The following is a 105,657-nucleotide window of genomic DNA, read 5'->3' as shown; positions in this document are numbered from 1 at the left end:
ACGGAGTCGCTGCAGAAGGACTATGCTTCCTACGGTCACAAGATGAAGAAGCATTTTGATCCGAACCGGCGCTGATCCAGGCGATAACCTGTGCCAGCCGCCAGGGTCTTCGATCCTGGCGGCTTTCTTTTCTCTACCACATCGTGTGCGTCGCTTCGTGTTATGAAGTAGCTATATCATTACGCAGTTTCTGCCTGTAAATGTCTGCCACATTGCAGCCGCACTGCAACGCTTTGCTAAGCCTACAGGTGTCGGCATTCCGTGCCTGTAGAACAAGGGAAATGCGGAACAAGCTGCTGATGAAATTGGAACGAAAGAACCACTCGATCACGCCGGACACGAACAATGTTCTGGTTGAACTTGAACGTACGATGGTTGCGTCGATCGCCTTGATGAAGCGCCTGAGGCGAGAGAGAAGGCGCTCTGATCGCATGTCTCACTCGGCCGATCAGCACAGCGTCTGAGAAAAGCCATTCTGTTGCTAGCTTGGGGGCAGGAGACGCAGATCTCCTGCCCTGAACATCGCTAGACAAGCGACTGTATTCATTACGCGCACCTGAGCCCTCACATTGTACCAACGGCTCTTAGAGGAAGAGCAGAAGCTCGGCGCAGAATTCATATAATCTCATGTGCCGCTGAGCACCGACACCTGGAGCGCTCAAGACTATTCTCCTGCCTGCTTCAAGGGAGGAGGATCTGATCATGACGACCTTCAACGCTCACTATCGTCTCCGTTCCTCGCGATCCGCGCTACTTGCCGCAACGGCTGCTCTGGCTTTGCTCGCAGGGGGGGGCGCCTATGCATGCCCCCTCGGTGGACATGACAGTTCGCGGGTCCGTATGCTGCATGCCCTGCAGAAGCCGAACCATCACGGATCGGGCCATCACATGTCGGTTGCGCAGCTGCAGCCGCAGGCCAAGGACGTGCAGCCGAAGCGCACGGAACTCGGCACCTACAGCCGCGACCTGCCGCGTGGCGCAGCAGCCCCCACGTCCGATGCCAAGCCCCTGCTCCGCGACAATCTCGGCACTCTCTCCTGGCCCATAACCAGGGATACGAACGGGGAGGCTCAGGCCTATTTCAATCAGGGCTACCGCCTGGGCTGGGGCTTCAATCATGCGGAAGCAGCACGCGCCTTCCGCGCGGCGCAGGACCTCGATCCGAACTGTGCCATGTGCCTGTGGGGCGAAGCCTGGGTGCTCGGCCCTCATATCAACTATCCAATGGATGCCGACGCCAATGCGCGCGCGCTCGCTGTGCTCGAGAAGGCGCGAGGTCTTGCTCCTGCCAACGGAGACCTGCAGGTCGCGCTGGTTGAGGCGCTCTCAAAACGGCATTCGCCTGATCCCAATGCAGACCGCAAGGCTCTGGATCAGGCTTACGCAGATGCCATGGAGGCGGTGCAGGCCCGCTTCCCTGGCGATCCGCACGTGGCGGTTCTCACGGCGGATGCCCTCATGAACCTCACACCGTGGGATTACTGGGCCGACGGCGGCAGGACGCCGAAGGGTAAGACCGAGAAGATCGTCACTCTGCTGGAGGGCGTGCTCGGCACCGCGCCATCGAGCTCCATACAAGCCAAGCCGGATCATCCCGGCGCCGTTCATCTCTACATCCACACCGTCGAGGCATCGGACCGTCCGGAGCGGGCCGCTCCCCATGCGGCGCGTCTGGAGGGCCTGATGCCCGGAGCAGGGCATCTGGTGCATATGCCGAGCCATATCTGGTATCGGCTCGGACGCTGGCGCGAGAGCCTCGACGCCAATGTGCGTGCGGCGGCGGCCGATGAGACAATCGTCAATCAGGGAGGGGCGAGCCTTCTCTATTCCGAGGCCTATTATGCGCACAACGTTCATTTCCTGATGGTCTCGGCCCTGACCGGAGGTGATGGCGGCACGGCCGTAGAGGCTGCGAAGAAACTTTCCGGTATCGTCTCGGAGCGTGCCCAGCGCGAGGTCCCGTGGACGCAGCCGATCATGGCCGCACCCTTCAATGTCCATGCGGTTTTCTCCAAGCCTGAGGACGTTCTCGCCCTGCCTGCACCGAAGGGTGATTTTCCCTATGTCCAGGCTGCGTGGCACTATGCACGCGGCGTTGCACTGGCCCGTCTCGGGCGAGCTGATGAAGCCCGCTCGGAGGCTGGCGCCATAGACGCGCTGGCAAAGAGGCCTGAGATCATGGCTCTGCCCGATGCCGGCGTGCCCGGGCCGGACGTGCTTTCCATTGCGGTGCATGAGATCGAGGCGAGAATTGCGCAGAATGCCGGCGAACACGCCCAGGCGGCCGGACTGTTCGCAGAGGCTGCAACGATCCAGGACGGGCTGCCTTACATGGAACCGCCCTACTGGTACTACCCGGTGCATCAATCCCTTGGGGCGGCTCTGATGGCACAGGGCAAGCCTGTGGAGGCAGCGAAAGCATTCCGCGAAGCGCTGCAGCGCTCGCCGAACAACGGCTGGGCCGCTGCTGGGCTGCTTCGAGCGGCCGAGGCGCAGGGCGATCAGGCGACGATCGAGGAGGCCAAGTCCCTGATGCAGAAGAACTGGTTCGGGTCAGGCATGCCAGCGCCCGAACAGCTCTGAACCGAACGATTGATAGGGATTAAAATGGGTTCCGGTGAATGTCACCGGAGCCCGAACGCATGCGGCTGAGGCCGCGGCTCCTTCGCCAGAGCCAGATCGCAATGGAACCGGACCGGCCACGGATCGCGGTTGGAAATTTTCCTTCCAGGAGACCGGATTCAAAAATCGAGCAAGAGTCGCCTGCCGCGCGGTGGAGATCATCACTCAAGGCGACATCAGCATCGTGCGAGGCGGCGACTTCCATCAACCTGCTTGCGACATTGACTGTGTCCCCAATGGCCGTGATGTGCTGATGGCTGTCGCCGCCGAGCCTGGATGCGATGATCTCCCCGAAATGAGCGCCGATCTTGAAGCCGATTTGCGACGCAACCGCCTGAGGCAACTCCGCCATCCACTCTTCCGTCCGCATGCAAAGGCCGACGCAGGCCTCCACAGCGTGACAGGCGTCCTCGGGCGAGGAATCCGGCAGCCCGAACAGGATCATTGCGCCATCGCCCATGAAGCTGGCGACGATACCCTGGTGGCGCACCGCCTCCTGATCCACGAGGGCATGGAAGCCGCGCAGCATCTCCCGAGTTTCATCGAGAGGGAGGAGCTCGCTGAGGCCTGTGAAGCCCGACAGGTCGATGAAGATCACGGCTGCCTTCTGGCGCACCGGCTTCATGAGGAATGCCGGATCCTCGGCGAGCCGCTTGGTGAGGCTCGGAGGTTGGAAGCGGCGCAGGGTTTTGCTCTGCAGGCTGAGCCTGTCTGCGCGCAGACGGTCGAGCCAGAGCTCAGCCGCTCCGAAAATCACCGCGGGAGGCAGAGCTGCCAGAAGCGGAAGGGCGGCGCTGAGCCAGATGCCCCGTGTGAAAGCCGCAAAGGTCAGCCCAATCCATGTGGCCGTAATGATCGCGATAACCGTAAAGCCCCAGATTCCCCGATGCCAGGCGAGGAGAAGGACAAACAGGATCGGCAGCAGAATTGCAACGGAACCGTCGACAAGACGCACACGTCCGTCACGCACCAACCCGTCGCCATTCATGAGATGTGCCATGGCAGTGGCCAGAACCTCCGCACCCGGCAGCACGGGATCGAAGGGGGTCGGAAAGGTGTCGCCGCCTCCCGTTACGGTCGCGCCGATCACGACGATCCGCCCTCGAAAGGCCTCTTCATCGGCCTGCCCCTGCAGGACCCGGCTTGCGCTGACGGTTCGAATGGTGCCGGCCGGACCATAGAAGCGGAGGGGAAGGGCATATCCGACGTCAGTGCTCATCGCCACATCGCCGATGGCGATCTCATCACCGCTCAGAACTGGATCGCGTTCCATCGCAGCCGACACCGTGCGCAGCGGGAAGGACGGGATGATCTGAGAGCCTGAGCGGACCATAAGTGGAATGTGTCGCGGTACACCGGACGGATCCGTGGCGATGTTCACGACACCGACTGCCGAAGCCCTGGCCAGAGTCTCGATCGGCAGGAGGAGCCTCTGGACCGACGAGAGGTCGTTGGACGCAGGTGCGGCCGAGTCGGGAGCATGCGGCGCGTTGCGCTCGAACAGGCCTGCAGCTGCCAGGACGCTCCGTGTTTCGCCCAGCGCCTTGGCCAGCGCACGATCACCCTCCGCAGAGCCTGGATCGAGGAAAAGAATGTCGAGTGCCACGGCCTTCGGCTGCATGCGTCCCACGACCGAGACGAGCTGCGCCATCGTGGTGCGCGGCAGGGGATAGGTGCCGACCTGCTGCACGGTCTCGTCATCGATGGCCACGATCGTCACACCGTCCGGTTCAGGGCGTGGTCCTTCGATCAGAAACCTCATGTCGGCGAGAGGTGCTTCCAGCCGGTCGAGCAGCGCCGAGTTGCCCTGCCAGTGCAGAAGGGACAGCCCTGCGCCCCAGAATCCCGCGAGGGTAGCGGCGATCAGCGGAATGGCAAATCGCCTGCCCATGCGGCTTCTATCGCCCAAGGCGGGCGAGGAGGGCGGCCGCGCGGGCGGCGGGCCAGCGCCGCACGACGAGGGGTGACGTGCCAGCCTCCACATCAACGCCTTCTCCAGGCCCAAGACTGACGCCCCGGGTATTGCCCGAGACCCGCCGGACGGCGACCCGTCCGGTTACCACGAAGACTGAGGTCCTGCTGCCACTGACGTCGACGGCCCATTGTGTCCCGCGCACGGCGGCAATGGCCTGCGGCGTCATGATCTGGAATCCTTGCCGGGCGGATCGTGCCGGCGCGTCGATGAAGATGGCGCGGCCCTGCAGGCTCACAGCATCGGGCTGGCCATCCCGGTTCCGGTCCACGAGGCCGTAGGCGGCTCCCGCTTCAGCCTCGATGGTGAGGCCGTCCCGGCAGCGCAGGATCTGCCGCTGTGGAGCTGCTGCAGTCTGAAGCACGCAGCCGACGCCTTGCGCCAGAGCAGTTTCGCTCGAAGACAGATGAAACAGGGTGCCCAGAAGGACAAGCCACGTCGCGGCAAGATAAACTGCCCGGTGGCTTGTCTGACGCTGTGTCATAATGTTCCTCCGCTGCTGAGGGCAGCCTGTTGTCTTGGATCGACGACAGATATCCATAGGTTATACTATGGAGGACATGAAGGAACCAGGGATGTGCCGGATTGCACTTTCCGGTATTCTGTCTATGCGGATTTAATTGCACGCGGCAGTTTTCGGAATCAGCTCACAGTCGTTGAGCAACAAAGAACAGGCGCGGAAAGCGCAGAAGAACCTTGCCTTCCTGCTGGGCCGGGTAGGCCCTCTCGATCTCGGCGCGGTACCGGTCCAGGTACTCGGATTGCTCCACCGGAGTGAGAGGATCGAGGTAGGGTCTTAGCCCCGTGCTCTTGAACCACTCGACAATGGCTCCCGCATTCGCAAGGGGATGAACATAGGTCGTCTGCCACAGATCCGCCGAGCATCCCGCCTGCCGCAGCCAGGAATAGTAGTTCTCGAAGGATCCGATCTCCTCGCGAGCCAGGGACGCAGCTTTGAGCTTTACCGCCCAGGACCCCTCCTGAGCGACCTTCTGCATGAGCCTGTGAGAGGGCTCATGCAGGTTGTTGGGCATCTGAACCGCAAGACATCCTCCAGTTTCCAGAAGAGAGGCGAGGCGTGCGAGCAGGCGTTGATGATCCGGCAGCCATTGCAGAACGGCATTGGCGTAGATCAGATCGTAGCGTTCGTCAGGATTCCACGTCGCGATATCCGCTTCCTGAAAGCTCACCTCCGGCAGACGTACCCGCGCCTTGGCGAGCATGTCGGGCGAGTTGTCGAGGCCGAGCACGCGCGCGCCGGTGTAGCGATTGACGATCAGTTCCGTGCTGTTTCCTGGACCGCACCCGATATCGACGGCGCTGCGGATCTCTTCCAGGGGGATGCGCCTGATCAGGTCAATTGCAGGCCGCGTCCGCTCATCTTCGAATTTCAGGTATTGTCCAGCATTCCAGTCCGCCAACGGAGGCCTCGCCATCTCAAGGTTCAGGATCGGCACGTGATGTATTCCGCGCCATGTGCTCGTGCCACGAAACCAAGCATGGCTTCGCCTAGAACTGCAAGAGGAACATATGAAAACCGCTTCCGGCAGTCGATGCTGCACTGCGCAAATCATATAGGAGGATGTGGCTGTGGCTCCTGACGCCTGAGAATCCATTCAAGGGCGACATTTTTCTTGTTCGAGGGTATACTCATTGCATAGGTTGCGGTTATGCGTGACCGTCGCATCGCCACGCATGGTCGTGATCCCAGCTGCCAAGGTTCAGCCCTGGAGGAGCGGTTATGGCCCATTTTCATGTTGTCGCCGGCGCAACCGAGACCCCGGCCCACCCGATTGTCAAGAAAATCACGCCCGCTGATCTGAAGGAGGCGCTGGCGAAGGGGTTTGATGATTTTTGGGCAATGCCGTCCCATCTCGTCTTCCTCGGGCTGATCTATCCCGTCCTCGGCGTGTGTCTCGCAGCGCTGACGTTCAGCAACAATGCCCTGCCACTGCTCTATCCCCTGGCCTCAGGCTTCGCTCTGGTCGGCCCCTTCGCGGCCATCGGCCTCTACGAGATCAGCAGACGACGGGAACTCGGCCTAGCCACCTCCTGGCAGGATGCGTTCGATGTCCTCAAATCGCCGTCGATCCCTTCAATCGCCGCGCTCGGCGCCCTGTTGCTGGTGATCTTCCTCGTGTGGTTGACATCGGCGCGCATGCTGTACCAGGGAATCTTCGGCTATGAGGTACCCGCGTCATACTCTCAGTTCGTCAATCAGGTGCTCGCAACCTCCGAGGGCATGAGGCTGATCGTCATCGGCAACATTCTCGGCTTCTGTTTCGCCGTTGCGGTTCTGAGCATCAGCGTCATCTCGTTCCCGCTCCTGCTCGACCGGGATGTTGGGGTGGCTGTGGCCATCTACACGTCAGTTAAGGCCGTGGTGATGAACCCGCTCACCATGGCTCTGTGGGGTCTGATCGTGGCGGCAGGGCTCCTCGTCGGATCAATCCCGCTTTTCGTAGGGCTCGCCATCGTCATGCCGGTGCTCGGACACGCGACTTGGCATCTGTATCGCCGGGTGGTGGAGCCTCCTCATCCGGACGAAGCTCATCCGGCGGCATAGATTATCCATAAAGGCTAAAGGCGGTTCTCGAAAAAGAGCGGCCTTTCTGCCGATCAGGTGCCCGTCCTGAAGAATGATATCCGGGACAGGAGCGTGTAGTCCGATTCCAGCGCCATGATAGCCACGAAGACCAGCACGGCGCTGATTGGCACCAGGATGGCATAGACCAGGGAGAGGCGCTCCCAAGCCATGTGCATGAAGACAGCCATGATAAGCCCGGCCTTCAGCATCATGAACAGGAGGATGAGCGAATATCGCAGTCCCCCCTGAAGCTGGAAGTAGTCGACGAAGTAAGAGCAGGCGCTCAGGACAAACAGCCAGGTCCAGACCACGAGGTAGAGCCTGATCGGATGCTGCTGTCCCTGCTCGTGGGCGGATGCCTGTGCCATGACCGTGCTCACCAGAGATAGAAGAAGGCGAAGATGAAGACCCAGACAAGGTCGACGAAGTGCCAATAGAGACCCATGATCTCCACCGCCTCGTACTTCCCCCTGCGACTCGTGAAGAAGCCGCGCCTTTCCTGATCGTAGTCGCCCCGCCAGACCTTTCTGGCGACGATCAGGAGAAACAGCACGCCGAAGCTCACATGGGTGCCGTGAAAGCCCGTGATCATGAAGAAGCTCGAACCGAACTGCGCTGCGCCCCAGGGATTGGCCCACGGGCGTACGCCTTCATGAATCAGTTTGGTCCACTCGAACGCCTGCATGCCGACGAAGGCGGCTCCGAGCAGGGCTGTGAGGAGCATCAGGGACGCTGTCTTCTTGCGGTCGCGACGATAGGCGAAGTTCACGGCCATAGCCATGGTGCCGCTGCTGCTGATCAGCACGAAGGTCATGATCGCAATCAGGATGAGGGGCAGGGTGACGCCTCCGATGGTGAGGGCGAAGACTTCGCTCGCGTTCGGCCATGGCACGGTCGTGGACATGCGCGCAGTCATGTAGGAGATCAGGAAGCAGCTGAATACGAAGGTGTCGCTGAGGAGAAAGATCCACATCATGGCTTTTCCCCAGGAGACATTCCTGAAAGCCTGCCGGTCCGAGGAGAAGTCGGCAGCGATGCTTCGAAGGCCCGAAGCCTCGGGGTAGGTATGTGTCGTGTCCGTCACAGCCTGTTCCGCCATGAGCAGGGCTCCATTCAGGTCAGCAACTGCCGACAGAGGTCTATGAACTCGCCGGCCCAGCCCACCCAGATGCTCAAGAGGAGAATCCAGAGCAGAAGCAGGAAGTGCCAGTATGTGGCGCAAAGCTCCACCGGCAGGCGCAATCGTTCGGCTGCGGGTACACGCCATGCCCGCTCGGTGGTACGAGCCAATGCCACCAGCCCGCCCAGGAGATGAAGGCCGTGCGCTCCGGTCAGGACGTAGAAGAAGTCATTGGCCGGGTTGGCCGTGAGGCGGTAGCCTTCGTTCGCCAGTTCCTGCCAGGCGACGAGCTGCCCCGACAGGAAGGCCAGAGCCGAGATGCCGGCTGCAATCAGGCACACTTTGAGTTCGGTTCTCTCGCCCCGACGCACAGCGACCTTCGCGCCATGGAGTGCGATGCTGCTCAAGACGAGCATGATCGTGTTGAGCCAGAGGATCGGCGGGAGCGGCAAGGCGCGCCAGTCCGGGAGCTGCATGCGCATCGTATAGGCACTGATGAAGAGCGCGAAGAAGGAGCCCACGACGGCCAGGAAGACACGCAGCCCGATTGTTGCCGGGGAGGTCGGTTGAACAGGCAGGTTAGGCAAGACGGCCGCTTCTCCCTGTTCCAGCCATGGCTTGGACGCCAAGCCTTGCTGCGAGAGCCACCATGTCGCGATGATCGCCAGCACGGTGAGGAAGAACAGGATGCTACCCATGACCCGCTCCCGGTGCGGCGCGTGTGGGCCCCGGCTGGTTCTGGGCCAGGAAATCCTGGTCTGCCCCCGGCACGCTGTAATCATATGCCCAACGATAGACGACGGGCAGATGCTTGCCCCAGTTGCCGTGAGGTGGCGGAGTTTCGGGCGTCTGCCATTCCAGGGTGGTGGCGCGCCACGGGTTGCCGCCTGCTTGCCTGCCGTGGCGCAGGCTCCAGAAGAGATTGAACACGAAGACCAGCTGGGCTGCGCCGACGATCAGCGCCACGATGGTGATGAAAGCATTCAGAGCATGGGCCGAGGGCGGTACGAAGGCCATGTCGGCGATGTCATGGTATCGGCGCGGAATTCCCATCAGGCCCAGATAATGCATGGGGAAGAAGATCGCATAGGCCCCGAGGAACGTGACCCAGAAGTGGACCTTGCCGAGCGCGTCGTTCAGCATCCGCCCGGTCACCTTCGGATACCAATGGTAGATCGCACCGAAGATCACGAGGATCGGCGCCACGCCCATGACCATGTGGAAATGCGCGACGACGAACATCGTGTCCGAGAGCGGAACGTCCACGACAACGTTGCCGAGGAAGAGCCCGGTGAGGCCGCCGTTCAGGAAGGTGACGATGAAGGCTAGCGCGAACAGCATGGGGGCGGTGAGGTGGATGTCTCCCCGCCAGAGCGTGAGGATCCAGTTATAGACCTTGATCGCCGTCGGGATAGCGATGATCAGCGTCGTGGTGGCGAAGAAGAACCCGAAGTAAGGGTTCATGCCGCTCACATACATGTGGTGCGCCCAGACGATGAAGCTCAGCGCCCCAATGGCCAGCAGCGCCCAGACCATCATGCGGTAGCCGAAGATGTTGCGGCGCGCATGGGTGCTGATGAGGTCCGAGACGATTCCGAAGGCCGGCAGAGCGACGATGTAGACCTCGGGGTGCCCGAAGAACCAGAAGAGGTGCTGGAAGAGGAGGGGGCTCCCGCCGTTGCGGTCCAGCGGCTGCCCCATCTCCACCATGGCGGGCATGAAGAAGCTGGTTCCGAGCACCCGATCGAACAGCATCATCACGGCGCCGACGAACAGCGCCGGAAAGGCGAGCAGCGCCATGAAGCTCGCCGTGAAGATGCCCCAGACGGTGAGCGGCATGCGCATCAGCGTCATGCCCCGCGCGCGGGCCTGCAGCACCGTCACCACATAGTTCAGGCCACCCATGGTGAAGCCGATGATGAAGACCATCAGCGACACGAGCATCAGGATGATGCCCCATTCCTGACCTCCCGGCGTGCCGGTCGTGATGGCCTGCGGTGGATAGAGCGTCCAGCCCGCTCCCGTGGGTCCGCCCGGCACGAAGAAGCTTGCTACGAGGATGAGGACCGCCAGGAGATAGATCCAGAAGCTCAGCATGTTGACATAGGGAAAGACCATGTCGCGCGCGCCGATCATCAGCGGGATGAGGTAATTCCCGAAGCCCCCGAGAAAGAGCGCGGTGAGCACATAGACCACCATCATCATGCCGTGCATGGTGATGAACTGGTAGTACGCATTCGCATCGATGAAGGAGAAGACGCCGGGAAAGCCCAGCTGCAGGCGCATCAGCCATGACAGGACAAGGGCGATGAGGCCGACGGAAAGTGCCACGAAGGAATATTGGATGGCGATAATCTTTGCGTCCTGGCTGAAGACGTATTTTGTCACCCAGCTGTGCGGGTGATAGAGCTCGACGTCCTCGACATCGGGCGCTGCGACCACTCCTGTCGATCCAAGTGGGACATCAACCATCAGGACGTTCTCCCCGGCTTCTCGTACGTCTCTCCAGTTAGTCAGGCATGACGGCTCCGTTCCTTGCGCCCGGCGTCAGACGTGCGAAATTGGTCGACGCCTGATCGTGCAGCCATGCCTGATATTCGCTCTCTTCCTGAACGATGACCTTCCCGCGCATCTGCGGATGTCCAACGCCACACAGCTCGGCGCAGAGGATCTCGAAGGTCCCGGTCCTCGTCGGCGTGAACCAGATGTAGGAGACCTGTCCGGGCACCAGATCCATCTTGGCCCGGAACTCCGGCACGTAGAAGTTATGGAGGACATCGGGGGAGCGCAGAAGAGCCTTGACTGGTCTGTTGACCGGCAGATGCAGTTCCCCGCCCTCGATGATCACATCATCCTGCGATTTCGGATCGTCTCGGTTCAGGCCGAGCGGATTGTCAGGGCTGATCAGGCGTGTGTCGGATGTGGCGAGCTGGCCGTCCGGTCCGGGCAACCTGAAGCTCCATTGCCATTGCTGACCGAAGATCTCGATGTCGGTTGCGTCGTCGGGCACGGTGATGAACTGCTGCCAGACGAACAGACCAGGCGCCAGCATCGCCGCGACGCCTACGCCGGTCACAATGGTCAGCCACCATTCCAGGCGCTTGTTCTCAGGCTCGTAATGGGCCTGCCGGCCTTCCTGATGGCGAAAGCGGTAGACGCAGTATGCCATGAAGAGGATGATCGCGACGAATACCGCGCCCGTGATCCAGAAGGTGATGATGATCGTGTTGTCGATATAGCGCCAGTTCGATGCAATCGGCGTCCACCACCAGGGGCTCACGATGTGGAAGACCACTGAGCCGACAGCGACAAGCACGAGTATGAGCGCTACAGCCATTCCTCACCATCCTTGCCTTGAGCAGGCTGCGGATCTGAAGCAGAAGGCGCAACTCTATTTTTTTGCGTCGTAGCTATGTTTTGATTGAGACACTACCAAAGAAGCCCCAAACCAAAACGCATTCAACAATCAGCATCGGCTGTAAGGCGGCTGCTCTATACAACGCAGCAACTTGATACTGGCCTGCAGCTGCCTTGAAAATTACACCCGATGGAACTGGCGGTCAATCAGGCTTGGCTGTCGGAGGACTGAAGGACGCCATGCGAAGTGTCTTTGTTTCATGTGAAACAAAAGAGCATGAACGGCATCGGCGTCTGTCCCAGCAAATCAGAAAACGACGAAATGGTGGCAATATTTGGGCAGATTTAAGAGCCCCTGCTGCTAGGGATATTCATCGCGCAGGCGTTGTCGCTGCGCGCAATGTGGATGTTTTCCTCACGTTTCGCCTTTGCGGATGCCTTTCATTAACAATCAACTTGAAATCATCTGGGCGGGGTTTTGCCGCCAGGGAAACTATGGTTAGGTACGCACCTGACAAACCTCGACACATCGCAACACGTCTCCCGAAACACTGGAGGCGCGTTGGGGATCGGTAACCAGATCTGCATCAGGGAGAGAGTGCCTCAAGTGCTGCGGTTGAGCACCAAACGAAGGACGGCGTTTCTCTTCCTGGTAGGCGTTCTGTTGAGTGGGCTGCCGTCCAATCATGCCGTCGCGTTCGATCTGTTTGGATGGTTTGGCGGAAGCGACGAGCCGCCTGCTCCCAGCGCGGAAGCCCTGCCTTATTCCCTTGACTACGCTGTCGCAGGCGATCCGAAAAATCTTGAGCAGACCCTGAAGGATGCATCAACCCTCCAGAGCCTCCAGTCGGATCCTCCGCCGGACGCCGCAGCCTTGGTTGCCCGTGCCCAGGACGATCTGCCGCGCCTGATCGATGCGCTCTGGGGGGCGGGGTACTACAATGCCCGCGTCGCGATCAGCGTCGCCGGTGTGCCGTTGACGCTTCAATCGCCCCGCGCTGATGCCGCGACGAGTGCGGTGGCAGGATATCGCGCGCGGGCCCTCGTGCCCGTTCAGATCATCGCGGAGCCTGGAACTCAATTCGCCCTGCGGGATGTCTCGGTTGTGAACGCGAGGACTGGGCAGCCTTTCCTTCCGGGCGAGCTTCCGCCGCGGGTCGTGCAGATCGAACCGGGCGATCCCGCGCGTTCTGCCGATATCCTGGCAGCAGAAGCGCGCATCGTCGATCATTTCCGCGCGGAGTCCCGACCCTTCGCCAAGGTGGAGCGGCGCGAGCCTGTGGTGTTCCATCCGGCTCAGGCGATGGACATCAGCCTCGCATTCGATCCGGGCCCCCGCGCGGGCATCGGCCCCATCACCATCCGGGGCGCCGAGGGCGTCGATCCGGCCGTGGTGCGCTCCTTCATCTACACCGAGCCAGGTGATCCCTACTCGCCTGCGGAACTGGCGTCGATGCGCAAGTCGATCTCTCAGATCGAGGCACTGTCCTCCGTGCGGATCAGGGAAGCCGAGACCCTCGATGCCTATGGGAACCTGCCGCTCTTCGTGGAACTAACAGAGCGTCCGCCGCGCATCATCGGGGCCTCGGCCCAGTATTCGACGACGGATGGGCCGGCGCTCCGAGCCTATTGGGCACATCGCAACCTGTTCGGCGGCGCCGAGCGGCTGAGGTTCGAAGGTAATCTCTTCTACCTGACCGAGGATGGCGGCCAGCCGGACCGGGACGAGGATTTCGATTGGAGCGATCTCGGCGGCCGTTTCCGCGCGAGCTTCCTGAAGCCGGCCCTGTGGGGAACCCGCAACGACCTGCTCGTCGATGCCATTGTGGAGCGGGACCGCACGGAGGGCTATACCAGCCGCCTCGTGAACGCGACCGCAGCCATCCGCCACCGGTTCAGCGAGACGTTCTCGATCCAGGGCGGGATCGAGTACGAACGAGGGCAGACCTCGGATGTACTCGGGCAGATCGACTACACCCTGGTCGGACTGCCGGTTTCCCTCAGCTACGATTCCACCGACAGCCCCCTCAATCCCACGGAAGGCATCAGGCTCATCGCCTCGGTCACGCCCTATCCGGAGTTTCTCGGCTCCTCCGTTCCCATCACGGTCGCCAGGGGGACTGCGTCTGCCTATTACGCGCTGGACGAGGAGGCGCGCTACGTGCTGGCCGGGCGCATCGGTCTCGGCTCCATCGTCGGAGCTGATCTCGACGAAATTCCCGCCAACCGACGCTTCTTCGCGGGTGGCGGAGGCTCTGTTCGAGGCTATTCCTACAGGACCCTTGGCCCGACCTTCCTGGGCGAGCCGGTCGGCGGCCGGAGCCTGCTGGAGGCATCCCTCGAGGCCCGGATCAAGATCACCGACACGATCGGCATCGTGCCCTTCGTCGATGCGGGCACCGCCTTCGAGTCGAGCTATCCGGATTTCGACGAGCGCATCCGCATCGGTGCCGGTCTGGGCCTGCGCTACTACACCGGAATCGGCCCCATCCGCCTGGATGTGGCGATCCCGGTCAATCCGGAGCGGGGTGATCCCTCCTACGCCATCTATGTCGGAATCGGGCAGGCCTTCTGATGAAAAAGCCAATCCGCTCCCTCTCCCTGCTGACGGTTGTCCTCGCTGTAGCGCTGGTTGCCTCCTGGTTCCTCGTCTCGCGTCCGAGCCAGGCGCAGAGCGATCAGGGCGTGCTGGCTAGCCTGATTTCGCGCCTCCTCTCCACGCCGACCACCCAGGTCAGCATCGGCAGCATCGAGGGAGCACTGTCTTCGAACGCTGTGATCCGGGATGTGCGCATCTCGGATCGAGACGGCGTATGGCTCAATCTCGACCGCGCCAACCTGGTCTGGAGCCGGACGGCGCTCCTGCGCGGGCGGCTGCAGGTCGACGAACTCACCATTGGCCGTCTCCAGGTCCAGCGCCGGCCGTTGCCCGCCGAGGAGGGCGCGCCGGTTTCAGACGAGCCGATCCTGCCAGAGCTGCCGGTCCGGGTCATCGTCGACCGCTTTGCCCTGCAGGAACTGGTGCTCGGCGAACCGGTGGTGGGCACCCAGGCGCGGCTTTCGGCGGCCGGCTCCGCACAGATCGGAAACCCGTCGGAAGGGCTCGACCTGACCTTCGCGGCGCAGCGCCTGGACGCTCCCGGCCAATTGTCGATCGATCTCAACTACGTGCCGCAGACGAACCGCCTCGCGCTCGATCTCACCCACCAGGAGCCGGCAGGCGGCATCGCGGCTCGGCTTCTGGACCTTCCCGGCCTTCCGCCCGTCGATCTGAAGCTGGCGGGGCAGGGGCCTTTGAGCGATTTCGCTGCGCGGCTCGATTTCTCCGCCGGTCCGACGATCGGAGCGGCGGGCACCACGACGGTGCGGCGCACGAACGCGGCTTATGACTTGAACGTGGACCTCGCAGCCCGCATCGAAGGGTTGCTGCCCGCGCCAGCCGCAGCGGTCTTCAGCGGCACCACGCAGCTCGTCGGCAATGTGAACGTTTCGGATGACGGCGCCATCCGCTTCCAGCCGGTTCAGATCACGTCGAACGTTGCACGCTTCGACATGAATGGGACGATCAGCTCCGGTCAGGTACTCGACATCCGGCTCAACGCCCGCGCCTTGCCGACCGATGGCAACCGAACGCGCGCTGGCGCGGCTGAGATTGCCCGGCTCAATTTCGACGGCACCGTGCAGGGACCGCTGACCGCTCCGCGCGTCAACGGCAACCTGGATGCCGCCGAAATCCGGCTGCCGGAAGGCTCCCTCGATGCGCTGAATGCCCGCGTGACCATGAGCCCGGTGGAGGGCGTCTCCCCTCCGGACCGGTTCTCCTTCGCGATCGATGCCAATGCCAGCGGGATTCGCCCCGCCGATCAGGCGCTGGCGCGGGCGATCGGAACCACCCTTGCGGTTACCTCCCGCGGCTCCTTTGATCTCGAAGGAATTGCCGGCGTCGAGACGGCGCGCATCGAGACATCAACCGCGCGGGCGAGCTTCAACGGAAGGGTCGGAGCGACGGTCCTCGATGGTACGCTCAATGCGAACATCCCGGCACTCGCGCCGTTCTCGGGCATCGCCGGGCGAACGCTGCGAGGCTCGGCGGATCTCACGGCCCGGCTCTCCGGCAATCCGAGACGCTACGACATGGCGGCAGCTGTCGATGCGCGGCTCCGCGAGCTTTCGACCGGAATGCCCGCCCTCGACGGTCTTCTGGGCCGCACGGTGACTGCCGCGGGCACCTTGCGCCGCATCCCGAACGGTTTCGCGTTCGACAATTTCCGCCTGGACGGTGCGCATGTCGACGCCCGCCTGGACGGGCAGGCGACGCAATCGGCAGCGAACCTGGGTCTCGACGTCACAATCGACGAATTGAGGCATGTGGATGAGCGCGTCACCGCAGGGCGGGCGGCTGTCGCAGCGCGCCTGACGGGCTCCCTCGAACGCCCCGACGTGACCGGCACCGCGACGCTCACCGATGTTCGCGCGCTCGGGCGCTCCATCCCGCGCCTCGTCCTCGACCTCAATGCCCGCGATGTGACGGGCGCACTCGACGCGGCTCTCACACTGGATGGGCGGGTCGACGACAAGCCGGCGACAGGCTCCCTGCATCTGGCTAGGCCCCCGGAAGGCGGCTGGCTGCTCGACCGGCTCGACATCGACATCGGCTCGGTGGCCCTCAACGGAAATCTTCGGCTGACCCCCGATCAGCTGGCGCAGGGTGAAATCTCCCTGTCCGGCAGCAACTTCGATGATCTCTCCCCGCTGGTGCTGACGAAACTCGATGGAGCTCTCGACGCCGTCGTGTCTCTCAATGCGCGGGGCGGCGGGCAGGACGTACAGGTCACCGCACGCGGCGCGCGCTTCGCCGTGGCCGACATCACCGTGCGGGATTTCGACACGCGGCTCACGGTTCAGGACCTGTACCGTCGCCCGGTGATCGACGGCTCCGTGTCCGCAGCTGCGGTGTCGGCCGGCGGCCAGACCTACCGGGATGTGCGCTTCACGGCTGAAGGCACGCCCGAGGCCTCGCGCTTTACCGCCTCGGCAACGGGGCAGGGCTTCGATCTCGATGCGCAGGGTCGCGTCGTGCCGGGCGATGCGACACGGATCGAGCTTGCCTCGTTCACCGCGCGCCGCGGCGGCAGGCGCCTGTCCTTGGCTCAGCCGGCCACCATTGCGTTGCAGGACGGCTCGGTCACCCTGTCCAATGTCGTCATCGCGGCGGATCAGGGACGCGTAGCCCTGTCCGGCACCATCGGTGACAGGCTCGATCTCGCGGTCGACATCCGCAATCTTCCGCTCCAGACGGCGGAAATCGTCATGCCTAATCTCGGACTTGCCGGCACGGTCAACGGCAGCGCCTCTGTTGCCGGAACCGCAAGCAATCCAACCGGAACCTACCGCATCACCCTGTCCGGTCTCGCGACCGCACAGACCCGTCAGGCAGGGCTGCCGCCGCTCGGCATCGAGGCGCAGGGCCGGCTGGCCGATCAGCGCGTTGGAGTCGATGCGCGGGTCTCGGCTGGGCGCACCGGCACTTTCCAGGTGTCTGGGAGCGTTCCAATCGACGCGAATGGTAGTCTTGCGCTCAGGGTTTCGGGCCGCGTCGACCTTGCCATAGCAAACACGGTCCTGTCGGCCTCCGGCCAGCGCCTCGCCGGTGCGGCCAACCTGGACCTCTCCATCGCTGGAACAACGGCCGATCCCCGCATCGAGGGAAGTGTCACCATCGCCAATGGCAGCTTCTCCGATGCGCTCCAGGGCATCCAGCTGAACGCCATTGGCGGCCGGTTGGCCGCGCGCGGAAAGGTGCTCGTCATCGAAACCCTCACGGCGCAGACGCAGAACGGCGGCTCCCTTGCGGCCCGGGGGCAGGTGACCATCGATCCGGCTGCAGGTTTTCCCGGCGAGATCAGGATCACAGGCAGCCGGGCGCAGCTCGTGTCCAACGAAACCGTGGAGGCGATTGCTGACCTGGACCTGACCCTCTCCGGGCCCCTGACCAGTCGGCCGCGCGCGGCGGGGCGGATCGACATCATCACGATGAATGTCTCGGTGCCCGACCGGTTGCCGACGACCTTGCGGCCACTGCCCGGAACGAAGCACGTGCGTCCCACGCCGACCGCCGCAGCACGGCTTGCCCTGGCCCAGCGGCGGCAATCCGCCTCTGCCCGGGGCACGCCGTTCAGGGCGGAGCTCGATCTGACGTTGACGGCGCAGAATCGAATCTTCGTCCGGGGACGGGGGATCAATGCGGAGCTCGGCGGCGACCTGAGGCTTCAGGGCACGACCCAGGATCCCGTCGCCATCGGCGCCTTCGAGTTGCGCCGCGGACGCTTCGATCTCCTGGGACAGAGGATCGAGTTCGTGCGCGGCCGCCTGGACTTCACCGGCGATCTCACGCCGTCGCTCGATTTCCTGGCGGAAACGCAGGCCGGTGACGTCACGGCGCGCATTGCGGTGACCGGGCCTGCCTCGAGCCCGGAATTCTCATTCAGCTCCGAGCCCGACCTGCCGCAGGACGAGGTGCTGTCCCGCGTCCTGTTCCAGAAGCCTTCGGGCGGCCTCTCGGCCGGGCAGGCCCTGCAGCTTGCGCAGGCCGTAGCACAGCTCTCCGGCGGTTCCGGCAACGATGCGTTCGAGCGCCTGCGCCGGTCGCTGGGCGTCGACAGCCTCGACATCACGGTCGGTGCCGGTGGCGGGCCGGGCGTGGGCGTCTCCCGCTATATCAGCGACAATGTCCGCGTGGGCGTCAGAGCCGGCGCCCGGCCGGAGGAAAGCGGCGTCACGGTGGATATCGACCTGACGCGGCGGCTCAAGGCGCAGGGCGAGGTGAATGCCGAAGGCGGCACTTCCGTTGGCCTTGGGTTCGAAATGGAATACTAGCAGATCACCCGTGTCGGCTGGGGCTGCCAGAGCAGCCCCAGCCACAGCAGCCGTCAGTCGACCTTCGCGCCCGATGCTTTGACCACCTTCGCCCATTTCTCGTGCTCGGCCCTGACATAGCTCATCAGCTCAACCGGGCTCATGGGCTGGATCTCGCCGCCGAGATCGGCAAAGCGCTTCTGCAGCTCCGGCGTTTCCAGCGCCTTCCGGACTTCCTGGTTCAGCTTGTTCGTGATGTCAGGAGGCGTGCCCTTCGGGGCAAAGAGCGCGAACCAGCTCGTCGCCTCGAAGCCGGGAAGGCCTGCTTCCGCGAGCGTAGGCTTGTCGGGAAGGGCCGGGGAGCGTTTGGATGACGTGACCGCCAGCGCCCGGAGATTGCCGCCGCGCACATGCTCGATCGAGGAGGGGAGGTTGTCGAACATGACGTCCACCTGGCCGCCGATCAGATCGTTCACCGCTGGCCCGCTGCCGCGATAGGGCACGTGAGGCATCTCGATGCCGGTCATCTGCTTGAAGAGCTCGCCGGAGAGATGGATCGAGGTGCCGTTGCCGGAAGAGGCCATGGTCATCTTGCCGGGAGTAGCCTTCGCCTCGGCGATGAATTCCTGCACGGTGGTGGCCTTCACCTTCTTGGGGCTGACAACCATCAGGTTCGGCACGCCAGCGACGTAGGCGACCGGCGCGAAATCCGTGAGCGCGTCATACGGCATCTTGGCATAGAGGCTCGGGTTGATGGCATGAGTGCCCACCGTGCCCATGACCAGCATGTACCCGTCCGGCTCAGCCTTTGCGACCGCGTCGGCCCCGATATTGCCGCCGGCGCCGCCGCGGTTCTCGATGACGAATTGCTGGCCAAGGGACTGGGACAGCTTCTCGCCCACAAGCCGGGCGAAGATGTCCGTGGTGCCACCTGGCGTGAATGGCACGATGACGCGGACGGGCCGTGTCGGATAGGTAGCCGGCTGGGCAAGCGCGGCTCCCGAGGCGAGGCCGGCGGCGGCTCCGAGCAGAAGGCCAAGCATGCGCCGGCGCGTGGAGCAGGAAGAGGATGACATGGCGGCTCCCTAGGATTTGGTGTCCTTGACCGCGCCTTCATTCCGGAGCGGCAGCCATCATGAGAGCGTAACCCGACGCTTCGGGCAATGGCCCTTCGCTCACGGCCCGTTGCCTATATAGCTCGAAGGACAGGTTCGCTGCTTCGCCGGAAGGCGACCGCGGAAAAATATTTAGAAGACTCGGGAACCCGCTTTCCTTGAAAAGCGTTACGCAAGGTCGAATTCCATCCGAAGACGAACAAAGTAGCTTTTGGGATGTCGGCATATGAGGATCCAGGCGCGAGTAGGCCTGGAACAGCGTAACGGGGGGCCTTATGTCACAAGTCGAAACCGCCATTTCGCAGCTTGATCCCAAGCTGCTGCTCAAAACCTTACGCGCATTCCGGAGAGGCGACTTCTCCGTACGCCTTCCCTCTGATCTGACCGGGATTGACGGCGAAATTGCCGAGGCTTTCAACGACATAGCCGACCTGAACAAGGGTCTTGCCCAGGAGCTGGACCGGGTTGCGAAGGTGGTCGGCAAGGAAGGCCGGATCGGAGAGCGCGGGCGTCTGTCCTCTGCGAGCGGCTGCTGGAGCGAGTGCATCGACTCCGTCAATTCCATGATCGGCGACCTCGTCCAGCCGACGACCGAAGTGGCCCGGGTGATCGGCGCGGTGGCCAAAGGCGATCTCAGCCAGAGCATGCAGCTCGAGATCGAAGGTCGCCCCCTGCGCGGCGAGTTCCTGCGCATCGGCAAGGTGGTCAACACCATGGTGGGCCAGCTGAGTTCTTTCGCCTCGGAGGTGACCCGCGTCGCCAAGGAAGTGGGCACCGAGGGCAAGCTGGGTGGTCAGGCTCAGGTGAAGGGCGTGGCCGGCACCTGGAAGGACCTCACCGACAACGTGAACATGATGGCGGCCAACCTCACCGGTCAGGTGCGTAACATCGCCGAAGTCACCACCGCGGTGGCGAACGGCAACCTGTCCAAGAAGATCACCGTCGACGTCAAAGGCGAGATGCTCGAGCTGAAGAACACCATCAACACCATGGTGGACCAGCTCAACTCCTTCGCCTCGGAAGTGACCCGCGTGGCCAAGGAAGTGGGCACTGAGGGCAAGCTGGGTGGTCAGGCCCAGGTGAAGGGCGTGGCCGGCACCTGGAAGGATCTCACCGACAACGTCAACATGATGGCCGCCAACCTGACCGGTCAAGTGCGCGGCATCGCCGAGGTCGTGACCGCCGTTGCCGTCGGTAACCTCACCCGGAAGCTGACCGTAGATGCGAAGGGCGAGATCGCGGCGCTGGCGGATACCATCAACGGCATGATCGATACGCTTGCCACCTTCGCCGATCAGGTGACGAACGTGGCGCGTGAGGTGGGTATCGAAGGAAAGCTGGGTGGGCAAGCCCTCGTGCCGGGCGCCGCCGGTCTGTGGCGCGATCTGACCGACAACGTGAACATGATGGCGGCGAACCTGACGGGACAGGTGCGTAACATTGCGGACGTCACCACCGCGGTGGCAAACGGCGACCTGTCGAAGAAGATCACCGTCGACGTCAAAGGCGAGATGCTGGAGCTGAAGAACACCATCAACACCATGGTGGACCAGCTCAACTCGTTCGCATCGGAAGTGACCCGCGTGGCCCGCGAGGTGGGCACGGAAGGAAAGCTCGGCGGCCAGGCGCAGGTGAAAGGGGTCGGCGGCACCTGGAAGGATCTCACCGACAATGTGAACATGATGGCGGCCAACCTCACCGGTCAGGTGCGTAACATCGCAGATGTGACGACGGCAGTCGCGAACGGCGACCTGTCGAAGAAGATCACCGTCGATGTGCGCGGCGAGTTGCTCGAGCTGAAGAACACCATCAACACCATGGTGGATCAGCTCAACTCGTTCGCATCGGAAGTGACGCGCGTGGCCCGCGAGGTGGGCACCGAAGGCAAGCTCGGCGGTCAGGCTCGCGTGGAGGGTGTCGGCGGTGTCTGGAAAGGCCTGACCGACAACGTGAACATGATGGCGGCGAATCTGACGGGCCAGGTTCGTAACATCGCCGACGTGACCACAGCCGTGGCGAATGGCGACCTGTCCAAGAAGATCACGGTCGACGTGCGCGGCGAGCTCTTGGAGTTGAAGAACACCATCAACACCATGGTGGACCAGTTGAACTCTTTTGCTTCCGAGGTGACCCGCGTCGCCAAGGAAGTGGGCTCCGAGGGTAAGCTCGGCGGTCAGGCGCAGGTGAAGGGGGTCGGCGGCGTCTGGAAAGGCCTGACCGACAACGTGAACCTTATGGCCGCGAACCTGACGGGTCAGGTGCGTGGTATCGCCGACGTCGTGACCGCCGTTGCGACCGGCGACTTGTCGAAGAAGATCACCGTCGTGGTCGAAGGCGAGATGCTCGAGCTGAAATCGACCATCAACACCATGGTGGACCAGCTCAACTCCTTTGCTTCCGAGGTGACCCGCGTGGCCCGCGAGGTGGGATCGGAAGGCAAGCTGGGCGGGCAAGCCCAGGTGAAGGGCGTGGCCGGCACCTGGAAGGACCTCACTGACAACGTCAACATGATGGCCGCCAACCTGACCGGTCAGGTCCGTAACATCGCCGACGTGACGACGGCAGTCGCGAATGGTGACCTGTCTAAAAAGATCACTGTCGATGTGAAAGGCGAGATGCTCGAGCTGAAGAACACCATCAATACCATGGTGGACCAGCTGAACTCGTTCGCTTCCGAAGTGACCCGCGTGGCCCGCGAGGTGGGCACCGAAGGAAAGCTCGGCGGGCAAGCTCAGGTCCGCGGCGTCGGCGGCACCTGGAAGGACCTCACCGACAACGTGAACATGATGGCGGCCAACCTCACCGGTCAGGTGCGTAACATCGCCGACGTGACCACAGCCGTTGCAAACGGCAACCTGTCGAAGAAGATTACTGTCGACGTGAAAGGCGAGATGCTGGAGCTGAAGAACACCATCAACACCATGGTGGACCAGCTCAACTCCTTCGCCTCGGAAGTGACCCGCGTCGCGAAGGAAGTGGGCACCGAAGGCAAGCTCGGCGGTCAGGCTCGCGTGGAGGGCGTATCGGGTCTGTGGCGCGATCTCACGGACAACGTCAACCAGCTCGCCGCCAACCTGACCAATCAGGTGCGAGCCATCGCGGAAGTGGCCACGGCCGTGACGCGCGGCGACCTGACCCGGTCGATCACCGCGGAGGCCCTCGGCGAGCTTGCAGCGCTCAAGGACAACATCAACGAGATGATCCGCAACTTGCGCGACACGACGCTCAAGAATGCGGAGCAGGATTGGCTGAAGACCAATCTCGCCAAGTTCACCCGCATGCTGCAGGGTGAGCGCGATCTCGCCACCGTCTCGAACATGATCCTGTCGGAGATTGCACCGCTCGTGAACGCACAGCAGGGCGTCTTCTATACGGTGGAGAGCCATGGTGACGAGCCATCCCTGGAGCTCGTCGCATCCTATGCCTTTACCGAGAGAAAGCATCTGGCCAACCGCTTCCGCTTCAGAGAAGGGCTGGTCGGCCAAGTGGCCTACGAGAAAAAGCGCATTCTGCTCACGAATGCGCCGAGCGACTACATCACGATCGGTTCGGCTCTTGGCCAGGCGCCGCCGCTCAACATCATCGTTCTGCCGGTCCTTTTCGAGCAGGAGGTGAAGGCGGTGATCGAACTTGCTTCGTTCAACCGCTTCTCCGAAACCCACCAGTCCTTCCTCGACCAGCTGACGGAATCGATCGGTATCGTTCTCAATACGATCGCGGCCAACATGCGGACAGAAGGTCTGCTGAAGCAGTCCCAGCTGCTCACCACCGAGCTTCAGAGCCAACAGGAGGAGCTGCGGAACACCAACGATCGCCTGGAGCAGCAGGCCGCGACCCTGCGACAGTCGGAGGAACTTCTGCGGCAGCAGCAGGAAGCACTCCAGAAGACCAACGAGGAGCTTGAGGACAAGGCACGCCTGCTTGAGCTTCAGAAGAGGGAAGTCGAGACGAAGAACCAGGAGGTCTCCGTTGCCAAGACCGCGCTCGAGGAAAAGGCAGAACAGCTCTCCCTCACCTCGCGCTACAAGTCGCAGTTCCTGGCCAACATGAGCCACGAATTGAGGACGCCTCTCAACTCGCTCCTGATTCTCTCGAAGCTCCTGACGGAGAATTCAGACGGCAACCTCACGGACAAGCAGAAGGAGTTCGCCAAGACGATCCATGCGGCCGGTTCCGACCTCCTGTCGCTCATCAACGACATCCTGGACCTGTCCAAGATCGAATCCGGAACGGTCAGCCTTGAGGTCTCCAGCGTCGCCTTCAAGGATCTCGTCGAGAACATGGATCGGACGTTCCGGCAGGTGGCGGAGGAGAGGAAGCTCGAATTCCACGTTGAGGTCGATCCGAAGCTCCCGCTCGCCATCAGAACGGACTCGAAGAGACTGCAGCAGGTGCTGCGCAACCTGCTGTCGAACGCCTTCAAGTTCACGGAACGCGGAGGAGTTACGCTTCAGATCGGGTCCGCCGAGGGCTCGCCTCTGAGGGCCGGGAGCCAGTGGATCGCCATGTCCGTTACGGATACCGGCATCGGCATTCCGGAGGACAAGCAGCGCATCATCTTCGAGGCCTTCCAGCAGGCGGACGGCACCACGAGCCGCAAGTACGGGGGAACCGGTCTCGGCCTGTCGATCAGCCGTGAGATCGCGCGGCTCCTCGGCGGCGAAATCGTCGTGTCGAGCACGCCGGGAAGCGGGTCAACCTTCACGCTCTTCGTTCCAGTTGAGCCGCCCGCGAGCCATGGGGCCCTCGGCGCATCCTCCATGGCGCGATCGAATGGCGACGCAGCCGGATCCTACTCCCCTTCCGAGGAGGCGACTGGAACGATGATCCGGCAGCCTTCCGCGGCCATGGCACTCTCCGCATCGCTCGATGATCGGCACGCGATAACCCTAGGCGACCGTATCGTTCTCATCATCGAGGATGATGCAATGTTTGCATCGGTGCTGCTGGAACTCGCACGCGAGGAGGGCTTCAAGGGGCTCATCGCCATGGATGGCGCCTCGGCCCTGGCCTTAGCCCATCGCTACAAGCCGCACGCGATTACCCTCGATATCGGCTTGCCTGACATGGATGGATGGGCACTCCTCGACCTCTTGAAGCACGACCCGAGGACGAGACACGTTCCCATTCATGTGATCTCGGTCGATGATCAGAAGAAGCGGGGCCTCAAGGCCGGTGCCTTCGGCTTCCTGGAGAAGCCCGTCGACCGCGAAGCTCTTATGGGCGCGCTCAACCGCACGAAGGAGTTCATTGACCGGCCTGTAAAGAAGCTTCTCCTCGTTGAGGATGATGACAACCAGCGTATGAGCTTGTCGGAGCTCATGAAGAGCGAGCAGGTCGACGTCACCGCCGTGGGGACTGCCGAGAGTGCCCTGGAGGTCATCCAGGCGCGACCCTTCGATTGTGCCATCGTGGATCTCGGCTTGCCGGATCTGCCCGGTGCTGAACTGATAGAGCGCATCCGAAACACGAAGGGTGGTGAGGAACTGCCCATCGTCATCTATACAGGCCAGGATCTGACCAAGGCAGAAGAGCGTCGACTGCAGAACATTGCCGCGACTCTCATCGTCAAGGGTGAGGGCTCGTCCGAACGACTCCTCAACGACACGGCGTTGTTCCTCCACCGGGCTATCAGCGCCATCCCGGAGGATAAGCACATCATCGTCGAACATCGCGCTGATGGATCGCTCGATGGCCGCAAGGTTCTCATCATCGATGATGACATGCGAAATATTTTCTCGCTGACGAGTGCGCTCGAGCAGCATGGACTATCCGTCATCTTCGCGGAGAACGGCCTGGAAGGAATCGAGAAGCTTCAGGCTAATCTCGACGTCGATGTGGCCCTGGTCGATATCATGATGCCGGAGATGGACGGCTACGAAACCATGCGAGAGATCCGGAACCTCCCCCAGTACCGTGATCTCCCCCTTGTCGCCGTAACGGCGAAGGCGATGAAAGGCGATCGTGAAAAGTGCCTTGAAGCGGGTGCGACGGACTACGTGTCGAAACCTGTGGACATCGATCAGCTTCTCGCCGTCCTTCGCGTTCAATTGAGCCGGAGCACCTATATCCCTGAAGGGAAGACGGTTCCCAATGGTGCGGCAGGGATCGGGTTGAGCTCATGATCGAAGACGCTAGGCAGGTGGACACGGGCCTGGGACCGGATGAGTTTCATTTGGTCTCGGCTCGTCCACTGGCGGATCCGATTCCCGCCAAAATCCTGGTTGTCGACGACGACCCCAGGAATCTGATCGCCGTCGAAGAGGTGCTGCGATCTCCCGGTGTGGAGATCGTCACTGCCAATTCTGGCGAGGCTGCCTTGCGCCATGTTCTCCAAAGTGACTTTGCAGCCATCCTGCTCGATGTGCAGATGCCACGAATGGACGGCTATGAAGTGGCTAGTCTGATCCGCAACAGGTCCCGGTCGTCACGGGTCCCGATCCTGTTTCTCACAGCCTTCAACAAAGACGACATGCATGTCTTCAAGGGGTACTCGGCAGGGGCGGTCGACTACGTCTTCAAGCCCATCGAGCCGCTAATCCTCAAATCCAAGGTCGATATCTTTGTCGATCTCTACCGCAAGACGGAGGAAATTCGCCGACAGGCAGAGCAGGAGAGGCATCTGCTCATGGAAAACCTGCGGGTCCGCGGTGAAAAGCTGAAGGCGGAGCAGGCCCTGCGGCGTCGCGAGGAGCATCAGTCGATCGTTCTGCAGTCGCTCCCGATCGCCCTCTATACGGCCTCCGTTCAGGAAGACCACCGGCAGCTTCACTTTACGAATGAAAGCATCGAGCGCATCACCGGATTTGGTCCGGATGCCTTCCTCGAACGCTCTGATTTCTGGTCCTCTCGGCTCAATGACGAGGATCGGGGGAGGGTTATGAACGAACTGAAGGGCTTGGAAGCAGAAGGGTCCGTCAGTCTCGAGTATCGCTGGCTCTGCGCAGATGGCGTCGAGCGATACTTTCTCGACCAGACAGTTCTCATGCGAGATGATGACGGGCGACCACGCGAGTTCTTCGGAATGTGGTTCGATATCACCGAGCGCAAGCAGATGGAGCAGAACCTGCTCCATGCCAGCAAGCTTGAAGCCGTTGGCCGCCTCACAGGTGGTATCGCTCATGACTTCAACAACATGCTGAGCGTCGTCATCGGCAATCTCGACCTCCTGAAAAAATCCATCCAGGGTAACGAGAAGGCTGAGAGGCGGGTCAGGATGGCCATGGAGAGTGCGCAGCACTGCGCAGATCTCACCTACAGGCTTCTGACATTCTCCCGCCGCCAAGCGCTGCAGGTGTCGACGATCAACGTGATGAGCCTCATGCCGAGTCTCTTGGAGCTTATGCGCAGGACGCTTGGCGAGAACATCAATGCTTCCGTTCAGGCTGACGAGAACATTTGGCCCATTCAGGTTGATCGCGCTCAGTTCGAGGCGGCTCTCCTGAACCTTGCTGTGAATGCCCGTGATGCAATGCCGGACGGCGGCGATCTGACAATCACCGTTGCAAACCAGATTGTCGAAGAAGGGAAGCCCCTTCAAAGCGGCGATTATGTAGTGATCGCCGTTCAGGACACCGGGGTGGGAATGCCTCCTGAAGTGCTTGAGAAGGTTTTCGAACCATTCTTCACCACCAAAGAAAGCGGTAAAGGCACGGGACTCGGTCTCAGCATGGTCTATGGTTTCGTTCAGCAGTGCCACGGGCGAGTCGAGGTGGAAAGTGCGCAGAATGTCGGAACGACGATCCGCATCTTCCTCCCTCGTTCCCATGAGATCACCGAGAGCACTTCCCACAACCATGCCCGCGTTGCCACGCCTTTCGGAGAAGGACGGGCCGTGCTGGTGGTCGAGGACAATCCTGCCGTCCGCCAGGTCGCCACGTCGACGCTTCGGTCGCTCGGCTTCACCGTGCAGGAGGCCGAGAGCGGCGACGAAGCTGCCCGGATCCTGAAGAACCTGAAGAGGAGGAGAGATATATCTCTTGTGCTCTCCGATGTCCGAATGCCCGGTGATTTGAGCGGCGTTGACCTTGCTCGCCTGATACAAAGTGAGCACCCTGAGATTCAGGTTCTACTGACGACCGGATACTTCGATGGGGAGGAGACGCTGAACGATCTCAATCTTCTCTACAAGCCTTACCGCGCGACGGACCTGGCGGAGAAGATCCAAGCCTTGATGAAGTTGCCGGAGACTGTCGAGGTGGATGATGTGGCATCGCGGCCAGAGGCCGCCGTAGCATGATCTCTCGAACCTTGCTGATCAAACCCGTCTAGAGGGTGAGCACCTATGTAGTTGACCTCATTCTTCAACTTCCTTGAAGAACGAGAAGCTATGGCAGTCATGGACATCGATCAAGATTGTCATAGCTTCGCCGTGAGGACGTCTCTGTCGCCCTGCCATGCCGTGTAGAAATCGCCGCTACGATCCAGAATGAAAACGGTCGGGCAGTTCGATACGGCCGACCAGCATGCCGATTCGACCGCGAACTTCAGAGCCTTGGCGCGAAAATAGAACGATCCTAGATCTCTGCCGAAATGTGAGACGGTCCAGCGATCATGCTTGAACGCAACGCAATACGCTCCGTGGGGCATTGGAAACCTCCCAAGCAGCTTGTCCGGCAAATCACAGGGGTAGTTGCTAACCAGTTTGGTTTGGGAGCGCAACCACCAGTGGCTAGATATGGGGCAGGTTAACGGTGGGTTTCTCTTGATAGCATTGAATGCCGTGACTGATGGATCGCAGCAAAATTCGCGAATCGCTCATTTCATTCCACACATCTCAGAGTGATGCTGTCACTCCCCCGTCGACGTAGATGATCTGCCCGTTGACGAACTTCGATGCATCGGAGGCGAGAAAGATTGCGGCGCCGACCAGATCCTCCAGCTCACCCCAGCGGCGTGAGGGAGTGCGGCCGATCAGCCAGTCGGAGAAAGCCTTGTCTTCCACGAGTGCCTGATTCAGTTCGGTCTTGAAGTAGCCCGGTCCAATGCCATTGACCTGAAGCCCGTACTTTCCCCAGTCGATCGCCATGCCTTTGGTCAGCATCTTCACAGCACCTTTCGTGGCCGCATAGGGCGCAATGGAAGGGCGGCCGAGTTCGCTCTGGACCGAACAGATGTTGATGATCTTACCCTGTCCGCGTGGAATCATGCGTTTTGCAACTGCCTGACCGACGTAGAAGACGCTGTCCACATTCGTCTTCAACAGGGCATGCCATGCATCTTCCGGATAGTCTTCAAGGGGAGCGCGAAACTGCATGCCGGCATTGTTGATCAGGATGGCGATGGGGCCGATCTCATTCTCGATTCGGTCGATGGCTGGCTTGACTGCGCTGCTGTCGGTGACGTCGAAGGCCATCTCATGCACCGGCAGACCCTCCCGGCGGAGCCGTTCTGCAGCCAGTGCAAGCTTGCCCGGCTCGCGACCGTTGAGAACGACCTTTGCTCCAGCTTGGCCCAATCCTCGGGCGAGGGCCAAGCCTATCCCGCCGCTTGATCCCGTCACCAGGGCAACCCGCCCGGAGAGGTCGAAGAGTTTTGCGATAGTCATCTATAGAAGCCTAGGAGCTGCCGACCGCACTCAAAGCACACGGCCAGGATTGAGAATGCCGACAGGGTCAAGGGTTTGCTTCATCTTGGCCATCAGGGCGAGTTCGGGTTCAGTTCTGCTCAGCGGCAGATAGGGCCGTTTGATGCGCCCGATGCCGTGTTCGGCCGACACTGAGCCGCCGAGGCGTGAGATGAGGTCATAGACGAGGTTCTGAACGCCTTTCTTGATCTCCTCATCCATGTCCCGAATGGCCACGTTGATATGGATGTTGCTGTCGGCAACATGCCCGAAGACCACCCATATGGCCTCCGGCCAGCGCTTGGGCATTTCCTCACGCAGATATGTGACCGCCTCCGTCATCCTGTCGAGTGGAACACTCACATCGAAGCGGATCTCCTCGGGCAGAAAGCGGCCGTATTCATAGGGTGTTTCCCGGTAGGCCCAGAACCGGCTCCGATCCGCGCGGGATTGGGCGATCAAAGCGTCCTTGATCAGCTCCTGCTCGTAGAGGCCGCTCAAGAAGAGCGAGAACGCTTCGGTTCCCGTCGGATCCTCCCCCATGTCAGCCTCGATCAGGAGCGTAACGTCATGCTCGTCTTCGAATGCATGCGGAAGGCCGCAGATCTCTGTCGCGACCGTCATGAATTCACGCCACATGGCCTCGAATACGAGCAGGCGTCCAGGATGAGCTTGCTGGAACTGACGCAGCAGGAGCAAGCCATCCTCGAAGCTTCTGACGGTGCAGAGCGCAGTCTGCAGGCCTAGAGGCTTAGGGTGCAGCCCGATCACCACCCGTGTGATGATGCCGAGAGTTCCTTCGCTTCCGATGAACAACTGCGTCCAGTCATAGCCGGCGTTGTTCTTCAGCATCTTGTTGAGCGAACGGACGATGGTGCCGTCCGCAAGAACGACCTCCAGGCCAAGGATGTTGCGGCGCGCCATCCCGTAGCGCAGCACCTGGTTGCCGCCGGCATTGGTGGCGGCATTGCCGCCGATGGTGCAAGTGCCTCGCGCGCCGAGATCGATCCCGCATAGATAGCCGGCCTCGTCGGCGGCTTGCTGCACGGCAGCCAGCGGCGTGCCGGCAAGAGCCGTAAGCGTCGCACTGGCTGCATCGATTTCCTCAATGCCGTTCATGCGTTCCAGCGAGAGGGCGATCTCTCCCGCCTGAGGGTGCGCGCCGCCAGCCAGTCCTGTCAGGCCCCCCTGGGTAACGACAGGGTGGCCATGTTCGTGGCAGATCCGGAGCGCTGCGGCGACATCCTCGGTCGTCTGCGGCAAGATCAATGCTTTCGGAGGAGTGGGCGGGAGCCCACTGGCGTCGGCATGATTGCGCAGGGGGATATCGAGGCCCGTTCTAACCTGAGATCCGAGGACGGCTTTCAAAGCATCGATCAAATCGCTCATGGCATTCCGTGCATTCAAATGTTCGTTCAAGCTTCAACTATGAGCCCTTGGATAGTCTGACGATCGCATCCGGTCGGCTGCAGAGGTCCGGCAACAATTCCAGACCTAAACCCGGCTTCATGTTGACCGTGACCTCCCCGTTCGTGACGGTGGGCAGTTCCGTCACCAACTCGGTATACCAACCGGTGTAGAATGCCCGGACGCTCTCCTGGATCAGAGCATTTCTCGCATGCAGGGAGAAGTGGCAGGACGCTGCATAGACCACCGGCCCAGTGCAATCATGCGGTGCAACCGGCACATGCCAGGCCTCGGCGAGGGCTGCAATCTTGCGAGCTTCGGTGAGGCCACCGCACCAGGACAGATCGAGCATGACGACGCCAGCAATCCCGGTCTCGAGATATTCCCGGAAAGCGTGAGTGTAGGACAGGGTTTCCGATGCGCAAATCCATGCCTTCGAGTGCCGGGCATATTCCTTGAGGTCGCCGACGTTGTCGAGGCGGAACGGGTCCTCGTGCCAGTAGGTGTCGAACTCGGCGAGAGCCGCAGCAAGCTTCTTGGCCATCGGCAGGCTCCATAGGGAGTGGAACTCGACCATGATGTCCATCTTGTCGCCGACGGCCTTACGGATCTTGGCAAACGGCTCAAGGGCCGTTCTGAGTTCGGCCGGCGATATGTCATAGCCGTGGCTGCGCTCGGCTGCCACATCGAACGGCCAGATCTTCATGCCGGTGATGCCCTGTTCCAGCAGGGAATGCGCCAGATCATCAGCCTTGTGCAGAAACGCCTCCAGGTCTTCATAGGCTCCCTCGGCACTGCCGACGCCCCAGTTCGCCACCTTCTGGGCTCGGCTGTCACGGATATACCTGTACCCGGCACAGGTGTTGTAGACCCGGATCCTGTCCCGTGATCGCCCGCCCAGCATGTCGCAGATGGGTCTTCCATGCGCCTTTCCGAACAAATCCCACAAGGCTATGTCGATAGCCGAGTTGCCCCGTGTTTCCACCCCGGCCGATCTCCAGCCGAGATAGTTCTGGAGGTCGCGGTTGATGGCCTCGATCTGGAGAGGGTCGCGCCCGACCAGCTTGGCCGCGACGGTCTCATGAATGTAGGCTTCCACTGCGGCGGCGCCCATGAAGGTCTCGCCCAGACCGATAAGGCCATCATCAGTATGAATGCGAACCCAGATGATGTTCGCAAATTCCTGCAGACGGATCGTCTCGACACCCGTGATCTTCATTGAACTCCCGCCATGGCTGCGCCCCATCTGGGCATGAAAGACACCAGAGAACAACAGTTGCACTCAATGAGCCGCGCCTATGTGAGGAGGTGCGATATCCACCGAAATGCACATGCATGGTGGTATTCATAAGTATGATTTGTAACAAAAAAACACTTCCTCGAAACCGGCATTTGGTCCAGCATCCGGCTCCCCGGGGCTATCCTGCAACGAATTGACACTCCTTCAGGCTGAGCCTTAGATCAGCGAAACTTTGTCCTTGTGTGATCTTGAAAGTCTTCCAAGGCGAACAGAATAATGGGCGTGCAGGCGCTGCAGAGCAGGGAGTGACGGTGAACAGGGCTGTATCCTTCTTCTTCAAGGGTCTGGAGGGACTATTGGTCCTCCTTCTGGCCGCCATGGTCGTCATGGTATTCGGCAACGTGGTCCTGCGTTACATCTTCGATACCGGGATCGACGTTTCTGAGGAACTCTCCCGGTATTTCTTCGTCTGGCTGACGTTCATCGGAGCCGTCGTCGTGGGGCGGCAGAATGCCCATCTAGGCGTGGAGACCCTAGTATCCCGCTTGGGCGATCGGGGACGTAAGCTCTGCATGGTGCTGTCGGACCTTTTCGTGATCGGGTGCTGCGCCGTCTTCTTCTGGGGGACCTGGCAGCAGGCAGAAATCAATGCCACCAATTATGCTCCGATCACCGAGATTTCGATGCTCTGGGTCTACGGCGTCGGCTTCTTCGCAAGCATCGGGCTCGGCCTCATGGCAGCGCTGCGCATTCTGCGGGTTCTCACCGGACGCCTGAGTGATCAGGAGCTTCGGGCTTTCGCGGGAGATTATAGTGACGATGAAGCCCAAAATCTGAGAGGACACCTCGAGTGACCATCGTCGTATTCCTCTCATCGCTTCTGGGGGCTATGTCCCTAGGAATGCCGATCGCCTTCGCGCTCATCGTCTGCGCGCTGGCACTCATGCTCTGGCTCGGCAACTTCGACAGCCAGATCGTGGCGCAGAACATGATCATTGGAGCAGACAACTTCCAGCTCTTGGCTGTTCCGTTCTTTCTCTTGGCCGGAGAACTGATGAATGTCGGAGGGCTCTCGAAGCGCATCGTCAACTTCGCCCTCGCGTGCTTAGGCCATATCCACGGCGGACTTGGTTATGTCACCATCGTGGCGGCCCTGATCCTCGCTGCCCTGTCGGGTTCCGCTGCCGCGGACACGGCCGCTCTTGCGGCGATTCTCATCCCGATGATGCGAGATGCGGGATACAATATTCCCCGCGCCGCCGGCCTCATCGCAGCCGGGGGTATCATCGCTCCCGTGATCCCGCCCTCCATCGGTTTCATCATCTTTGGCGTTGCCGCCAACGTCTCGATTTCGCAGCTGTTCCTGGCCGGCATCGTTCCCGGACTGATGATGGGTATTTCTCTTGTCGTCGCGTGGGCGATCGTCAGCAGACGAGACAAGATGCAAAAGTTCCCTCGCACCACGATGAGGGAACGCGGCAAGGCCTTCGTGGACGGTTTCTATGCGCTCCTGATGCCTGTCATGATCCTGGGAGGGATCAAGTGGGGTATCGTGACGCCGACAGAGGCGGCCGTCCTGGCCGCCGTCTATGCTCTCCTGATCGGCATGTTCGTCTATCGCGAGCTAAAGCCTTCGATGCTGTACGGGGTGTTTCTCACGGCAGCCAAAACCACTGCCGTGGTGATGTTCCTCGTGGCAGCCGCACTCGTGTCCGCCTGGCTGATCACCCAGGCGAATATTCCGGGCGAGATCAGCGGGCTCATCGAGCCGTTGATGGGCAACAAGACCCTGCTCATGTTCGCCCTGATGTTCCTCGTCGTCATTGTCGGGACGGCGCTGGATTTTTCCCCGACCGTTCTGATCCTGACTCCGGTTCTGATGCCGATCGTCAAGCAGGCGGGCATTGACCCGGTCTATTTCGGCGTCCTGTTCATCATCAACAATGCGATTGGATTGATCACGCCCCCGGTCGGAATCGTGCTTAACGTCGTGAGCGGCGTTGCCCGCGTGCCGATGGGAGCCGTGATCCGAGGCGTCAACCCGTTCCTGATAGCCCAGTTGGTCGTGCTCGTCCTGCTCATCGTGTTCCCCGAACTGGTAATGGTGCCCCTCGCTTGGTTGCGGGGGCGGTAAGCCGGCTGAAGTTAAAACAAAGAGAGGAAACAATCATGAAGGCATTCAAATTTACCCTTGCTGCAGGTGTCGCAGCGACCATTCTTGCGGCGGCTCCGGCCTATGCGCAGTTCACGGAGCGCAACATCCGTCTTTCCAACGGCGTGAACGAGGATCATCCGAATGGTAAGGGCGTCGAGAAGTTCAGAGCCTGCTTGACCGAAAAGTCAGGCGGAAAGCTGAAGGTCCAGGGCTTCTGGGGCAATGCCCTTGGTGGCGATCTGCAGGCGACTCAGGCGCTTCGCTCGGGGACTCAGGAGATGGTCGTTACCTCGAGCTCTCCGCTGATCGGCATCCTGCCGGACCTTGGCGTGTTCGATCTCCCGTTCCTGTTCGCCAACGAGAAGGAGGCTGATGCGGTCCTCGACGGCAGCTTCGGCAAGCATATCGATGCGAAGCTCGAGTCCGTGGGGCTCGTCAACTTGGCCTATTGGGAGAACGGATTCCGCAACCTCACGAACTCGCGCCGTCCGGTCGAGAAATGGGAGGACTTCAAAGGCCTCAAAGTCCGGGTGATGCAGAACAACGTGTTCCTCGACACCTTCAAGACCCTGGGGGCCAATGCTGTCCCGATGGCCTTTGGTGAAGTGTTCACGGCACTGGAGACCAAGGCCATTGACGGTCAGGAGAATCCTTTCGTGACGATCGACACCTCCAAGTTCTACGAGGTTCAGAAGTACCTGTCGGTCACCCGTCACGCCTATACGCCGTTCCTTGTTCTCTACTCAAAGAAGCTCTGGGACGGACTGTCGAAGGACGAGCAGGCGGCTTTGCGCGATTGTGCCGTCGTTTCTCGTGATGAGCAGCGCAAAGTGTCCCGCGAGCTCTCAGAAGCCTCGCTCAACAAGATCAAGGGCGAGGGCACCGTGGTCAACGAGTTGAACGCTCAGGAAGCCAATCGCATGCGTGAGCAGGCTAAGAGCGTCTGGGAAAAGCATGCATCGACCATTGGCCCGGAGACCGTGAAGATGATGCAGGATGAACTGACCAAGGTTCGCGGGAAGTAACCCTCCTCTCCTGAAAAACGTGGCGCCGCAGTTGAGCGGCGCCACATACGCTTCTTTCATTCGGGTTTGAGACTCCCGACAACCTGCCGCGGATTTCCTGAAGAAGGGATTTTGACCAATGCAGATCCTCATTCTCGGAGCCGCCGGAATGGTCGGCCGCAAGCTCGTCGAGCGTCTGGTGAAAGAACGGGATCTCGGCGGGCAGGAGATCACACGTCTCGTCCTGCATGACGTGGTCGAGCCCGAGCGGCCTGAGGCGCCATTCCCGATCGATACCCTGACATCCGACTTCTCCCTCCCGGGAGAGGCGGAGCGCCTGGTGGCAACTCACCCGGATGTCATCTTTCATTTGGCGGCAATCGTTTCCGGCGAGGCGGAATCCGATCTGGACAAGGGGTACCGGATCAATCTGGACGGCACCCGGTTCCTCTTCGATGCCATCCGGCGTGTCGGAGACGGGTATCGGCCACGGCTGGTCTTTACGTCATCCATTGCCGTCTTCGGAGCGCCATTTCCGGAGGCGATCGACGACGACTTCTTCCTCACTCCTCTCACGAGCTATGGCACCCAGAAGGCCATCGGCGAACTGCTGCTGGCCGACTATTCGCGGCGTGGTTTCTTCGACGGCATCGGGATCAGGCTGCCGACGATCTGCGTGCGCCCCGGCAAGCCCAACAAGGCTGCCTCAGGGTTCTTCTCGGGCATCATCCGAGAGCCTTTGAACGGGCAGGAGGCCATCCTGCCGGTGCCGATGGATGTGCGGCATTCCCACGCCTCGCCGCGATCCGCCGTCAATTTCCTCATCCACGCGGCAACCCTCGACCTCTCTCAGGTCGGGCCTCGCCGAAATCTGACAATGCCGAGCGTGTCGGTGACGGTTGCGGAGCAGATCGACGCCCTCAGGCGGATCGCCGGGGAGCGCTGCGTCGCCCGGATCCGTCACGAGATCGACCCAGATATCGTACGCTTCGTTGAAGGCTGGCCCCGGCGCTTCAATGCTCAAAGGGCTCAAAGCTTGGGCTTTCGGGCAGAGGGAAGTTTCGAGGAGATTATCTCGATTTATATCGAGGACGAACTCGGAGGCATTCTTCCGGATCGATAGGACTTCAGCGCCTAAAGCGGCTTTGCAGACCCCGCTACCGGTGGGGGCGCTCTGGAAAGAAGCGCTGCTTGAGCGCAGCCCACTTATGAATAGCCCAGATTGTAAAGTGGCCGACGGGCTTGCGCAGGAAGGGGATGTCATAGGCCATCAGCAGCAGGCCCAAAGGCAGCATCCATAGGCCTAAAACGGGCAGGATCGAGAAGATTCCTCCGAAGACGAAGAGAACCCCGATGGGCAGCCTGATCCACTTGGCCTCAGGGTGACGAAGGCTCCGGAGTACGCGTGCGACTTTTCCCGGCACCTCATGTTCCAAGTGCCTGAACGCCTGTCTCAGAACAGCTCTGCCGCTAATGGCTCTCATGGTCTTTGAAGTGCCAACTCATGAAAAGAGTTCCACGACCCGTTCGGAGGTCCTGCATCCAACTGCCGTGGAGGAATCCAGGGTCAGTCAATCGGATAATATTCCTGCAGGGTTTTTGACATCTGTCAGTGTCTTAAGCATCAAGCCTCAAAAGGGCAGCAGCGACGGCTTGCTTTCCTTGCTCACCGATCCTTGCAGCTCTCAATGCTCTCTCTTTCTGATCGAGGCGCTGAAGATAGGGGTCGAATTCAAGCGGAAGTGCAGGGTCGCCCAGGAAACGCGGTTTGTCGCTGCGCTCATAGTATTCTGCCCTCAGCAACTGGCCGAGATGGTCCTGAACGTCAGCCGGAAGCGAAGGGGTGTTGCTGCGGTAGTGCATCGCGCTCCGGTCAGCACTTGGCGAGTAGAGATATCTTGTTGCGCTGTTGATCATGTGTAGCCCCACAACTGCTCAGATCAACGCGCCATCCTGGCCTTGGTTGCAGATCGGATATGGGAAGCCGCAAAGCATAACATTCCGAGAATTCCGAAGTCAGCAGGAAGAAGCTTTGCAAGCTCCAACCAAGCCTGAATGTCTATAGGCACTCCAATGGCTGGAGTACGATCATTGCACTACGATAAGACGATTTCAGACCGGCTCGGATTTATCGGCATTGATGACGGCGTTCGTCGGGAACTGCGTTCGGTCTGGCAGGACATTCACCCTGTCCTGCCGAAGATCCTCGAGCGATTCTATGAGCACATGCATCAGCAGCCGCAGCTGTCCAAGCTGATTGGAGCGCAGCAATCGCGCCTTGTATCAGCCCAGCTGCAGCATTGGGGCCGCCTGTTCAGCGGCAGTTTCGATGCCGCCTATATTGAAGGCATCAACCGCATCGGCCTCGTTCACAACAAAATCGGTCTTGAGCCTCGGTGGTATATCGGTGGCTATGCTTTCATTTTGAACGAACTTGTCAGCGCTCTCGCGAAGAAGCACCGCTTTAATGGATCCCTGCTGGCGCGTAAGCTCACGGTCGTGAACCGCGCCGTTATGCTGGATATGGATTTCGCAATTTCCGTGTACCAGAGCGCCTTCATTCAGGAGCGGCAGAAGAAGGGGGAGATACTGTCAGAGGCTGTTACTTCGTTCTCCCGTGCTGTTCAGGAAAGCCTGCAGATTTCAGGCTTGGCGAGTGGAGCCCTTTCCGAGAGTGCAGCGGCTCTCGACGCTGCCACAACCAATGCCAGCAGCCTTGCAACTCAGGTGACAAGCGCGGCAGAGCAGAGCGCATCTAACATGCAGTCCGGTGCAGCGGCCACGGAACAGCTTGCCTCATCGGTGCGCGAGATCGGGCAGCAGGCCAGCCGCTCCGCCGATGTTGCGCGACACGCATTGCAGAGCTCCCGGCGAACGAAGGACACCGTCAACGGCTTGGCCGAGCAGGCGCGGCAGATCGGAGACGTGGTCGATTTGATCGAGAGAATAGCCGCTCAGACCAATCTGCTCGCCCTAAATGCCACCATCGAAGCGGCCCGGGCTGGAGAGATGGGCAAGGGCTTTGCCGTGGTGGCCCAGGAGGTCAAGACCCTGGCGAACCAGACTGCCAAAGCCACGACAGAGATTGGCTCCCGCATCGGCGCAATTCAGGAGGCAACCCGGCAAAGCGTTGCTGATATCGACGACATCGGGCGCATCATGGATGATCTGAGCGGCATCGCGACGGCGATCGCCGCTGCGGTCGAAGAGCAGGCCGCCGTCACGTCGGAGATTGCCGTGAACGTCAACCAGACGACCGGCCATACCCATGCGGTTGTGCGCAGCATCGAGGCTCTGTCCGGATCCACAGCTTCCGCCGCGTCGGCGGCTCACCAAGTGTCGAATGCCAAGCAGACCTTGGATCAGCAATTGCAGCGGCTGAGGCAGGACATCGATCACTTCCTCTCAAAGGCCCAAGCGGCATAGTCGCCCCGAAGGGAGGCTGCATTCCAGACCTGCTTCAAAGCCCTCAGTCCGTGTCTTTTTTGATACAGACACATGCCCGCAAATCAGACACCTTGGCGGTTAACGCACCGGCATCGTTCCGTGTGCCGTGAGAGAGACGCAACAGTTTCTCCATGGGGGCAAAGGTGGATCAGGTGGATCTTGAGATCGAGCATATTGCCCGAGCGTTCTTTGCCGCTCGGCAAGAGACGGGAGCTTGGGAGGACGCCTCCAGGACCCTGAAACACGAGTTTCGCCTCTATGCGCGACAAGCCATCAGAATGCTGGAACGGCGCCAGGAGCAGGGGCAGTGGGTAAAGCAGGACACGCCTCCAGCCAGATCGCTGGAGAACGTCTAGCAGATCCAGTTCCTGCATCCCTGGGCCCTGCGCCTGTCCTTCCGGAGACGCGGCGGAATCTGGAACAGGCTCAACCCATCCTGAGAACACGCCTTTTTGTGCGTCAAAAAGGGAGGGGGCTGTTGAAGGGCTGGTTTTTCCTGCCATGTTGAAAGGGTGCAGGCTCTCGGTGGAGAGACCGGGGAGTTTTTCATGCAGCCACCCGACGAATGGGAAATCCCTCCTGAATTCCAGCCCGATCCGAGGCTTCTCGACTACGATCTGAAAAACGCTTTGTCAGCCGTGGTTTCCCTGCGGGCTCGCGTTCCCGATGATGCTTTTACCGCTGAGACACTTGGTGTCGAACGGGCGGGGCAGGGCGTGGTCATCCGGGACGACGGCCTGGTGGTGACCATCGGGTATCTCATTGCCGAGGCGGAAGAGGTCTGGCTCACCACCAACCGGGGGCGGGTCGTAGAGGCGCATGTGATCGCCTACGATTACGAGAGCGGCTTCGGCCTGGTGCAGGCGCTCGCGCCGCTGGGCGTGCCTGTTCTGGCTCTTGGAGATTCCCGGCGTCTGAAGTCTGGGGAGCAAGTGGTCGTAGGGGGAAGCGGAGGGCAGATCCATTCTCTCTCGGCCCAAGTGGTCGCCTGCCAGGAATTTGCAGGTTATTGGGAATATCTGATCGACAGCGCCATCTTCACCGCGCCGGCCCACCCTAATTGGGGTGGAACAGCGTTGATCGGACCGCGGGGCGATCTCATGGGTATCGGCTCCCTCCAACTCCAGCACCAAGCCTCCGGCGGAACTGTCGTGCCCCTCAACATGAGCGTGCCTATCGATCTCCTGAAGCCCATCCTCGATGACCTCCTGACGACTGGCCGAGTCAAGCGCGAGCCACGACCCTGGCTGGGGTTTTATGTTGCGGAGGCCGAGGACGACGAGCTTACGATCATCGGTCTGGCAGGGGATGCTCCGGCACAGCGGGCCGGCCTTAGAGCCGGCGATCAGATTCATGCAGTTGGCGATCAGAGCGTGACCTCGCTGGCGGAGTTTTACAGGGCCATCTGGGCGCTCGGCCCAGCCGGTGTCGACGTTCCCTTGACCCTCGAGCGGGAAGGCGACAGGTTCGACGTGACTGTCAGATCGGCGGACAGAGGCCGCTTCATGAAGACCCCCCGCCTGCAATAGCGCTTGTGCCCGAAAATCTTCTTGGAGTTCGCCGGCTTGCCTGAGTGCGGGCGGCTTCCAGATCGGACGGGGGAGGCGACTGCCCAAGGAGAGCTAACGATGAGCCTGACTGTCACCTTGCCGGACGGCGAAAGCGTTCCGACGCTCGGACAGGGCACCTGGCAAATGGCCGAAAAGGCCAGTGGGCGGGCACAGGAGATCGAGGCTCTGCGCATCGGCGTGGAGCTCGGAATGTCTCTCATCGACACGGCTGAGATGTATGGAGAGGGAGCCGCCGAGGACCTGGTGGCTGAGGCTTTGTCCGAAGACCGGGAGCGCATTTTCCTCGTCAGTAAGGTCTATCCTCACAATGCCAGCCGCCAGGGCGTGATCGAGGCCTGCGAGCGCAGCCTTCGGCGCTTGAGGACGGATCGCCTCGATCTCTACCTGCTTCATTGGCGCGGGGGCGTGCCGCTGGAGGAGACGGTCGCCGGTTTCGAGGCGCTTCGCCGGTCCGGCAAGATCCGTCACTGGGGCGTCAGCAACTTCGACGTGGACGACATGGAGGAGTTGCTGGGCGTACCGGCGGGAGAGAACTGCGCCACCAACCAGGTTCTCTACAATGTGACGCGGCGAGGCCCTGAGTTCGATCTCATCCCATGGATGGCGGCTCGCCGCATGCCATTGATGGCCTACAGCCCGATCGAGCAGGGCAGGCTTCCCCGAAGCGGTGCGCTGCAGGCAATCGCACTCGAGCATCAGGCAAGTCCATTCCAGATTGCACTGGCGTGGCTGTTGAACAGGTCGGGAGTGATCGCCATTCCGAAGGCGTCCAGCGTGCAGCATGTACGTGACAATCATAAGGCTCTGGAGATCCGGTTGACTCCTGATGACTTGGCGGCCATCGACGCCGACTTCCCTGTGCCGAAACGCAAGCGCCCGCTCGAGATGATTTAGATGACAAGCCTGATGAGTTTCTCTCGATCCGACGCTATAAGCGTCGCCAAGCTTCTCAGAACCGCGGCACAGGCGGAGATTCTGCCGCGGTTCCGGAACCTCTCCGCTGATGCCGTTCGGACCAAGACCTCGCAGCTCGACCTCGTGACGGACGCGGATGAAGCGGCCGAACGGATGATCGAGGCGGAACTTCAACGCATGTTCCCCACAGCCCTCGTTGTCGGAGAGGAGGGCGTCGGCCGCAATCCCCGGCTGCTCGATGATCTGGACAAGGCAGACCTCGCTTTCATCCTCGATCCGGTCGACGGCACGCTCAAATTTGCCTCCGGTCTACCACTGTTCGGCGTCATGGCGGCCGTCGCGACGAAGGGGGAGGTGGTCTGCGGCGTGATCCTTGATCCGATCTCGGACGATTGGGCCATGGCTGTTCGTGGCGAGGGAGCCTGGATGCAGCGCCCCGACGGCAGCACCACTGCCCTTGGTGTCTCAGCCGCCGTTCCGCTCGCCGGGATGGCAGGCAACGTCTCCTGGCGCTACCTTTCCGAGACTCTGCGGCCTGTTGTGACGGCCAGCCTCCCGAAGGTCGCCATGGCGGCCGATCTCCGTTGCGCGGCGCATACCTATCGGCTTATCGCGGCAGGGCACCTGCACTTCTCGTTCTCGTCCAGTGTCATGCCCTGGGACCACGCGGCCGGCTGGCTGATCCATCGCGAAGCCGGCGGCTACACGGCGCATTTCGACGGCTCTCCCTACCGTCCGGCCAACCGGAGCGGCGGCCTCATCAGCGCGCCGGACGAGGCAAGCTGGCGAGCCGTGCGCGACGCGCTCCTACCTCCTCAAGCCTGATCCTTCTTGCGAAGATAGTTGTAGACCGTAGCGCGGCCCAAGCCGAGTATTCGAGAGATGTAGGCTGCCGCATTACGCCCGCCGAAGGCGCCGTCGCCAGCCAGATCGGCGACGAGCTGCTGCTTCTGCAGGCGCGTCATGTCCGCGATGGAGAGCCCGCGCTCACGGGTCCAGCTCCGGATGTACTCGTTGATACGCTCGTGCCAATCCTCCTTGAACAGGGACGCCGGCTTCTCCGCAGATTGGGGGACGGCCACCAAGGCCGTCAGCGTCTGCATCACGGCATGGAAATGGGACACATCGACGTTGATGCAGAGAATGCCGATGCCTTTGGTGCCCGCACGAAGAACCGCGCTGACCGACTTGATGCGCCGTCCGTCCCAGTTCACCTTCTCATAAGGACCGATGATGCCGTCGGACGGTTTGAAATCGATCTCATGCAGGAGTGACGGCTCGCCGAGTTCTCGTTTGGAGAACGGGTTCGACAGGTGGACAACCGTCTCCGACGAAAGATCATGCAGGACCACTTCCGCATAGGGCTGGAAGAGCAGGGCAATGGCGTCGCATACCGGAGCATAGGCCGCAAGCTCCGGCGCAAGGTCCGTTCCCGGAGAGGCCTTCTGCGCCTGTGTCATGTGAGTTTCGTGCGCACGAACGCCGCAAGGCGCTGAAGGCCTGCCTCCAGATGATGGGCTGGAGCGCCGATGCCGACTCGGATGTAATGATCCATGCCATAGACATCGCCCGGCAGCAGCATGATGCCGCGCTCCTCACGCAGCCGATGCACCAGTTCCGTCGAGTTCATCGGCATGGCATAACGGAGGAACGCCATGCCGCCGGCCTTGGGCGGGACGAACGAGAACAGGTCGCTGTTCTCGTCAACCCAACCTTGCAGGAGGGCGAGATTCTCGCGCAGGATGCGCTTGCTGCGGGACAGGATTTCCTGCCGCTTTGCGGGTTCCACGACGATCTCAGCCACGAATTCGCTGACGGCTCCGGTCGTAATCGAGGTATAATCCTTACTCTGCCATGAGGCATAAATCTCCGGCGCCGGCCCGACGAGCCAGCCGATGCGCAGGCCGGGGAGCGCCATCGCCTTCGAGAGGCCGCTGGTGATGATGGCCTTCTCGTAGAGGTCGGCGAAGCTCGGAGGCTCGTCCTGCTCCAGCTCCGCTCCCTTGTAGACCTCATCAGCATGCAGGTAGATTCCATGCTCGCGGGCAATCACCACGAGCCCGTCCATTGTCTCGTGGGACAGGACGCTGCCTGTCGGATTGTTCGGGTTGCAGATCGTCATCATCTTCGTGCGCGCCGATACGGCCTTGCGCACATCGTCGAGATCGGGGGTCCAACCCAGTTCTTCCCGGAGGAGAACCTCCTTCACGGTCACCCCGATGGCTCGGGCCCAGCCCCAAATCTGCAGGTAGTTCGGAACGAAGACAACGAGCTCGTCGCCCGGTTCGAGCAGCGACATCACGAGGAGGAAGTTTGCCTCGGCCGAACCATTGGTGACGATCACCTCGTCGTCTGTCCTGTTGCTGTACAGCCGGGCGATGGCCTGCCGCAGCTCCACGCGCCCGTTCGTCCAGCCGTAGCCCAGTTCCACGTCGAGCAGTTGTTCCTGTTGCTCTGGCGTCAGGAGTTCACGCAGGGAGTAGGGATGCACGCCGCTGTCGGACAGGTTGTACTCGACCGTGTTCTCATAGAGCGATTGAATGCGCTCGAGAGTGAACTCTTCGATTTCCATGGAATCCCCGTCAGGCTGAGCAAGATATCAAGGCTCTGTAGCATCATGGAATTAGACACGAAAGTCCAAATTGGACTTGACGGTTTAAAATCTCTCCTGCCATGGTCCGGGTCTGGTCGGCGCCTGAGCGCTGTCATTTCCTGATTGGAGCAATCGTGCAGTTCGACACCTTCCTCATGGAACGGAACCAGACGCTCTTCGAGAACGGCGTCGAGATCAATCTCACCGAAAGCGGCGTGCATCCTTGCACCATCGAGGAGATCATGCCGGCGGATTCCGCGCAGGCGCTGCTGCGCCTGCCGCTCGGCTATGGCTGGACGGATGGCAGGCCCGATCTGAGATCCGCGATCGCGAGCTGGTATCCGGGTGCGTCGGCCTCCAACGTCCTGGTGACCAACGGCTCCTCGGAAGCAACGATGATCACCCTGATGGCCATGGTGGATCCGGGTGACAAGGTTCTCTTCGCTGTTCCCAACTTCATGCAGGTCGATGGCCTCGGACGCGCTCTTGGCATGAATGTTCAGCGGCTGCCTCTCCTTCCGGATCAGGGATGGCAGATCGATCCGGCTGCGCTCGCGCAGGCAGCGAACGGGGGCGTGAAGCTGATTGCCGTGACCAATCCGGGCAACCCGACGGGTGCCGTTCTCTCGCCTCGCAGCCGAGAGGTTCTGCTGGAGACCGCGCGCAGGGCAGGAGCCTGGCTTATGGTCGACGAGATCTATCGCGGCGGCGAGATCGACGGGGCGGAGACGGAAACCTTCTATGGAAGCTACGACCGCGTCATCGTCACCAGCAGCCTGTCTAAATCCTTCGCCTGTCCGGGGCTGCGCCTCGGCTGGATCGTCGGGCCTGAGGAGGTTGTCGAGGAAGCTGCAGAGCGGCAGGACTACACCACCATCGGCAGCGGGATTCTCAGCCAGATCGTCGGTGCAGCCGTGATGGAGCCGGGGAACCGCGAACGCATCCTGGCCCGGGGACGGGCCCTGCTGCGCGAGAACGCGGACGTCGTCCAGCGCTGGATCGAGAAGCGGAACCGCTGGTCCTGGCAGCGTCCTGCCGCCGGCGGCATGGCCTTCCTGCATTATGAATTCGATATGCCCTCGGAGGCTCTGTCCAATGCGTTCCGGGAAGAGGAAAGCGTCTTCGTGGTGGCCGGAAGCTGGTTCGGGATCGAGAACCACATCCGGGTCGGCATCGGCGTGAAGACCGAACACCTCGTGGAGGGGCTCGCCCGCCTCGACAGCTTCCTCGCCCGCCGCGGCTTGGCTTGAAGGCGGGGTCAACGCGATGCTGCCGCACGACCATCTGTTGAAGGCACGCGAAGAGCTCCGCCGTCTCGTGGCCGTTTCATCCGTCAGCGCGCGGGGCGAAAAGCTCGTCGAATGCGCCGAGGTCGTTCGCGATCTGCTGGTCGAGGGGGGCTTCGATACGGAGATCCGACCGGGAGACGTGGGCCCGTTCGTGGTCGGCGAGATCGGCAGCGGTCCGCTCACAATCATGATCTACAACCATTACGACGTTCAGCCCGAAGATCCGGCGTCGTTATGGAACTCTCCTCCCTTCGAGATGACCGAGCGGGACGGTCGCTGGTACGGACGCGGCGTCGCCGACGACAAGGGGGAGTTCATCAGCCGCCTCGCGGGCTGGCGCTTGTTCCGGGAGCGGCATCCTGGCCCCTTGCCGTTCAGGCTCATCTGGCTCGTCGATGGCGAGGAGGAGATCGGCAGTCCGTCGCTCGAAGCCTTCCTGAAGCGCCGCTTCGAGCGCGAGGCGGTCGAAATCTGCTGGTGGGAATACGGAGAGATCGACGCAAGCGGGCGCCCGATCATCCTCTGCGGCTTCAAGGGCGTGATGGCGATTGAACTGCGCGCCAGAACGGCAGGGGCCGATCTGCATTCGAGCCTCGGTGCCGTCTTCGACAACCCGCTTTGGAGGCTTGCAGCCGCAACGTCGTCGCTCCGCGACAAGTCAGGACGCATCTTGGTCGAAGGTTTCTATGATGCCGTCCGGCAGCTTGCCCCAAGCGACAGGAAACTCGCCGAGACTCCTCCTTACTCCCTCGACAGCCTGGTGGAGGCGACAGGTGCCCAGAGGCTTCTCGACGGAGTGGATGCCACGAACTTCTACCGTGCCGTCAACTTCGAGCCGTGCATGAATGTCAACGGCTTCTCGGGGGGCTATGCAGGCGAAGGCGCAAAGACCGTTCTGCCTGCGGAGGGTTCGGTCAAGATCGATCTCCGCCTCGTGCCCGATCAGGACCCGCAGCGCATCGTCACGCTTCTGCGCGCACATCTCGACAGGCACGGCTTCGAGGACATCGAACTCATCGTTCATGATGCCAACGTAAAACCTGTCCGATCGGCAACCGATCATTGGTTCGTTCAGGACGCGAAAGAGGCCTTGGAGGCGCATTTCGGGCAATCGGCCATCATTCAGCCGAGTTCGCCGGCCTCGGGCACCGCCCACCCCTTCGTCGAACAACTAGGCGCAGAGATCGTCGGCCTCGGCGTCACCCATCATGGAGCCATGCTGCACTCGCCCAATGAGAACATCATCATCAGCCAGTTCGAGCGGATGATCGAGTGCTCTGCCGCGATCCTTGCAAGGCTTTCGGAAAGAGCGATTCGGATGAGAGGCCCATCGAAGCCTGAACAGCAGCAAGACGGAGAAACGCCTTGATCAGCATCGTTCTTGAGGCTGCTGCCCGATCGGTGCAGGCACGCCAGCGGATCCGCAGCCATATCTATGAGACGCCCTTGCTCCCGTCGCGGCAGATCGGACGGGAAACGGGCTCGTCGGTCTTCTTCAAGGCCGAGAACTTTCAGCTCACCGGCTCCTTCAAGATCCGAGGAGCGGCGAGCAAGATGACGTCGCTCGGCATCGATCGCGAAGTCATCACGGCATCATCGGGCAATCATGGCATCGCTTCGGCACAGGCGGCAGCATCGATCGGTCAGGCACTGACGGTGGTACTGCCTGAAACCGTAGCGCGAGCCAAGCTCGACCGCATCCGCTCCTTCAACGTGAACGTCGTTCTGCATGGTGCGGAGAGCGGTCTGGCAGAGCTTCACGCGCAGGAGGAGGCGGCATCCCGAGGGCTCGTCTATGTGTCCCCCTACAATGATCCCGAGATCATCGCCGGGCAGGGGACCATCGGGCTCGAACTGCTCGAGCAGTCGGAGAGCATCGACAATATCTTCATCGCCATGGGGGGCGGCGGGTTGATCGGTGGAATCGGGTCCGTTCTCAAGAGCTTCAGTCCCAGGACCCGGGTATACGGCATAGCGGCTCTGAATTCGGCTGCTCTGGCGGCATCCATGAGAGCCGGACGTGTTGTCGAGACCGAGCATCGCGACACGCTTGCTGACGGCGTCGCTGGGGGGATGGATGAGGGCAGCATCACGCTGCCGCTCGCCGTCTCGGTCGTCGATGAAGTCGTCACCTGCACGGAGGCGGAGATCGCCAGCGCTCTCAGAGATCTGGCCTTCAAGGAGAACCAGATAGTGGAGGGTGCGGCGGCCCTTGCTTTGGCCGGGTTCCTTAAGGTTGCAGGCCGCTGCAAGGGGCAGAGGAACGTCGTCGTGCTCTGCGGCGCAAATTTCGACTGCGACAAGATTTTCTCAGTCCTGAACGGCCAGAGGTAAGAACCATGGCCGCCGCAGGTCCGATCACATTTCTGAACCCATCGCAGATCGAGCAGCGTTTGAAGGGGATCGATCTCGTACGCCTGATGGAAGAGGCTTTCGCGGCCTTCTCGCGCGGTGAGGCCGTGATCCCGCCGCCTGGTGAGCTCCTGTTCGAGGATCCACCGGGCGAGGTCCACATCAAGTATGGCTACCTGAAGGCGGGCGATACCTATGTGATCAAGATCGCATCCGGCTTCTGGAACAATCCCTCGCTCGGCTTGAGCAGCAGCGACGGTCTTCTGCTGGTCTTCAAGAAAGACACGGGAGAACTGGCGGCCGTGCTCAACGACCGCGGGCGTCTGACGGACCTGCGAACGGCGGCGGCGGGAGCCGTCGCGGCCAAGCATCTCGCGCCTGAGCAGATCAAGGCCATCGGCGTGCTTGGGACCGGCATTCAGGCGGAACTGCAAGTTCAACTACTCCAAGCCGTTCGCCCGACCCGGCAGGTTGTGGTGTGGGGGCGCAATCCGGATCACGTATCATCTTACGCCCGCACAATGCGGGACAAGGGATTTTCCGTCGAGGTCGCGCGTTCTTCCGCCGAGGTCGCATCCCGTTGCCGTCTGATCGTCACTGCGACGGCAAGCCGGCAGCCTCTTCTGCAGGAATCCGACATTCAGCCCGGTACTCATATCACTGCAATCGGCGCCGACAGTGCCGACAAGCAGGAACTCGATCCATCAGTCATCATGCGGGCTGATCTCGTCGTGACGGACAGCAGGGCCCAGGGCCGGTCGCGAGGGGAGCTCTGGCACGCTTACGGCGGAGATGATGCAGCCATGAGCCGCATCGTCGAGATTGGCGAAATCGTCTCCGGAGCGGTCAAAGGTCGAACTGCAGCCGAACATATCACGGTCTCGACGTTCTCGGGACTTGCCGTTCAGGATATTGCGATCGCGTCAGCCGTTCTCGAACGTTCCTAAGATCATTCCTTAGCAAGGGGCATGCTCGATCCGCCCGATCAGAGAGTCGATTTCTGAGATCTTTTCCAAGCGGCGCTTGCATTGTTTGTCGAGATGCCAGGCTCTGCCGACGCTCAGCACGAGGAGAGGCAGTGCCCAGAGGATGCTGACGCCATCCAGAAGCACGAGGGACAGGAACGCAATCGACAGGATCCACGCCTCGATGCGTCCGAATCCTTCGGTGAATTCGTTCTTCAGGAAGAGCTGATGCCGTTCGATCAGGAGCTGGCTCCTGGCATATTCGAGCCTATGGTTCTGCTCGATCACCTGCTGCAAGCTGCGCCGCCGTTCAAGGATCCCTCTGAGGTTCGCCAGTTCGGAGAAGCGGTCTGGAGTGTCGTAAGCCCTTTCGATAGGCGCGAAGGCTGCGACGATCCGGCGATGGAGGGCGACGAGAGCGGGAGGCTGATTGTCCTGCCCGGTTTGAAGTTGGGCCGGTTCGAAGTCGTCCGCAATGCGGCGGCGGATCCGCGCGGCAGTGGTTCCCTGTCTCGCATGCTCGAAGACGCTGGCGACATGCCGGGCGATCGCCGTTTCGATCGTCGCTCCTGCCCTGTCCGTCAACATCGCCAGCTTCCTTCGCCTTTGGCCTGCCGACAGTCGAAGGCCGCACGGCGGTGGGCCCGGTGTGCAGGCCGAAACGCTCGACGTGGCTCCATTGCGGCGGTTCTTGAAGTGTGAAACAGCAGGGTTAACAGCTCCTTAAGCGCAGCATCCTTTCCTGGGATTCAGGCCTGCAGCCTAGGGTAAATTGAGGTGAGAAAGGGATCAGCGATGATCCTCAGGGAGCATGCCGGCCAGGTCCTGGAGGAACTTGATGGATGCCGCCGGACGTCCCTCCTGTTCGGCAACCTTGATGATGTGGTTCAGGATGGTGGCAATCTCGCTCAGTTTCGCAACGCGCCCTGCCGACAGAACGTGAAAGAAGGTCGAGAACGCCACCGCAATTGCCTGGTCATGCTCCTCCAGCACGCGACACTGCTCCTTGAGCGCCTTGATGTCTCTCTCCTGGGCCGAGACGATCTCGACGAGAGTGAGCATCTGCTCGGCCAGGGTATCTACGGAGGTGTTCATGTCGCTGAAGCGTTCCAGTTGGGCGTGAATGGAGGGACGAGGATTGTCTTGACCGTCGGTCTGTGGAGGCTTGAGCGATTGGCTCATCGCCGCGGACGAGGGCTGGGCGCCCTCAATCGGCTCGGGGGCTGCAGTCGAGGCCAAAGGATCCCCGAGTACAGGCTCCGACTTATCCGCAACGATGCGGGGAAACCCGATTGTACGGGCGAGCCTGGTCACTGCCTGCTGCATGAAATGACGTAACTTCACCTGATCACCGGCAATCACGTTCCTGCTTTCGCCCGGAAGAGAACTCCATCCTTCCCATGAAGGAGATGGCGCAACCGACGGTATCATGCCTTGAGCACGAATGCTCCATGAAGGTCATTCGAGAGATCAAGCGTCCTGCGTCTCATGCGGCTACCCGCGGGCATAGAGCAGTCTGGCGCGAATGGTTCCCTCCAGCGCTCGGATCTCGTCCAGAGTCTCCCGACTCTGCTCTGGCTGACCTTCCACCTCGATCACTACATAACCGAGCTCGCCATCGGTCTGCAGGTGCTGAGCCGTAATGTTGAGGCCGCGTTGGGAGAACGCATTGTTCAGGCGTCCGAGCATTCCTGGCATGTTCCTGTGCACATGAATGTAGCGGGTGCCTGTAGGACGCGACGGCAGCTGTACCTGCGGAAAGTTCACGGCCCCGACTGTGGTGCCCACATCGGAATAATCGGTGAGCTTCTTGGCGACTTCTGCACCGATGCGCTCCTGCGCCTCCTCCGTCGATCCGCCGATATGTGGTGTCAGAATAACGTTGTCGAGCCCCTGCAACGGCGTGATGAAAGGCTCTTTGTTGGATGCAGGCTCCACGGGAAACACATCGACGGCTGCTCCCCGAAGATGCCCGCTCCGCAAAGCCTCGGCCAATGCTTCGAGATCGACCACCGTGCCGCGGCTGTTGTTGATGAGATAGGCACCTTTCTTCATCGCGGCGATCTCGGCTTGGCCGATCATCCCGTGCGTTGCAGGTGTTTCCGGCACGTGCAGGCTGACGATGTCGCTCTGGCTCAGCAGGGCTTGCAGGCTGTCGGCGGGCTCCGTGTTGCCGTGGCGGAGTTTGTCGGTCTGATCGAAGAAGATCACGCGCATGCCCATCGCTTCCGCCAGATAGGAGAGCTGCGAGCCGATATTGCCGTAGCCGACGATGCCTAGCGTCTTGCCGCGCACTTCATGGCTGTCGGCCGCAGACTTGTCCCATTGGCCTCCATGAGCGGCGACAGATTTGGGAAAGGTCCGCCGCAGGAGCATGACGATTTCCCCGATCACCAGTTCGGCCACGCTCCTGGTATTGGAGAACGGCGCGTTGAAGACGGGAATGCCGGCCTGCCTGGCGGCCTCCAGATCGACCTGGTTCGTGCCGACGCTGAAGCACCCGGCGGCGATCAGTCGGTTCGCCGCTTTCAGAACTCTGCTCGTCAGCTGGGTGCGGGAGCGGATGCCGAGGAGGTGGATCCCTTGCAGGGCTTCAATGAGTTCGTCCTCATTTAGCGCGGTCCTGAGATGGGTCAGGTTGGTGTAGCCCGCCGCCTTGATCAGATCGACTGCACTCTGGTTCACCCCCTCGAGCAAGAGAACGCGAATCTTGTCTTTCTGAAGAGAGAACATCTCAGCCATGTCAGCTCCAACTGCCTACCATGGGCATGCCATAGCGCGCCGGGGCAGGAGCGGGAATCTCTTTTTTCCCGCTTCCTTGCGCTTGCGGGGGCGGGCTCCCGGCATCCTTTCGGACATTCGCCCGACAGGGGGAGGCCTCCTACCTCCTATGCTCTGATACGGCCTCCGGCGTCTGGACTATGATGGGGAATCCGGTTGCGGCTGCATCCGGTCGAGGAGGCGGGGACCGTTGCCGGATGTACGCACGGTCCCCGTTCCATGTCTGGTCATGTAACCGGATCCGTCTCCCCCGGTCTCGTGGGTTTGCTCTGGAGCGCCTGACACAATATCCAGCTAAAAGCCGAGCTTGGATGGATCCAGGCCCCTTTGGTGGGAGTTCTGGTTCCATCTGCATAGGAACCAGCCGGTGGAGCAGGGCGCTCCCTTCGGGCATCTGTCGACAGGGGGCGAAGTGCCGCGAATCCTGACCTACAACGTACACCGCTGCCTCGGCACGGACGGGCAGTTATCCCCTGGGCGAATCGCCGATGTGATTGCAACCTACGAACCTGACGTTGTCGCATTGCAGGAACTCGATGTGGGCAGGGTCCGGACAGGGGGTGTCGATCAGGCTCATGCAATCGCCCAGGCGCTCGGGATGCATGTGCATTTCCATGCCAGCATGCGGGTGCTGGAAGAGCAGTACGGCAACGCCATCCTGACCCATAGACCCTCGAAGCTCATCAAGGCGGAGGCTCTGCCGGGCCTGGCGGGAAAGCCGCGCCTCGAGCCGAGAGGGGCTCTCTGGGCCTCGGTCAACTTCGGAGGCGCCGATGTCCAGATCATTAATACGCATCTGGGCCTGAGCCGCCATGAGCGGCTTGCGCAGGTGAATGCCCTGCTTGGCCCGCATTGGCTCCGCCATCATGCCTGTCGAGAGCCGGCGATCCTGCTGGGGGACTTCAACGCCATGCCGCGATCGCGCGCCTATCAGCGCCTCACTGCGCATCTCTTGGACGCGCAGGCCCTGGCGCGACTTCCCAGGCCCAAGGCGACCTTTCCGTCGCGCTTGCCGATGCTGCGCATCGACCACGTCTTCGTCAGTCGCGGGATCGCCGTCCAGCGGGTCGAAGCTGTCAGGACGCCCCTGGCCCGCATCGCGTCGGATCATCTCCCGCTTCTCGTCGAGTTCCAGATCGTTCGCGTCAAGGCGCACCAGGCCACCATGGCCCACACCCTCGGGTGAGGCATTTGAGGGATCGCAGGCCTGGCCTCCGCGTTGAGATCTAGGGAGCGGAGCCGTTTGCCGACACGGCCACGACGCTGATGAGGAGAAGGAATGCGGAACTGGAAGTATCTGATCGCTGCGGCCGCCGTCGGCCTGGCGGCTTTCCTGCTCTACCGCACGCTGAGCCGCTACAGCCTGGACGAGTTGATCGCTGCCGTCACCGCCGTTCCCGTTCCGAGGCTCCTGGGTGCCGCAGGATTTGCCGCAGCAAGCTATCTGTCCCTGACCTTCTTCGACTATCTGGCCCTGCGCTATGTCGGCCAGCCGCTTCCCTATCCGAAGGCGGCCCTGGCTTCCTTTACAGCCCTTTCCCTGGGTCACAACATCGGATTGGCTGCCCTGAGCAGCGGTGCGGTGCGCTATCGCTTCTACAGCCGCTGGGGGCTTACCGCAGGCGAGGTGGCAAAAGTCGTCGTCTTCTGCGGAATCACCGTAGGGCTTGGCCTGCTGACGCTGGGCGGGGCAGCCCTGCTCCTGCGCTCCGAGCTTGCCGTGGAAATTACAGGGCTGACCCTTCCGGTCATTATCGCCCTTGGCCTGGGCTGCCTTGCTGTACCGACGATCTATCTTTTCCTGTCCGCTTTCGTGCGCAGGCCCTTGCGGATCCGGCGCTGGTCGCTGGAGATCCCCGCCTTCCGGCTCGCCGCCGGACAGGTCCTGATCGGGTCCATCAACTTCGCCTTTGTCGCCGCATGCCTTCACCAGACCCTTGCGGCCGTGGCGGACGTCGCGTATCTGGGCGTGGCATCCGTCTATGTGATCGCCAACGCGACGGCGCTGGTCAGCCATGTGCCCGGAGGACTTGGCGTGATCGAGAGCGTCGTCATGTATCTTCTCCCGCAGAACGACCTGATCGGGCCGCTTCTGGTGTTCCGGTTCGTCTACTTCCTCGTGCCGCTATGCCTTGGGGGCGCTCTGCTTGCCCTAACCGAGCTGGTCCTGCGGGCCCGGGGTTCAGGGTATGAAGGAGACGCTCCCGGCTCCCTGAAGGTGTAGGCGTCATTCCTTGCGGCGGCGGAACAGGGAAAGCGGCTCGAAAGGTTCCAGGGGATCCAGGAGGCCGGTTCCTGGTGCCGGGGCATCCGGCCCCTGATCCGCCATGGCCCCGAATGCACGCAGACCGCGCGTTCCGGTATTGAGCTGATCAATGGCCAGGATGACGGACCCGTCCGCTCCTGCCAGAACCTCGGTAAAGGTATCCGGCTGCGTCTCGAGGTGCTCGGCGATGAGCCGGTCTCTCAGGCTGGCGATGGTCCGACGCTCTTCGTCGGTTGTCGCCTCAATGGCGAGGTCGCACTCGCTGTCGAGGCCCATGGAGCGGTTGTTCAGGTTCGAGGAGCCGATGCGCAGGAACACGTCGTCGACGATGATGAGCTTGGAGTGGATGAGCACCTGGCATTCGCCGCCTGCACCATTGGGGATGACCGGGTAATAGACGCGCAGGCGATCATAGTGATCGCATTTGCGCAGACGCCGGATCAACCTGTCCCGATTCGTCCCCATGACCAGCTCCTCGGCCCAGCCGTGGGATTCATGCGTCTGAATCACGACGATCTCCGGCCCTTCAGGATCGGCCAGGCGTTGTTCGAGAACGTCGCCGATACGGGGAGAGGTCATGTACTGCGCCTCGATGTAGATGCTCTTCCTGGCGGCGGAGAGCGCATCGAGAGTCAGGGCTGCAGCTTCCTGGGCGGCAGGCTGGTCTCCCCAGGCCGGATAGGTCCGGGCAATGGCGACAGGCACGTCGATGAAATCGGCCGCAAGGTCCTCCGGCCAAGGGTCATCGCCACCCGATGGGATCGGGCTCAGGTCTTCCCCTGTTGCAAGCCTCCAGCGGCCATAACCCACCTCAGCGACGGATCTTGCGGCTTCGCCGTCGACGGCCATCTGAAGATCGTGGACCGGTTCGTAGATGCTCCCATCATCCTTCACCCGGATCGGGTCGTCGCAGGCATGGCGATGGGTGTCCCAGCGCTCGACCGTCAGGTCCATGCCGCCAACGAAGGCCAAGGCATCGTCGATGCAGACGATCTTCTGGTGGTGGGCGGCATAAAGCGGATGATGGGTGTCGAGCTTGACCTGGAGGCGCGGATGGTCCTGCCAGTCGGCGCCGAATATGAGCGGACCGGGGGCCCCGGGGGCATGCACGACGGCCACGCTCCATACCAGGATCCTGACCTCGAGATCCGGCTTCGCCTCGACGAGAGTGCGAAGCAAGGGACCGAGCGGGGGCGAATCCTCGGCACTGACGTCCGGGCGCAGGCGGATGCTGCCGTCGAAATCCCACCCGATGATGAGAATCGAACGGCGCGCATGGCGCAGGGCCGCTTCCAGGCAGGCAAAATAAGGAGCGCCGTCGATCAGGATCGATGCACGATTGGCCTGGGCGACGCGCCAGCAGTTCTGCTCTGGACGCAGGATCGAGCCCTGAGGAAACAGCAGGGATGCCTGGGCAAACTGGAGTTCTTGCCGGCTCGTTGTTTCTTCCAGAAGCTGCACGCGAAAAAGATCCTAAACGCAGTCCTGTGCCAACTCGGAAACCGAGGCCAAGGTTCCGGGTGGAAACAGAGCGCTCCAAAATCGTTGCCCAGAGCGGAACGGGCTTGCAAACCGAGCCTGCATCGCAGTTTTACTGTGTCTATTCAGAAGTGGTGACAAGCGTGTTCGACTGGATGGTGAGCCTTATCGAGAAAACCGGGTATGCTGGCATTGCCCTGCTCATGTTGCTCGAGAATGTTTTTCCGCCGATCCCCTCGGAGGTCATCATGCCCTTGGCAGGCTTTTCCGCCGCCCAGGGTACGCTTAGCTTCTTGGGAGTTGCCATTGCGGGCACGATCGGCTCACTCGGCGGCGCCTATTTCTGGTTTCTGATCGGCCGCTGGATCGGACCAAAGCGTCTGAAGCGATTCGCCGCCAAGCACGGGCGATGGTTGACCCTGCACCCGGATGAGGTGGATCAGGCCCGAGCCTTCTTCTCCCGTCATCAGGCGTTCGCTCTGTTCTTCGGGCGCTTGATCCCTGCGATCCGCTCCCTGATCTCCGTCCCGGCCGGGGTGAACTGTATTCCGATTTCCACCTTCCTGCTGTGGAGTTCCCTGGGAACGGCGCTCTGGACCTTTCTCCTTGCGGGCGCCGGGTATCTCCTCGAGAGCCAGTACGAGAAGGTCTCTGAATGGCTGAACCCCGTCTCGAACATCGTCTTTGCGGGGCTGGCTGCATGGTACGTGTACAGGGTCGCCCGCTTCAAGGCTCCTGAAGGCGCCTGAAATTTCGGCGGGCCTGTCCGATCTCTGAGCAGACATTTGCGCGGATTCCAGCCTTTGCCGTTGCCAATCCAATGAAGCGCCTAATAATTTACACAGTTTGCACGATGACCGCACGAATGGCGGCTGGATGGTCCGGCTGGCCTTTTTCTGCGCTTCATCGGGCTGGGGCATGACATCAGGACTGAAGGGCGACCATGGACAAGGAACTTGAGAACAAAATCCGTGAACGGGCTTACGAGCTCTGGATGCGGCACGGGGCTCTCCCTGATCGGGCTGACGAGTATTGGTATCAGGCTGAGCAGGAAATCCTCGGCCAAAGCAGCGAAGAATCCGGTACCCACCCTCCGTCGCTCATCGATCCTGCCCCCCTGGGCATGACCAGCATGACGGCCGATGAGGCTCCTCCGGCCGCACCGAAGACCCGCAAGAGGCGCAGTCCCGCCCCGGCTCCGGCGGAGGAAAGCGGCGATCTTCAGGCGCCGCCGAAGCGCAGGCGGTCAACTCGGGTGACCTGAGCACGATCAGAAGACAAGCCTTCGACCTACGGTCGGAGGCTCTCGGGCGGGAACTCCGTTGATGTCGAGCATGCGACAAGTACCAGCAGCCATTCCGGCCTCTATATAGTCAGGTGACTGCCTTTGATGTGAGGACCCGGTCTTGCCGAATTCCAGCGTTCCCTACGCACCTCTCGCTCGTCATGCCATGGCGTATGTTCTCGCCGGGGGGCGCGGCAGCCGGTTGATGGAACTGACTGACATTCGCGCCAAGCCCGCCGTCTATTTCGGCGGCAACACACGCATCATCGATTTCGCGCTGTCGAATGCCCTGAACTCCGGCATCAGGCGCATCGGAGTCGCGACGCAGTACAAGGCCCACAGCCTTATCCGCCATCTGCAGCGGGGCTGGAACTACTTTCGAGCCGAGCGGAACGAAAGCTTCGATATCCTGCCGGCCAGCCAGCGTGTCTCGGAAACCATGTGGTACGAGGGCACGGCTGATGCGGTTTATCAGAACATCGACATCATCGCGAGTATCGACCCCGAGTACATCATCATCCTGGCGGGTGATCACATCTACAAGATGGACTACGAGCTCATGCTGCGGCAGCACGTCGACATGGAGGCGGACGTGACCGTCGGCTGCCTCGAGGTGCCGCGCATGGAGGCGACCGGCTTCGGCGTGATGGCCGTCGACAAGACGGATCGCATCGTTTCCTTTCTTGAGAAACCCGCCGATCCACCCGGCATGCCAGACGACCCGAGCAAGGCCCTGGCGAGCATGGGCATCTATGTCTTCAATACCCGGTTCCTCTTCGATCAGCTGAGACGCGATGCGGATACTCCCGGCTCCAACCGGGACTTCGGGAAGGACATCATCCCGTATCTCGTTCAGCACGGTAAAGCCGTGGCGCATCGCTTCACGCGCTCGTGCGTCCGCTCCGGAGCGGAGGCCGGCGGGAGCGACGCGGAGGCCTACTGGCGCGATGTGGGGACCGTGGATGCGTATTGGGAGGCCAATATTGATCTTACGGCGATCGTCCCCTCTCTCGATCTCTATGATCACGACTGGCCGATCTCGACCTTCACGGAAACATGGCCGCCGGCGAAGTTCGTTCACGATGAGGAAGGGCGCCGCGGTCACGCCATCAACTCGCTCGTCTCCAGCGGCTGCATCGTGTCGGGAGCGTCCCTGCGCCAGTCGCTGGTCTTCACGGGCGTGCATCTCCATTCCTTCGCCTCGGTCGAAGGAGCCGTCATTCTACCCTATGCGGATGTCGGAAAGGGTGCGCGGCTCAGGAATGTCGTCGTGGATCGAGGCGTGCGCATCCCTGATGGGCTCGTTGTCGGCGAGGATCCCGAACTCGACGCCCAACGGTTCCGCCGCACCGAGAAGGGCATCAGCCTCATCACAAAGCCGATGATCGAGAGATTGGCCGGATGAGGCCTCTAAACGTTCTCTCCGTTGCCTCGGAGATTTTTCCCATCATCAAGACAGGCGGACTGGCCGATGTCGCCGGTGCCCTCCCGTCCGCCCTTGCAGCGGAGGGTGTGACGGTCATCACGCTCGTTCCGGGATACCCATCCGTGCTGAAGGCTCTTGATGGATCAGAGGTCGTCCATCGCTACCCGGGCTTTTTCGGCGGAACGGCAAGCCTGCTGTCGGGAAGGGCAGGAAATCTGGATCTCTTCGTCATCGATGCTCCGCATCTCTTCGACAGGCCCGGCTCTCCCTATCTTGCACCAGATGGCCGGGACTGGGCGGACAATGCGCGCCGCTTCGCGGCTCTTGCTCGGGCGGCGGCCGATATCGGCCAAGGGCTGGTACCGGGCTTCGTACCCCATGTGATCCATGCCCATGATTGGCAGGCGGGCCTCGCACCCATCTACCTGAGCCTCACGGAAGGCCCGCGCCCTGCAACAGTCGTGACGATCCACAACATCGCCTTTCAGGGTGTTTTTCCCCCACACCTGTTGTTCGAACTGGGGCTGCCGGCCAGCACCTTCACGATCGATGGTGTCGAGTATTATGGGCAGATCGGCTTCCTGAAGGCTGGCCTGCAGCATGCGGATCGAATAACGACCGTTTCACCGACATATGCCAAGGAAATTCAGGCGCCTGAAGGCGGGATGGGGCTCGATGGATTGCTGCGGGCGCGATCGAGCGTCGTGTCCGGCATTCTCAACGGAATCGATGACGAGGTCTGGGATCCCACGACGGATGCGCAGCTCGGACAGACGTACAACCGCGACAACCTCGATGCCCGTATCGTCAACAAGACGGCTCTGCAGAAGCGTCTGGGCTTGAAACAGGACCCAGAGGCGATGCTCTTCGGCGTCGTCAGCCGTCTGTCCGAGCAGAAAGGGCTCGACCTCGTGCTCGCCGGCCTCTCGGGGCTTCTTTCAGATGGAGCGCAACTCGCACTGCTGGGATCCGGAGACAAAACCCTCGAGGACAGCTTCCGGACAGCCAGCATCATCTATCCGGGTCAGGTCGGATGCTTCTTCGGCTATGACGAGGCGCTGGCTCACCTGATACAGGGCGGCAGCGATGCCTTGCTGGTACCGTCGCGATTCGAACCCTGCGGCCTGACGCAGCTGTGCGCCATGCGCTACGGGAGCGTTCCCATCGTCTCCCGGGTGGGGGGATTGGCCGATACGGTAATCGATGCCAATGAGCTGGCGATCGCTGCCTCTGTGGCAACGGGTATCCAGTTTGGACCCGTCGCGCTCTCGCCTTTGACGGATGCCTTCAAGCGGGCAAAAACTCTTTGGCATAAAAAAGAGGCGTGGCGGAGCCTGCAGCGCAACGGCATGAGCGCGGATGTGAGTTGGCGGCGACCGGCAAAGCAGTATGCGGACCTGTACCGATCCTGCATTTGACGTGAGATCACTGAGAGCATCGTGCGGAAACGTGGATCCGGTTTTCGCACCAGCGCTGCTCCCGGCTCAGGAGGAAGCATCGATCCTAAGAGTGAACCCCACATTTAGGATCGATGCTTTAGAAGAGCCCCGTATCAGGCGCTCTTCCTCTTCTCGGGCTTCGGCTGCTTGACAGGCTTCAGCTGGAACAGCAGCAGGGATTGCGCCGTGACTGTGTAGACCTTGCCGAAGCCGAATTCCGCCGGAGTGTCCAGGTCCGGCTGGTTGGTGTCGATGTGGCACATCCATGCCTCGCCGCCGACCACCTCCGGCAAGGTGCATTTCACCACGTCGTTATGAGAATTCAGGATGAGAAGGAGGGTCACATCCGTACCACGCCTGCGAATGCCGGTCGGTTGAGCGCGGCCATCCAGCAGGATGCTGATGCAGCGCGCATTGGGATCTTCCCAGTTCTCCGGCGTCATCTCGTCCCCGGCAGGCGTGAGCCACGTCACGTCCTTGACGTCGAGTTCCTCGTTGTAGACGCCTGAGAGGAAGCGACCGCGCCGCAGGATCGGCAGGTTCTGACGCAGCTGGATCAGCTTGCGGGTGAACTCGAGCAGTTCGACTCCATCCTCGTCGATTCCCTCCCAGTCGATCCAGGACACCTCGTTATCCTGACAATAGGCATTGTTGTTGCCCTGCTGCGTCCGGGCGAATTCATCGCCGGCCAGCAGCATGGGCGTCCCCTGCGAGAAGAGCAGGGTGGCCAGCATGTTGCGGATCTGCCGCGATCGCAGCGAGCGGATCTCAGGATCGTCCGTGGGGCCTTCCACACCATAGTTGGAGGAGAGGTTGTGATCGTGCCCGTCCTTGTTGTCCTCGCCGTTCGCCTCGTTGTGCTTATCGTTGTAGGAGACGAGATCGTTCAGGGTGAAGCCGTCATGGGCGGTGACGAAGTTGACCGAGGCCCAAGGCCGTCGCCCGCGCTTGTTGAAGATATCCGCCGATGCCGTGAGTCGGGCTGCGAGTTCCGGCAGTTTTCCCTCTTCACCCTTCCAGTAGGCGCGCACCGTATCGCGATAGCGGTCGTTCCACTCCGCCCAACCTGGAGAAAAGCGGCCGACCTGATAGCCGCCCGGTCCGCAATCCCAGGGTTCGGCGATTAGTTTGACTTGACTGAGCGCAGGATCCTGGCGGCAGGTATCGAGGAAGCGGCCATCCTCCTCGAAGCCATGCGGCTCGCGGCCCAGGATCGTCGCGAGATCGAAGCGGAAGCCATCGATCTGAACCTCCTGCGCCCAGTAGCGAAGACTGTCCGTGACCATCTGGAGTACACGGGAATGGCTGAGATTGACCGTGTTTCCAGTGCCGGTATCGTTGATGTAATAGCGAGGATCGGGCGCAAGCCGGTAATAGGAGGCGTTGTCGATGCCCCTGAAGGAGAGGGTCGGTCCCAGCTCATTGCCTTCGGCCGTATGGTTATAGACCACGTCCAGGATGACCTCGATCCCGGCATCGTGGAGATGGCTCACCATCTCCTTCACTTCGTTGACGAAGGGCGTTGCAAGGTACCGCGGCTGAGGTGCAAAGAAGCCGATCGAGTTGTAGCCCCAGTAGTTCTTGAGACCCTTCTCGATGAGATAGCTGTCATCCACGAAAGCGTGGATCGGCAACAGTTCGACGGCTGTGACGCCGAGATTCTTGATGTACTCGATCACCTCGTGCTGCATGAGCCCCGAGAACGTGCCGCGAAACTCCTTCGGCACCGCCGGGTGCTGCATGGTGAAGCCGCGCAGATGGGTCTCATAGATGATAGAACGTTCCCAGGGGATCTGCGGACGTCGGGCACGTGCCCAAGTGAAAGCCGACTCGACGACTCGGCACTTCGGCATGAACCGAGCGCTGTCGCGCTTGTCGAAGGACAGGTCAGCATCGGGAGAGCCCAGCGTGTATCCGAAAAGGGCCGGGTTCCAGTTCAAGTCGCCGATGAGCTGCTTGGCATAAGGATCAAGCAGGAGCTTGTTGGGGTTGAAGCGATGACCGGATGTAGGCTCGTAGGGGCCATGGACCCGGTAACCGTAAGTCGTGCCCGGACGCGCATCCGGAAGGTAGCCGTGCCACACCTCGTCGGTATATTCCGGAAGCTCGACCCGTTCGATCTCCCGCTGGCCGTTCTCGTCGAACAGGCACAGTTCAACCTTCGTGGCATTCGCGGAGAAGATCGCAAAGTTGACACCCAGACCATCCCATGTGGCCCCGAGAGGATAAGGAAGTCCTTCCCGCACCCGCGACGTGCGCCGCACGTTCGGGGATACGATCTGAGGCGGCGATTGCTCACGGGTATCGACTTTGTCATTCATGGGGGATCTCGGAAGCCAAACGGGGCAAAATGTCTGTGTTCTTCAACGCACGAGCCTGCAGGAAGTCCCCTGCAAGCGGAACTATAAGTTCGGCTCTTTAGCCTCACAGCTGACTTGTATCCGCCTATGAGGGCATCAGCCTGAGAATAGCGAAGGAGACCTCCGTCATCAGGCCGGATACTTTCGTCCGACTCTGATCGATGAGAATATCGTCCCCTGTCATCACATTTCGCCAATGCCCCTGTGCAAGCTCAATGCGTGTGTCACCCCAAATTGCGGCGTCGACAGGTGGATTATCGCTCTTCATCAAGTCTGCCCAGAGACGCGGAACGACGACGGCAAGCGCATCCGTCCCATGCTGCCTGACATAAGCCAGAAGATGGTCTGCATGCGCACCCTCGCCTTCCAGCAACTGATAGTCACCTTCGGCATAAAGAGTCGGTGATTGCATCCGGTCCTGCAGCAGGGCAGCCGTGATCCGCTGCTTGATCCGCCCGTCTTCCCAGTTGCTCATAAGCGACGTGAGCGGTTCGCTCTTCTCCAGAGCCTTTGCGCGGGCTGCGTAATCTACCGGGCGCCGGTTGTCCGGGTCGACCAGGGCGAAATCCCAGAACTCCGTACCTTGGTAGATATCCGGCACCCCAGGCAGCGTCAGCTTGAGAACCGTGCGGCTCAACCCGTTCAGCATTCCCAATGCGGAGAGGCGCCGGGCAAGGCTGCCGAAACGCTCCAGAAAAAGGCCGTTCTGGTGGAGAACGGCTCTCAGGAGCCCAAGAGCGGCTTCCTCATAGGCATCGTTCGGAGCAACCCAGCTCGTATGCCGCTTGGCTTCGCGAAGCGCCTTGGTGAGGTAGCCCTCCATCCGTTCCTGGAACGAGGCCAGTCTCTTGCGGTCGGTCTTCTCCAGAAGTTCCAGAGGCCACGCACCGAGCAACGTCTGGAGCAGCATGACCTGATCGTTTGCGTCCGGTGCTGGAATTCCGTCGATCTCAGACAGGTGAGGGGATGCGAGCTCCTTCCAGACACCGAGGGCGTTCGCCCATTCATCAGGCATCTCTGAGAGAGCGAGAAGCCGGGCTCGCGCATCCTCGCCGCGCTTGGTGTCGTGCGTGGCGGTGGCGATCATGGCGTGAGGCCAATTGCGCGCGCGATCCGCATTCGCCTGATGGAAAGCAGTCGGCGACAGGCCGAAATGGCCGGGGTCGCCGCCCACCTCGTTCAGGGCGATCAGGCGTGCATAGCGGTAGAAGAGTGTATCCTCCAGGCTCTTGGCCATCACCGGGCCTGTGAGCTGCTGGAAACGGCGGCGGAAGCGGCGCACGTCACCAGAGTCGCCGGCCTCTGCCCGCCCGAGAAGGGCCGAGGCGATGAAGTCGTGCACGGTCCGATCGGGAAGGGCGCTGGAGGTCTTGGCGGCTTCGATCGTCTCCTCGATCAGGCGCACATCCTCGGCAGCGGGCTCGCCATCCTTCAGATAGCTGCGGTAGATCGGGAAGGTGGCGACGATCTCCACCAGAGCCTGGCGCAGGGCGAAGGTCGTGTAGTCGCGCGTGCGGCGGCTGGCATCGGCGATGGCCTTGATGTCGGAGACCAGAGCCCCGAGTTCGCTGGCGAAGTTCTTCTCGGTGATCTCGACCTTGGCTTCCTTAAGGAGATCCTCGTATGAGCCCTGGAGACCCGATGCCTCGCGGTAGATCCGCTCGAAATCTTCGCCCGATCGTCCGTCCGTCAGCACGCCGTCGATCAGATTGAGGGTGTCGTATCCCGACGTTCCGGCAACGGGCCAGGGACGCAGCGCTTCGCCGGGCTCGAGGATCTTCTCGACCACCACATAGAAGCCCGGTCCGACCTTCTCCTGAAGGGAGCGGGCGTACCCCTCCGGATCGGCGAGGCCGTCGATGTGGTCGATCCTGAGGCCGTGAACGAGACCTTCGTTCACGAGACGGAGGATCAGCTCGTGGGTCTTCTCGAAGATCTGCGGAATCTCGACGCGGATGCCCGCCAGGGTGTTGATGTCGAAGAACCGGCGGTAGTTGATATCGCTCGATGCCACCCGCCAGAACGAGAGGCGGTAGGCCTGCGCCTCGAGGAGGCGGTGCAGGGCATCGAAGCTTCCCGCATCATCCGGGCTGCCGTTGAAGGCCGCAACGGCCCTGTCAATAGCTTTCCGCAGATCCGACGAAGCGGAAACCTCCTGTACCAGATCACGCTTCAGCCCCTCCGCCACCTCCGGAAGCGAGGAGGCGTTCCCGCCGGCGGCCAGCTCTCTCATGGCCCGCAGGCGCTCGGTCATGCTCCGCAGCTTCCCGGCCTTGGCGGAGTTGCTCAGCGATACCAGAGCACGATCGAGGATCTCGGGATAAGTCGTCGGACAGATCGGGAAACGGTGCTCCCAGTGCCACACGCTGAAAGACCCTGCCTGAGGATCGAACTTCAGCTGAAGCTCGCCTCTTTCGAGAACCTCGCCGTAGAGGCCGCCCAGGGACGGGAGGATCAGCTTGCCGTCAGCTCCGGGGCGCTCCCAGTCGATATCGAACGCGTCAGCCACGGGGGAGAAGCGCCCCCATTCCAGCACGGAGAGCCACCAGCCGTTGGACTGGCCACCAACGCCCATGTGGTTCGGCACGATGTCGAGGAGGAGCTTGAGGTCGTATTGCTTCAGAACCTCCGAGAACCGGCGGAAGGCATCTTCCCCGCCGAGTTCCGGATTGATCGCCGTGTGGTCGACGATGTCATAGCCGTGAGTGGATCCGGGGGCGGCCGCCTGAATGGGGGAGGAATAGACATGGCTGATGCCGAGGCTTGCCAGATAAGGCACGATCTTTACGGCATCGTCGAACGTGAAGTCCTTGTGGAACTGCAGGCGGTACGTGGCGCGGGGCGGCGGCGCGGCGAGGGTGCTCCTGCGAGGTCGTGCGGCCCGACCCTCTTCAGTGAGGGCGACAGCGAGCTTCGCCATCAGGCTCTCCGGGGCGACGATCTCCTCGACGGTACTCGAGAGCCTTCGGCGCCAGTTGGGATGGCCAACGTCCATGCCGGGCATGTTGGGCTGGTTCAACTCGCCGGACGCGTCCTCGATCTGCACGGCCGTGAGCACCGATGAGGTGCGGGCGAGGTATCGGATGGTCGCTTCCAGCGGCGGTGCTTCCGGTGCCTGGGTCGAGGGCAGAAGTCCTCCCTCCAAGAGCGCTTCGGCGAAATGTGCCTTATCCGCCTTGCGTGCGGCCCGCTCCTGAGCCGAGGTCTTCGGGTCGAAGACGCCCAGGGTCTGGCGCAGGTCGACATCGAGGCCACGCCACCACCCGGTGAAGGTCGGCAGGTCGTGAGTGGTGATCACGGCAAGGGCCGACCGCGGATACTGGTGCGGCCTCTTGAACGCGGATCCATCCCGCTCGAAGGGCAGGACCCGGTAGCTGAGGATGCCCGATTCCATGATTGCATCGGAAAAGCCTTCCGGCCCCGTGCCGAGATCTTCGGCGATCACGAGACAGCGGGCACGGTGGCTCTCGATCCGCAGCACCGCAAGCATGGCCTCGAACGGGTAATCAACATAAGCCCCCTGCGACGCGGGAGCACCGGACGGGATCAGGAAGAGACGCTGAAGCTGAAAGGCATGATCGATGCGGATGGCGCCGGCATGGCGCATATTGGCCGAAACGAGATCACGGAAGGCTGCAAGGCCCTGCTCCTCCAGGGTGAGCGGGTTGAAGGGCGGCAGGCCCCAATCCTGTCCCTGCGGTCCTAGCGGGTCGGGCGGTGCGCCGATGGACAGCCCAGGGGCATAGCGCTCCGGCGTCGACCAAATCTCGGACCCGCCGCCATCCGATCCTACGGCGAGGTCGCGATAGAGCCCGATGGGAAGTCCGGCCCCGCGGGCTCGTTCGGCGGCCTGTCCCAACTGCCGGTCGGCCAGCCATTGCAGCCAGGCATGGAAGGCGACGCGCTCCGCTTCCTCGGATCGGAACCCTCTGACCTCGTCTGAATGGACTGACCGGAAGGCTTGGGGCCACTCGCCGGTCCAGAAGTGCCCCTGCGCCCGGAAATGCTCGGAGAGCGCCTCGAAGGTCGCATGCGCTTCCAGAGCCTCGCCGCCTTCTCGGCGGAATTTCTCGAAAGCGCTCTTGTTGCCGGAGTTCTGGAACCAGGACCAGAGGGCATCGAGAACGGGGCGCTTGATGGCCCAGGCCTCTGCATAGTCGATGAGCTGAGCGCTGCGCAGTTTGGCGAGACGCTGCTCCACGTCCGAACCTTCGAGCAGCCCCTGCGCGCCACTCTCGGCGAAGCCGTCGACAACCGTCGGGTCGATGTAGAGAGACTCGAGAAACAGGCGTGAGGACGGCGAATAGGGAGAGATCTTGGAGCGATCCGCCGCGAAGAGCGCATGAACCGGGCTGAGACCCAGGAACGCGCCGCCGAAACGGCCGACATTCTCTGCGGTAAGAGCCACGTCCGAATAGTCGCCGATCCCGAGATCGCGTTCCGAGCGCAGGGAATAGACCTGCGCCGTCAGCCCCCACAATCTTGCATCACCCTTCAGTGCGTCGGGCTCCCAGCACCTGTCAGGTGCGGCGATGATCGTCGCCTCCCGGTCGCCCAACTGGAGCCGGTGGTAGCCCATCGGAAGGGGCAACAGATCGAGAGTACGGCTGGCTTTTGTGAGCCGACCCTCGTGAGTGGTTCCGCCTTCCTCGGTGAGGGTCCAGGCCGATGCTCCGGGAGAGCCGCGCAGTTTGATCTTCGCGGGCGCCCCGGCTTCCACGGGCAGTACTGCCGGGATCGGACCCGTCCTCAGTTCATCCAGGCGCCTGAGGCTCTCCTGCGCCCCTTTCTCGGACGTGACGTCGAGCCCGAGAGCGATCAGCAGGGCTTTGCGGGTGTCGGAGCTCGTCTCGACCCTTTTTCCGAAGGCATCGCTGTAATCCGGGGAAATGCCGACGAGCGCGGCCATCCGCTCCAGCAGAGCGTCCAGCTTGCTCATACGGATGTCTCCTTCATGACGATGGCCGACCATGGCGGAAGCCGAAGGTTCGCGTCCTCAAGCTCGGCGCCTCCGGTCGACCAGAGCACGCGAAGACGCTCATCCGCATGCCCATTCACGATCCCATCGCCGAAATTAGCCAACAGGCGAAGCGTGCCGGCTGAAAAGGCCCATGTCACGTCGAGAGATTTCTCGGGTGAGATCGTGTAGCGCGAGCCGCGATACTGGCTTTTCAGGAGGGGCACGATCTCAGACTGCCTCAGATCGAGCAGGCGGCGCGTGCTGGACAGGATGTCCTGATGAGGCGCCTGATCGTTCTCCGCCCAATCGATCCTGGATCGCACGAACGTCGCGCGATCAGTCGGATCAGGAATTTGCTGTGACATCTCCGGATCCGTGAAGGCCTTGAAGCGCTTGAACTCGCCGCGTCGTCCTTCGCGCACGGCCTTGGCCAGATCCGGTTCGCTCTCGAAATCAACGAAGAACTGGAACGGCGCCGAGGCTGCCCATTCCTCACCCATGAAGATCAGTGGGATGTGAGGCGACAGAAGGAAGACGCCTTGCGCGAGAGCCATGCGCTCAGGGGAAATCAAATGCGACAGGCGTTCACCGAAGGCGCGATTTCCCACCTGATCGTGGTTCTGAAGGAAGGATACAAAGGCCGTTGGAGTGAGATGGCCTGAGGGTTCGCCGCGAACGACGCCATCCTTATGTGGGGAGGGGTCGCCCTGATACGCAAAGCCTTCCGCCAGCGCCCGCCCGAGATGCTCGATCGGACGGTCGGCATAGTCCTCGTAATAGCCCTCGTTCTCTCCGGTCAGAAGGGCATGCCATGAATTGTGGATGTCATCGGCCCATTGCGCCGTGTGGAGCTTCGGCCTTCCGTCCGCATCACGGCCGAGCCAGCGAGCTTGGTTGGCCTCGTTCTCGAGCACCAGATGAACGCGGCGGCCGGGAATGGCTTCACGGATTCTGTTTGCCAACTCTTCGATGAAGTGCGGCTTGCTATCGTCCACGATGGCATGGACGGCATCAAAGCGAAGTCCATCGAGATGGTATTCCTCGAGCCAATAGAGCGCGTTGTGAAAGAAGAAGTCGCGTACGGTGCGGCTGCCTTCACCATCAACGTTGATGCCAGCTCCCCAGGGCGTCGGATGGCGCTCCGTAAAAAAGGTCTTGGCGTATGCGTGAAGGTAATTCCCCGAAGGGCCGAAGTGGTTGTAGACCACATCAAGGAAGACCATGATGCCGAGCGCATGCGCGCGTTCCACGAGGCGCTTCAGATCGTCCGGGCTTCCGTAGGCTGCGTCCGGCGCGTAGGGCAGGACGCCGTCATAGCCCCAGTTCCGCTGCCCCGGAAACTCGCCGATGGGCATGAGCTCGATGGCCGTGACGCCGAGATCCCGCAGGTCCTCAAGCTTGGTCGTAAGGCCTGCATAGGTGCCCTCCGGCGTCGCCGTGCCCACATGAACCTCATACAGGACGGTCTCTTCCCAATCTCGGCCTGTCCAGGAGGTATCGGACCACCGGTATGTCCCCGGATCGACGACGAGACTCAGGCCATGGACATCATCGGGCTGGAACCGGGATGCCGGATCAGGCACCACGAGGTTGCCATCGATTTTGTAACCGTAGCGATTGCCGGCACGGGCCTCCTTCGAGACGAGGCGATACCAACCGGCGTCATCCGCCGTCATCTGAAGCTCTGCATCGTCGAGCACGAGCCGCACGTCTTGTGCGGTAGGCGCCCATAAGGCAAAGCGAACACCTTCGGGGGTTATCTCAGCCCCAAAGGGCATGGAGTGAACACGCCGCATCTGAACTCCGGAAAAGCAGGGAGGCACTTGCGAACGAGCATTGCAAGGCAATGTTCCGGGACAATGAAAAAAATACAGCCAAGCTAATTTCGGCATGTGGTGAACCGAGAGACGATGTTCAGCCAAGCTGGCTGAAAGGACTAATCAAAAATTTCCACAAAATCTGCGGAACCATCGGGGGGGTAGTGAGTTAAAAGCCCGACTGCCTATGGCGCGGGGAGTCGACGGGGATCGCGCCTCTGAGCTAACATGCTGGACTCATCTCAACTGGACACCGTTTCAGGTGTCTCGACCTTGGCGCATGCCGAACTTCTGAGCGGTTCCCAGGCCTCCGTTTCCATCAAGCGCCGTCAATCAATTCTCTTCGTTACATCCGAGATTGCCGACTACATCAAGGCCGGTGGCCTTGGTGAAGTGTCGGCGGCATTGCCGCGCGCACTACGCCATCACTACGACGTGCGAATACTCATCCCCGGCTACCGGCAGGTTCTGTCGCAGATCGGCGATGTGGAGGAGATCGCCCGTCTGCCGGCTTCATTCGGCATACCGGCCTGCGGCCTCGGGCGCGGAACGACCCAGGATGGTCTGACGGTTTACGTGCTTCTGTGTCCGGAACTCTACGACCGCGACGGATCCCCATATGTCGACAGCTTCGGCACCGATTGGGGCGACAACGACATCCGCTTCGCGCGTCTTGGACTGGCGGCAGCCGATATCGCCTGCGGCAATGGTGATCCCTTATGGCGCGCCGATCTCCTGCATCTCAACGACTGGCCTTCGGGGCTCGCATCTGCTTACCTTGCCTGGCGTGGGCAGCATATTCCGACGATCCTGACGATTCACAATCTTGCCTATCAGGGGAATTTCGACCGTAATCGCCTGTCCCATCTGGGCATTCCCGATGCTGCCTTCCAGATGAACGGCGTCGAATTTTACGGCAAGCTCTCCTTCCTGAAGGCAGGCATTTACTACTCGTCGCATATCACAACCGTAAGCTCCACCTACGCTGAGGAAATCACGCGACCGGAATTCGGCTGTGGTCTCGACGGCCTTCTCAGAACCCGTGCCGAGGAAGGGCGTCTCGACGGCATCATCAACGGCATCGATGCAAGCTGGGATCCGAGTACGGATCCTTATTTGGTCAGCCAATTCTCGGCCGAAGATTTCCGGGGCAAGCGCGCCAACGCCAACACCGTGCGCAGGAGCTTCGGACTTGATGTATCTTCCGGCCCGCTTTTTGCAGTGGTGTCGCGCCTCGTGCATCAGAAAGGCGTTGACCTGGCCATCTCGGCGGCGGAAACCATCGTGTCGCAAGGAGGGCAGATCGCGGTCATCGGTCAGGGGGAGGCTCGATTCGAGGCCGAACTCAAGGCTCTGTCGAGCCGCCATCCCGGGTCCGTTGGCGTCAAGATCGGCTATGACGAGGGTGACGCTCGTCGCATGTATGCGGGCAGCGATTTCCTGCTCATGCCGTCTCGTTTCGAGCCCTGCGGCCTCAGTCAGATGTATGCGCAGCGCTTCGGCTCGCTGCCGATCGCGCATAAGACCGGCGGGCTGGCCGACACGATCGAAGACGGCGTTACCGGATTCCTGTTCGGCGAGCCCTCCCTGAACAGGTTCAAGGACGCAATCAAACGAGGACTTGAAACCTTCCAATCGAGGTCCCGTCTGACGACCATGCGTCGCGCTGCGATGAGCAGGCCTCATGGATGGGACCGTTCCGCCTCCCGTTATCAGGAGGTCTATGAACGCGCCTGCCATGCGGCTTTGGCCTGATTTTCCAACCGCTAACGATTGCTCTCTATGCCATGAGTTGAACCTTGTTCAGCTCATGGCATAGGTTGATGGAGCGCCTCAAGAAGGCATCATCTCGTGACCGTAAACAGTAAAAGCCCGTGGCTGCAACCGCAGCCACGGGTCTGTTTCTGAGGCTGGATCAGGCTAGGTTAGTCCTTGCCGCCGCGGCCATTTCCATTGCCGCCGCCATTGCCTTTGCCGCCACCGTTACCGCCGCCGGCCGGACCGTCGGCATCGCTCCCGTCGCCATTGTTCGAGCCGCCCGGGTTCGACGAGTCGTTTCCATCAGGGTCATTGCCGTGGCCGTTGTTGCCATGCCCCCCGCCGTTGCCGTTGCCGTTGTTACCATGGCCCCCGCCATTGCCGTTGCCGTTGTTGCCATGGCCTCCGCCATTACGGTTGTTGCCGTTGCCACCAGTACCGCCGTTGCCGCCCGTGCCGCCGTTTCCGCCAGTGCCGCCGTTTCCGCCAGTACCACCGTTGCCGCCCGTGCCTCCCGTGCCGCCATCGTCACCGTTGCTGCCGGTCCCACCATTGCTGCCGGCTCCGCCTGCGCCGCCCGACCCACCGGTTCCCGAGTTGCCGCGATCCGCAACGGCACCGCCGCGGCCAGGGCCTCGCCCATCATTGACGCCGCCGGGTGAGCCGACCGCGGGATTTTCAGCGCCTGGAACGGCATTCGGATTGCGGCTGATCGAGCCTGTTGAAAAGTCGCTCTGATCCCGGTCATTGAGACGGTTCATTCTGCCGAGAGCCTGAGGACGGATGGCGCAACGGCAGACTTCCTGACCCTGCACGATGTGAAGGCGGCAGTTGCTGTACATGGATGGATTGGCGACAGCCGGCATGCACTGCGGACCAGGCCCGAGATTCTGGGCAAAGGCCGAGGATCCGACAGAAAGGAAGAGGGCTGCGCCAGACAAAGCAAGAGCGTGCGAACGCCTCATGGGTTCACCTACATAGTTAGTCAGTTGTGATGTGTAGCTGCCTAATGACAGCCCGATTGCCGTATAGACGCATGTATAGGGATAACGTTCCTGAGATCAGATGAAATTCTAATCTCTTTCTCAGGGGAACTTTCCTGGGCGATACGCTATGCTAGGCTTAAATGGCTCTCACACGGGTCATTTGAGCCCAGTTGTGCATCAAATATAGCTTGGCTATTCAGGTTATACTTAAGCTTATAGGATGATTTTCTGGGAGGATCATCGGCCTCGATAGGCCTCTGCCATAGCACGGATGTCATCAAGCTTAGCAGCTAAGGCAGACCAGTCATCCTCAGCGGCGATGGGGGCCCAAATCGCCTCCACCTCACCGATAAGCATGGTGCATGGGGTGGTTCGTTCGAAGTAGGGATGGCTGTGATTGATGCCGAGCGAAGGTGAGAAATCGTCGAGAACTGTCCGGACGGTTTGGAAAGTCTCATGAACGTAGAGGCTTGCGGAGCTGCTCTTCTCCGCCCGCTGTGTGCTCAGGCTGCCGCCGTACCAGTCAAAGAATGTCTGCTCGAACGGAGCGCCGGTCTCGTGAAGGAAGGTCCATAGGGCCTTGGCCAAGGCGCCATCGTGCTTGTAACCTCTGGATTGCAGCCCGAGGCGGCGCAGGATCGCGTGCGCGAATTCACGGTGGAGGGTGGGCTCGAAAGAGGCAAGGGCCTGCTCCAGCACATTCTGCGGAGCCAGGGGAAGCAGGCACTCAGCCAAGCGGTAGAGGTTCCAGAGCAGAGCATCGGGCTGCCGCCCGAAAGCATAGAGACCGCTCTCGTCGAAATACGCCGCTGTGAAGCCCGGATCGTAATGGGGCAGAAAGCGCCAAGGCCCGTAGTCGAAGCTTTCTCCGGTGATATTGATGTTGTCGGTGTTGAGCACCCCATGCACGAAGCCTGCCGCCATCCAATGTGCGCCCATGCGGGCGACGCGCCTGCTGACCTGCTCGAGAAAGGCAGCCGCCCGTGCCTGTTCCTCATCGCGCCAAGCCTCCGGCAGGTAGGTTTGAACCGAATGGTCGAGCAGCCTGCGGAGATTGTCGATCTCGTTGAGGTAGAGAAAGCGCTGAAAGGTTCCGATTCGGATATGGGAATGACTGAGACGAACCAGAACGGAGGAGCGGGTAGGAGAGGGTTCGTCGCCTCTCTCGAGCTCCTCGCCCGTTTCGATCAGGCTGAAGGATTTGGAAGTCTCGACACCGAGCGCCTCCAGCATCTCGGTCGCGAGGATCTCCCGCACTCCCCCTTTGAGCGTGAGCCTGCCGTCCGCATGGCGTGACCACGGTGTCTGGCCGCTCCCCTTGGTTGCAAGGTCGAGAAGCCGTCCGTCCTCAGCATCCCTGAGCTGAGCGAAGAGAAAGCCGCGTCCGTCGCCGAGATGAGCATTATAAACCCTGAACTGGTGGCCATGGTAGCGGAGGGCCAGCGGTTGTTCAAAGCTTCCAGGCAAAGGCCTGAAGCGGCCGAAATGGTCGATCCATTCCTGATCGGTCAGGGTGTCGAGACCTACCCGCCTTGACCATTGCTGATTGCGGTAGCGCAGAATGTGCTGCGGAAAGTTTGCCGGTCCGACGACATCGTAGAACGAAGGCCCGAGTTCCTCATGCTTCTTCGAAGCGGAAAAGGCAGGTGAAAGAGGCATCCGAGCAATCCCGTTCAACCATTGATCAAGTCCAACGAGGCCGAATAGTTCACCCGATCAGCCGTGGCCATGATGCGTGGCGAGCATCGTTCGGGTGAAGAGGTCTACCAGAATCGCTGAGTCGAATCCGCTAGGACCTGATGCATACACTGTTTCATTAACCGAAGCGTAAGCCCTGTTCGTACCCGAGGCTCAAAAAATTTTCACAAACAGCCTGATTCCGAAACCGCTTTAGTTGCCTGAAGTTCGGACGGAATGCTCAAGCACCGGCCCCAGTGTTCGCATGATCGTATGCTTTCACCTATTGGCGGCTGCGGCATCGTCTCTTAAGCTTTCAAGTAACGAAGCAAGCGGGAGGCGGGTCCGTGGCATTGAGAAATGTGCTGAGCCTTTGCGGCCGGATAGGCTTGATCGTGGCGGCATTCACCTTTGTCGCCGGGATCGTTGCAGGTCCCATTCTTGAGAAAATCCTGTTTTCGCAGCTCACGGTGACGGAGCGCAGCACACAGCCAGCGCGGCCTCCAATGGAACCTCCTGAACAGCAGACCGGAAAGCCGGGCTAACACCTTTTTAGAGATCGGTGGGGCATAACCCACTTCATCGCCGATGCAGGCAGGAATGCGGCTCCATGTCCGGGGAAGCGCGATGAGCAACGACACGATACTGAGACAGGAAATTCGCTATTCGCTCGGTTGCATTCGCAGCATGATCGATAACTATTCGGGATTGTATCCAGGGGAAAATCTTGCGCGCGATGTCCTGCGCTTCTGCGATGAGGTGGCCGACGCGGGAACGCCGCATCCGCGCCTGCAGGAGGCGAGGCGCCTCGTAGAGGATCGCTGCAGGCGGCTTGCTCAGGACACGGATCGTTTCGCTTTGCGCGATCCTGCCGTAATCGCAGTCTCGCGCGCCCAAGCCATGGCTGCCATCGACATGCTTCAGGATGTGGTGTTCGAATGGCGGAAGGCACGCATGAAAGTGCCGTCGTCCGGGCACCTGCTGCGCAGAAAGAGCTTGTGAGAAATCAGCCTCCCTGAGATTTCAGTACCTCACAGGCGCTTGGGTTTGATGGATGCGGTAGCCGGTACATCGACAGCGTCCAGTTCGGGACCAGGCTCGCTCTTCGGCAGGTCGAGCCCATAGACATCGTTCCGGAAGTGGACTGTGCCATCGGCCGTTGCGTATCCAGTCAGGTAAACCCACGCGACCGGCACAGGCTTGTCGAGGCGAATATCCTGACGCGCCGTGCTGACGATGGCTGCGTCGAGATCCGTTTTCGTCCACGAACCTGAAGGTCCGTTGGTTTCGCGTAACAACCACTCGGCAAAATCACCCACATCGGCAACACGAACGCAACCAGAGGAATGAAAGCGGATATCCTGAGCGAAAAGCTGCTTCTTGGGCGTATCATGCATATAGACTGCGTGTTTGTTCGGCATGTCGATGCGGATCTGCCCAAGTGAGTTGATCGCGCCCGGGTCCTGTCGGAGAGTGTAGTTGACGGCGTTCTGCGTCGACCAGTCAATCGCCTTGGGATCGACCTCCTGCCCCTTCGCATCCAGGATGCGGATCTTCATCTTCTGCAGGTATTCCGGATCTTTCCGAACGTGCGGAATGATATCCTTCTTGATGAGAGAGACCGGCACGGTCCAGGTAGGATTGAGATTGACCGCCGTGACGCGGGTTTCGACACTGGGCGAGGGTCTGTCGACCTTGCCGACGATGGCGACGTAGCGCCGGACAACTTGGCCCTGCTCGACAGCCTCCACGGCGGCCGAGGGAATGTTGACCACGACATATCGGTCGCTGAAAGAGAACGTGGAACTCGCCAGCCGTTGCGCGGATGCGGTGAGCTGCCGATGGCGCGCTGTCGCTGAAACGTTGAGCGCCTCCACCGTCCTCGCTCTCACCGCCCCGGATTCCGGCAGGCCATGCCGCGCCTGAAATCGCTTGACTGCGCTGGTGACAGCGGCGTCGAAGATAGTGCCGCTCGCGAGCTCGGACGGGAGGTCTCCTTCGGCGGCGAGACGTTGCCGGAGGACCGAAACGAGCGGCCCCTGGTCGCTGGCCTTCATGACGGTTCCCTCAGGGAGCGAGGGCCAGCCTCCCGCCTCGGCAATGCGCTTGTAGGTCCAGGCAGCCCGCATCGTGTTGATGAAGGTGTTGGCGTCTAAGGTTGGACGGGCATCCTGCGTGATCGTCGCCACGGGTAGCTTTGATGGCGTTGCCGGCAGGCTCGATTTGCTGATCGGCGGCGTTGCTGCTTTCTGTCGCGCATCAGGTTCCGTCGCCGGCGCGGAGCTGCCCAGGGACTGATGGGCCGGGACAGCCTGGGGCATGGGTCCGGAGGCGGCCCACGCATCGTTCAGGCTGCTCAATGTCGAGCACGAAAGAAGGATCAGGCTCAGGCTGACGGTGAGGCGTGTTGCATTCCGGTAGGTCATAGGGGAACTATGGCCTAGGATGGTTTACAAAGTGCTGCACCGAGGGTGGGCGGAGCGGCCTGCAACTGGCTTTGAGGCCATGCGTTGTCTTCGCCTCAGCCCTCTCCCCGTACGAGTTCCTCCATGCATGTGAAGCCCGCTCCCTCTCAGGACATCCGACGGATCGACCTCACCTTGCCGTCGTCCATCGGGCTCCATGCGGTTCACCTGATCGAGCAGGCTTATAACAGTGATCATGGACAGCTTATCTACCTATCGGAAGGCGAGAACCGGGCCGAGCAGGTTGCTCAGGCCGTAAAGGGGCTGGATCCAGATCTGGATGTCCATCTGCTGCCCCCATGGGACTGTCTTCCCTACGACAACTCCTCGCCTTCGCGGGAGGCCATGGGTCGGCGCATGTCCGTCCTGCGGCGCATGAGAGAGCCGCTCGAAGGCGCGCGCCTGCTGATCGCAAGCAGTGCTGCCATCATTCAGCGCGTGCCTCCGCGCAGCATCTGGAAGCAGGCCTGCTTCCATCTCAAGACAGGCGCGTCCTTCTCGCAGGATGAACTGGAATTCTACCTCATGCGTGCTGGGTACATCCTGGATGAGAGGGTGGACGAGCCAGGGGAGGCTGCCATCCGCGGGCAGGTCATCGACATCTTCCCGGCAAGCAGTCCCTTGCCTTACCGCATCGAGCGGGATGGGCAGATCATTGCCGCCATCCGGTCCTATGATCCTGTGTCCCAGCGCACCGAAGCGGAGATCGAGAGACTCCTTCTGGATCCCGCTTCCGAAATTCTGCTTGAGAGAACGGACGATGGTTCGAGGCCGGAGATCTTCGAGGGCATGGAGCATCGGCTGCCCGAGCATTACCCATCTCTCGAAACAGTCTTTGATTACTGGCCGGATGCTCCTGTTGTGATTTCGCCCGGAGCGGAGGGACGGCGTCAGCTGGTGATGGAGCAGATCGCCGATGCTTACGAAAGCCGCACTTCGGTGCGGGTCCAGGGAGGCAGCAGAGAACATGCGGTTGCTCCAGAGCGCCTGTTCATTGGAGATGAGGAGTGGCATGGCCTCCTTGGTGAACGCCGTCTGACTTTCATTCATGCTGCATCGGAGGAGGAGGCAAGACAAAACGCTGTTCCGCGCTTTGCTGCCGCGACCAAGCCGGTTCGTGCTCTCGCAAATTTCATTGAGGCACAACAGCGCAGCGACCGGAAGCTCGTTCTGTTGGCTGCCACGAAGGAAGACCTGAAACGCATGAGACGCTGGGGCGCGTCTCTGCAGCTCACCCCAGCCGTCATACAGCGATGGAGCGACGCCGTTGCCGGGCCGCCGCAGGGATCCTTCGTGCTCCAAGCCGATATCAGGAGCGGGTTCATCGACGAACGGCATGGCATTGCTGTTGTTACGGCGGCCGACGTTCTGGGAAGCCGCGCGTCGAGCGGGTCTGGTCAAGAGATCAGGTCTGCTGCTCAGCAGTTCGCCGACATGCAGTTTCAGATCGGCGATGCCGTCATCCACGTCGATCATGGACTAGGACTTCTGGAGGGAACCGAAACCATCAGCGCGGGCGATGGCGGAGCGAGCGATACGGTTCGGCTCACCTATGCGGGCGATACGACCCTCATGATTCCTGCGACCGACATGGGACGCGTGTGGCGGTATGGCCGCATGTCCGACTCGCTGCAGCTCGACAAGCTGAAGAGCGATGCTTGGCCTGCGAAACTGGCTGCCATCGAGATGGAGATGCGGGAAACAGCCGAGGGTTTGGGCAAACTGTTCAAAGCCCGTGAAGCCGTCAGGCTGGAGCCGCTCATACCTCCTGGGCACGAATACGAACGCTTCGTGGCGCGCTTTCCGTTCTCCGAGACTCCGGATCAGCTGCGTGCCATCGGCGACATCCTCGAAGATCTGGCTTCAGGACATCCCATGGACCGGCTGGTTTGCGGAGATGTCGGTTTCGGCAAGACGGAGGTTGCCCTGCGCGCTGCAGCAGCCGTGGCGCTTTCGGGCAAGCAGGTTGCTGTGATCGCCCCGACGACTGTGCTGGCGCGCCAGCACGTGCGCAGCTTTCAGAGGCGCTTTGCAGGCTTTGGCATCGAAGTCGCGCATCTGTCGCGCCTGGTGACGGCGTCTGAGGCACGTGCTGTCAAGCAGGGGCTGGCCGACGGCTCCGTGCGTATCGTGATCGGCACGCATGCCCTGGCCGCCAAAGGCGTTAGCTTCAAGGATCTCGGTCTTGTCATCATCGACGAAGAGCAGAGGTTCGGAGCGGCTCATAAATCGAAGCTGAGGGCAATGGCTTCAGGCGGGCATGTGCTGACGCTGACCGCAACGCCTATTCCGCGCACCTTGCAATCGGCCCTGGTGGGTTTGCAGGAGCTGAGCATCATCGCAACGCCTCCGGCCCGGCGGCAGCCCATTCGAACCTTCCTGACGGAATTCGATGCCGCGACCCTTCGACTGGCTCTCATGCGCGAGCGCCGACGCCGTGGTCAGAGCTTCGTGGTCTGCTCCCGGGTGGAAGACATCGAGCCCATCCGTGAGCAGCTTGCGAAGATCGTGCCTGAACTCACGGTTCTCGTTGCGCATGGCCAGATGCCGCCGGCGGAGACGGACGACGTGATGGTGCGCTTCGCGGACGGCGAAGGTGACATCCTGCTCGCCACCAACATCATCGAGAGCGGCCTCGATGTTCCACGCGCCAATACCATGCTGGTGTGGCGGGCCGACCGCTTCGGGCTGTCCCAACTCCATCAGCTTCGCGGGCGCGTGGGACGCGGCCGTATCCGCGGCACCACCTATCTCCTGATGGAGCCAGGGCAGGAGCTGCCGAAAGCGACCGAGAAGCGTCTGCGCACCCTGGAGGCCCTCGACCGGTTGGGAGCCGGGTTCGCCATCAGCGCGCAGGATCTTGACCAACGCGGAGCCGGTGCCTTGCTGGGCGAGCAGCAGGCAGGACACATCAACCTTATTGGAGCCGATCTCTACCAGCACCTGCTCAAGCGCTCCCTGCAGGGCGAAACCTATGTGGATGACTGGACGCCTGAGCTCAACATCGGCTCGGCAGGCTCCATTCCAGCCGAGTACGTGCATGAACCCGAGGTGCGGATCAATCTCTATGCCCGCATCGCGCGCATGGATACCACCGAGTCCATCGACGACCTTGAGGAAGAAATCGAGGATCGCTTCGGGCCTATCCCTGAAGCTTTGGGACATCTTCTGCGCCTCACGAGCATGAGGCAGATGTGTCAGCGGCTTGGTATCGCCCGCATCAATGCGGGTCCTCAGGCGATCGCCCTGAGCTTCAGGCCGGGAGCCACCGAGAAACTGCCTGTGCAGGATGTCATCGCAGGGTCTCACGGGGTGCTACGGTGGAGCGGTGAGCGGCTCGTCCTCGCGGTTGCGGAGGATCATGCCGGCGAAAGGGAAAAGCACATCCTCGAGCTTCTGACGCGGCTCGAACAGTGAGACACCCGGGAGCCGATCCGTTCACCCGCGAACGGATCGCGCCTGTAAGACTTATCTTGAAGCTGACTACCAACGTGAGGAGCCGATGACGTCGGAGGAGATCAAGGAATTGAATGCAGCACGGGAGAGTCTCGTGAAGCGTCGCAGGGAGATGGCTCGACAACTGTCCGAGTCGCCGCTCCCGTCCGTCGAAATGGCCGAGGAGCTCACCAAGATCCTCGTCGCAATCGAGGCTCTGGACCGGGCTCTGAACGAGGCGGGTCACCCCTACATGAGCCAGGGCGTGGTCGATCAGCTCAGAGCTGAGGACTAGATCTTAAAGTCTTACTTGCCCGACGACATCGAATCCTGAATCCGGCCGTGGCCTGAGTACGAGCATTTCGCCTTCACTGGGGAAGATGCCGGTCAATGCCGTGATGTTGACCTGATGAGTTACAAGCACCAGAACGCCGGTCGAACGCCATCCTTCTATGATCCGGCGCACGGCCTGCGTCTGGGCAGGTTCCTGATCGCGCCCCGAGAAGAACGAATCCAGCGGAGGAGACGGCTGTGCCATGGCGCCGAAGGCCAGTCGGGCGGTGTCCAGAGCGCGGCACCAGCGGCTTGACAGCACGCGCTCGACGGGCACCTGCCGGGCTCTGAACTGCTCCCCGATCCGTTGTGCCTGTCGCCGGCCGTCCTCGGAAAGGTTGCGCTGCGTCGAGCACTCCTCCAGCCGAAAACTGGGCGGATCTCCCGTTCCTGGGGCACGGGCGTGCCGGAACAGCGCCACCGTGCCTCCCTGCCGCAAGGCCTGCCAAGCCTCGTCGGATGCCCAAGCTGACTGGGTCCAACCCGTCAGCACGATGAGTACCAGAGCCATAGGCAAGCGCATGGGGAGCCTCTGAGCCTGACAGCCAAGCTGCCTCAATGTTGTCTCATAGTACAGGCCTATAGGTCGGCAAGATAACGCAGAAACGGAGCGGATCAACAGCTCCGGAAAAAAGCCGACAATTGGCACAGGGGCATGTTCAATGATTTCCATCTCACAAAGGCTCACGCTTGGCTTGGCTGTCGGCCTCATGACGTTGCCATTCGCTACCGTGCAGGCGCAGCCCGGCCGCCCTTTCGCCTTGAGTGCCGAGCGGATGACGCAGCTGCAGCAGGTCAACAGCCATGTGAACAGCACCATCCGTGAGGTCTCGGATCTGGAGCAATATGGCCGTGAGGACGTATGGGTGCTCCCGACCAGCGGCAAGGGCGATTGCGAGGACTTCGCAATGCTGAAGCGCAAGATGCTGCTCGAGCGCGGTTGGCCTTCCTCGGCGCTCTCAATCACGGTCGGGGCCACGGCACAGGGTGAAGCTCACGCCGTGCTTCTCGTATCGACCGCCCATGGACAGTACGTCCTCGACAATCTCACCTCGTCGATTCTGAGTCCTGAGAGAACAGGCCATGTGTTGCATGCGCGACAATCAGGCCGCTCGTGGATCTCCGCTTCGGGGGAGAGGACCAGTGAGCCCGTTGCGGATCTCCCCGTTGCGCAGGTTGTCTCCCGCCGTAAGCGCGGATGATTCCAGAGCACTGCGGGCTCAGGCCTTTGCAGCCAGGTCGACCAGGATATTGACGAGCGGGTCTGCCGGATGCGCAAGGCCTGCTATCACGTCGAAGTGGTGGGCGCCAGGCACCTCATGATAGCGGGTCGTCACTCCAGCCTGACCCCATTCATCGACGATCGCGCGCGATTGGCGAAGGAACTCGCTGCTTTCCGCCCCGCCGACCGCGGCGACAAGGTTTCCAGACTTCGGCGCTGTCCATTCTAGCGGGCTGAGGCGGCGTGCCTCCTCGGTCGTAAGGCCGAGAGCCTTGTTGATCGAAGTTCCTACGAGGGGTGGGAGATCGAAGAGACCCGAAATCGGCATGGCTGCCCGGACAGGGCGCTGTTGCGGCACAGCGCGCGCCATGAGGCAGGCCGCCAGATGTCCGCCTGCGGAATGACCAGTGGCGACGATGGGCTGTCCTGTTCGATTTATGATGAAATCGGCAGCCATCTCGATTTCGGCGATGATGCCGGCCAGTGTGGCTGCAGGCGCGAGGGTGTAGCTCGGCACCGCCACCGTCAGCCCGCGCCCGTTGGCGCCACGGGCGAGATGGCTGGAAGATGATTTATCGAAGGCCTGCCAGTAGCCGCCATGGATGAACAGCACGACGGGACCACCGTTCCCGCCGTTCTCGGCATGGAAGAGATCAAGTCTGTGCCGCTCTCCGGGCCCATAGGCCAGATCGAGTTCGCAGCGGGCCTTCTCACGATAGCCGGCGGCATCGCGCTGCCAGCCTGCAATATGGAGAGGGTGATCGGGCACGCGTGCCCGGTTGTTGTACTCGGCCTCAAAGTCGAGATCTTCGGATGCCATGGAGGTCGTCCCTAGACGTGCAGGTACCGGTCCTTGAGGCTGGTATCCGTCATGAGTTCTTCGCTGGTTCCTGTCCAGACCGAGCGGCCCTTCTCGACGATCACGTGGCGGTCGGCGAAGGTCGCCAGCACGCCCACGTTCTTGTCGATGACCAGGATCGATTGGTGCTCGCTCTTGAGACGCTTGAGGCAGGTCCAGATCTCGGCACGGATGAGCGGTGCCAGTCCTTCCGTCGCCTCATCCAGAATGAGCAGCTTCGGGTTCGTCATCAGAGCGCGGCCGACGGCCAGCATCTGCTGCTCGCCGCCGGAGAGCTGCGTCCCGAGATTGCTCCTGCGCTCCTTCAGGCGCGGGAACAGGTCGTACACGGCATCGAGGGTCCAGCGGCGGGAGCCCGTTCGGGTGGAGGCCGTGGCAACGAGGTTCTCCTCGACCGTCAAGGTCGGGAAGATCTGGCGCCCCTCCGGCACGAGGCCTATGCCGGTTTGAGCGATGCGGTAGGGTGCGAGGCCGGTCACGAGGGCGCCATCGAAGCGGACTTCGCCGCCGCGGGGGCGCAGGAGGCCCATGATGGAGCGCACGGTGGTGGTCTTGCCCATGCCGTTGCGCCCGAGCAGCGTCACCACCTCGCCGGCGCCGACCTCGAGCGAAATGTCGAACAATACCTGGGCTGCGCCGTAGGAGGCCTGGAGCTGCCGGACGAAAAGCATCAGACCATCTCCTCTTCGCCGAGATAGGCAGCACGGACATCGGGGTTGGCTCTGATCCGCTCAGGCGTGTCGGTGGCGATGACGCGCCCATAGACGAGAACCGAAACGCGGTCGGCGAGGGAGAAGACCGCCTCCATGTCGTGTTCGATGAGAACGATGGTCAAGCGGCTCTTCAGGCGGCGCAGGGTCTCGACCACGCGCTGGGATTCGTCATGCCCAGTTCCTGCCAGAGGCTCGTCGAGCAGGAGGAGTTTCGGTGCGGTCGCGAGCCCGATGGCAAGCTCCAGCTGGCGCTTCTCGCCGTGGGACAGGAGCCCGGCCGGGATGTGGGCACGTGCGCCAAGCCCGACCTCGCCAAGACATTCCATCGCCGGACCGTTCAGGCCCTTCTCCTGCGACGCATTGCCGAAGAAGCGGAAGCTCGATCCGGAGCGGGCCTGGACCGCGAGCGCCACGTTCTCCAAGGCGGAGAAGCCGGGCAGAATCGAGGTGATCTGGAACGAGCGCGCCAGCCCGCGATCGACCCGCCGCGGCATGGAGAGGGGGGTGATGTCCCCGCCGGCAAACAGGATTTGGCCCGAATTGGATGGCAGCATCCCCGAGATCTGGTGGATGAGGGTCGTCTTGCCGGCGCCGTTGGGGCCGATGATGGCGTGCAACTCGCCAGGCTGAACCGAGAGGCTGACATCGTCGGTGACGACGAGGGCGCCGTAATTCTTCCGAAGATTGCGGAGTTCGAGCAGCGGTTCAGCCATGATGCGTCCTCCGCAGCAGTCCCATGATCCCGCCCCTGACGAACAGCACGATCAGGATGAGCAGGGGGCCGAACACCATTTTCCAGTTTTCGGCAAGGTGCACCCGCGTCTCCTCGCTGAGGAAAAAACTCGCCATATGCAGGATCTCGGGCAGAAACTCCTCCAGCAGCAGGAAGGCAGCGGCTCCAATGATCGCTCCATGCAGAGAGCCGAGCCCGCCGAGCACAACCATGAAGATCAGCTCGCCCGAACGCTGCCAGGTCATGTATGCCGGGCTGACGAATTCTGCCTGATTGGCCAGGAGACATCCGGCGAGACCTGCCATCATGCCGCTGATCACATAGGTGGCGAGCTGGAAGCGGAAGGGCCGGAAACCGATGGCTTCCATGCGAATGGCATTCTCCCGCGTGCCGCGCAGGACGCGGCCGAACCTGGAGGCGACGATCGACCGCGAGAGGGCATAGACTCCGAACAGGCAGAGCAGGCAGACCCAGTAGAAAGTGAAGTCGTTCTCCAGCCAGTCGGAACCGGCGATGAGGCTGCGGGACGCCAGGGTCATGCCGTCGTCCCCGCCATAGGTCGCGAGCGAAGTCGCGAGGAAATACAGCATCTGCCCGAAGGCGAGGGTGATCATGATGAAGTAGACACCCTTCGTCCGCAGGGAGATGGCGCCGGTCACAAACGCGAAGGCGGCCGAGGCAAGGAGCGTCGCAGGAACCTGAACAAGAGCATCCTCAAAGCCATGGCTCGCCAGGATGCCGACTGCATAGCCGCCGAGGCCGAGAAAGGCCGCATGGCCGAAGCTCACGAGCGCGCCATAGCCGAGGATGAGATCGAGCGCTATGGCTGCGATGCCGAAGATCATCACCCGGGTGAGCAGGGACAGGACATAGCCCTCGGCACCCGAGAAAGTGGCAAGGAGCGGTGCCGCTGCAAAGGCAGCAAAGAGCACTACAGGAATGATCTCGAGCCGGGTCGAGAGGGACGGGGCGGCGGCGGAATGGGTTTCGGCGATCTCGGTCATGGCTCCACCCTCAGCGCTTTACGGGAAACAGCCCGGAGGGACGGAAGAACAGCACGGCAGCCATGAAGATGTAGATCAGCATCGGTGCGATGGCGCGCCCGGTCTGGCTCGCCGCCGCGGGATCGAGGACGAGGCGCAGCAGATTGGGGGCGAAGGAGCGGCCGACCGTGTCCACGAGGCCGATCAGCAGAGCGGCCAGGAACGCACCGCGGATCGAGCCTATGCCGCCGATGACGATCACCACGAAGGCCAGAATGAGGATGTTGTCGCCCATCCCGGGCTCGACAGAAAGGATGGGCGCAACCATGGCGCCGGCAAATCCCGCCAGCATGGCGCCGAACCCGAACACCACCATGAACAACCGCTGGATATTGACCCCGAGCGCGGAGACCATGGCGGCATTGGTGGCGCCTGCGCGCACCAGCATGCCGACGCGCGTGTGATTGACGAGGACGTAGAGCAGAGCAGCGATCACGAGACCGGCCGCAATGATGGCAAGACGATAGACGGGATAGAGGAGCCCGTTTGCGATCTCCACCGAGCCCGAGAGCAGGTCAGGCACGGGAACGCTTAAGGGAGCTGCGCCCCAGACGAACTTCACACCCTGATTCAGGAACAGGATCACGCCGAAGGTGGCGAGCACCTGATCAAGATGATCGCGGTCGTAGAGATGCCTGAAGATCAGGACCTCGAGCAGGAGGCCGAAAGCCAGCGCTGTGGGAAGAGAGAGGAGAAGGGCCCAGCCGAAGCTCCCTGTCCAGGCGCTGAACGCCGCAACCAGATAGGCGCCGACCATGTACTGGACGCCGTGAGCCAGGTTGATGAAGTCCATCACTCCGAACACAAGGGTCAGGCCTGCGGCGATGAGGAAGAGGATGAGGCCGAACTGAAGGCCGTTCAGGGCCTGAACGAAAAAGAGAGTTGCTGTCATCGGCGCTTCACTGGCTGCAGGCCTGCATCAACCGAGCCTCCGCTCGCATGCCCTCAGGCGAGGGCATCATGAAAGGTGCATTGAAAGAGGAGGCCTGTCCCAGGGTGTGCCGGGACAGGCCGTGTCAGCCAAATGAGCTTAGTTCGTCGGCGTGCATTCCTTGGCGTATGCATCCGTGTAGTCGTCGAACACCTTCTCGGCGACTTCCGTCTGAAGCTTGCCGTCTGGACGCTTGGCAGCCTTCACCAGATAGAAGTCCTGGACCGGGAAGCCATTGGCGCCGAACTTGAAGTCGCCGCGCAGGGACTTGAACTCGGCCTTCTGGATGGCCGTGCGCAGAGCATCCTTGTTGTCGGTCTTGCCGCCCGTTGCCTTGAGAGCGGCGTCGATCAGCAGGGCCGCATCATAGGAGTGCATGGCATAGGAGGCCGGAACCGCGTTGTAGGCGGCCTCAAAGGAAGTAACGAACTTCTTGTTTGCCGGCGTGTCCATGTTCGGAGCCCAGTTCGAGCCGCTGAGCATGCCGATGGCGGCATCCTGCTGCGCAGGCAGGTTCGTCTCGTCCACCGTGAAGGCGGAGAGGAACGGGATGCGGTCTGCAAGGCCTGCTGCGCGGTACTGCTTGACAAGATTTACACCCATGCCGCCCGGCATGAAGGTGAAGATGGCGTCAGGCTGCATGGAGGCGATCTTCGCAAGCTCTGACTGGAAGTCGAGGGTGTTGAGAGGGGTGTAGGATTCCTCGACGATCTCGCCCTTGTAGTGGCGCTTGAAGCCCGCCAGAGCATCCTTGCCGGCCTGGTAGTTCGGCGCCAGCAGGTAGACCTTCTTGTAGCCGCGGTCCTGCGCCACCTTGCCGAGAACCTCGTGGTTCTGGTCGTTCTGGTAGGAAGTGGCGAAGAAGTACGGGTTGCAGCTCTTGCCGGCGAGGTTCGACGGGCCGGCATTCACGCTGATGTAGAAGGTCTTCGAATCGACGATTGGCTTGTGCGTAGCGACAGCCACGTTCGAGAAGATCGGGCCGACCACGAAGTCAACCTTGTCGCGCTCGATGAGGCCTTTGACCTTCGTCACGGCCACGTCGGGCTTCAACTCGTCATCGACGACGATCACCTCGACGTCGCGTCCACCGAGCTTGCCGCCGAGATCCTTCACGGCGAGCTGGAAGCCGTCCCGCGCGTGCTGGCCAAGAACGGCCGAGGGGCCGGACAGGGTCAGCAGCAGGCCGACCTTCAGCTTCTCCTGCGCCATGGCAGGCGCTGCGACCAGGGTCACGGCTGCTGCTAGGCCAAAGGATTTAATTGTCATGTTCATCATCGTCTCCCGAGTGGCTGTTCCCTGCGCACGTTTGCCGTGCTTACGTGATTGTTCCCGGCGGGACGTGAGGCGCCTCGACGGAAGGGGCGGCGCTACTCTGCCGCAAAACGTTTCTGGCGAACACTCCCTTTATTGGAGCCCTCGCAGCGGCATCCCCAAAATTGGGATTGCCAAGGATTGTTTTAAGTTTAAAATAATTTCTGCCTTCTTCAAGTGGATTGTTTCGCAGGGGAAGGTTGGTGGGATGACAGCTGCGTGAGGAGCGGGACGAGGGAGCCTGAGGAGCGCGTTTGCGGCCCTCGGCGCATCAGGACCCAAGCTCTCTAGGCCCGCGCGGTATTGCTCTCCTGCTCCACAATCGAACGGAGGAGCGGACGATGTCGGACACGGCACATGTGGATACCTTCGCGAGAGACAACCTTCCGCCCCGGGATCAGTGGCCGACATTCCTCTTCACCCGGCCCGAACTGCAGTACCCCGAGCGGCTCAACTGCGCCGTGGCATTCCTCGACCGGTGGGTCGAAGAGGGCAGGGGCGACGAGCCCTGCCTCATCAGCCCGGCCGAGACGCTCACATATCGCGAGCTTCAGGAGCGGGTGAACCGGATCTGCAACATGCTGGTCCAGCGACTTGGCTTCGTGCCCGGCAACCGGGTTCTCCTGCGATCCGCCAACAATCCGATGATGGTGGCGGCCTACCTGGCCGTTCTGAAAGCCGGTGGCGTCGTCGTCGCCACCATGCCGCTCCTGCGCGCCAGGGAGATCGCCTATCCGCTGAACAAGGCCAAGATTGCCATCGCGCTCTGCGACCACCGCCTTGCGGAGGAGATGGAGCGTGCCAGGACCATGGCGCCCGATCTGCAGCATGTGGTGTATTGGGGCTCCGGCAAGTACGACAGTCTCGAAGCAATGATCATGGAAGCCTCGCCGGAATTCGAGGCGATCGACACGGCCGCGGATGACGTGTGTCTGATCGGCTTCACCTCCGGCACCACGGGTGAGCCGAAGGGCACCATGCATTTCCACCGTGACATGCTGGCGATCTGCGATGCGTATTCGTGCAACGTGCTGCGGCCCGAGCCGAGTGACCGCTTCATCGGTTCGCCGCCGCTCGCCTTCACCTTCGGGCTCGGCGGCATCGTGCTGTTTCCGATGCGAGTCGGCGCTTCGACCGTGCTGCTGGAAAAGGCCGGACCAGACGATCTCCTGCCGGCGATCATGCAGTACAAGGCCACCATCTGCTTCACGGCGCCCACCGCCTATCGCGCCATGCTGTCGAAGCTCGAGGGCTACGACATCTCATCCTTGCGCAAGTGTGTCTCGGCAGGCGAGCCCCTCCCGAAAGCGACCTTTGAAGCCTGGCGGAGCGCGACGAACATCCGGCTCATGGATGGCATCGGCGCCACCGAGATGCTGCACATCTTCATTGCCGCCGCCGAGGCGGAGATCCGGCCTGGTGCAACCGGCAAGCCTGTCCCCGGCTACGAGGCCAAGGTCATCGACGAAGAGGGCCGCGACCTGCCGCCCGGCAGCATCGGTCGCCTCGCCGTCCGCGGGCCGACCGGGTGCCGGTATCTCGCGGACGAGCGGCAGCGCAAATACGTGCAGGACGGCTGGAATGTCACCGGGGACACCTACCTCATGGATGAGGACGGGTACTTCTGGTATCAGGCCCGCTCCGACGACATGATCATCTCCGCGGGCTACAACATCGCGGGGCCTGAGGTCGAGGCCGCGCTTCTCACTCACCCGGCGGTGGCCGAATGCGGTGTCGTGGGAGCACCGGACGACGGTCGCGGTACGGTCGTGAAGGCTTATGTGGTTCTGCACCCGGACTACGTCCCGAGCGCAGAACTGACGAAGATCATTCAGGATCACGTGAAGCAGGAGATCGCCCCCTACAAATATCCGCGTTTGATCGAGTACGTAGAGGTCCTTCCGCGGACTCAGACTGGCAAACTCCAACGTTTCGAACTGCGCCGTATTGCCCAGGACGTGGCTAAGCCGCAGGAGACAATGAGTGCCTGATGGGACCGGGAGTGCCGAAACCAGGCTTTCAGGTTGATTGAAAATTACTTTAAGCTTAAAATAAATCTCTCATCTCGGGTAGGAACCCAATGAAAACGGCGATCATCGGCGGCGGCCCTGCGGGGCTCTATTTCGCGATCCTGCTGAAGAAGCTCAAGCCCGAGGCCGATGTTACGGTCTACGAGCGCAACCGGGCCGACGAGACCTTCGGCTTCGGCGTCGTGTTTTCCGATGCCACCCTCGACAATTTCGAGAAATACGACCTGCCGAGTTATCAGCGGATCGTCCGCGAGTTCGCCTATTGGGACGACATCGCAATCCATTTCAGAGGAAACGAGCACCGGATCGGAGGCAATGGCTTCTGCGGCTGCTCGCGACGCACGCTGCTCCTGATCCTTCAGGATCGGGCGGAGGAACTCGGCGTCACCTTGCGCTACGAAGCTGACGTGGACGACGAGAGCCTGTTCGCCGATGCCGAAATCGTCGTCGTGGCGGATGGCATCAACAGCCGATTCCGCGAGCGGTATGCAGATCATTTCCAGCCTGAAGTCGACTTGAGGCCCAACAAGTTCACCTGGATGGGTTCTACCAGGCCGCTCGATGCCTTTACGTTCATCTTCCAGGAGACGGAGTGGGGGCCCTTCATCGCCCATGCCTATCAGTATGAGGCCAACCGCTCCACCTGGGTGTTCGAGACCGACCCCGAGACCTTCGAGCGGGCCGGGCTGAAGGACAAGAGCGAGGCGGAATCCGCCGCGCTCATGGAGCAGATTTTCGGCTGGTTCCTCGGCGGACATCGCATCCTCACGAATCGCTCGATCTGGCGCAACTTCCCGATGATCCGCAACAAGCGCTGGGTCATGGGCAACAAGGTGCTGCTCGGAGACGCCAAGGCCTCGGCGCATTTCTCCATCGGCTCCGGCACGAAGCTCGCCATGGAGGATGCCATTGCTCTCTATGAGGCCCTCCGCCGGGATCCGAGCGTCGAGGGCGCCTTGGCGCTCTATGAGACGGGGCGGCGCGAGGAGGTCGAGAAGACGCAGCATGCGGCCGACGTGTCTCTGGTCTGGTTCGAGCATGTAGCCCGCTTCTGGGACTTCGATCCGGTGCAGTTCGCCTTCGGCGTGATGACCCGCGCCAAGGCGATCACTTACGACAACCTGCGACTGCGTGCGCCCGATTTCGTCGCGGCCGTCGACAAGACCTTCGCCAAGCAGGTACGCCGGCAGGGCTTCGACGTCCCGGTGGAGAGCCCCACGGTCCCCATGTTCCAGCCGTTCCGGCTGCGGGAGATGACGATCGCCAACCGGGTGGTGGTGTCGCCGATGGACATGTACTCGGCGAAGGACGGTGTGCCGAACGACTTTCATCTCGTTCACTACGGCTCCCGCGCGTCAGGCGGGGCGGGATTGGTGTTCACCGAGATGACCTGCGTCTCGCCGGAATCCCGCATCACCCTCGGCTGCGCAGGGCTGTGGAATGACGAGCAGGAAGCTGCCTGGCAGCGGATCGTCGATTTCGTTCATGCGAATTCGGCGACGAAGATCTGCCTGCAGCTCGGCCATGCGGGTCGGAAAGGCGCCACCAAGCTCATGTGGGAGGGCATCGACCGGCCGCTGGAGGAGGGCGCCTGGGACATATGCTCCGCATCGCCCATCCCGTACTTCCCCGACAGTCAGGTCCCGCGTGAGGTAACGCGCGCCGAACTCGACACCATCAAGGCTCAGTTCGTTGAAGCGGCCATTCGTGGCGAGCGTGCCGGATTCGACATGCTCGAACTCCACTGCGCCCACGGATATCTGCTGGCGAGCTTCATCTCACCGCTCACCAACCGGCGCACGGACGAGTATGGCGGCTCCCTTGAAAACCGTCTGCGCTATCCGCTGGAGGTGTTCGATGCCATGCGGGAAGTCTGGCCAGCGCACAAGCCCATGTCGGTTCGCATTTCCGCAACCGATTGGGCCGAGGGCGGCGTCACGGGCGAGGAAGCGGTCGAGGTCGCCCGCGCCTTCGCCGAGCATGGTGTGGATCTCGTCGACGTCTCGACAGGCCAGACCGTGCATGAGGCGCGGCCGATCTACGGGCGCATGTTCCAGACGCCGTTCTCTGATCAGGTGCGCAACGAGGCACGCGTCGCCACCATGTGCGTCGGCAACATCACGACGGCCGATCAGGTGAACACGATCCTTGCGGCAGGGCGGGCGGATCTCGTCGCACTTGGGCGACCGCATCTCGTCGATCCGTTCTTCACCATGAAGGCTGCGGCCTGGTATGGTGCGGCCAGCATTCACTGCCCGCCGCAATACTATGCTGGCCGGGACCAGATCTTCCGCAACTCCGTTCGTGACCGTCAGGATCTGGAAGAGCTGAAGATCAAGGCCAAGCCCAAGACCCGAGCCGAGTTGAAGATGGAGGCCGGTGAGAATCCTCTGGCGGCAGAATGAGATGACCATGGCAAGTTTCAAAGGTCGGCATGCACTGGTCACGGGGGGCGGCCGCGGGATCGGCCGGGCCATCGCAGCATCTCTCGTGAAAGCGGGAGCGACCGTGACCATCGTCGGCCGCACCCCCGTAACGCTCGAGCAGGCCATCATGCAGGGCGATGCTCACGCGGCTGCCGTGGCAGACGTCACGGACGCGCAGAGGGTTCAGGCCGCCGTGCAGGAATCGGTCTCGCGCTATGGGCCTATCGATCTGATGATTGCCAATGCCGGAGGGGCGGCTTCGTCGCCTTTCATGAAATCGGGCCCCGAGATCTTCCGGCAGATGCTTGACGTGAACCTGCTTGGTGTCACGAACCTGGCTCAGGCGGTATTGGGCTCGATGACCGATCGGGGCTTCGGACGGATCGTAGCCGTCGCGTCTACGGCGGGCCTGAAGGGCTATCCCTATGTGAGCGCCTATTGCGCCGCCAAGCACGCTGTCATCGGCTTCGTTCGTGCCCTGGCCCTTGAGACTGCCAGGACTGGGGTCACCGTGAATGCCGTCTGTCCGGGTTTTACCGACACCGATCTCGTGGCAGAGAGCCTCGAGACGATCATGGCGAAGACCCGTAGGACCCGAGAAGAGGCACTGGGAGAACTCGTGAAGCATAACCCGCAGGGCAGATTGATTGATCCGTCGGAGGTGGCTGGGGCAGTGCTCTGGCTCTGCAGCGAGGAAGCGCGATCCGTGACGGGACAAGCCGTCGTGGTGGCCGGGGGGGAAATCTGAGATGGACGATCAGGCGATTCCGCTCGACGCCGAAACAAAGGCGGTCGAGATGCCGGAGGATCACCGGGAAGAACTGCGCCTCTGGCTCCGCCTTCTCACCTGCACCACCCTGATCGAGGGTGAGGTGCGCGGTCGCCTGCGCGAGCAATTCGACGTCACCCTCCCGCGTTTTGACCTGATGGCGCAGCTCGACAAGGTGCCGAACGGGATGACCCTGTCCGATCTCTCGAAGCGCATGATGGTCTCGAACGGCAATCTCACCGGGCTCGTCGACCGGCTCGTTTCGTCCGGCCACATCGCCCGGACCGTCTCTCCCACGGACAGGAGAGCGACGGTGATCAGCCTGACGGGGAGCGGCCGCGCCGAGTTCCGTGCCATGGCGGCCGAGCATGAACTCTGGATCGCCGATCTGTTCGGTGGACTCACGGAAAAAGACCGGAGCGAGCTCATGCGGCTCCTCGGAAAGACCAAGCTGTCGGCACGGCGCGCGATCAATGGAGAAGCACAGTGATGCAGGTTGCCAATTCCGTCACGCTGCCGCTCGCCACTTATGAGCCGCGCCATTTCCTCCTGGCTGTCGATGGACCCGTTGCGACGGTCACGCTCAACCGTCCGGAGAAGAAGAACCCGCTCACCTTCGAGAGCTACCGCGAGCTGGCGGATTTCTTCCACGCCTGTGCCAAGGACGAGGACGTCAAAGCCATCGTGGTGGCGGGAGCCGGGGGGAATTTCTCGTCCGGCGGCGACGTCTTCGAGATCATCGGCCCGCTGGTCGAAATGGACACGAAGGGCCTCACCGCCTTCACGCGCATGACCGGCGAGCTGGTGAAGGCCATGCGGGCTGCTCCCCAACCGATCATTGCGGCTGTCGAGGGCATCTGCGCCGGCGCGGGTGCCATCGTGGCGATGGCGTCCGATATCCGTCTCGCGGCGCCTGGCGCGAAGGTGGCGTTCCTGTTCAACAAGGTGGGCCTTGCTGGCTGCGATATGGGCGCCTGCGCCATTCTTCCGCGCATCATCGGCCAGGGTCGGGCCTCGGAGCTGCTCTATACCGGCCGCTTCATGAGCGCCGAGGAAGGCGAGCGGTGGGGCTTCTTCAGTCGTATGGTCGATTCCGGCGAACTCCTGGGCGAGGCGCACAACCTGGCCCGGATGATCGGCACGGGTCCCACCTATGCCAATACGATGACGAAGCGCATGCTCGCGATGGAATGGGCCATGTCGGTCGAGGAGGCCATCGAGGCCGAGGCCGTGGCGCAGGCCTTGTGCATGACGACCGAGGATTTTGCGCGCGCCTACCGCGCCTTCGCGGCCAAGGAAAAGCCGGTCTTCAAGGGAGATTGACGTGGTTGATACGAGCTTTCTCTCCTGGCCCTTCTTCGAGGATCGTCATCGGCAATTTGCCGAAAGCTTGCGCGACTGGGCTGCACGGGAAGTCCACTCCCTTGTCGAGCACCATGACGTGGACGCCTCCTGCCGCAATCTCGTTCGCCGCCTTGGTGAAACCGGATGGCTGAGGGCCGTCGTGCCGCAGGCCTATGGCGGGTTGTCTCCAACCTTCGACGTCCGCACCCTGTGCCTCGCCCGCGAGACGCTGGCCTATCAGGACGGCTTGGCGGACTTCGCCTTCGCCATGCAGGGGCTCGGCACTGGTCCGATCACCCTGTTCGGCTCTGAAGCGCTGAAGGAGAGATACCTGCCGCCGGTTGCCCGGGGCGAGGCGATTGCGGCTTTTGCATTGTCCGAACCGGACGCGGGCTCGGATGTGGCCGCCATGAGCACGACGGCAACTCCCGATGGGCCGGATCATGTGCGCCTCGACGGCGTGAAGACCTGGATTTCGAACGGCGGAATCGCCGATCATTATGTCGTCTTTGCCCGATCAGGCGAGGCACCCGGGGCTAAGGGGCTGTCGGCCTATGTGGCCGATGCGCAGACGCCGGGACTGACGGTCGAGAACCGGATCGATGTCATCGCGCCCCATCCCCTTGCCACCCTTCGCTTCGAAGGCTGCCGGGTACCGCTCTCGCAGCGCATCGGAGGTGCGGGTCATGGGTTCAGGCTTGCCATGGCGACCCTCGACGTCTTCCGCTCGACAGTGGGAGCTGCAGCCCTGGGATTGGCCCGCCGCGCGCTCGACGAGGCTCTGCAACACGCTTCGTCCCGCCAGCTTTTCGGGGCTCCTTTGGGTGAGCTCCAGTTGACTCAGGCCTCGCTTGCCGACATGGCAACCGGCGTCGACAGTGCCGCGCTCCTCGTCTACCGAGCTGCGTGGACCAAGGATCAGGGCGCGGAGCGCGTGACCCGCGAGGCTGCCATGGCAAAGATGCACGCCACGGAGGAGGCGCAACGCGTGATCGACCGGGCGGTCCAGATCTTCGGCGGCCTCGGCGTGACTAAGGGCGTGAAGGTCGAGGAGCTCTATCGGGAGATCAGGGCTTTGAGGATCTACGAGGGAGCGACGGAAGTGCAGAAGATCGTGATCGCGCGGGAGCTCCTGAAGATGCACGCACAGCAATCCAATCATTGAGAGGGAGGATGCCGATGACAGCTGCTGTTGGGGATGCTCCCGTGCCCGTCACTGACGATGGTCCCGAAGTTCTCAACCCGAAGCACTGGCCGACACCCAAGGGCTATGCCAACGGCATGATGGCCGATGGCAGGATCGTAGTCACCGGGGGCGTTGTCGGCTGGGATGAGACCTACTCTTTTGCCGATGGCTTCGTTGCGCAGGCGCGCCAGATCTTCGAGAACATCCAGGCGATTCTGGCGGAGGGCGGTGCCGAGCCCCGGCATCTGGTGCGACTGACCTGGTATGTCGTCGACATCGATGAATACCTCGCGAATCTGCGCGAACTCGGCCGGGCGTATCGGGATGTGTTCGGCACCCATTATCCTGCCATGGCGCTCGTCCAGGTTGTGCGCCTTGTGGAAAAGGCCGCCCGCATCGAGATCGAGGCAACCGCCGTGGTTCCGCATCGGACAGCAACCTGAATCCTGTCTCCAGGGGGGAGGAAAATCCGCCATCGGTTGGAAGCGCCTGTCTGTTGGACTAGGATGGCGCCCTTGGATCCCCATGATCGGGAAGGCGCCATGATGATCTCCCTGCGACAAGCACTGCGCGAGATGGCAGTCCCGCTGGTGGGCGCGCTTCTGCTGGTCCTGTTCATCGCCTTGCAGATTTTCGGGACGCCTCAGGCGCTGAGCGGCCTCGGATTCCTCTCTCCGGCGCAGACGTCGAGCCCCCGGGCCACTCTGGACAGCTTCCGGGGCGACGTTTCGCGAGCAACCGCCCTGCTCATGGAGGCTTATCGGGAGAGCAGGTCCGAACCAGGCCTGTCCTGGAGCGAGAGCGTTACCAAGAAGGTTGCGGAGGCCGATGCCCTGCTGGTCAGAGCCTCCCAAACCCTCGACCTAGGGGATATCCCTCCGGTCGAACTGGAGCATCGGCGGCTTGAGTCAGTCATCCTTCTGAAAGAGATCCTCGACCGCGTCCCGTTGCCGGACCCGGGGAGGATCCCGGGTGACGACGAGGTCGCGGGAAAGCCGCCGGCAAACTGGAGTGTGCCCGGAACGGACCTTCGGATCGTGCGCATGGCAGACGGACCGAGGGCCGGGGAGTACCTGTTCTCCAGCGGGACGATTCTTGGGCTTGAGGGCTTCTATCGCCTGATCCGCAACGAGCCCAACCTGAGCGGGGCACAAACGGATTTCTACGACTTTTTCAGCCAATCCCCTGGCCATCTGCTGCCGCCGAAATGGTTCAGCGTGATTGAGGCCCTGCCGGCGTCCCTGAGAACCGAGATCGAGGGGCAGGCAATCTGGCAATGGATCGCATTCGCTCTCGTGGCCGGCCTCGCCGCCGGAGCAGTTTTCGGAATCCGATCCCTGGCGCGCAATGCGTCCTCCTCTCAAAACGGCGCAGTGCAGGTCCTTGCGGGTGTGATCGTGCCAGGCGCTGTCGCAGTGGCGGCATTGTTCGTGCGCTTCATGAGCGACAACCAGATCAACCTGACGGGCCGGGTCAACAGCATCGTCGAGGAGGTAGCCGAGGGGATCGCCTATCTCGCCATGATCTGGGCCGTCCTCGTGTTCTCCAATGCCATAGCCGGCAGGCTTTACCTGTCTGCAACGAAGAGCATCGACGCGCATTTGGCACGGGCTGCCGTTCGGATTGCCGGCCTTGCCGTCGCCATCACCCTCCTCATCTACGGCGCCTCCCATCTTGGCATCCCCCTGGCCGGCCTCCTGGCCGGTCTGGGCGTCGGTGGCCTGGCGGTTGCCCTTGCGGCCAAGCCGACGCTGGAGAACTTCATCGGAGGCTTGATCCTCTATGCGGACCGGCCGGTTCGTGTGGGTGATCTCTGCCGGTTCGGCACTCTCGAAGGCCGGGTCGAGGAGATCGGGATCCGCTCGACCCGGATCAGGGGGCTCGACCGGACCCTGATCACGATCCCGAACGCAACCTTCGTGAACATGAACATCATCAACCTGACAAACCGGGACCGTATGCCCTACGACCGGGTCATCGGGTTGGTGGCCGCGGATACGGCGGCGATCCGGCACGAGATCGAGGCCATTGCGGCCCTGGTGGCGGAGCACCCGAGAATCGAGAGCGGTTCGGTCCAGGCGCGGCTGAGGGAGGGGCATGAGGAGAAGCCGAAGGTCGAGATCTGTGCTCTGATCACGACATCCAAGTGGAGCGAGTTCCTACAGATACAGCAGGAACTCGACCTGATGCTGCGGGACAAGCTTCTGGCCGCTGCCCCCGCCGACGAGGCAGCCGGTGCGACGGACAATGTCGTGCCGCTCAAGGACCCTGCATGAGCCGAGGGCCTGAGGATCTCAGATCTTGATCGAAACGATCTCGGCCTGACCCTGCCCTACGATGACAGTATCCCCGACCTCCTTGCCCATGAGCGCCTGCGCGAGAGGCGACACGTAGGAGAGGCTGCCTTTCGCCGGATCGGCCTCGTCCTCACCGACGATGCGATAGGTCTGCTGTCGTCCATCCTCGCGCTCGAAAGTGACCTCGGCTCCGAAGCGGACGTGCGACGTGTCGGTCGGTGGAGGCACCACCTCGGCTGAGACCCGGCGGGCCGACCAGTAGCGCAGGTCGCGGGAGAGACGGGCGAGTTCGGCCTTGTCGTCTCTGAGCTGTGCGTCCGCAAGGCGCTTCTCAAGAGAGGTGATTTCCGCATCCATGCGGGCCAGCCCCGCCGGGGTGACGAGATGGTGAGGGCTGATCGACCGATCAGGCAGGTCCTCGAAGGCTTCCCCACCTTCGGCTTCACGAACAAAGGCACGACTCATGGCGCTTCCTCCGCCTTGGAGGAAAACGTTCGAAATCGGCTAAGTTTCCCCGCTTGGCCTTTAGGGTTTGCCTTGTCTCAAGCGACCGACGATCCCGCCTGGGAAGGCGTAGACGCTGATGATGAACAAGGCGCCGAGCCACAGAAGCCAGCGATCTGGATGAATGAGGTTGGGCAGGAGCGGGATGCCTGCGAGAGCCGCGCTTCCCGCCCCCATCAGCACCTGCAGGTAGCTCTGGGCCAGCACGAACAGGGCCGCCCCGATGACGGCGCCGTACATGGTACCCATGCCGCCGATGACGACCATGAGCAGGATGTCGATCATGATGGAGAAGGACAGGGTGGTGTCGGGCCCATTGTAGCGCAGCCACAGCGCCATGAGTGCGCCGGCGACCGTCGCAGCCAGGGCCGAGATGACGGAAGCGGCCGTGCGGTAGGCAACGACCCGGTAGCCCAGTGCCTCCGCCCGGAACTCGTTCTCGCGGATCGCCTGCAGCACGCGGCCGAAGGGCGAGTTCACGATGCGGAGCAGGGTTAGGAAGACGACAAGCGCGACGACGAAGACGAGATAATAGGCTAGCAGGCGTCCGTTGATCATGGTGCCGAAGACCGGCTCCGAGAAGAGCCGGAAGGCCGGGCGAAGGGCCGGCGGCAGCTGGAACGACAGGCCGTCCTCGCCGCCGGTGATGTCGGACAGCTGAGAGGCCAGAACGGCCGCCGCAGACGCGACCGCCAGGGTGATCATCGAGAAGAAGATGGCGCGCACCCGGAGCGACAGCAGTCCGATGGCGATCGCCAGGACGGCTGACAGGCCGAGCGCCGCCGCCAGGCCGATGCCGACCGAACCCCAGGTGGGGCTCACGCGCTCGAGTGCAATGGCGATGCCGTAGCCGCCGATGCCGAAGAACATGGTGTGGGCGAAGGACACGATGCCGGAATAGCCGAGCAGCAGGTCGTAGCTCGCCACTAGCACGATGAACACGCAGATCTTCGCCGCCGTGCCCACGGGCTGGCTCCCCGAGAACAGGAACGGGGTCGCGGCCAGAAGCACGAAGATGGCAAGCAGAATGAAGCTCAGGGCCCGCGACCGGGGCAGGTCGGAGGATAGCAGCCCGGTCAGGATCCCGCCGCGCCGGCGGGTCTCGTCGAAGGCTAGAGGGAGGGCAGGGGAAGTGCTCATCGGCGTGCTACCGGAAACAGGCCCTGGGGACGCCAGACGAGGACGAGGGCCATGACGAGGATGTTGGAGATCAGCGCCAATTTCGGCTCGATGAAGCCGACATAGTTGGCCACGAGCGCCACGAGGATGGAGCCCACGAAGCAGCCTCCGACCGAGCCGAGGCCGCCGATGATGATGACGATGAACACCAGCACCATCACCTCCATGCCCATGCCGGCGGTGAGCGTCTGGCGGTAGAACGCCCACATGACGCCGCCCAAGCCGGCGAGCGCCGAGCCGGCGATGAAGACGCTGACGAACAGCCGGCGGATGCGGTAGCCCAGCGCCTCGACCATCTCCGGGTTCTCGACCCCGGCGCGGATGAGAAGGCCGATCCGGGTGCGGTTGAGGATCAGCTGCATGCCGAGGAAGACCACAAGGCCGATGACGACCGCAATGACCCGGTAACGCTCCATGACGATGTCGCCGAGCACGAAGGCACCGCGCAGGGATTGCGGCAGCGGAATCGGAATCGGCGAGGCGCCCCAGATGGCGTGGATGAGCTGTTCCGTGACGATCAGGCCGCCCATGGTGACCAGGATCTGCTTCAGGTGGCTGCCATAGACCGGACGGACGATCACGCGCTCGAAGACTGCTCCGGCGAGGGCCGTGACGGTCATTGCAACCAGGATGCACAGCCCCAGGAGCGCCAGGTTCAGCCCGATGGAGTCCGACAGCGCCCAGCCGGCCAGGGGACCGAGAACCAGAAGGGTCGCGTAGGCGCCGAGGGAGATGAAGACGCCATGGCCGAAATTGATGATGTCCATGAGGCCGAACACTAGGGTGAGCCCCGAGGCCATCAGGAAGATCATCATGCCCATGGCAAGCCCTGCGACCGTGAGCGTCACCCAGGTCGAGGGGCTGCCGACGAAGGGCAGCGCCAGGAGCGCAAGGGCCGGAATGAGCAGCAGCGGCAGCCAATCGGTCTTGGCGCGGGGGAGTTCGGCTGGGGCCGAGGATTGGGCAGCCATGTCACTCATTGGTGCGCATCCAGAGAGAGGCCGAGCAGGCGCTGCTGCATGTCTTTGTCCGTCACGAGATCGCTCATGGCGCCGGAATGCACGATGCGTCCGTCGTCCATCACGACCACATTGTCGCCGAGCGCCGAGGCCGCATAGAAGTTCTGCTCCACGAGCAGGATGGTCTCGCCCGAGGCTTTCAAGGCCCTGAAAGCCTCGATCATGCTGCGCACCATCACGGGAGCGAGGCCCTTGGTAGGCTCGTCGATGAGCAGCAGGCGGCGGGGCTCCGCGATGGCGCGGGCGATGGCGAGCATCTGCTTCTGCCCGCCGGAGAGATTGCCTGCCGGCAGGTTCCAGAAGCGCTTGAGCGCGGGAAACAACCCAAGGAGCCAGTCAAGGCGGTTCTTGTCCACGGGGCCGCTGCGGGCAGCGAGCACGATGTTCTCGCGCACGGTGAGATCCGTGAAGATGCCCATGGATTCCGGTACATAGGCGATCCCGGCCTGGGCAATGTCCGGCGTAGATCTTGCCGTGATGTCGCTGCCATCGAAGCGGATACGGCCGGACGATGCCTGCCACAGGCCCATGATGGTGCGCAGGGTCGTCGTCTTGCCCGCACCGTTGCGGCCGAGCAGCATGGTCAGCTCGCCGGCCGGAATCGCAAAATCCAGGCCGTGAAGAATGTGATAGGGACCGATATGCGTGTGCACATCGGAGAGCTGCAGCAGCGGTTCAGTCACGGGCGACCTCCACGCCGAGATAGGCTTCCTGCACCACCGGCGACGCGATGACCTCGGCGGGATCGCCGTCGGCCACGAGGGCGCCGTTGTGGAGCACGATGATGCGGTCGGAGAGCGAGCGCACCACGTCCATCTTGTGCTCCACGAGGAGCACGGTCGCGTCCCCGCGTTGCCTGATGTCGTTGATGAGTTCGAGAATGGTCGGAACTTCGTCCACGCTCATGCCGGCGGTTGGCTCGTCGAACATGAAGACCTTGGGCTCCATGGCGATGAGAAGCGCAACCTCGAGCTTGCGCTGGTCACCGTGCGAGAGGGCTTTCGGCGCGATGTGGCGCTTGTCGGCCAGGCGCACGCGCTCGAGGACCGCCTCCGCCTGCTCGATCAGATCGCGGCGCGTGTTCCAGACCTTGAGGAGCGACCATCCCGCATCGGCTCGGCTCTGCACCGCCAGGCGCACATTCTCGAGCGCGGTGAGCTGCGGGAACAGATTGGTGAGCTGAAAGGCCCGTCCGAGCCCACGCTTGGTGCGGGCCGATGGGGCAAGACCCGTGATGTCCTCGCCGCCGACGATCACCTGACCTGAGGTGGCGCGCAGCTGGCCGGATATCAGGTTGAAATAGGTGGTCTTGCCGGCGCCGTTGGGGCCGACGATGGCCGTGAGCGTGCCGGGGATGAAGCGGCACGACACGTCGCTGACGGCCACATGGCCGCCGAAGCGAATGGTAAGCCCGCGCGTTTCAAGCGCGGGCGTCATTGTCGTCGATAGGGTCACGAGTGCTTAACGCTTGTTCCGAACCGGGACCGGCATCTTGTCGGCCGGGATGGTGGCGACGAGATCGAGCAGGTCGTTCGCGTCCTTGCCGTTGGCCTTGACCTTGAAGTGGTACATCTCCTGCATGGCCTGATGATCTTCCTTGCGGAAGGTCATCGGTCCCTTCGGCGTCTCGAAGGTCATGCCCTCCATGGCCGTGATCAGCTTTTCGGTGTCGGTGCCGCCGGCCTTCTGAATGGCCGTGACGGCAGCAGACGCCGCCGCGAATCCGCCTGCGGTGAAGAAGTCCGGCGGAGCGTTGAAGCGCTTCTGGTGCTCGGCCACGAGCCAGTCGTTCATCGCGTTCTTCGGGAACGCATAATAATAGTACACCGCGCCTTCCATGCCGGGGTAGTTCTTGTAGATCTGCATGGCCGGCAGGATGTTGCCGCCGGGTGCGATCTCGATGCCGAAGCGCTCGGGCTTCAGGTCGGCGATCTTCGGCAGCGGATGCTGGCCGGCCCAGATAATGTTGATGATCTTCTTGCCCGGCTTGTCCTTCAGCGCGTCGAAGATGCGCTGAGCGGAGGCAGTGAAGTCTGTGGCGTTCTGCGGAGCATACTCCTCGAACACGACCTTCGCGTTCGGGCGGATCTGCGCGAGCGCGTTCTTCAGGGCCGCAACGCCGTCCTTGCCGAAGGCATAATCCTGCGCGAGGGTGGCGATCGACACATCACCGCTTGCCGGCACCGCAGCCGCCGCGCCATAGGCGTCCTGCGTCGAGTTGCGACCTGTGCGGAAGATGAAGCGGTTCCACTTCTCGCCGGTGATCGCGTCGGCCACGGCGGGCTCCACGATCAGAACCTTGCCGTTCTCCTCGGCGACGGGGAGCATGGCGAGAGCCGCGGCGGACGAGGTGGTGCCGACCGCAAGGTCGACCTTGTCGTCGTTATAGGCCTGCTCCAGCAGCGTCTTGGCAAGATCAGCCTTGAGCTGGTCGTCCTTCACGATGACGTTGATCTTGCGGCCGTTGATGGCCATCGTGCCCTTGGTCAGGTACTCGAGGCCCATCATGAAGCCGGCCTCGGTCTGCTTGGCATAAGCCTCGAGCGGACCGGTCTTGCCGGCAATCAGAGCGATCTTGATGTCTTGAGCAAAGGCTGAAGACGCAAAGAGAATTCCTGCCGTGGCGGCAGCGATTTTAAGTCCTAGGCGCATCTGTCTCCCCGTTCTGTTGTTGCGCCATTGACGGCTTTGCACTGCAGCATGTCAAGGCCGGTTCCGGATACTTCCATAATCAGAAAGGATGATCCGGCAGGAGGCTCAAGCCTCAGGCAGCACCGGCGTGTCGATGTCTTTCGCCTCCCGCCCGCGCCGGGCGGCCTCGCGTTCGAGCAGCAGCAGGACCAGACCCGCGCCGCAGATCACGCCGGCACCCACGAGCGTCCAGAACCCTACGACGTCGCCGAAGAACAGATAGCCCAGCACGATTGCCCAGACGATGAGGGTGTACTGATACGGAGCAACCACGGATGCCGGTGCGATCTTCAGCGACCTGTTCACGCAGACATGCGCTACCATGGACACGATGCCGAGCAGGAAGAGGCCGGCGAGATCGAGCGGACCGGGCGTGACCCAGGCGAGCGGCGCGGCGACGAGCCCGAAGATCAGGGCTCCGAGAATCTGACCGAGCACGAGGGTGGCGTCGTGGGTCTCCCGCAGCTTGCGGGTCGTAATCATGAGAAGCGAGTAAAAGAGACTTCCTGCGAGTGCGATGAGGGCCGGAAGTGACAGGGTGGCGCTCGATGGCCGCAGGGCGATCAGGACGCCGACGAAGCCGAAGGCGATGGCAAGCATGCGCGGCTTGTCGATCTTCTCGCCGAGCCAGAATGCCGCGAAGGCCGCCACGTAGATCGGTCCGGCCAGGTAATAGGTCATCACGTCCGCCAGCGGCAGATAGGTGACGGCCCAATAGAAGCAGGCCACCTCCAGGGTCGAGAGGGTGATGCGCACCGCATGCAGCCCTGGCTGCGGCGGGATCTCGAACGGAACCTTCTGCCGGCGCATGAGGGGCAGGAGGACCATGAGCGCCGCGATGCTGCGCAGGAGCAGAACCTGCCCGACGGAATAGGTGGCCACGAGCCACTTTCCCATGACGTCGTTCATGGCGAACATGAAGACGCCGAGCAGCATCAGGCCGATGCCGACGAGGACGCCTGACCGAACCTTGTGGGCTGGGGAGGAACCGGAATGAGACATGGGCCGCATTCATGGGCGAAGCGGCCGTAATTCACAAGCTCCGCGCGTGCATGTTTCAGAAGGTTTTGGCCCCATTCACGGGCAGCATGATGGCGTAGAGCGACGTCGTGGCGCAGATGTAGAGCCGGTTGCGCTTCGGCCCGCCGAAGACGACATTGGCGACCGCCTCGGGAACCAGGATCTTGCCGATCAGCGTGCCGTCGCTCTCGTAGCAGTGCACGCCGTCTCCGGCGCTCGTCCAGATCCGCCCGGCCTCATCCAGCCTGAAGCCGTCGAACAGGCCCTGCGTGCAGGTGGCGAAGACGCCGCCGCCCGAGAGGCCTCCTTGATCGTCCACATCGAAGACCCTGATGTGGCGCGGGCCGTCCTTCACATGGGTGGCGCCGGTGTCGGCGACATAGAGGCGTGTTTCGTCGGGCGAGAAGGCAATCCCGTTGGGACGTACGAAATCACCAGCGACGATGCGGACTTCGCCCGTGTGCGGATCGATGCGATAGACATGGCAGGCGCCGACCTCGCTCTCGGCCTTGTGCCCCTCGTAGTCGGAATCGATGCCATAGGCCGGATCCGTGAACCAGATCGAGCCATCGGACTTCACTACAACGTCGTTGGGGCTGTTGAAGCGTTTGCCCTGGTGATGGCTGGCGAGCACCGTGATCGAACCGTCATGCTCGGTGCGGGTCACGCGCCGGTTGCCGTGCTCGCAGGTGACGAGGCGCCCCTGCCGGTCGACCGTGTTGCCGTTGGAATAGCCGGACGAGTGCCGGAAGACGCTGACGGTGCCCGATGTCTCGTCGAAACGCATCAACCGGTCGTTGGGCACGTCGCTCCAGATCAGGTAGCGTCCGGCCGGAAAGTAGGCCGGCCCTTCCGCCCAGCGGCACCCCTCCGCCAGCTTCTCTAGGCGCGCGGACCCGATGTGCAGACGCTGAAAGCGATCGTCGAGGACGACGGCGACATCCCGGAACATGGCGAGCGACATTCCTGTCAGTGGGCCATCAGCACAGGCATGGTCGTGTTGCCAAGAATATGACTGGTGGCTCCGCCGAAGAACATCTGCCGCAGGCGGCTCTGGGTATAGGCACCTTTCACCAGCAGGTCGCAGCCGAGAGCCGCGGCTTCCTTCAGGATCGTTTCGCCGGGCCGGTTGGAGGGGTCGGCCGCCGAGATCGCTTCCGCCGGCAGATCATGCATTCGAAGATGGCGGGCGAGCTCCGAGCCCGAGGGTCCGGGAACACCCCAGTCGTCGAGCTCGAGAATGACGATCCGCTTGGCTTTCCGGAGCAGCGGCATCGAGCCCAGTACGGCACGGGCCGTCTCCGTGCTCCGGTTCCAGGCGATCACGGCGGTCTCGCCAAGGCTGCGGGCCGGCGTGGGTGGCGCGATGAGGACCGGGCGCCCGGTCTCGAAAAGGGCTGCCTCTGCCGTCGACAGGCGGGTCTGCCCGTTCGATCCGTCGGGGCGCCCGACGACGATGAGGTCGAATACCCTCCCATAGGCTCCCAGGAAGGCATCCTCCATCAGCCCGTCCTGCCGCCAGCCGGAACTCAGGCCTTCCATTCCGGCAGCGGCGCGCGAGATTTGCTTGACGGCCATGAAGGCCTCGAAGCGTTCGCGGCACGTGCGGGCCATCTCGAGGCGGTTTTCCGGAGTGATGGGAGAGGGGACGCCGATGGCGATGTCCACCGGCAGGACTACCGGGTAATCGGGGGTTATGGCAATCCCCTCGATATAGCTGTCGAACAGCTGGGCGAGCTGCAGGGCAGCCTCCAGCTGGGGTTCGATGGCGCCATGGTCTTCGATCGGGACAAGAATGCTTTTCATAAGGATTATTGTCGCGCTTTAATTCCCTGTCGGCAAGGGCACAGGAGCATACGACAAAGGATGAATGCGACTGCTGCCGGCCCTTGTGGACGCGTTCTCTAGCGGACCGTGAAGTCCTTGGGATTCCAGGAGACCTGGGGATATTGCGGGTTCATCTCCTCGAGGGCCGCCTTGACGATGTTGGCGATGGCGGCGTTGCGGACCCATTTCCGGTCGGCCGGGATGACATGCCAGGGCGCCCACGGGGTCGAGCAGCGATGGAGCATCATCTCGTAGGCCTCCTGGTAGTCGTCCCAGTGCTCCCTGTCTTCCAGATCGCCAGGATTGAACTTCCAGTTCTTGGTTGGATCGTCGAGGCGGGCCTGGAGGCGCTCCTTCTGCTCGTCCTTCGAGATGTGCAGCATGCACTTAAGGATCGTGGTGCCGTTCTCGACCAGGATCTTCTCGAAGGCATTGATCTGCTCGTAGCGCTGCTCGATCACGTCCGCAGGCGCGAACTTCCTGACCTTCCCGATCAGGACATCCTCGTAATGGGAGCGGTTGAAGATGCCGATCGTCCCGCGCCGGGGGCAGACGGCGTGCACGCGCCAGAGGTAGTCATGCTCCAGTTCGAGCTTCGTGGGCGGGCCGAAGGCATGGACCGAGACCCCCAGGGGACCTGTCGCATTGAAGACGCTGCGGATGGTGCCGTCCTTGCCCGAGGTGTCGGTGCCCTGGAGGATCACGAGAAGGGAGCGGGATCCCTCGGCGTAGAGCCGGTCCTGCAAGGTGTCGATCTCCTTGGCGAGAGCGGCCGTGTTCGTCTTGGTCTGCTGTTCGTCGCCGAAGAGGGACTTGTCGCGGGGATCACGATCCCGGAGGCGGACCTTTTCGCCGGGTTTGATCTGCAGCTTCTCGATCAGGGTCTTGGCAAGATCCGTCATCGTCATCTCCCGTTTGCCTTGAGGACGATAGGGCATGAGCGCATGAAAGGAAGGTTGGGATCGCAGGCCAGCCTCCCTTTACGCGGCTTCCGGCGCCATCTACCAAGGCAGGGCCACGAAAAACCTCCAGGGGCTCACGATGCTTGCTCTCTACTATTATCCCGGCAATGCCAGCCTTCTGCCGCACATGATGCTGCGCGAGCTCGGGGCCGAGTTCGAGCTGCGCCTCGTGGACCGGGGGCAGAATTTCCAGAAGAGCGCCGAGTACCTCAGGCTCAATCCCAACGGCCGCATCCCGGTTCTCGTGGATGGCGATCTCGTCCTGTTCGAGACGGCCGCCATTGCCCTTCACCTCGCTGACAAGTTCCCGCAGGCGGGCCTTGCTCCTGCCCTCGGTACAAGCGAGCGGGCCGAGTTCTACAAGTGGATGATTCACATGACGAACACGCCGCAGGCGGAATACCGCGCCTGGTTCTACCCGCACGAGCATGCGAGCGACGAGGCTGCGGCACCGGCCGTAAAGCAGGCGGCCAATGAGCGCCTCACCCGCATGTTCGACGTGATATCCGAGCAGCTCGGCGACAGAACATGGCTGCTCGGGGACAGGTTCTCCGCCGCCGACCTTTTCCTGTTCATGCTGATCCGCTGGGGCCGGGGCATGCCGCGCCCGCCGCGGAGCCTGCCGAACCTGAACGCCTTGGCCGAGCGCGTCCTTGCCCGGCCTGCGGTGCAGCAGACCCTCGAGGCGGAAGGGATCAAGGCTCCTGTCTTCTGATCGCTACTTCTTGCGCGACGCGGGCCTAGACGATTTTTGCTCTGGCAGCACCTGATCGATCTTTCCGATATCCGCCCAAGGATCCTTCTTGAGCGCGGAGAGGCGCCGGCCCAGGTTCTCGACGGTGAAGCCGTTGGGTTTGAGATCAGGTGAAAGCTCTTCCCACGCAATCGGTGTCGCCACGGGCGCACCGGGCCGGGAGCGGGTGGAGTAGGGCGCCACAGCCGAGGCCTCGCGGTTGTTGCGCAGATAGTCGATGAAAATGCGGCCCTCTC

82 protein-coding genes (1 of these 82 cut by a window edge) are annotated in these 105,657 nt (G+C 61.9%); 38 read left to right on the top strand and 44 right to left on the bottom strand.

The window, feature by feature from the left end; translation table 11 throughout:
* The first annotated feature begins 702 nt into the window (after nucleotides 1-702).
* Nucleotides 703-2,583, top strand: coding sequence for a tetratricopeptide repeat protein (locus AC0QTX_RS11580; RefSeq protein ID WP_474603973.1), 1,881 nt, complete (start codon nucleotides 703-705; stop codon nucleotides 2,581-2,583).
* Between the two features lie 19 nt (nucleotides 2,584-2,602).
* On the opposite strand, the gene AC0QTX_RS11575 is transcribed toward AC0QTX_RS11580, so the two are convergent.
* The 3 genes from AC0QTX_RS11575 to tam form a co-directional block, all read right to left on the bottom strand.
* Nucleotides 2,603-4,513 carry a CHASE2 domain-containing protein gene (locus tag AC0QTX_RS11575; RefSeq protein ID WP_474603972.1) on the bottom strand — a complete coding sequence of 637 codons (1,911 nt, stop codon included), beginning with the start codon at nucleotides 4,511-4,513 and terminating at the stop codon, nucleotides 2,603-2,605.
* Nucleotides 4,514-4,520: 7 nt separating this feature from the next.
* Entirely contained in the window at nucleotides 4,521-5,078 is a 558-nt protein-coding gene (locus AC0QTX_RS11570; RefSeq protein ID WP_474603971.1) for a FecR domain-containing protein, read from the bottom strand.
* A gap of 163 nt (nucleotides 5,079-5,241) precedes the next feature.
* Nucleotides 5,242-6,015: a trans-aconitate 2-methyltransferase gene (gene tam, locus AC0QTX_RS11565; RefSeq protein ID WP_474603978.1), complete on the bottom strand. Its 774-nt coding sequence runs from the start codon at nucleotides 6,013-6,015 to the stop codon at nucleotides 5,242-5,244.
* Between the two features lie 320 nt (nucleotides 6,016-6,335).
* Here tam and AC0QTX_RS11560 point away from each other — a divergent pair, with 320 nt between their 5' ends.
* The gene (locus AC0QTX_RS11560) at nucleotides 6,336-7,160 is read left to right on the top strand and encodes a DUF2189 domain-containing protein (protein ID WP_474603970.1); all 825 of its coding nucleotides are present in this window, start codon (nucleotides 6,336-6,338) and stop codon (nucleotides 7,158-7,160) included.
* A gap of 53 nt (nucleotides 7,161-7,213) precedes the next feature.
* Here the strand turns inward: AC0QTX_RS11560 and AC0QTX_RS11555 are convergent, their stop codons facing one another.
* The 5 genes from AC0QTX_RS11555 to AC0QTX_RS11535 are packed head-to-tail and all read right to left on the bottom strand — an operon-like array spanning nucleotide 7,214 to nucleotide 11,638.
* Nucleotides 7,214-7,549, bottom strand: coding sequence for a cytochrome C oxidase subunit IV family protein (locus AC0QTX_RS11555; RefSeq protein ID WP_474603969.1), 336 nt, complete (start codon nucleotides 7,547-7,549; stop codon nucleotides 7,214-7,216).
* A gap of 8 nt (nucleotides 7,550-7,557) precedes the next feature.
* Nucleotides 7,558-8,280: a heme-copper oxidase subunit III family protein gene (locus AC0QTX_RS11550; RefSeq protein ID WP_474603968.1), complete on the bottom strand. Its 723-nt coding sequence runs from the start codon at nucleotides 8,278-8,280 to the stop codon at nucleotides 7,558-7,560.
* A 14-nt stretch (nucleotides 8,281-8,294) separates the two neighbouring features.
* Nucleotides 8,295-8,999: a cytochrome c oxidase subunit 3 gene (locus AC0QTX_RS11545; RefSeq protein WP_474603967.1), complete on the bottom strand. Its 705-nt coding sequence runs from the start codon at nucleotides 8,997-8,999 to the stop codon at nucleotides 8,295-8,297.
* Nucleotides 8,992-10,773: a cytochrome c oxidase subunit I gene (ctaD, locus tag AC0QTX_RS11540; RefSeq protein WP_474603966.1), complete on the bottom strand. Its 1,782-nt coding sequence runs from the start codon at nucleotides 10,771-10,773 to the stop codon at nucleotides 8,992-8,994. Before ctaD ends, AC0QTX_RS11545 begins: the two co-directional genes overlap by 8 nt.
* A gap of 37 nt (nucleotides 10,774-10,810) precedes the next feature.
* Entirely contained in the window at nucleotides 10,811-11,638 is an 828-nt protein-coding gene (locus AC0QTX_RS11535) for a cytochrome c oxidase subunit II (protein ID WP_474603965.1), read from the bottom strand.
* Between the two features lie 636 nt (nucleotides 11,639-12,274).
* On the opposite strand from AC0QTX_RS11535, the gene AC0QTX_RS11530 reads away from it, so the two are divergent.
* Both AC0QTX_RS11530 and AC0QTX_RS11525 read left to right on the top strand, forming a co-directional pair.
* A complete protein-coding gene (locus AC0QTX_RS11530) occupies nucleotides 12,275-14,233 on the top strand; it encodes an autotransporter assembly complex protein TamA (RefSeq protein WP_474603964.1) in 1,959 nt (652 codons plus the stop codon).
* Nucleotides 14,233-18,534: a translocation/assembly module TamB domain-containing protein gene (locus AC0QTX_RS11525; protein WP_474603963.1), complete on the top strand. Its 4,302-nt coding sequence runs from the start codon at nucleotides 14,233-14,235 to the stop codon at nucleotides 18,532-18,534. Before AC0QTX_RS11530 ends, AC0QTX_RS11525 begins: the two co-directional genes overlap by 1 nt.
* 53 nt (nucleotides 18,535-18,587) lie before the next feature.
* On the opposite strand, the gene AC0QTX_RS11520 is transcribed toward AC0QTX_RS11525, so the two are convergent.
* Entirely contained in the window at nucleotides 18,588-19,589 is a 1,002-nt protein-coding gene (locus AC0QTX_RS11520; protein ID WP_474603962.1) for a Bug family tripartite tricarboxylate transporter substrate binding protein, read from the bottom strand.
* Nucleotides 19,590-19,903: 314 nt separating this feature from the next.
* On the opposite strand from AC0QTX_RS11520, the gene AC0QTX_RS11515 reads away from it, so the two are divergent.
* Together AC0QTX_RS11515 and AC0QTX_RS11510 are read left to right on the top strand one after the other, a co-directional pair.
* A complete protein-coding gene (locus AC0QTX_RS11515; RefSeq protein WP_474603961.1) occupies nucleotides 19,904-25,753 on the top strand; it encodes a HAMP domain-containing protein in 5,850 nt (1,949 codons plus the stop codon).
* A complete protein-coding gene (locus AC0QTX_RS11510) occupies nucleotides 25,750-27,867 on the top strand; it encodes a response regulator (RefSeq protein ID WP_474603960.1) in 2,118 nt (705 codons plus the stop codon). The genes AC0QTX_RS11515 and AC0QTX_RS11510 overlap by 4 nt, the downstream gene beginning before the upstream one ends.
* Before the next feature lie 537 nt (nucleotides 27,868-28,404).
* On the opposite strand, the gene AC0QTX_RS11505 is transcribed toward AC0QTX_RS11510, so the two are convergent.
* The 3 genes from AC0QTX_RS11505 to AC0QTX_RS11495 are packed head-to-tail and all read right to left on the bottom strand — an operon-like array spanning nucleotide 28,405 to nucleotide 31,819.
* On the bottom strand, nucleotides 28,405-29,175 hold the full coding sequence (locus AC0QTX_RS11505) for an SDR family oxidoreductase (protein WP_474603959.1): 771 nt from the start codon (nucleotides 29,173-29,175) through the stop codon (nucleotides 28,405-28,407).
* A 30-nt stretch (nucleotides 29,176-29,205) separates the two neighbouring features.
* On the bottom strand, nucleotides 29,206-30,582 hold the full coding sequence (locus AC0QTX_RS11500; RefSeq protein ID WP_474603958.1) for an FAD-binding oxidoreductase: 1,377 nt from the start codon (nucleotides 30,580-30,582) through the stop codon (nucleotides 29,206-29,208).
* A 37-nt stretch (nucleotides 30,583-30,619) separates the two neighbouring features.
* Complete coding sequence (locus tag AC0QTX_RS11495; protein ID WP_474603957.1) at nucleotides 30,620-31,819, bottom strand: mandelate racemase/muconate lactonizing enzyme family protein; 1,200 nt, start codon at nucleotides 31,817-31,819, stop codon at nucleotides 30,620-30,622.
* A 332-nt stretch (nucleotides 31,820-32,151) separates the two neighbouring features.
* Here AC0QTX_RS11495 and AC0QTX_RS11490 point away from each other — a divergent pair, with 332 nt between their 5' ends.
* The 4 genes from AC0QTX_RS11490 (at nucleotide 32,152) to denD (ending at nucleotide 36,122) form a co-directional block, all read left to right on the top strand.
* Complete coding sequence (locus AC0QTX_RS11490) at nucleotides 32,152-32,694, top strand: TRAP transporter small permease (protein WP_474603956.1); 543 nt, start codon at nucleotides 32,152-32,154, stop codon at nucleotides 32,692-32,694.
* A complete protein-coding gene (locus AC0QTX_RS11485; RefSeq protein ID WP_474603955.1) occupies nucleotides 32,691-33,974 on the top strand; it encodes a TRAP transporter large permease subunit in 1,284 nt (427 codons plus the stop codon). The genes AC0QTX_RS11490 and AC0QTX_RS11485 overlap by 4 nt, the downstream gene beginning before the upstream one ends.
* Nucleotides 33,975-34,009: 35 nt before the next feature.
* Nucleotides 34,010-35,020, top strand: a complete 1,011-nt coding sequence (locus tag AC0QTX_RS11480; protein WP_474603954.1) for a TRAP transporter substrate-binding protein — start codon at nucleotides 34,010-34,012, stop codon at nucleotides 35,018-35,020.
* 118 nt (nucleotides 35,021-35,138) lie between these two features.
* Nucleotides 35,139-36,122 (top strand): D-erythronate dehydrogenase, encoded by a 984-nt coding sequence (denD, locus tag AC0QTX_RS11475; protein WP_474603953.1) that lies wholly within the window; start codon nucleotides 35,139-35,141, stop codon nucleotides 36,120-36,122.
* Nucleotides 36,123-36,156: 34 nt separating this feature from the next.
* Here denD and AC0QTX_RS11470 read toward each other — a convergent pair whose 3' ends face one another.
* Nucleotides 36,157-36,423 carry a hypothetical protein gene (locus tag AC0QTX_RS11470; protein ID WP_474603952.1) on the bottom strand — a complete coding sequence of 89 codons (267 nt, stop codon included), beginning with the start codon at nucleotides 36,421-36,423 and terminating at the stop codon, nucleotides 36,157-36,159.
* Between the two features lie 193 nt (nucleotides 36,424-36,616).
* Nucleotides 36,617-36,916 carry a hypothetical protein gene (locus AC0QTX_RS11465; RefSeq protein WP_474603951.1) on the bottom strand — a complete coding sequence of 100 codons (300 nt, stop codon included), beginning with the start codon at nucleotides 36,914-36,916 and terminating at the stop codon, nucleotides 36,617-36,619.
* Nucleotides 36,917-37,090: 174 nt separating this feature from the next.
* Between AC0QTX_RS11465 and AC0QTX_RS11460 the strand changes: the two genes are divergently transcribed.
* The 4 genes from AC0QTX_RS11460 to AC0QTX_RS11445 all read left to right on the top strand — a co-directional run bounded on the left by AC0QTX_RS11460 (nucleotide 37,091) and on the right by AC0QTX_RS11445 (nucleotide 41,757).
* A complete protein-coding gene (locus tag AC0QTX_RS11460) occupies nucleotides 37,091-38,425 on the top strand; it encodes a protoglobin domain-containing protein (RefSeq protein ID WP_474603950.1) in 1,335 nt (444 codons plus the stop codon).
* Between the two features lie 569 nt (nucleotides 38,426-38,994).
* A complete protein-coding gene (locus AC0QTX_RS11455; RefSeq protein ID WP_474603949.1) occupies nucleotides 38,995-39,975 on the top strand; it encodes a S1C family serine protease in 981 nt (326 codons plus the stop codon).
* A 99-nt stretch (nucleotides 39,976-40,074) separates the two neighbouring features.
* Complete coding sequence (locus AC0QTX_RS11450) at nucleotides 40,075-40,911, top strand: aldo/keto reductase (protein WP_474603948.1); 837 nt, start codon at nucleotides 40,075-40,077, stop codon at nucleotides 40,909-40,911.
* Nucleotides 40,912-40,923: 12 nt separating this feature from the next.
* Nucleotides 40,924-41,757: an inositol monophosphatase family protein gene (locus tag AC0QTX_RS11445; protein WP_474603947.1), complete on the top strand. Its 834-nt coding sequence runs from the start codon at nucleotides 40,924-40,926 to the stop codon at nucleotides 41,755-41,757.
* Here the strand turns inward: AC0QTX_RS11445 and AC0QTX_RS11440 are convergent.
* Both AC0QTX_RS11440 and AC0QTX_RS11435 read right to left on the bottom strand, forming a co-directional pair.
* Nucleotides 41,748-42,392 carry a helix-turn-helix transcriptional regulator gene (locus AC0QTX_RS11440; protein WP_474603946.1) on the bottom strand — a complete coding sequence of 215 codons (645 nt, stop codon included), beginning with the start codon at nucleotides 42,390-42,392 and terminating at the stop codon, nucleotides 41,748-41,750. The genes AC0QTX_RS11445 and AC0QTX_RS11440 overlap by 10 nt on opposite strands.
* Entirely contained in the window at nucleotides 42,389-43,504 is a 1,116-nt protein-coding gene (locus tag AC0QTX_RS11435; RefSeq protein WP_474603945.1) for an aminotransferase class I/II-fold pyridoxal phosphate-dependent enzyme, read from the bottom strand. The genes AC0QTX_RS11440 and AC0QTX_RS11435 overlap by 4 nt, the downstream gene beginning before the upstream one ends.
* A gap of 155 nt (nucleotides 43,505-43,659) precedes the next feature.
* On the opposite strand from AC0QTX_RS11435, the gene AC0QTX_RS11430 reads away from it, so the two are divergent.
* Genes AC0QTX_RS11430 through AC0QTX_RS11415 form a run of 4 tightly spaced genes read left to right on the top strand, consistent with a single transcriptional unit; the run spans nucleotide 43,660 to nucleotide 48,113 of the window.
* Complete coding sequence (locus tag AC0QTX_RS11430; RefSeq protein ID WP_474603944.1) at nucleotides 43,660-44,775, top strand: aminotransferase class I/II-fold pyridoxal phosphate-dependent enzyme; 1,116 nt, start codon at nucleotides 43,660-43,662, stop codon at nucleotides 44,773-44,775.
* Nucleotides 44,776-44,791: 16 nt separating this feature from the next.
* The gene (locus tag AC0QTX_RS11425) at nucleotides 44,792-46,183 is read left to right on the top strand and encodes a M20/M25/M40 family metallo-hydrolase (protein ID WP_474603943.1); all 1,392 of its coding nucleotides are present in this window, start codon (nucleotides 44,792-44,794) and stop codon (nucleotides 46,181-46,183) included.
* The gene (locus tag AC0QTX_RS11420) at nucleotides 46,180-47,148 is read left to right on the top strand and encodes a pyridoxal-phosphate dependent enzyme (RefSeq protein ID WP_474603942.1); all 969 of its coding nucleotides are present in this window, start codon (nucleotides 46,180-46,182) and stop codon (nucleotides 47,146-47,148) included. Before AC0QTX_RS11425 ends, AC0QTX_RS11420 begins: the two co-directional genes overlap by 4 nt.
* 5 nt (nucleotides 47,149-47,153) lie before the next feature.
* Nucleotides 47,154-48,113, top strand: coding sequence for a Rossmann-fold NAD(P)-binding domain-containing protein (locus AC0QTX_RS11415; protein ID WP_474603941.1), 960 nt, complete (start codon nucleotides 47,154-47,156; stop codon nucleotides 48,111-48,113).
* Between the two features lie 9 nt (nucleotides 48,114-48,122).
* On the opposite strand, the gene AC0QTX_RS11410 is transcribed toward AC0QTX_RS11415, so the two are convergent.
* From AC0QTX_RS11410 to serA, 3 genes are all read right to left on the bottom strand, one after another.
* Nucleotides 48,123-48,719 (bottom strand): hypothetical protein, encoded by a 597-nt coding sequence (locus AC0QTX_RS11410; protein WP_474603940.1) that lies wholly within the window; start codon nucleotides 48,717-48,719, stop codon nucleotides 48,123-48,125.
* A 201-nt stretch (nucleotides 48,720-48,920) separates the two neighbouring features.
* Nucleotides 48,921-49,457, bottom strand: a complete 537-nt coding sequence (locus AC0QTX_RS11405; protein WP_474603939.1) for a hypothetical protein — start codon at nucleotides 49,455-49,457, stop codon at nucleotides 48,921-48,923.
* A gap of 168 nt (nucleotides 49,458-49,625) precedes the next feature.
* The gene (serA, locus tag AC0QTX_RS11400; protein WP_474603938.1) at nucleotides 49,626-50,873 is read right to left on the bottom strand and encodes a phosphoglycerate dehydrogenase; all 1,248 of its coding nucleotides are present in this window, start codon (nucleotides 50,871-50,873) and stop codon (nucleotides 49,626-49,628) included.
* Between the two features lie 406 nt (nucleotides 50,874-51,279).
* Here serA and AC0QTX_RS11395 point away from each other — a divergent pair, with 406 nt between their 5' ends.
* On the top strand, nucleotides 51,280-52,098 hold the full coding sequence (locus tag AC0QTX_RS11395) for an endonuclease/exonuclease/phosphatase family protein (protein WP_474603937.1): 819 nt from the start codon (nucleotides 51,280-51,282) through the stop codon (nucleotides 52,096-52,098).
* Between the two features lie 93 nt (nucleotides 52,099-52,191).
* The gene (locus AC0QTX_RS11390; protein ID WP_474603936.1) at nucleotides 52,192-53,136 is read left to right on the top strand and encodes a lysylphosphatidylglycerol synthase domain-containing protein; all 945 of its coding nucleotides are present in this window, start codon (nucleotides 52,192-52,194) and stop codon (nucleotides 53,134-53,136) included.
* 3 nt (nucleotides 53,137-53,139) lie between these two features.
* Here AC0QTX_RS11390 and AC0QTX_RS11385 read toward each other — a convergent pair whose 3' ends face one another.
* Complete coding sequence (locus tag AC0QTX_RS11385) at nucleotides 53,140-54,639, bottom strand: phospholipase D-like domain-containing protein (protein WP_474603935.1); 1,500 nt, start codon at nucleotides 54,637-54,639, stop codon at nucleotides 53,140-53,142.
* Nucleotides 54,640-54,800: 161 nt separating this feature from the next.
* Between AC0QTX_RS11385 and AC0QTX_RS11380 the strand changes: the two genes are divergently transcribed.
* From AC0QTX_RS11380 to glgA (AC0QTX_RS11365), 4 genes are all read left to right on the top strand, one after another.
* On the top strand, nucleotides 54,801-55,406 hold the full coding sequence (locus AC0QTX_RS11380; protein ID WP_474603934.1) for a DedA family protein: 606 nt from the start codon (nucleotides 54,801-54,803) through the stop codon (nucleotides 55,404-55,406).
* A 194-nt stretch (nucleotides 55,407-55,600) separates the two neighbouring features.
* On the top strand, nucleotides 55,601-55,921 hold the full coding sequence (locus tag AC0QTX_RS11375; RefSeq protein WP_474603933.1) for a DUF2934 domain-containing protein: 321 nt from the start codon (nucleotides 55,601-55,603) through the stop codon (nucleotides 55,919-55,921).
* Between the two features lie 142 nt (nucleotides 55,922-56,063).
* Nucleotides 56,064-57,347: a glucose-1-phosphate adenylyltransferase gene (glgC, locus tag AC0QTX_RS11370; RefSeq protein WP_474603932.1), complete on the top strand. Its 1,284-nt coding sequence runs from the start codon at nucleotides 56,064-56,066 to the stop codon at nucleotides 57,345-57,347.
* Nucleotides 57,344-58,786, top strand: a complete 1,443-nt coding sequence (gene glgA / locus AC0QTX_RS11365; protein WP_474603931.1) for a glycogen synthase GlgA — start codon at nucleotides 57,344-57,346, stop codon at nucleotides 58,784-58,786. Before glgC ends, glgA (AC0QTX_RS11365) begins: the two co-directional genes overlap by 4 nt.
* Nucleotides 58,787-58,920: 134 nt before the next feature.
* Here glgA (AC0QTX_RS11365) and glgX read toward each other — a convergent pair whose 3' ends face one another.
* From glgX to treZ, 3 genes are all read right to left on the bottom strand, one after another.
* A complete protein-coding gene (glgX, locus tag AC0QTX_RS11360) occupies nucleotides 58,921-61,128 on the bottom strand; it encodes a glycogen debranching protein GlgX (protein WP_474603930.1) in 2,208 nt (735 codons plus the stop codon).
* A 124-nt stretch (nucleotides 61,129-61,252) separates the two neighbouring features.
* A complete protein-coding gene (locus AC0QTX_RS11355) occupies nucleotides 61,253-66,106 on the bottom strand; it encodes a malto-oligosyltrehalose synthase (protein ID WP_474603929.1) in 4,854 nt (1,617 codons plus the stop codon).
* Nucleotides 66,103-67,923: a malto-oligosyltrehalose trehalohydrolase gene (treZ, locus tag AC0QTX_RS11350; protein WP_474603928.1), complete on the bottom strand. Its 1,821-nt coding sequence runs from the start codon at nucleotides 67,921-67,923 to the stop codon at nucleotides 66,103-66,105. The genes AC0QTX_RS11355 and treZ overlap by 4 nt, the downstream gene beginning before the upstream one ends.
* Before the next feature lie 249 nt (nucleotides 67,924-68,172).
* Between treZ and glgA (AC0QTX_RS11345) the strand changes: the two genes are divergently transcribed.
* Nucleotides 68,173-69,699: a glycogen synthase GlgA gene (gene glgA / locus AC0QTX_RS11345; protein WP_474603927.1), complete on the top strand. Its 1,527-nt coding sequence runs from the start codon at nucleotides 68,173-68,175 to the stop codon at nucleotides 69,697-69,699.
* Nucleotides 69,700-69,869: 170 nt separating this feature from the next.
* Here glgA (AC0QTX_RS11345) and AC0QTX_RS11340 read toward each other — a convergent pair whose 3' ends face one another.
* Together AC0QTX_RS11340 and AC0QTX_RS11335 are read right to left on the bottom strand one after the other, a co-directional pair.
* The gene (locus AC0QTX_RS11340; RefSeq protein ID WP_474603926.1) at nucleotides 69,870-70,667 is read right to left on the bottom strand and encodes a hypothetical protein; all 798 of its coding nucleotides are present in this window, start codon (nucleotides 70,665-70,667) and stop codon (nucleotides 69,870-69,872) included.
* Between the two features lie 258 nt (nucleotides 70,668-70,925).
* Nucleotides 70,926-72,347 carry a protein adenylyltransferase SelO gene (locus tag AC0QTX_RS11335; RefSeq protein WP_474603925.1) on the bottom strand — a complete coding sequence of 474 codons (1,422 nt, stop codon included), beginning with the start codon at nucleotides 72,345-72,347 and terminating at the stop codon, nucleotides 70,926-70,928.
* A gap of 705 nt (nucleotides 72,348-73,052) precedes the next feature.
* Between AC0QTX_RS11335 and AC0QTX_RS11330 the strand changes: the two genes are divergently transcribed.
* A complete protein-coding gene (locus tag AC0QTX_RS11330; protein ID WP_474603924.1) occupies nucleotides 73,053-73,367 on the top strand; it encodes a hypothetical protein in 315 nt (104 codons plus the stop codon).
* Nucleotides 73,368-73,396: 29 nt separating this feature from the next.
* Here AC0QTX_RS11330 and AC0QTX_RS11325 read toward each other — a convergent pair whose 3' ends face one another.
* Nucleotides 73,397-74,554, bottom strand: coding sequence for a L,D-transpeptidase family protein (locus AC0QTX_RS11325; protein WP_474603923.1), 1,158 nt, complete (start codon nucleotides 74,552-74,554; stop codon nucleotides 73,397-73,399).
* Nucleotides 74,555-74,914: 360 nt separating this feature from the next.
* Between AC0QTX_RS11325 and AC0QTX_RS11320 the strand changes: the two genes are divergently transcribed.
* Both AC0QTX_RS11320 and AC0QTX_RS11315 read left to right on the top strand, forming a co-directional pair.
* A complete protein-coding gene (locus AC0QTX_RS11320; RefSeq protein WP_474603922.1) occupies nucleotides 74,915-78,247 on the top strand; it encodes a transcription-repair coupling factor in 3,333 nt (1,110 codons plus the stop codon).
* 85 nt (nucleotides 78,248-78,332) lie between these two features.
* Nucleotides 78,333-78,560, top strand: a complete 228-nt coding sequence (locus AC0QTX_RS11315) for a hypothetical protein (protein WP_474603921.1) — start codon at nucleotides 78,333-78,335, stop codon at nucleotides 78,558-78,560.
* Between the two features lie 3 nt (nucleotides 78,561-78,563).
* Here the strand turns inward: AC0QTX_RS11315 and AC0QTX_RS11310 are convergent, their stop codons facing one another.
* On the bottom strand, nucleotides 78,564-79,121 hold the full coding sequence (locus AC0QTX_RS11310; RefSeq protein ID WP_474603920.1) for a histidine phosphatase family protein: 558 nt from the start codon (nucleotides 79,119-79,121) through the stop codon (nucleotides 78,564-78,566).
* Nucleotides 79,122-79,260: 139 nt separating this feature from the next.
* Between AC0QTX_RS11310 and AC0QTX_RS11305 the strand changes: the two genes are divergently transcribed.
* Nucleotides 79,261-79,800 (top strand): transglutaminase-like cysteine peptidase, encoded by a 540-nt coding sequence (locus tag AC0QTX_RS11305; RefSeq protein ID WP_474603919.1) that lies wholly within the window; start codon nucleotides 79,261-79,263, stop codon nucleotides 79,798-79,800.
* Between the two features lie 18 nt (nucleotides 79,801-79,818).
* Here the strand turns inward: AC0QTX_RS11305 and AC0QTX_RS11300 are convergent, their stop codons facing one another.
* The 6 genes from AC0QTX_RS11300 to AC0QTX_RS11275 form a co-directional block, all read right to left on the bottom strand.
* Nucleotides 79,819-80,640 (bottom strand): alpha/beta hydrolase, encoded by an 822-nt coding sequence (locus AC0QTX_RS11300; protein ID WP_474603918.1) that lies wholly within the window; start codon nucleotides 80,638-80,640, stop codon nucleotides 79,819-79,821.
* 11 nt (nucleotides 80,641-80,651) lie between these two features.
* Nucleotides 80,652-81,350, bottom strand: coding sequence for an ABC transporter ATP-binding protein (locus tag AC0QTX_RS11295; protein WP_474603917.1), 699 nt, complete (start codon nucleotides 81,348-81,350; stop codon nucleotides 80,652-80,654).
* Nucleotides 81,350-82,105: an ABC transporter ATP-binding protein gene (locus AC0QTX_RS11290; RefSeq protein ID WP_474603916.1), complete on the bottom strand. Its 756-nt coding sequence runs from the start codon at nucleotides 82,103-82,105 to the stop codon at nucleotides 81,350-81,352. Before AC0QTX_RS11290 ends, AC0QTX_RS11295 begins: the two co-directional genes overlap by 1 nt.
* Nucleotides 82,098-83,129 carry a branched-chain amino acid ABC transporter permease gene (locus AC0QTX_RS11285; RefSeq protein ID WP_474603915.1) on the bottom strand — a complete coding sequence of 344 codons (1,032 nt, stop codon included), beginning with the start codon at nucleotides 83,127-83,129 and terminating at the stop codon, nucleotides 82,098-82,100. Before AC0QTX_RS11285 ends, AC0QTX_RS11290 begins: the two co-directional genes overlap by 8 nt.
* Before the next feature lie 10 nt (nucleotides 83,130-83,139).
* Complete coding sequence (locus AC0QTX_RS11280; protein ID WP_474603914.1) at nucleotides 83,140-84,060, bottom strand: branched-chain amino acid ABC transporter permease; 921 nt, start codon at nucleotides 84,058-84,060, stop codon at nucleotides 83,140-83,142.
* A gap of 138 nt (nucleotides 84,061-84,198) precedes the next feature.
* Nucleotides 84,199-85,374: an ABC transporter substrate-binding protein gene (locus AC0QTX_RS11275; RefSeq protein ID WP_474603977.1), complete on the bottom strand. Its 1,176-nt coding sequence runs from the start codon at nucleotides 85,372-85,374 to the stop codon at nucleotides 84,199-84,201.
* Nucleotides 85,375-85,754: 380 nt separating this feature from the next.
* Between AC0QTX_RS11275 and AC0QTX_RS11270 the strand changes: the two genes are divergently transcribed.
* The 8 genes from AC0QTX_RS11270 (at nucleotide 85,755) to AC0QTX_RS11235 (ending at nucleotide 95,444) form a co-directional block, all read left to right on the top strand.
* Nucleotides 85,755-87,404 (top strand): benzoate-CoA ligase family protein, encoded by a 1,650-nt coding sequence (locus tag AC0QTX_RS11270; RefSeq protein WP_474603913.1) that lies wholly within the window; start codon nucleotides 85,755-85,757, stop codon nucleotides 87,402-87,404.
* Between the two features lie 89 nt (nucleotides 87,405-87,493).
* A complete protein-coding gene (locus tag AC0QTX_RS11265; RefSeq protein WP_474603912.1) occupies nucleotides 87,494-89,848 on the top strand; it encodes a bifunctional salicylyl-CoA 5-hydroxylase/oxidoreductase in 2,355 nt (784 codons plus the stop codon).
* A 1-nt stretch (nucleotide 89,849) separates the two neighbouring features.
* Complete coding sequence (locus AC0QTX_RS11260; RefSeq protein ID WP_474603911.1) at nucleotides 89,850-90,617, top strand: SDR family NAD(P)-dependent oxidoreductase; 768 nt, start codon at nucleotides 89,850-89,852, stop codon at nucleotides 90,615-90,617.
* Nucleotide 90,618: 1 nt separating this feature from the next.
* Nucleotides 90,619-91,128 carry a MarR family winged helix-turn-helix transcriptional regulator gene (locus tag AC0QTX_RS11255; RefSeq protein WP_474603910.1) on the top strand — a complete coding sequence of 170 codons (510 nt, stop codon included), beginning with the start codon at nucleotides 90,619-90,621 and terminating at the stop codon, nucleotides 91,126-91,128.
* On the top strand, nucleotides 91,128-91,961 hold the full coding sequence (locus tag AC0QTX_RS11250; protein ID WP_474603976.1) for an enoyl-CoA hydratase family protein: 834 nt from the start codon (nucleotides 91,128-91,130) through the stop codon (nucleotides 91,959-91,961). Before AC0QTX_RS11255 ends, AC0QTX_RS11250 begins: the two co-directional genes overlap by 1 nt.
* 1 nt (nucleotide 91,962) lies before the next feature.
* Entirely contained in the window at nucleotides 91,963-93,147 is a 1,185-nt protein-coding gene (locus tag AC0QTX_RS11245; RefSeq protein WP_474603909.1) for an acyl-CoA dehydrogenase family protein, read from the top strand.
* 14 nt (nucleotides 93,148-93,161) lie between these two features.
* Nucleotides 93,162-93,611, top strand: a complete 450-nt coding sequence (locus tag AC0QTX_RS11240) for a RidA family protein (RefSeq protein ID WP_474603908.1) — start codon at nucleotides 93,162-93,164, stop codon at nucleotides 93,609-93,611.
* A gap of 99 nt (nucleotides 93,612-93,710) precedes the next feature.
* Nucleotides 93,711-95,444, top strand: a complete 1,734-nt coding sequence (locus AC0QTX_RS11235; RefSeq protein WP_474603907.1) for a mechanosensitive ion channel family protein — start codon at nucleotides 93,711-93,713, stop codon at nucleotides 95,442-95,444.
* 18 nt (nucleotides 95,445-95,462) lie between these two features.
* Here the strand turns inward: AC0QTX_RS11235 and greA are convergent, their stop codons facing one another.
* The 10 genes from greA to AC0QTX_RS11185 form a co-directional block, all read right to left on the bottom strand.
* Nucleotides 95,463-95,930: a transcription elongation factor GreA gene (greA, locus tag AC0QTX_RS11230; protein WP_474603906.1), complete on the bottom strand. Its 468-nt coding sequence runs from the start codon at nucleotides 95,928-95,930 to the stop codon at nucleotides 95,463-95,465.
* Between the two features lie 60 nt (nucleotides 95,931-95,990).
* Nucleotides 95,991-97,109: a branched-chain amino acid ABC transporter permease gene (locus AC0QTX_RS11225; protein WP_474603905.1), complete on the bottom strand. Its 1,119-nt coding sequence runs from the start codon at nucleotides 97,107-97,109 to the stop codon at nucleotides 95,991-95,993.
* On the bottom strand, nucleotides 97,106-98,128 hold the full coding sequence (locus AC0QTX_RS11220; protein ID WP_474603904.1) for a branched-chain amino acid ABC transporter permease: 1,023 nt from the start codon (nucleotides 98,126-98,128) through the stop codon (nucleotides 97,106-97,108). Before AC0QTX_RS11220 ends, AC0QTX_RS11225 begins: the two co-directional genes overlap by 4 nt.
* Nucleotides 98,125-98,850 (bottom strand): ABC transporter ATP-binding protein, encoded by a 726-nt coding sequence (locus AC0QTX_RS11215; protein ID WP_474603903.1) that lies wholly within the window; start codon nucleotides 98,848-98,850, stop codon nucleotides 98,125-98,127. Before AC0QTX_RS11215 ends, AC0QTX_RS11220 begins: the two co-directional genes overlap by 4 nt.
* Nucleotides 98,843-99,604, bottom strand: a complete 762-nt coding sequence (locus AC0QTX_RS11210) for an ABC transporter ATP-binding protein (RefSeq protein WP_474603902.1) — start codon at nucleotides 99,602-99,604, stop codon at nucleotides 98,843-98,845. The genes AC0QTX_RS11215 and AC0QTX_RS11210 overlap by 8 nt, the downstream gene beginning before the upstream one ends.
* A 24-nt stretch (nucleotides 99,605-99,628) precedes the next feature.
* Entirely contained in the window at nucleotides 99,629-100,819 is a 1,191-nt protein-coding gene (locus tag AC0QTX_RS11205) for a substrate-binding domain-containing protein (RefSeq protein WP_474603901.1), read from the bottom strand.
* A gap of 105 nt (nucleotides 100,820-100,924) precedes the next feature.
* Nucleotides 100,925-101,860, bottom strand: a complete 936-nt coding sequence (locus tag AC0QTX_RS11200; RefSeq protein ID WP_474603900.1) for a DMT family transporter — start codon at nucleotides 101,858-101,860, stop codon at nucleotides 100,925-100,927.
* Nucleotides 101,861-101,915: 55 nt separating this feature from the next.
* Entirely contained in the window at nucleotides 101,916-102,830 is a 915-nt protein-coding gene (locus AC0QTX_RS11195; RefSeq protein ID WP_474603899.1) for an SMP-30/gluconolactonase/LRE family protein, read from the bottom strand.
* 17 nt (nucleotides 102,831-102,847) lie between these two features.
* Entirely contained in the window at nucleotides 102,848-103,684 is an 837-nt protein-coding gene (locus AC0QTX_RS11190; RefSeq protein WP_474603898.1) for a universal stress protein, read from the bottom strand.
* Nucleotides 103,685-103,782: 98 nt separating this feature from the next.
* A complete protein-coding gene (locus tag AC0QTX_RS11185; RefSeq protein WP_474603897.1) occupies nucleotides 103,783-104,607 on the bottom strand; it encodes a polyphosphate kinase 2 family protein in 825 nt (274 codons plus the stop codon).
* A gap of 139 nt (nucleotides 104,608-104,746) precedes the next feature.
* Here AC0QTX_RS11185 and AC0QTX_RS11180 point away from each other — a divergent pair, with 139 nt between their 5' ends.
* On the top strand, nucleotides 104,747-105,382 hold the full coding sequence (locus AC0QTX_RS11180; protein WP_474603896.1) for a glutathione S-transferase family protein: 636 nt from the start codon (nucleotides 104,747-104,749) through the stop codon (nucleotides 105,380-105,382).
* 3 nt (nucleotides 105,383-105,385) lie between these two features.
* On the opposite strand, the gene ligD is transcribed toward AC0QTX_RS11180, so the two are convergent.
* Nucleotides 105,386-105,657 carry the end of a non-homologous end-joining DNA ligase gene (gene ligD, locus AC0QTX_RS11175; RefSeq protein WP_474603895.1) on the bottom strand. Its footprint extends 1,306 nt past the window's final position, so only the last 272 of its 1,578 coding nucleotides appear in the window; its start codon lies off the right edge, out of view — the gene reads right to left on this strand; it ends in the stop codon at nucleotides 105,386-105,388.

The sequence above is a fragment of the Microvirga sp. jy35 genome (assembly GCF_056148915.1).
This window is presented reverse-complemented; position numbering and strand designations above follow the sequence as displayed.

Excerpts from the sequence above, each read along its gene's own strand:
- AC0QTX_RS11205 (WP_474603901.1), bottom strand. The coding sequence starts at position 100,819 with ATGCGCCTAGGACTTAAAATCGCTGCCGCCACGGCAGGAATTCTCTTT.
- AC0QTX_RS11450 (WP_474603948.1), top strand. The coding sequence starts at position 40,075 with ATGAGCCTGACTGTCACCTTGCCGGACGGCGAAAGCGTTCCGACGCTC.
- AC0QTX_RS11250 (WP_474603976.1), top strand. The coding sequence starts at position 91,128 with ATGCAGGTTGCCAATTCCGTCACGCTGCCGCTCGCCACTTATGAGCCG.
- AC0QTX_RS11265 (WP_474603912.1), top strand. The coding sequence starts at position 87,494 with ATGAAAACGGCGATCATCGGCGGCGGCCCTGCGGGGCTCTATTTCGCG.
- AC0QTX_RS11415 (WP_474603941.1), top strand. The coding sequence starts at position 47,154 with ATGGCCGCCGCAGGTCCGATCACATTTCTGAACCCATCGCAGATCGAG.
- treZ (WP_474603928.1), bottom strand. The coding sequence starts at position 67,923 with ATGCGGCGTGTTCACTCCATGCCCTTTGGGGCTGAGATAACCCCCGAA.
- AC0QTX_RS11465 (WP_474603951.1), bottom strand. The coding sequence starts at position 36,916 with ATGATCAACAGCGCAACAAGATATCTCTACTCGCCAAGTGCTGACCGG.
- AC0QTX_RS11290 (WP_474603916.1), bottom strand. The coding sequence starts at position 82,105 with ATGGCTGAACCGCTGCTCGAACTCCGCAATCTTCGGAAGAATTACGGC.
- AC0QTX_RS11305 (WP_474603919.1), top strand. The coding sequence starts at position 79,261 with ATGATTTCCATCTCACAAAGGCTCACGCTTGGCTTGGCTGTCGGCCTC.
- AC0QTX_RS11340 (WP_474603926.1), bottom strand. The coding sequence starts at position 70,667 with ATGAGGCGTTCGCACGCTCTTGCTTTGTCTGGCGCAGCCCTCTTCCTT.
- AC0QTX_RS11225 (WP_474603905.1), bottom strand. The coding sequence starts at position 97,109 with ATGAGCACTTCCCCTGCCCTCCCTCTAGCCTTCGACGAGACCCGCCGG.
- AC0QTX_RS11455 (WP_474603949.1), top strand. The coding sequence starts at position 38,995 with ATGCAGCCACCCGACGAATGGGAAATCCCTCCTGAATTCCAGCCCGAT.
- AC0QTX_RS11570 (WP_474603971.1), bottom strand. The coding sequence starts at position 5,078 with ATGACACAGCGTCAGACAAGCCACCGGGCAGTTTATCTTGCCGCGACG.
- AC0QTX_RS11555 (WP_474603969.1), bottom strand. The coding sequence starts at position 7,549 with ATGGCACAGGCATCCGCCCACGAGCAGGGACAGCAGCATCCGATCAGG.
- glgA (WP_474603927.1), top strand. The coding sequence starts at position 68,173 with ATGCTGGACTCATCTCAACTGGACACCGTTTCAGGTGTCTCGACCTTG.
- AC0QTX_RS11525 (WP_474603963.1), top strand. The coding sequence starts at position 14,233 with ATGAAAAAGCCAATCCGCTCCCTCTCCCTGCTGACGGTTGTCCTCGCT.
- AC0QTX_RS11315 (WP_474603921.1), top strand. The coding sequence starts at position 78,333 with ATGACGTCGGAGGAGATCAAGGAATTGAATGCAGCACGGGAGAGTCTC.
- AC0QTX_RS11240 (WP_474603908.1), top strand. The coding sequence starts at position 93,162 with ATGACAGCTGCTGTTGGGGATGCTCCCGTGCCCGTCACTGACGATGGT.
- AC0QTX_RS11515 (WP_474603961.1), top strand. The coding sequence starts at position 19,904 with ATGTCACAAGTCGAAACCGCCATTTCGCAGCTTGATCCCAAGCTGCTG.
- AC0QTX_RS11280 (WP_474603914.1), bottom strand. The coding sequence starts at position 84,060 with ATGACAGCAACTCTCTTTTTCGTTCAGGCCCTGAACGGCCTTCAGTTC.
- AC0QTX_RS11440 (WP_474603946.1), bottom strand. The coding sequence starts at position 42,392 with ATGACACAGGCGCAGAAGGCCTCTCCGGGAACGGACCTTGCGCCGGAG.
- AC0QTX_RS11310 (WP_474603920.1), bottom strand. The coding sequence starts at position 79,121 with ATGCGCTTGCCTATGGCTCTGGTACTCATCGTGCTGACGGGTTGGACC.
- AC0QTX_RS11260 (WP_474603911.1), top strand. The coding sequence starts at position 89,850 with ATGACCATGGCAAGTTTCAAAGGTCGGCATGCACTGGTCACGGGGGGC.
- glgX (WP_474603930.1), bottom strand. The coding sequence starts at position 61,128 with ATGAATGACAAAGTCGATACCCGTGAGCAATCGCCGCCTCAGATCGTA.
- AC0QTX_RS11510 (WP_474603960.1), top strand. The coding sequence starts at position 25,750 with ATGATCGAAGACGCTAGGCAGGTGGACACGGGCCTGGGACCGGATGAG.
- AC0QTX_RS11300 (WP_474603918.1), bottom strand. The coding sequence starts at position 80,640 with ATGGCATCCGAAGATCTCGACTTTGAGGCCGAGTACAACAACCGGGCA.
- AC0QTX_RS11200 (WP_474603900.1), bottom strand. The coding sequence starts at position 101,860 with ATGTCTCATTCCGGTTCCTCCCCAGCCCACAAGGTTCGGTCAGGCGTC.
- AC0QTX_RS11195 (WP_474603899.1), bottom strand. The coding sequence starts at position 102,830 with ATGTTCCGGGATGTCGCCGTCGTCCTCGACGATCGCTTTCAGCGTCTG.
- AC0QTX_RS11580 (WP_474603973.1), top strand. The coding sequence starts at position 703 with ATGACGACCTTCAACGCTCACTATCGTCTCCGTTCCTCGCGATCCGCG.
- AC0QTX_RS11275 (WP_474603977.1), bottom strand. The coding sequence starts at position 85,374 with ATGAACATGACAATTAAATCCTTTGGCCTAGCAGCAGCCGTGACCCTG.
- glgA (WP_474603931.1), top strand. The coding sequence starts at position 57,344 with ATGAGGCCTCTAAACGTTCTCTCCGTTGCCTCGGAGATTTTTCCCATC.
- AC0QTX_RS11445 (WP_474603947.1), top strand. The coding sequence starts at position 40,924 with ATGAGTTTCTCTCGATCCGACGCTATAAGCGTCGCCAAGCTTCTCAGA.
- AC0QTX_RS11355 (WP_474603929.1), bottom strand. The coding sequence starts at position 66,106 with ATGAGCAAGCTGGACGCTCTGCTGGAGCGGATGGCCGCGCTCGTCGGC.
- AC0QTX_RS11185 (WP_474603897.1), bottom strand. The coding sequence starts at position 104,607 with ATGACGGATCTTGCCAAGACCCTGATCGAGAAGCTGCAGATCAAACCC.
- AC0QTX_RS11550 (WP_474603968.1), bottom strand. The coding sequence starts at position 8,280 with ATGGCGGAACAGGCTGTGACGGACACGACACATACCTACCCCGAGGCT.
- AC0QTX_RS11520 (WP_474603962.1), bottom strand. The coding sequence starts at position 19,589 with ATGTCATCCTCTTCCTGCTCCACGCGCCGGCGCATGCTTGGCCTTCTG.
- AC0QTX_RS11375 (WP_474603933.1), top strand. The coding sequence starts at position 55,601 with ATGGACAAGGAACTTGAGAACAAAATCCGTGAACGGGCTTACGAGCTC.
- AC0QTX_RS11295 (WP_474603917.1), bottom strand. The coding sequence starts at position 81,350 with ATGCTTTTCGTCCGGCAGCTCCAGGCCTCCTACGGCGCAGCCCAGGTA.
- AC0QTX_RS11500 (WP_474603958.1), bottom strand. The coding sequence starts at position 30,582 with ATGAGCGATTTGATCGATGCTTTGAAAGCCGTCCTCGGATCTCAGGTT.
- AC0QTX_RS11320 (WP_474603922.1), top strand. The coding sequence starts at position 74,915 with ATGCATGTGAAGCCCGCTCCCTCTCAGGACATCCGACGGATCGACCTC.
- AC0QTX_RS11545 (WP_474603967.1), bottom strand. The coding sequence starts at position 8,999 with ATGGGTAGCATCCTGTTCTTCCTCACCGTGCTGGCGATCATCGCGACA.
- serA (WP_474603938.1), bottom strand. The coding sequence starts at position 50,873 with ATGGCTGAGATGTTCTCTCTTCAGAAAGACAAGATTCGCGTTCTCTTG.
- AC0QTX_RS11405 (WP_474603939.1), bottom strand. The coding sequence starts at position 49,457 with ATGCAGCAGGCAGTGACCAGGCTCGCCCGTACAATCGGGTTTCCCCGC.
- AC0QTX_RS11410 (WP_474603940.1), bottom strand. The coding sequence starts at position 48,719 with ATGTTGACGGACAGGGCAGGAGCGACGATCGAAACGGCGATCGCCCGG.
- AC0QTX_RS11560 (WP_474603970.1), top strand. The coding sequence starts at position 6,336 with ATGGCCCATTTTCATGTTGTCGCCGGCGCAACCGAGACCCCGGCCCAC.
- AC0QTX_RS11220 (WP_474603904.1), bottom strand. The coding sequence starts at position 98,128 with ATGAGTGACATGGCTGCCCAATCCTCGGCCCCAGCCGAACTCCCCCGC.
- AC0QTX_RS11390 (WP_474603936.1), top strand. The coding sequence starts at position 52,192 with ATGCGGAACTGGAAGTATCTGATCGCTGCGGCCGCCGTCGGCCTGGCG.
- AC0QTX_RS11335 (WP_474603925.1), bottom strand. The coding sequence starts at position 72,347 with ATGCCTCTTTCACCTGCCTTTTCCGCTTCGAAGAAGCATGAGGAACTC.
- AC0QTX_RS11425 (WP_474603943.1), top strand. The coding sequence starts at position 44,792 with ATGCTGCCGCACGACCATCTGTTGAAGGCACGCGAAGAGCTCCGCCGT.
- AC0QTX_RS11505 (WP_474603959.1), bottom strand. The coding sequence starts at position 29,175 with ATGACTATCGCAAAACTCTTCGACCTCTCCGGGCGGGTTGCCCTGGTG.
- AC0QTX_RS11330 (WP_474603924.1), top strand. The coding sequence starts at position 73,053 with ATGATCGATAACTATTCGGGATTGTATCCAGGGGAAAATCTTGCGCGC.
- AC0QTX_RS11190 (WP_474603898.1), bottom strand. The coding sequence starts at position 103,684 with ATGAAAAGCATTCTTGTCCCGATCGAAGACCATGGCGCCATCGAACCC.
- AC0QTX_RS11495 (WP_474603957.1), bottom strand. The coding sequence starts at position 31,819 with ATGAAGATCACGGGTGTCGAGACGATCCGTCTGCAGGAATTTGCGAAC.
- AC0QTX_RS11180 (WP_474603896.1), top strand. The coding sequence starts at position 104,747 with ATGCTTGCTCTCTACTATTATCCCGGCAATGCCAGCCTTCTGCCGCAC.
- denD (WP_474603953.1), top strand. The coding sequence starts at position 35,139 with ATGCAGATCCTCATTCTCGGAGCCGCCGGAATGGTCGGCCGCAAGCTC.
- AC0QTX_RS11535 (WP_474603965.1), bottom strand. The coding sequence starts at position 11,638 with ATGGCTGTAGCGCTCATACTCGTGCTTGTCGCTGTCGGCTCAGTGGTC.
- AC0QTX_RS11270 (WP_474603913.1), top strand. The coding sequence starts at position 85,755 with ATGTCGGACACGGCACATGTGGATACCTTCGCGAGAGACAACCTTCCG.
- AC0QTX_RS11435 (WP_474603945.1), bottom strand. The coding sequence starts at position 43,504 with ATGGAAATCGAAGAGTTCACTCTCGAGCGCATTCAATCGCTCTATGAG.
- AC0QTX_RS11575 (WP_474603972.1), bottom strand. The coding sequence starts at position 4,513 with ATGGGCAGGCGATTTGCCATTCCGCTGATCGCCGCTACCCTCGCGGGA.
- AC0QTX_RS11480 (WP_474603954.1), top strand. The coding sequence starts at position 34,010 with ATGAAGGCATTCAAATTTACCCTTGCTGCAGGTGTCGCAGCGACCATT.
- AC0QTX_RS11235 (WP_474603907.1), top strand. The coding sequence starts at position 93,711 with ATGATGATCTCCCTGCGACAAGCACTGCGCGAGATGGCAGTCCCGCTG.
- greA (WP_474603906.1), bottom strand. The coding sequence starts at position 95,930 with ATGAGTCGTGCCTTTGTTCGTGAAGCCGAAGGTGGGGAAGCCTTCGAG.
- AC0QTX_RS11210 (WP_474603902.1), bottom strand. The coding sequence starts at position 99,604 with ATGACGCCCGCGCTTGAAACGCGCGGGCTTACCATTCGCTTCGGCGGC.
- AC0QTX_RS11255 (WP_474603910.1), top strand. The coding sequence starts at position 90,619 with ATGGACGATCAGGCGATTCCGCTCGACGCCGAAACAAAGGCGGTCGAG.
- ctaD (WP_474603966.1), bottom strand. The coding sequence starts at position 10,773 with ATGGTTGATGTCCCACTTGGATCGACAGGAGTGGTCGCAGCGCCCGAT.
- AC0QTX_RS11285 (WP_474603915.1), bottom strand. The coding sequence starts at position 83,129 with ATGACCGAGATCGCCGAAACCCATTCCGCCGCCGCCCCGTCCCTCTCG.